The sequence below is a fragment of the Pigmentiphaga kullae genome, assembly GCF_004216695.1.
Lineage (GTDB): Bacteria > Pseudomonadota > Gammaproteobacteria > Burkholderiales > Burkholderiaceae_B > Pigmentiphaga > Pigmentiphaga kullae.
The window spans coordinates 2,579,660-2,692,525 of the sequence record NZ_SGXC01000001.1 but is presented as its reverse complement, the minus strand read 5'-3'; the positions used below and the strand labels follow the sequence as shown (position 1 = coordinate 2,692,525).

105 protein-coding genes, 1 tRNA gene and 1 pseudogene (2 of these 107 only partly in view) are annotated in these 112,866 nt (G+C 67.2%); 32 read left to right on the top strand and 75 right to left on the bottom strand.

Annotated features, from left to right (window positions below; translation table 11 throughout):
* A protein-coding gene (locus tag EV675_RS13045) for an ImmA/IrrE family metallo-endopeptidase (RefSeq protein WP_130357636.1) crosses the window boundary here: on the top strand, nucleotides 1-113 show its final stretch. 1,102 nt of this gene lie to the left of the window's left edge; only the last 113 of its 1,215 coding nucleotides appear in the window; its start codon lies off the left edge, out of view; the stop codon is at nucleotides 111-113.
* Nucleotide 114: 1 nt separating this feature from the next.
* The gene (locus EV675_RS13040) at nucleotides 115-1,245 is read left to right on the top strand and encodes a beta family protein (protein WP_130357635.1); all 1,131 of its coding nucleotides are present in this window, start codon (nucleotides 115-117) and stop codon (nucleotides 1,243-1,245) included.
* 542 nt (nucleotides 1,246-1,787) lie between these two features.
* Here EV675_RS13040 and EV675_RS13035 read toward each other — a convergent pair.
* Together EV675_RS13035 and EV675_RS13030 are read right to left on the bottom strand one after the other, a co-directional pair.
* On the bottom strand, nucleotides 1,788-2,477 hold the full coding sequence (locus EV675_RS13035) for a hypothetical protein (RefSeq protein WP_207221946.1): 690 nt from the start codon (nucleotides 2,475-2,477) through the stop codon (nucleotides 1,788-1,790).
* A 651-nt stretch (nucleotides 2,478-3,128) separates the two neighbouring features.
* Nucleotides 3,129-3,587: pseudogene (locus EV675_RS13030) on the bottom strand (tyrosine-type recombinase/integrase); the annotation flags it as partial.
* Between the two features lie 299 nt (nucleotides 3,588-3,886).
* On the opposite strand from EV675_RS13030, the gene EV675_RS13025 reads away from it, so the two are divergent.
* Complete coding sequence (locus tag EV675_RS13025; RefSeq protein ID WP_130357633.1) at nucleotides 3,887-5,074, top strand: restriction endonuclease; 1,188 nt, start codon at nucleotides 3,887-3,889, stop codon at nucleotides 5,072-5,074.
* A gap of 273 nt (nucleotides 5,075-5,347) precedes the next feature.
* Here EV675_RS13025 and EV675_RS13020 read toward each other — a convergent pair whose 3' ends face one another.
* Together EV675_RS13020 and EV675_RS13015 are read right to left on the bottom strand one after the other, a co-directional pair.
* Complete coding sequence (locus tag EV675_RS13020) at nucleotides 5,348-5,695, bottom strand: H-NS histone family protein (RefSeq protein WP_130357632.1); 348 nt, start codon at nucleotides 5,693-5,695, stop codon at nucleotides 5,348-5,350.
* Nucleotides 5,696-5,819: 124 nt separating this feature from the next.
* Nucleotides 5,820-6,905, bottom strand: a complete 1,086-nt coding sequence (locus tag EV675_RS13015; protein WP_130357631.1) for a hypothetical protein — start codon at nucleotides 6,903-6,905, stop codon at nucleotides 5,820-5,822.
* Between the two features lie 319 nt (nucleotides 6,906-7,224).
* Here EV675_RS13015 and EV675_RS13010 point away from each other — a divergent pair, with 319 nt between their 5' ends.
* Nucleotides 7,225-7,464: a helix-turn-helix domain-containing protein gene (locus tag EV675_RS13010; RefSeq protein WP_130357630.1), complete on the top strand. Its 240-nt coding sequence runs from the start codon at nucleotides 7,225-7,227 to the stop codon at nucleotides 7,462-7,464.
* Nucleotides 7,465-7,631: 167 nt separating this feature from the next.
* Here EV675_RS13010 and EV675_RS13005 read toward each other — a convergent pair.
* A tRNA-Ser gene (locus EV675_RS13005) sits at nucleotides 7,632-7,721 on the bottom strand.
* A gap of 423 nt (nucleotides 7,722-8,144) precedes the next feature.
* On the bottom strand, nucleotides 8,145-10,124 hold the full coding sequence (gene acs / locus EV675_RS13000; RefSeq protein ID WP_130357629.1) for an acetate--CoA ligase: 1,980 nt from the start codon (nucleotides 10,122-10,124) through the stop codon (nucleotides 8,145-8,147).
* A gap of 239 nt (nucleotides 10,125-10,363) precedes the next feature.
* Here acs and EV675_RS12995 point away from each other — a divergent pair, with 239 nt between their 5' ends.
* The 3 genes from EV675_RS12995 (at nucleotide 10,364) to EV675_RS12985 (ending at nucleotide 12,951) form a co-directional block, all read left to right on the top strand.
* A complete protein-coding gene (locus tag EV675_RS12995) occupies nucleotides 10,364-11,002 on the top strand; it encodes a YqhA family protein (RefSeq protein WP_242621400.1) in 639 nt (212 codons plus the stop codon).
* A 67-nt stretch (nucleotides 11,003-11,069) separates the two neighbouring features.
* The gene (locus EV675_RS12990; RefSeq protein WP_130357628.1) at nucleotides 11,070-12,581 is read left to right on the top strand and encodes a fumarate hydratase; all 1,512 of its coding nucleotides are present in this window, start codon (nucleotides 11,070-11,072) and stop codon (nucleotides 12,579-12,581) included.
* Between the two features lie 112 nt (nucleotides 12,582-12,693).
* Nucleotides 12,694-12,951 carry a hypothetical protein gene (locus EV675_RS12985; RefSeq protein ID WP_130357627.1) on the top strand — a complete coding sequence of 86 codons (258 nt, stop codon included), beginning with the start codon at nucleotides 12,694-12,696 and terminating at the stop codon, nucleotides 12,949-12,951.
* Here EV675_RS12985 and EV675_RS12980 read toward each other — a convergent pair.
* Together EV675_RS12980 and EV675_RS12975 are read right to left on the bottom strand one after the other, a co-directional pair.
* A complete protein-coding gene (locus tag EV675_RS12980; protein WP_130357626.1) occupies nucleotides 12,932-14,242 on the bottom strand; it encodes an MFS transporter in 1,311 nt (436 codons plus the stop codon). The genes EV675_RS12985 and EV675_RS12980 overlap by 20 nt on opposite strands.
* 38 nt (nucleotides 14,243-14,280) lie before the next feature.
* Nucleotides 14,281-14,688 carry a GlcG/HbpS family heme-binding protein gene (locus EV675_RS12975; protein ID WP_124688415.1) on the bottom strand — a complete coding sequence of 136 codons (408 nt, stop codon included), beginning with the start codon at nucleotides 14,686-14,688 and terminating at the stop codon, nucleotides 14,281-14,283.
* 156 nt (nucleotides 14,689-14,844) lie between these two features.
* On the opposite strand from EV675_RS12975, the gene EV675_RS30275 reads away from it, so the two are divergent.
* A complete protein-coding gene (locus tag EV675_RS30275; protein ID WP_423213211.1) occupies nucleotides 14,845-15,576 on the top strand; it encodes a C40 family peptidase in 732 nt (243 codons plus the stop codon).
* Here the strand turns inward: EV675_RS30275 and EV675_RS12965 are convergent.
* The 3 genes from EV675_RS12965 to lptF form a co-directional block, all read right to left on the bottom strand.
* Nucleotides 15,530-15,916 carry a DUF2325 domain-containing protein gene (locus tag EV675_RS12965; protein WP_423213210.1) on the bottom strand — a complete coding sequence of 129 codons (387 nt, stop codon included), beginning with the start codon at nucleotides 15,914-15,916 and terminating at the stop codon, nucleotides 15,530-15,532. The genes EV675_RS30275 and EV675_RS12965 overlap by 47 nt on opposite strands.
* Before the next feature lie 127 nt (nucleotides 15,917-16,043).
* Nucleotides 16,044-16,991 carry a CysB family HTH-type transcriptional regulator gene (locus EV675_RS12960; protein ID WP_130357625.1) on the bottom strand — a complete coding sequence of 316 codons (948 nt, stop codon included), beginning with the start codon at nucleotides 16,989-16,991 and terminating at the stop codon, nucleotides 16,044-16,046.
* Between the two features lie 160 nt (nucleotides 16,992-17,151).
* Complete coding sequence (gene lptF, locus EV675_RS12955; RefSeq protein ID WP_130357624.1) at nucleotides 17,152-18,231, bottom strand: LPS export ABC transporter permease LptF; 1,080 nt, start codon at nucleotides 18,229-18,231, stop codon at nucleotides 17,152-17,154.
* 76 nt (nucleotides 18,232-18,307) lie between these two features.
* Between lptF and EV675_RS12950 the strand changes: the two genes are divergently transcribed.
* The 6 genes from EV675_RS12950 to EV675_RS12925 all read left to right on the top strand — a co-directional run bounded on the left by EV675_RS12950 (nucleotide 18,308) and on the right by EV675_RS12925 (nucleotide 24,311).
* Complete coding sequence (locus EV675_RS12950) at nucleotides 18,308-19,816, top strand: leucyl aminopeptidase (RefSeq protein WP_130357623.1); 1,509 nt, start codon at nucleotides 18,308-18,310, stop codon at nucleotides 19,814-19,816.
* Nucleotides 19,817-19,829: 13 nt separating this feature from the next.
* On the top strand, nucleotides 19,830-20,261 hold the full coding sequence (locus EV675_RS12945; protein ID WP_130357622.1) for a DNA polymerase III subunit chi: 432 nt from the start codon (nucleotides 19,830-19,832) through the stop codon (nucleotides 20,259-20,261).
* Nucleotides 20,262-20,267: 6 nt separating this feature from the next.
* A complete protein-coding gene (locus tag EV675_RS12940) occupies nucleotides 20,268-20,663 on the top strand; it encodes a hypothetical protein (protein ID WP_130357621.1) in 396 nt (131 codons plus the stop codon).
* Nucleotides 20,664-20,768: 105 nt separating this feature from the next.
* Nucleotides 20,769-23,618 (top strand): valine--tRNA ligase, encoded by a 2,850-nt coding sequence (locus EV675_RS12935; RefSeq protein ID WP_130357620.1) that lies wholly within the window; start codon nucleotides 20,769-20,771, stop codon nucleotides 23,616-23,618.
* Between the two features lie 191 nt (nucleotides 23,619-23,809).
* On the top strand, nucleotides 23,810-24,091 hold the full coding sequence (locus EV675_RS12930; protein ID WP_130357619.1) for a BrnT family toxin: 282 nt from the start codon (nucleotides 23,810-23,812) through the stop codon (nucleotides 24,089-24,091).
* Nucleotides 24,042-24,311 carry a BrnA antitoxin family protein gene (locus tag EV675_RS12925; protein ID WP_124688406.1) on the top strand — a complete coding sequence of 90 codons (270 nt, stop codon included), beginning with the start codon at nucleotides 24,042-24,044 and terminating at the stop codon, nucleotides 24,309-24,311. The genes EV675_RS12930 and EV675_RS12925 overlap by 50 nt, the downstream gene beginning before the upstream one ends.
* Before the next feature lie 49 nt (nucleotides 24,312-24,360).
* Here EV675_RS12925 and EV675_RS12920 read toward each other — a convergent pair whose 3' ends face one another.
* The 13 genes from EV675_RS12920 to EV675_RS12860 form a co-directional block, all read right to left on the bottom strand.
* The gene (locus tag EV675_RS12920; RefSeq protein ID WP_130357618.1) at nucleotides 24,361-25,485 is read right to left on the bottom strand and encodes an SGNH/GDSL hydrolase family protein; all 1,125 of its coding nucleotides are present in this window, start codon (nucleotides 25,483-25,485) and stop codon (nucleotides 24,361-24,363) included.
* A 111-nt stretch (nucleotides 25,486-25,596) separates the two neighbouring features.
* Complete coding sequence (locus EV675_RS12915) at nucleotides 25,597-25,839, bottom strand: sulfurtransferase TusA family protein (protein ID WP_370282847.1); 243 nt, start codon at nucleotides 25,837-25,839, stop codon at nucleotides 25,597-25,599.
* 23 nt (nucleotides 25,840-25,862) lie between these two features.
* Nucleotides 25,863-28,478: an alanine--tRNA ligase gene (alaS, locus tag EV675_RS12910; protein ID WP_130357617.1), complete on the bottom strand. Its 2,616-nt coding sequence runs from the start codon at nucleotides 28,476-28,478 to the stop codon at nucleotides 25,863-25,865.
* Nucleotides 28,479-28,547: 69 nt separating this feature from the next.
* Nucleotides 28,548-29,120: a hypothetical protein gene (locus tag EV675_RS12905; RefSeq protein ID WP_130357616.1), complete on the bottom strand. Its 573-nt coding sequence runs from the start codon at nucleotides 29,118-29,120 to the stop codon at nucleotides 28,548-28,550.
* A 145-nt stretch (nucleotides 29,121-29,265) separates the two neighbouring features.
* Nucleotides 29,266-29,922, bottom strand: coding sequence for a hypothetical protein (locus EV675_RS12900; RefSeq protein ID WP_130357615.1), 657 nt, complete (start codon nucleotides 29,920-29,922; stop codon nucleotides 29,266-29,268).
* A gap of 10 nt (nucleotides 29,923-29,932) precedes the next feature.
* Entirely contained in the window at nucleotides 29,933-31,498 is a 1,566-nt protein-coding gene (locus EV675_RS12895; RefSeq protein WP_130357614.1) for a type II secretion system protein, read from the bottom strand.
* Between the two features lie 8 nt (nucleotides 31,499-31,506).
* Nucleotides 31,507-32,091 (bottom strand): pilin, encoded by a 585-nt coding sequence (locus EV675_RS12890; protein WP_130357613.1) that lies wholly within the window; start codon nucleotides 32,089-32,091, stop codon nucleotides 31,507-31,509.
* A gap of 10 nt (nucleotides 32,092-32,101) precedes the next feature.
* Nucleotides 32,102-33,205: a general secretion pathway protein gene (locus tag EV675_RS12885; protein ID WP_130357612.1), complete on the bottom strand. Its 1,104-nt coding sequence runs from the start codon at nucleotides 33,203-33,205 to the stop codon at nucleotides 32,102-32,104.
* Nucleotides 33,202-35,100 carry a GspE/PulE family protein gene (locus EV675_RS12880; protein ID WP_242621399.1) on the bottom strand — a complete coding sequence of 633 codons (1,899 nt, stop codon included), beginning with the start codon at nucleotides 35,098-35,100 and terminating at the stop codon, nucleotides 33,202-33,204. Before EV675_RS12880 ends, EV675_RS12885 begins: the two co-directional genes overlap by 4 nt.
* A complete protein-coding gene (locus EV675_RS12875; protein ID WP_130357611.1) occupies nucleotides 35,097-35,600 on the bottom strand; it encodes a hypothetical protein in 504 nt (167 codons plus the stop codon). The genes EV675_RS12880 and EV675_RS12875 overlap by 4 nt, the downstream gene beginning before the upstream one ends.
* Nucleotides 35,587-36,900, bottom strand: a complete 1,314-nt coding sequence (locus tag EV675_RS12870) for a type IV pilus inner membrane component PilO (RefSeq protein WP_130357610.1) — start codon at nucleotides 36,898-36,900, stop codon at nucleotides 35,587-35,589. The genes EV675_RS12875 and EV675_RS12870 overlap by 14 nt, the downstream gene beginning before the upstream one ends.
* Before the next feature lie 6 nt (nucleotides 36,901-36,906).
* Nucleotides 36,907-38,502, bottom strand: coding sequence for a hypothetical protein (locus EV675_RS12865; RefSeq protein WP_130357609.1), 1,596 nt, complete (start codon nucleotides 38,500-38,502; stop codon nucleotides 36,907-36,909).
* Nucleotides 38,503-38,505: 3 nt separating this feature from the next.
* Entirely contained in the window at nucleotides 38,506-39,318 is an 813-nt protein-coding gene (locus tag EV675_RS12860; protein ID WP_130357608.1) for a TrbG/VirB9 family P-type conjugative transfer protein, read from the bottom strand.
* A gap of 113 nt (nucleotides 39,319-39,431) precedes the next feature.
* Between EV675_RS12860 and EV675_RS12855 the strand changes: the two genes are divergently transcribed.
* Nucleotides 39,432-40,175: a metallophosphoesterase family protein gene (locus tag EV675_RS12855; protein ID WP_130357607.1), complete on the top strand. Its 744-nt coding sequence runs from the start codon at nucleotides 39,432-39,434 to the stop codon at nucleotides 40,173-40,175.
* A 5-nt stretch (nucleotides 40,176-40,180) separates the two neighbouring features.
* On the opposite strand, the gene ugpQ is transcribed toward EV675_RS12855, so the two are convergent.
* From ugpQ to EV675_RS12785, 14 genes are all read right to left on the bottom strand, one after another.
* On the bottom strand, nucleotides 40,181-40,957 hold the full coding sequence (ugpQ, locus tag EV675_RS12850; protein ID WP_130357606.1) for a glycerophosphodiester phosphodiesterase: 777 nt from the start codon (nucleotides 40,955-40,957) through the stop codon (nucleotides 40,181-40,183).
* On the bottom strand, nucleotides 40,954-42,405 hold the full coding sequence (locus EV675_RS12845) for an extracellular solute-binding protein (RefSeq protein ID WP_130357605.1): 1,452 nt from the start codon (nucleotides 42,403-42,405) through the stop codon (nucleotides 40,954-40,956). Before EV675_RS12845 ends, ugpQ begins: the two co-directional genes overlap by 4 nt.
* Nucleotides 42,406-42,447: 42 nt before the next feature.
* Complete coding sequence (locus EV675_RS12840; protein ID WP_130357604.1) at nucleotides 42,448-43,698, bottom strand: D-amino acid dehydrogenase; 1,251 nt, start codon at nucleotides 43,696-43,698, stop codon at nucleotides 42,448-42,450.
* 117 nt (nucleotides 43,699-43,815) lie between these two features.
* Entirely contained in the window at nucleotides 43,816-45,027 is a 1,212-nt protein-coding gene (locus EV675_RS12835) for an NAD(P)/FAD-dependent oxidoreductase (RefSeq protein WP_130357603.1), read from the bottom strand.
* Nucleotides 45,024-45,599, bottom strand: coding sequence for a MarR family winged helix-turn-helix transcriptional regulator (locus tag EV675_RS12830; protein ID WP_130357602.1), 576 nt, complete (start codon nucleotides 45,597-45,599; stop codon nucleotides 45,024-45,026). Before EV675_RS12830 ends, EV675_RS12835 begins: the two co-directional genes overlap by 4 nt.
* Nucleotides 45,600-45,633: 34 nt before the next feature.
* Complete coding sequence (locus tag EV675_RS12825; RefSeq protein WP_130357601.1) at nucleotides 45,634-45,954, bottom strand: 2Fe-2S iron-sulfur cluster-binding protein; 321 nt, start codon at nucleotides 45,952-45,954, stop codon at nucleotides 45,634-45,636.
* Between the two features lie 11 nt (nucleotides 45,955-45,965).
* Entirely contained in the window at nucleotides 45,966-47,165 is a 1,200-nt protein-coding gene (locus EV675_RS12820; protein ID WP_130357600.1) for a cytochrome P450, read from the bottom strand.
* 34 nt (nucleotides 47,166-47,199) lie between these two features.
* Nucleotides 47,200-47,922 (bottom strand): ABC transporter ATP-binding protein, encoded by a 723-nt coding sequence (locus tag EV675_RS12815; protein ID WP_130357599.1) that lies wholly within the window; start codon nucleotides 47,920-47,922, stop codon nucleotides 47,200-47,202.
* A complete protein-coding gene (locus tag EV675_RS12810) occupies nucleotides 47,919-48,659 on the bottom strand; it encodes an ABC transporter ATP-binding protein (protein WP_130357598.1) in 741 nt (246 codons plus the stop codon). The genes EV675_RS12815 and EV675_RS12810 overlap by 4 nt, the downstream gene beginning before the upstream one ends.
* Nucleotides 48,656-49,654, bottom strand: a complete 999-nt coding sequence (locus EV675_RS12805; protein WP_130357597.1) for a branched-chain amino acid ABC transporter permease — start codon at nucleotides 49,652-49,654, stop codon at nucleotides 48,656-48,658. The genes EV675_RS12810 and EV675_RS12805 overlap by 4 nt, the downstream gene beginning before the upstream one ends.
* Nucleotides 49,651-50,514, bottom strand: a complete 864-nt coding sequence (locus EV675_RS12800; protein ID WP_130357596.1) for a branched-chain amino acid ABC transporter permease — start codon at nucleotides 50,512-50,514, stop codon at nucleotides 49,651-49,653. Before EV675_RS12800 ends, EV675_RS12805 begins: the two co-directional genes overlap by 4 nt.
* Before the next feature lie 12 nt (nucleotides 50,515-50,526).
* A complete protein-coding gene (locus EV675_RS12795; protein WP_130357595.1) occupies nucleotides 50,527-51,690 on the bottom strand; it encodes an ABC transporter substrate-binding protein in 1,164 nt (387 codons plus the stop codon).
* A 177-nt stretch (nucleotides 51,691-51,867) separates the two neighbouring features.
* Nucleotides 51,868-53,058: an acetylornithine transaminase gene (locus EV675_RS12790; protein ID WP_130357594.1), complete on the bottom strand. Its 1,191-nt coding sequence runs from the start codon at nucleotides 53,056-53,058 to the stop codon at nucleotides 51,868-51,870.
* 69 nt (nucleotides 53,059-53,127) lie between these two features.
* Nucleotides 53,128-54,174: a CDP-6-deoxy-delta-3,4-glucoseen reductase gene (locus tag EV675_RS12785; protein WP_130357593.1), complete on the bottom strand. Its 1,047-nt coding sequence runs from the start codon at nucleotides 54,172-54,174 to the stop codon at nucleotides 53,128-53,130.
* A gap of 32 nt (nucleotides 54,175-54,206) precedes the next feature.
* Between EV675_RS12785 and EV675_RS12780 the strand changes: the two genes are divergently transcribed.
* Nucleotides 54,207-55,292: a Rossmann-fold NAD(P)-binding domain-containing protein gene (locus tag EV675_RS12780; RefSeq protein WP_242621397.1), complete on the top strand. Its 1,086-nt coding sequence runs from the start codon at nucleotides 54,207-54,209 to the stop codon at nucleotides 55,290-55,292.
* On the opposite strand, the gene EV675_RS12775 is transcribed toward EV675_RS12780, so the two are convergent.
* From EV675_RS12775 to EV675_RS12740, 8 genes are all read right to left on the bottom strand, one after another.
* Nucleotides 55,252-55,866: a LysE family translocator gene (locus EV675_RS12775; protein ID WP_130357592.1), complete on the bottom strand. Its 615-nt coding sequence runs from the start codon at nucleotides 55,864-55,866 to the stop codon at nucleotides 55,252-55,254. The genes EV675_RS12780 and EV675_RS12775 overlap by 41 nt on opposite strands.
* 16 nt (nucleotides 55,867-55,882) lie before the next feature.
* Nucleotides 55,883-56,248 (bottom strand): aspartate 1-decarboxylase, encoded by a 366-nt coding sequence (gene panD, locus EV675_RS12770; protein WP_130357591.1) that lies wholly within the window; start codon nucleotides 56,246-56,248, stop codon nucleotides 55,883-55,885.
* A 135-nt stretch (nucleotides 56,249-56,383) separates the two neighbouring features.
* On the bottom strand, nucleotides 56,384-57,316 hold the full coding sequence (thpD, locus tag EV675_RS12765) for an ectoine hydroxylase (RefSeq protein ID WP_130357590.1): 933 nt from the start codon (nucleotides 57,314-57,316) through the stop codon (nucleotides 56,384-56,386).
* A 72-nt stretch (nucleotides 57,317-57,388) separates the two neighbouring features.
* Nucleotides 57,389-57,787 (bottom strand): ectoine synthase, encoded by a 399-nt coding sequence (locus EV675_RS12760; RefSeq protein ID WP_130357589.1) that lies wholly within the window; start codon nucleotides 57,785-57,787, stop codon nucleotides 57,389-57,391.
* Nucleotides 57,784-59,103 carry a diaminobutyrate--2-oxoglutarate transaminase gene (ectB, locus tag EV675_RS12755; RefSeq protein ID WP_130357588.1) on the bottom strand — a complete coding sequence of 440 codons (1,320 nt, stop codon included), beginning with the start codon at nucleotides 59,101-59,103 and terminating at the stop codon, nucleotides 57,784-57,786. Before ectB ends, EV675_RS12760 begins: the two co-directional genes overlap by 4 nt.
* 89 nt (nucleotides 59,104-59,192) lie before the next feature.
* Nucleotides 59,193-59,729, bottom strand: coding sequence for a diaminobutyrate acetyltransferase (ectA, locus tag EV675_RS12750; RefSeq protein ID WP_130357587.1), 537 nt, complete (start codon nucleotides 59,727-59,729; stop codon nucleotides 59,193-59,195).
* Between the two features lie 67 nt (nucleotides 59,730-59,796).
* On the bottom strand, nucleotides 59,797-60,324 hold the full coding sequence (locus EV675_RS12745; RefSeq protein ID WP_130357586.1) for a MarR family winged helix-turn-helix transcriptional regulator: 528 nt from the start codon (nucleotides 60,322-60,324) through the stop codon (nucleotides 59,797-59,799).
* 204 nt (nucleotides 60,325-60,528) lie between these two features.
* A complete protein-coding gene (locus EV675_RS12740) occupies nucleotides 60,529-62,760 on the bottom strand; it encodes an acyl-CoA dehydrogenase (protein ID WP_130357585.1) in 2,232 nt (743 codons plus the stop codon).
* Between the two features lie 127 nt (nucleotides 62,761-62,887).
* Between EV675_RS12740 and EV675_RS12735 the strand changes: the two genes are divergently transcribed.
* A complete protein-coding gene (locus EV675_RS12735; protein ID WP_130357584.1) occupies nucleotides 62,888-63,970 on the top strand; it encodes an exonuclease domain-containing protein in 1,083 nt (360 codons plus the stop codon).
* A gap of 18 nt (nucleotides 63,971-63,988) precedes the next feature.
* On the opposite strand, the gene EV675_RS12730 is transcribed toward EV675_RS12735, so the two are convergent.
* Nucleotides 63,989-64,195, bottom strand: a complete 207-nt coding sequence (locus tag EV675_RS12730) for a hypothetical protein (protein WP_130357583.1) — start codon at nucleotides 64,193-64,195, stop codon at nucleotides 63,989-63,991.
* A gap of 101 nt (nucleotides 64,196-64,296) precedes the next feature.
* On the opposite strand from EV675_RS12730, the gene EV675_RS12725 reads away from it, so the two are divergent.
* Nucleotides 64,297-65,328 (top strand): NADP-dependent oxidoreductase, encoded by a 1,032-nt coding sequence (locus tag EV675_RS12725; protein WP_130357582.1) that lies wholly within the window; start codon nucleotides 64,297-64,299, stop codon nucleotides 65,326-65,328.
* 87 nt (nucleotides 65,329-65,415) lie between these two features.
* Entirely contained in the window at nucleotides 65,416-65,877 is a 462-nt protein-coding gene (locus tag EV675_RS12720; protein WP_130357581.1) for an STN domain-containing protein, read from the top strand.
* On the opposite strand, the gene EV675_RS12715 is transcribed toward EV675_RS12720, so the two are convergent.
* The 7 genes from EV675_RS12715 to EV675_RS12685 form a co-directional block, all read right to left on the bottom strand.
* On the bottom strand, nucleotides 65,864-67,207 hold the full coding sequence (locus EV675_RS12715) for a sigma-54-dependent transcriptional regulator (RefSeq protein ID WP_130357580.1): 1,344 nt from the start codon (nucleotides 67,205-67,207) through the stop codon (nucleotides 65,864-65,866). The two genes, EV675_RS12720 and EV675_RS12715, sit on opposite strands and share 14 nt — an antisense overlap.
* Nucleotides 67,200-69,092 carry a sensor histidine kinase gene (locus EV675_RS12710; RefSeq protein ID WP_165404571.1) on the bottom strand — a complete coding sequence of 631 codons (1,893 nt, stop codon included), beginning with the start codon at nucleotides 69,090-69,092 and terminating at the stop codon, nucleotides 67,200-67,202. The genes EV675_RS12715 and EV675_RS12710 overlap by 8 nt, the downstream gene beginning before the upstream one ends.
* A 102-nt stretch (nucleotides 69,093-69,194) precedes the next feature.
* Nucleotides 69,195-70,169, bottom strand: coding sequence for a tripartite tricarboxylate transporter substrate-binding protein (locus tag EV675_RS12705; protein WP_130357578.1), 975 nt, complete (start codon nucleotides 70,167-70,169; stop codon nucleotides 69,195-69,197).
* 10 nt (nucleotides 70,170-70,179) lie between these two features.
* Entirely contained in the window at nucleotides 70,180-72,393 is a 2,214-nt protein-coding gene (locus EV675_RS12700) for a DUF6351 family protein (RefSeq protein WP_242621396.1), read from the bottom strand.
* Between the two features lie 224 nt (nucleotides 72,394-72,617).
* Entirely contained in the window at nucleotides 72,618-73,685 is a 1,068-nt protein-coding gene (locus tag EV675_RS12695) for an AI-2E family transporter (RefSeq protein WP_130357577.1), read from the bottom strand.
* 13 nt (nucleotides 73,686-73,698) lie between these two features.
* A complete protein-coding gene (locus EV675_RS12690) occupies nucleotides 73,699-74,313 on the bottom strand; it encodes a trimeric intracellular cation channel family protein (RefSeq protein ID WP_207221982.1) in 615 nt (204 codons plus the stop codon).
* A 110-nt stretch (nucleotides 74,314-74,423) separates the two neighbouring features.
* Nucleotides 74,424-75,326, bottom strand: coding sequence for a LysR family transcriptional regulator (locus tag EV675_RS12685; protein WP_130357575.1), 903 nt, complete (start codon nucleotides 75,324-75,326; stop codon nucleotides 74,424-74,426).
* A gap of 123 nt (nucleotides 75,327-75,449) precedes the next feature.
* Here EV675_RS12685 and EV675_RS12680 point away from each other — a divergent pair, with 123 nt between their 5' ends.
* The 4 genes from EV675_RS12680 (at nucleotide 75,450) to EV675_RS12665 (ending at nucleotide 79,556) form a co-directional block, all read left to right on the top strand.
* Nucleotides 75,450-76,709 carry a flavin-dependent oxidoreductase gene (locus tag EV675_RS12680; protein WP_130357574.1) on the top strand — a complete coding sequence of 420 codons (1,260 nt, stop codon included), beginning with the start codon at nucleotides 75,450-75,452 and terminating at the stop codon, nucleotides 76,707-76,709.
* A gap of 229 nt (nucleotides 76,710-76,938) precedes the next feature.
* Entirely contained in the window at nucleotides 76,939-77,457 is a 519-nt protein-coding gene (locus EV675_RS12675; protein WP_130357573.1) for a VOC family protein, read from the top strand.
* A 35-nt stretch (nucleotides 77,458-77,492) separates the two neighbouring features.
* A complete protein-coding gene (locus tag EV675_RS12670; protein WP_130357572.1) occupies nucleotides 77,493-78,704 on the top strand; it encodes an alpha/beta hydrolase family protein in 1,212 nt (403 codons plus the stop codon).
* Between the two features lie 96 nt (nucleotides 78,705-78,800).
* Nucleotides 78,801-79,556: an IclR family transcriptional regulator gene (locus EV675_RS12665; RefSeq protein ID WP_130357571.1), complete on the top strand. Its 756-nt coding sequence runs from the start codon at nucleotides 78,801-78,803 to the stop codon at nucleotides 79,554-79,556.
* On the opposite strand, the gene EV675_RS12660 is transcribed toward EV675_RS12665, so the two are convergent.
* From EV675_RS12660 to EV675_RS12640, 5 genes are all read right to left on the bottom strand, one after another.
* The gene (locus EV675_RS12660; RefSeq protein ID WP_130358008.1) at nucleotides 79,549-81,261 is read right to left on the bottom strand and encodes a TRAP transporter large permease; all 1,713 of its coding nucleotides are present in this window, start codon (nucleotides 81,259-81,261) and stop codon (nucleotides 79,549-79,551) included. The two genes, EV675_RS12665 and EV675_RS12660, sit on opposite strands and share 8 nt — an antisense overlap.
* A gap of 2 nt (nucleotides 81,262-81,263) precedes the next feature.
* Nucleotides 81,264-81,887, bottom strand: coding sequence for a TRAP transporter small permease subunit (locus EV675_RS12655; RefSeq protein WP_130357570.1), 624 nt, complete (start codon nucleotides 81,885-81,887; stop codon nucleotides 81,264-81,266).
* A gap of 109 nt (nucleotides 81,888-81,996) precedes the next feature.
* The gene (locus EV675_RS12650) at nucleotides 81,997-83,085 is read right to left on the bottom strand and encodes a TRAP transporter substrate-binding protein (protein WP_130357569.1); all 1,089 of its coding nucleotides are present in this window, start codon (nucleotides 83,083-83,085) and stop codon (nucleotides 81,997-81,999) included.
* 189 nt (nucleotides 83,086-83,274) lie between these two features.
* A complete protein-coding gene (locus tag EV675_RS12645) occupies nucleotides 83,275-84,249 on the bottom strand; it encodes a Bug family tripartite tricarboxylate transporter substrate binding protein (protein ID WP_130357568.1) in 975 nt (324 codons plus the stop codon).
* 85 nt (nucleotides 84,250-84,334) lie between these two features.
* Nucleotides 84,335-85,249, bottom strand: coding sequence for a ferritin-like domain-containing protein (locus EV675_RS12640; protein ID WP_165404570.1), 915 nt, complete (start codon nucleotides 85,247-85,249; stop codon nucleotides 84,335-84,337).
* Between the two features lie 173 nt (nucleotides 85,250-85,422).
* Between EV675_RS12640 and EV675_RS12635 the strand changes: the two genes are divergently transcribed.
* Genes EV675_RS12635 through EV675_RS12625 form a run of 3 tightly spaced genes read left to right on the top strand, consistent with a single transcriptional unit; the run spans nucleotide 85,423 to nucleotide 87,478 of the window.
* The gene (locus EV675_RS12635; RefSeq protein ID WP_130357566.1) at nucleotides 85,423-85,803 is read left to right on the top strand and encodes a RidA family protein; all 381 of its coding nucleotides are present in this window, start codon (nucleotides 85,423-85,425) and stop codon (nucleotides 85,801-85,803) included.
* A gap of 35 nt (nucleotides 85,804-85,838) precedes the next feature.
* Nucleotides 85,839-86,546 carry a TetR/AcrR family transcriptional regulator gene (locus EV675_RS12630; RefSeq protein WP_165404569.1) on the top strand — a complete coding sequence of 236 codons (708 nt, stop codon included), beginning with the start codon at nucleotides 85,839-85,841 and terminating at the stop codon, nucleotides 86,544-86,546.
* Nucleotides 86,543-87,478, top strand: coding sequence for an alpha/beta hydrolase (locus EV675_RS12625; protein ID WP_130357564.1), 936 nt, complete (start codon nucleotides 86,543-86,545; stop codon nucleotides 87,476-87,478). Before EV675_RS12630 ends, EV675_RS12625 begins: the two co-directional genes overlap by 4 nt.
* On the opposite strand, the gene EV675_RS12620 is transcribed toward EV675_RS12625, so the two are convergent.
* The 12 genes from EV675_RS12620 to EV675_RS12565 all read right to left on the bottom strand — a co-directional run bounded on the left by EV675_RS12620 (nucleotide 87,363) and on the right by EV675_RS12565 (nucleotide 101,665).
* Nucleotides 87,363-88,784 (bottom strand): MATE family efflux transporter, encoded by a 1,422-nt coding sequence (locus EV675_RS12620; protein ID WP_130357563.1) that lies wholly within the window; start codon nucleotides 88,782-88,784, stop codon nucleotides 87,363-87,365. The genes EV675_RS12625 and EV675_RS12620 overlap by 116 nt on opposite strands.
* 13 nt (nucleotides 88,785-88,797) lie before the next feature.
* A complete protein-coding gene (locus EV675_RS12615) occupies nucleotides 88,798-90,096 on the bottom strand; it encodes an MFS transporter (RefSeq protein ID WP_130357562.1) in 1,299 nt (432 codons plus the stop codon).
* Nucleotides 90,097-90,108: 12 nt separating this feature from the next.
* Nucleotides 90,109-90,714: a TetR/AcrR family transcriptional regulator gene (locus EV675_RS12610; protein WP_130357561.1), complete on the bottom strand. Its 606-nt coding sequence runs from the start codon at nucleotides 90,712-90,714 to the stop codon at nucleotides 90,109-90,111.
* A gap of 72 nt (nucleotides 90,715-90,786) precedes the next feature.
* Entirely contained in the window at nucleotides 90,787-93,927 is a 3,141-nt protein-coding gene (locus tag EV675_RS12605) for an efflux RND transporter permease subunit (RefSeq protein ID WP_130357560.1), read from the bottom strand.
* A gap of 23 nt (nucleotides 93,928-93,950) precedes the next feature.
* Nucleotides 93,951-95,144, bottom strand: coding sequence for an efflux RND transporter periplasmic adaptor subunit (locus tag EV675_RS12600; protein WP_130357559.1), 1,194 nt, complete (start codon nucleotides 95,142-95,144; stop codon nucleotides 93,951-93,953).
* Nucleotides 95,145-95,155: 11 nt separating this feature from the next.
* Nucleotides 95,156-96,409: a TolC family protein gene (locus EV675_RS12595; RefSeq protein WP_130357558.1), complete on the bottom strand. Its 1,254-nt coding sequence runs from the start codon at nucleotides 96,407-96,409 to the stop codon at nucleotides 95,156-95,158.
* Nucleotides 96,410-96,484: 75 nt separating this feature from the next.
* Nucleotides 96,485-96,829: a cation efflux protein, CzcI family gene (gene czcI / locus EV675_RS12590; protein WP_130357557.1), complete on the bottom strand. Its 345-nt coding sequence runs from the start codon at nucleotides 96,827-96,829 to the stop codon at nucleotides 96,485-96,487.
* Nucleotides 96,830-96,883: 54 nt separating this feature from the next.
* Nucleotides 96,884-97,312 carry a hypothetical protein gene (locus EV675_RS12585; protein WP_130357556.1) on the bottom strand — a complete coding sequence of 143 codons (429 nt, stop codon included), beginning with the start codon at nucleotides 97,310-97,312 and terminating at the stop codon, nucleotides 96,884-96,886.
* A 48-nt stretch (nucleotides 97,313-97,360) separates the two neighbouring features.
* A complete protein-coding gene (locus EV675_RS12580; protein WP_130357555.1) occupies nucleotides 97,361-98,203 on the bottom strand; it encodes an amidohydrolase family protein in 843 nt (280 codons plus the stop codon).
* Between the two features lie 19 nt (nucleotides 98,204-98,222).
* A complete protein-coding gene (locus EV675_RS12575) occupies nucleotides 98,223-99,863 on the bottom strand; it encodes a (2,3-dihydroxybenzoyl)adenylate synthase (protein WP_130357554.1) in 1,641 nt (546 codons plus the stop codon).
* Nucleotides 99,864-99,872: 9 nt separating this feature from the next.
* Complete coding sequence (locus EV675_RS12570; RefSeq protein WP_130357553.1) at nucleotides 99,873-100,634, bottom strand: SDR family NAD(P)-dependent oxidoreductase; 762 nt, start codon at nucleotides 100,632-100,634, stop codon at nucleotides 99,873-99,875.
* Nucleotides 100,635-100,669: 35 nt separating this feature from the next.
* The gene (locus EV675_RS12565; RefSeq protein WP_130357552.1) at nucleotides 100,670-101,665 is read right to left on the bottom strand and encodes a Bug family tripartite tricarboxylate transporter substrate binding protein; all 996 of its coding nucleotides are present in this window, start codon (nucleotides 101,663-101,665) and stop codon (nucleotides 100,670-100,672) included.
* Between the two features lie 116 nt (nucleotides 101,666-101,781).
* Here EV675_RS12565 and EV675_RS12560 point away from each other — a divergent pair, with 116 nt between their 5' ends.
* The 5 genes from EV675_RS12560 (at nucleotide 101,782) to putA (ending at nucleotide 108,851) form a co-directional block, all read left to right on the top strand.
* Nucleotides 101,782-102,693 (top strand): LysR substrate-binding domain-containing protein, encoded by a 912-nt coding sequence (locus EV675_RS12560; RefSeq protein ID WP_130357551.1) that lies wholly within the window; start codon nucleotides 101,782-101,784, stop codon nucleotides 102,691-102,693.
* Entirely contained in the window at nucleotides 102,690-103,577 is an 888-nt protein-coding gene (locus EV675_RS12555; protein WP_130357550.1) for an oxygenase MpaB family protein, read from the top strand. The genes EV675_RS12560 and EV675_RS12555 overlap by 4 nt, the downstream gene beginning before the upstream one ends.
* Before the next feature lie 65 nt (nucleotides 103,578-103,642).
* Complete coding sequence (locus EV675_RS12550) at nucleotides 103,643-104,350, top strand: MBL fold metallo-hydrolase (protein ID WP_130357549.1); 708 nt, start codon at nucleotides 103,643-103,645, stop codon at nucleotides 104,348-104,350.
* Nucleotides 104,351-104,384: 34 nt separating this feature from the next.
* Nucleotides 104,385-105,074 (top strand): metallophosphoesterase, encoded by a 690-nt coding sequence (locus EV675_RS12545; RefSeq protein WP_130357548.1) that lies wholly within the window; start codon nucleotides 104,385-104,387, stop codon nucleotides 105,072-105,074.
* A gap of 42 nt (nucleotides 105,075-105,116) precedes the next feature.
* Complete coding sequence (gene putA / locus EV675_RS12540) at nucleotides 105,117-108,851, top strand: trifunctional transcriptional regulator/proline dehydrogenase/L-glutamate gamma-semialdehyde dehydrogenase (RefSeq protein ID WP_130357547.1); 3,735 nt, start codon at nucleotides 105,117-105,119, stop codon at nucleotides 108,849-108,851.
* A gap of 707 nt (nucleotides 108,852-109,558) precedes the next feature.
* On the opposite strand, the gene EV675_RS12530 is transcribed toward putA, so the two are convergent.
* Genes EV675_RS12530 through EV675_RS12515 form a run of 4 tightly spaced genes read right to left on the bottom strand, consistent with a single transcriptional unit; the run spans nucleotide 109,559 to nucleotide 112,391 of the window.
* Nucleotides 109,559-109,858, bottom strand: a complete 300-nt coding sequence (locus EV675_RS12530) for a DsrE family protein (RefSeq protein WP_130357545.1) — start codon at nucleotides 109,856-109,858, stop codon at nucleotides 109,559-109,561.
* 2 nt (nucleotides 109,859-109,860) lie between these two features.
* Nucleotides 109,861-110,601, bottom strand: a complete 741-nt coding sequence (locus EV675_RS12525; protein WP_130357544.1) for an ABC transporter ATP-binding protein — start codon at nucleotides 110,599-110,601, stop codon at nucleotides 109,861-109,863.
* Nucleotides 110,589-111,356 (bottom strand): ABC transporter permease, encoded by a 768-nt coding sequence (locus EV675_RS12520; protein WP_242621395.1) that lies wholly within the window; start codon nucleotides 111,354-111,356, stop codon nucleotides 110,589-110,591. Before EV675_RS12520 ends, EV675_RS12525 begins: the two co-directional genes overlap by 13 nt.
* A gap of 15 nt (nucleotides 111,357-111,371) precedes the next feature.
* Nucleotides 111,372-112,391, bottom strand: a complete 1,020-nt coding sequence (locus EV675_RS12515; RefSeq protein WP_130357543.1) for an ABC transporter substrate-binding protein — start codon at nucleotides 112,389-112,391, stop codon at nucleotides 111,372-111,374.
* A gap of 450 nt (nucleotides 112,392-112,841) precedes the next feature.
* Between EV675_RS12515 and EV675_RS12510 the strand changes: the two genes are divergently transcribed.
* Nucleotides 112,842-112,866: the start of an indolepyruvate ferredoxin oxidoreductase family protein gene (locus EV675_RS12510; protein WP_130357542.1), read on the top strand. It continues 3,512 nt past the right edge of the window; 25 of the gene's 3,537 nt are visible here — the first part of the coding sequence; the start codon lies at nucleotides 112,842-112,844; the stop codon falls past the right edge of the window.

The window sequence follows — 112,866 nt, the reverse complement described above, 5'->3', positions numbered from 1 at the left end:
CGGCCATCGTTGCCGGCAGACTCCGAAAGGAGACCAGCAACTACACTGTGTTTTCTGATCTGGTCGGGCAGCAGCAGGTTAGTTCGTTCTTTCCGTCTTCGAGTGAGGTGTGACATGGCTCCGATTTATCTCCCGATTCTCAAGTCTCTGACGAGCGAGTATGAAGCATCCAAGTACATGGACGCAGCGTACGCTGCGGTCATCCACCCGCTCTTCGATGTTCCTATCATCAGCGAGAGTCGACAGAAGACGAAGAAGTACCAGAATAGTTTGACGCCAAAGTCGGACTACCTGGATGAGGTCGCTGAGAGCATTGCCAAATCTTGGCAGGGTGACGTGGTGCTTGCCGACGCCTTCAACTGGGTGCCTGACACCACGGTTGAAACCGGCGAGCACGTGATGGCTTACCTCTATGCCGGCCTGAAGACTCGGGGTGTCACTGTGGCGCCGGTGGTGGGATACGACCGTTGGGACGATCCGTTCTACCAGCTTGCGATGCGCGGCCACGATCTGTCCGGCGCTCCCTACGTGTGTTTCCGTCTCGAGGCCAGTGCGGTTGAGGATGCAGCAGAGCCGGATGTCTTCTACGACCGCATGCAGGAGATGCTGGAGGATATGCAGTTGAGTCCGGCGCAGTGCGCTGTGCTGCTTGATCTTGGCGACCTGACGAGTAAGACTCTCATCGACATTATCAGCGATGCAACCCGCGTGCTGAAATTGCTCAGTGGGTACGGGTTCCGGTACATCGCCACTGCAGGATCGTCGATGCCCAAGTCTGTAGACTTGGCAGTTAAAAAGAAGGACAGCACTGCGAAAGTGATTCGCAAGGAGATGCTGCTGTGGCAGGCGCTCCGTACTGAATTCAGTGGTATTCCGTTGGTGTTCGGTGACTACGGTGTGCGCGGTCCTGGGTCGAATGATGCCATTCGTAATCCTAATGCCAACACAAAGATTCGTTATACGTGCGACAAGGCGTTCCTTGTCTCGCGTGGCCACTCGGCTTCGGAAGGTTGGGAATTGCAGATGCCAGCGGTTGCGACTGAAATCGTCAACTCGAAAGAGTTTCTGCCGGACTTCAGCTGGGGCGATCGGGTGATTGCCAATTGCAGCAACGGCCTGCCCGTAAAGAACGGTCATGGAAAATGGATCGCGTACGACACTAGCCATCATCTGGCGTTTGTCGTTGAAGAGGTGCGGGAGTTTGAGCGCGTGTTGGCCCCTGCTACTAGGGCTACCATGGCCTAATACGGGCTTCGCTGGTTCACCGCCACAAGCCGCGAGAAGCTCTGCCTACCGGACACGCCCCGAGAACGGGGCGTTTTCGATTTCGATCGCATTAACGCGGTGTTCGAAGATATCTAGTACAGTAGTCTTCAACTACCTACCTCAGAGGCAAACGTCCGTTATAGGCCGAGGTGCGCCACTACCTATTCGACCCCGAATTCTGCAACCGGACAGCCGGCCAAGAGAAAGGGATTGTCGAGAAGAACGTGCAGGACTGGTGTCGCCTATGCCGGACGGTCATTTCCTGAAACGGGAAGCGAAGTCCAGAAGCGTGTCATTAATCACGTCGCGTTCGGGTGCGAAATGCGCGTCACGATGACAGCTTGGGCAGAGTGCGACGCAATTCCAGACGCGATCGCTATTCCTGACGCCAAGGATGTGATGAACGTCGAGAAAGCCCTTGTATCGCGCGATCGCTTCGCACGTCGAGCGTTCACACTTGCCATCCGCGCGCTTGACGACGTCGGCCCGGACACGAGGATCGCGCTTCACTTCGGATCGCATCACGGCCCGCTCACTTGCCCCATCACTTCCATAATCCGAAGGATCGGGCGCGTAGAGATCGTCCCACGTGTCATGGGCGCGCGCAGTTTCACGTCACCCATCTTGACGAGATCCTGCACGCCCGGCCATTGCCAGAGCACATCAGGCACGAAATGCGCGTCTTCGTGTCGGCTGTCCATTAGATACACCGTGGGACTCGAGCCGTTTTTTGCGTGGTTCTTCGTGGTTCGTCCTAAGCGTCCGGCTTCGATCAATTCCTCGCTTACTTCCGCCTGACGACGCCAGATCAAACCCAGCTGATCGATTGGTACAAGCGCTGCGTAAGGAACAGTCTCGCCGACGCGCTGGAAGATGAGCGCATGTGAGATGCCGATTTTCACATCACGATTGACGAGCTGGTCGAGCGTTTTATCCCAGTCATTGTCAATGAGGTCCGCTCGCAACTGGGTAGCCGAAAAACGAAGGTCGTCCGGACCGCGATGCCGCCAGCAAAGCCGCACCCGCATCTTGATCGTTTCCCCCGCTTCGGATCGCGCGGTAACAACCTGAGCCTGCGAAACCCCTCGCACGATTCGCTCGTCGGACAGCACTGCGAATCCTCGGCTTTCTAGAAACGGACGGATCGCGTCGCGACTCAAACGCTCAGCCTCAAAGCTCTCCGGCTTGCGAAATACACGTTCAGTTGGCACGACTGTCTCCGTTGGCTAGAGCATGATATTGGTGAAGCGCGCCATTTTTCGCAATACCGCTCTGCCTGCTTACAACACAGATGAATGAAATTCTGGACGGACGACTGCACTTGGCCGAAAGCGGACCTAACTATCGATAACTACACATTGTCGCTAGTTAGCCAATGGCCGCTATCGACCCATTGCGGCCACCCCCGCCCTCCACTTGCAAGCGCCTGCTTTGCAGGCCGACAGCAGGCGCTCAGAATCTTCGTCCATACGTGAAAACCCGATCGCCCGCACCGCCGTTCATGGGTAAAGTGAGGGAACGTAACTTCAGCCAGCACTCGTGCGGGCTGTTTCCTGAAACCAAGTTAGAAGGTATTCGCACACTGAAATTTTTAAATCACAAAGGAGAGCATTCATGGCACTTAAACCAGGACCAAAGCCGATAGCAAAATCAACAGGGAAACCGGATCAGCGCCGTCGTGATAACAAAACCACACCAGGGAACACATCATCCCTCAAACCTAGCAAATCCAGCAATCCTCCAAAAAGTAAATGACAGGGGCCTTTCGTTAATTTGCCCTTCTAACCCGGCAGTCGATCGGATCTGTGCGACATACCGCAGGCCGCTCACTTCTACGTTGGATAACGACTCTTGACCGATGATCACCGGCTGCTCTGGCCGGCGAGCGGTCGCTCGCCGGCCAAGGTACATCGAACCTCGGTTTGCTCTGCCATCTCCAGGGCATCGTCGAACTTGATGCCGAGATAGCGAACCGTGCTTTCCAGCTTTGTATGCCCGAGCAGCAGCTGCACCGCCCGAAGATTCTTCGTTCGCCGGTAGATCAGCGAAGCTTTTGTGCGGCGCATGGTGTGGGTAGCGTATGCAGTATCGTCCAGACCAATTGACGCGACCCAGCGATGCACTATCCGGGCGTATTGCCGGGTCGACAGATGCGGTGACGTAGTCTCGAACTGGACCGACCGCTGGGTCTTCTGCTGCATGACAGTGGTCCTCACGGCCACGTGGCTTCCGTGACGGACGTCCTGCACTTGCAATCGTGTGAGATCGCAAGCTCGAAGCTTGCTATTGATTGCGAGATTGAACATCGAGTTTGCCCTTGTTCCATGGCACTCGACGGCTAACGGCGACATTCTCGGATTTCATGACATTCTCCTTTCAGGCGAAGGGAGATTGAGTGTGCACCCTACGGACGGTCGCTACCCGACCCATTGCAGTCGTCCGGGGCTCGACTATTGGCGTCTGCTGCGTAGAGGATTCTGCCTCGCCCGGATTGGGCGGTAAGGATTGTGCATGGTCGTTTTGTTAACATTTGGCAAGCAGCGCTAGGAAATTTAGTTATTGATCCACTGCTAACTTTCGCGCGCGCTACACTTACAAGCTCCAGCCAAGGAATAACTCAATGAACGTCGGGTATGCAGATATTCAGTTGGCACAGGAGATATCAAGGCTTGAAGCAGCCATACAAAAGTGGGCCGAAGAGCGTGACCTCTGGCTAGACAGCGGCTTCAAAGATTTTCTTCGGCACGTAGGTGGAGAGCCTAGCTCTCCCGCCGTGGTGACTGTTCTGTATAGTGATGGAGACCTAGCGCGTGTCCTGGATGAAGATATTGAGGTGGCCGCCCCTCCGTTCCACGAGTTCATCGCCTCACTGGGTTTTTCCTGTGAAAACCAGAACGGGTATACCTATTACTTCTTCGCAAACGACGAGGCACTAAATGCGGCTTTTGAGTCGTATTTCCATTGGCAGTGGGTCTGCTCGCTGATCCAACCGGATGCCGGAGACGTCTACGAGGAGCTTTATGCCCACTTCGCGTCCAATCCAGATCATTTTCACCGCCTCAGCCCGCGCGCTTTTGAGATCCTTCTAAGCAGAGTCTTTCAGAACCAGGGATTCACCACAGAATTGGGGCCGGGCTCCGGGGACGGTGGAGTCGACATCCGCCTTTGGCAACGGGATCCATTGGGTGACGTTCTGACGCTAGTTCAGGCCAAACGGTATGCGCCACACCGCAAGATTGAACTTGACGCCGTTGCTGCGCTCCGAGGTGTCATGGCCGTCGATAAAGCGCCTAAAGGGTTATTTGTCACGACCTCCTCATACCTCCCGAGTGCAAGGCGATTTGCAGCTCGAGCAGGAAATATTATTGAACTCGCCACGAATGCAGACGTCGCGCAATGGTGCGCTACAGCGGCAAACGGCATCGTCAAAGACAAGTCTTTGCTCGTTTCTAAGGGTAACGTCGAGCGTCTGCTCTATCAGATGTCGCTAGCTGTCGACTCAAAGGTGTTGCACGCGACCTGGGGGTACAACATGATCCATAACACCTTCGCGTTGCTCCTTAAAGAGACCAAACACGCTGCGTTGTTGATGTCTCTACCTAATCGCACGGTGACACACGATGGCTATGGACAGATGGGGACGGAGGTGCCGTCGTTCGGCGTCGATGCCCTTGGGTGCCACTGCGCCGAGACCGTACGGCGAGCTGAGCGCACCGTGGATGAGAGCGGCCACATTAGCTACTGGGATGGGAGGCATCTATACAGTGCTTGGGACGGGGAGCCCGCGCTCTTCAACTATATGGATTGAGCGTAGGACTCGAAGTACAGTCCATGCGCCGTTAAGGCTTGCGATTTCAACCAACCAATTAAGACTGCGTATTTCCGTCCGCTGTGTATATGTGCAGACACTACTCGCCAAAGCATGAACCAGCCTGAAGCAGCAGGCCAGACAGGCTTCGCGGCTGACTGCTTATGGCCCAAAGCGGACATAGCCGGCAGTCTGTCTACGCAGGTCACGCAGCGTAGGCGAATGGCATCACTACCGTCTACGACCGCCTCGACCCAAGTCGCCTATCTAATCTCAGTTGCTGATCAAAAAGCGCTCACGACCGACTCCACTTGCCTCAACTGCGGCCAGCCACCGCGGCGGCTTGCCACGGCCGGTCCATGTTTCACCGGTCTCTTGATTTCGGTATTTGGCTGCTACCGCATTTGCTCTCTTAGAGGCCACACTGTTAACGCGGGCTTTACGTCTCGATCCTCGCTGGGTCAGAGCTGCCTTGAGTTCATCAATGGATATCGAATATTCCTCCATTGATCTCAGAATGGACTCGACGACTGGCTGTCGTTGCTTTAGACGGAGGGAGTCTGCCTTCTGCTGCAGCTTTTTGATCTCCGACTGTAGGGCTTGATAACTTTTCTGAACCATGTTTCGCGTCCTATAAAGATAGGTGAGGAAGTGTACATATTAAGCGTGATAAGAGAATGCGGGACACGTGACTACCGGGCGTGCTCTTCATCAGTCCAACCCGGTAGCCCACGCAATGCGAGAACTAAAACTCCCCCCTCTTACTTCCCACCGAAAACTGTCCCGTTTTGGTCTCGCCGTTTTCGAATCCGATTGTGTACTGATCAACGGTGTAGGTGTCCCCTCTCTCGCCGCCCTTCCCCCTCTCCACAAAAAAGCGGTTCGCTTTGGTGCAGAAACCCGTGATTTTGCTAGTCAATGACCATTGCCCAGCATGGTCGTTCATGACAACAGCATAGACATAATCGCCGCAAGGAGGCTCTCCCAGGTTATATCGAAGCAGAAGATAGTCGCGCTGCGGCTGGCTCCGTATGACGACTATCTCGATGTCGAAAATGTAGTCATTTGGCGGCGCACCAAACGGCAATAGATTCTGACGATCGTTGAAGTTGATATACAGGTCCTGGGCCTTTGGCGTTTCCACCTTGATCGATGCATAACGGTTGGGCTGCTGAATCACCTGATAAGTTCGACCCGACTCTGACTTCACCTTCGAGCCCAACTTTGGAGGCATAGCCGCTGGCGCCACAGGTTTCCCTTTGGCGGTCCCCTCGCCGGCCTTGACCACTGCGGGAGGTGTTTGCTTCCCCGTCGAATAGACCAGAGCAGACTGACTGACCTTGACCTCTGGTCGCCCCTCTCGCGCCTTGAACGTCGTCTCAGTCAGCTTGTCCCCGTCGAACTCATACTTCACGGTCACACCATGGCCGTCCATGTCGACAACGAACAGGCCGGCACCTTGGGTGACATTCACTAAGTCTGTACAAGTGCCGAATTGCTCACTCTTGGTGATCGCATTCGCTCGAACAGTGACCCATTCGAATAGAGCCGGGCAAGCGTTCCCACCGTAGTAGTTCACTAGCACTTGAGACACGCCAGGCGACGGGTAGTGAGCAGCGAGCTCAGGTACACCCGTTGTCTTAAGAGATTTAGGAATTACCTTCCCATCTAGGGCAAGCAGCCCATCCGAGATGGTCAAGACGCCCATTGGGGTCTTAATCGATTCGAGCGAGCTGAGCGGCCCGAGCCCGTCCTGAGCAGCACCCTGCCCGCTCAGAGCCAAAGACGCCAAGAGCATCAGGCCAGTGACTCCAGACTTCCGATTGATCATGTGAACTCCGTTTTGTCCATGGGGTGTGAGGCTTATCGCTGCCACATCTCTCGCAGAATCTGGATCTTCTCCAGGTCGTGGTCATACAGAACGCAAGTCTTCGAACCGTACTGTTCTTCACACAGGTTCTTTCGATAGAAATCTCGCGCAAACACGATGATTGCTATGACCGCGACGACAGCTAAAGCCACGACAGTTGAATGCTTCATTGCCTACCTCTCCACAAAAAACACACTATAAGTTTGGTTACAAGGCGATTTTACGCAAACCAAACTTAAAGTGTGTGGTTTAGGGCGAGCCGCTCGGAAAAACTCCGAGCATGACTAACCCAACGAATGAGTTGGATGCGCAGCAACTGTTCGCGAAGAACATGCGGCGCATCCGCTTGGAAAAAAACTTGACGCAGGAGCGAGTGGCAGAGGCCGCCGACCTCCACGTGAACTACATCAGTTCAGTGGAGCGAGCCGAGAGGAACATCTCGATCCGGAACATTTCACGGATCGCTTCTGCTCTTGGAGTTCCCATGAGCATCCTTGTTTCCAAGGATCAGGAACGTTAGGGCTGCGAGAACAACAGTCCTGCATATGTAACAATATTGTAACACAGACCGTCCGATAAGAGCCGCTGCATTCCAGTTGAACCCACGTTTATTTTGATAGTCGTTTTGATAGTGGCAACAAAAAACCCCTTAATTCTTCAGTAGAATCAAGGGGTTTTTGATGTTTTTGGCGGACAGGGTGGGATTCGAACCCACGATACGCTTTCACATATACACGCGTTCCAGGCGTGCGCCTTCAACCACTCGGCCACCTGTCCTTGCTACCCAAGAGGCTGGGCAGAAGAGCCCGCAATAATACCAGATTGCGGGCCACGCAGCCAAGCCCCGCCACAAGGCCGAGCAAAAGCGTTCAGCATGGCACATTGCAATGCACAAAACCGTGCCACGCGGCAAGACGGGAACCAGAATGGGGAGTGAACCGGCACCAGATCGAACGATTTGGCGAGAATGGAGGAGACCGCTGCGCCTTGCCGTTATTGCCACGGCGGCCGACGCTCTAGGTCGTCGGCCGCGCGGGCGTTTTGCTTTTCTAAAGACTGCAGGGGTTTTGTCTCCTCCACTGCATAACGATATTCTGCGCCCGCAATTGGACTGTGACACTAGGGATTGACCCCTATTATGGTGCGGTGCGCACCACAGCTTTGGATACAAATGCACCAAGGCTGTGCATTCTACGACAATCAGAGCGCCTTGCCCAACTGCTCCAGGATGGCCGGGTTCTCCAGCGTGGAGACGTCCTGCGTGACCGATTCGCCCTGGGCGACCACCCGCAGCAGGCGGCGCATGATCTTGCCCGAGCGGGTCTTGGGCAGGTTGTCGCCGAAGCGGATTTCCTTGGGCTTGGCGATGGGGCCGATTTCCTTGGCGACCCAGTTGCGCAGTTCCTTGGCGATCTCGGCAGCCTCGGCGTCGTCGGGCCGGGCCCGCTTGAGCACCACGAAGGCAACCACGGCCTCGCCGGTCAGGTCGTCCGGGCGCCCCACCACGGCGGCTTCCGCCACCATGGGGTGGGCCACCAGCGCCGATTCCACTTCCATGGTTCCCAGGCGGTGTCCCGAGACGTTCAGGACGTCGTCGATGCGGCCCATGATCCAGAAGTAGCCGTCGGTATCCCGATTGGCGCCGTCGCCGGCCAGGTAGCAGGTACCGCCCAGTTCCTCGGGGTAGTAGCTTTTCTTGAAGCGCTCGGGGTCGCCCCAGATGGTGCGGATCATGGCCGGCCACGGACGCTTGACCACCAGGAAGCCGCCCTTGCCGAGTTCGACGTCCTCGCCGGTCTCGTCCACGATGGCGGCCATGATGCCCGGCAGCGGCAGGGTGCAGGATCCGGGCTTCAGGCCGGTGGCCCCCGGCAGCGGGGTGATCATGTGGCCGCCGGTCTCGGTCTGCCACCAGGTGTCGACCACCGGGCACCGTTCGCCGCCGACATTGTTGTAGTACCACATCCAGGCTTCCGGATTGATGGGCTCGCCCACCGATCCGATGACGCGCAGGCTGGACAGGTCGTATTTCTTCGGATGATGGTCGGGGCTGGCCTCGGCCGCCTTGATCAGCGAGCGGATGGCGGTGGGCGCGGTATAGAAGATGGTGCAGCCGTGCTTCTGGATGGTCTCCCAGAAGCGGCCGGCGTTCGGATAGGTGGGCACGCCCTCGAACACGATCTGGGTCGCGCCCACGGCCAGCGGGCCGTAGGCGATGTAGGTGTGTCCGGTCACCCAGCCGACGTCGGCCGTGCACCAGTAGACGTCGGACGGCTTGAGGTCGAAGGTCCATTTCATGGTCAGCGCGGCCCACAGCAGGTAGCCCGCCGAGGCATGCTGGACGCCCTTGGGTTTGCCGGTGGAACCCGAGGTGTAGAGCACGAACAGCGGGTGTTCGGCCTCGACCTGGACCGGCTCGCACTGGTCGGACTGGCCCTTCTCGACGTCGTGCATCCACAGGTCGCGGCCTTCGGTCCAGGCCACCTTGCCGCCGGTGCGGCGATAGACGACGACGTTCTTGACCGCCTCGCAGCCGCCCATGGCGAAGGCTTCTTCCACCGCGGGCTTGAGCGGGATGGTCTTGCCGCCTCGCACCTGCTCGTCGGCGGTGATGACCAGCGTCGCGCCCACGTCGACGATGCGCTCCTGCAGGCTCTTGGCCGAGAAGCCGCCGAACACCACGGAGTGGGTGATGCCGAGGCGGGCGCATGCCTGCATGGCGACCACGGCCTCGATGGACATGGGCATGTAGATGATGGAGCGGTCGCCCTTCTTGTAGCCCAGGGCCTTGATGCCGTTGGCGAAGCGCCCCACGCGGGCATGCAGTTCGCGGTAGGTGACCTTGGTGACGGTGCCGTCATCGCTCTCGAAGATGATGGCGACCTTGTCGGCGTTGCCGTTGGCCAGGTTGACGTCCAGGCAGTTGTACGAGACGTTCAGCTCGCCGTCGTCGAACCACTTGTAGAAAGGGGCATTGCTCTCGTCCAGCGTCCGCGTGAACGGCTTGCTCCATTGCAGGGTTTCACGCGCCAGCCGCGCCCAGAACCCCTCGAAGTCGCGCTCGGCCTCGTCGCACAGGGCCTGGTAGGCGGCCATGCCGGGAACGTTCGCCTGCTTGACGAACTCCGCCGAGGGTTGGAAAACACGCGTCTCGGTCAGCACTGAATCGATGGTAGACATCGCCTTGCGTCCTTTGATGGAAGTGATAGGGAGCGGATACCCATAGGTTACCGAAAGCCGGTGGTCCGTACGCGCTGCACTGCAACAAACCCACCCAGGGCACAGCGGATCCGGCTCCGCCGGTCCGCCAGTGCCGCCCCCTTGAGGGGGCGCGCGAAGCGCGTAGGGGGTGGTCCTTCCTCTTGGCATACAATTCCCGCCAAACCGTTATTCTGCGCGCCCCAGCCTACCTGGAAAACATGTCTTCCCCTCTCATGCCACCGGGGCTTTCCCGGACGGAACCCCTGCGCCCGCTGCCCAAGCTCATCTTCATGAGCCGGTGGCTCCAGTTGCCGCTCTACCTTGGTCTGATCGTCGCCCAGGGGGTGTACGTCTACCATTTCTGGGTCGAGCTGGTGCACCTGATCGAAGCGGCCTTCGGCAACAAGGAGGCCATTGCCATGCTGGCCGAGGCCGTGATGCCGGTCGTGCCCGGCGCCGCGCCCGCCGCACCGCCCACCAAGCTGACCGAGACCACCATCATGCTGGTGGTGCTGGGGCTGATCGACGTGGTGATGATTTCCAACCTGCTCATCATGGTCATCGTGGGCGGCTACGAAACCTTCGTCTCGCGGCTGCACCTGGAAGGCCATCCCGACCAGCCGGAATGGCTGTCCCACGTCAACGCCTCGGTCCTGAAGGTGAAGCTGGGCACCGCCATCATCGGCATCTCGTCCATCCATCTGCTCAAGACCTTCATCAACGCCGCGCACTACGACGCCAAGACCATCCTGGCGCAGGCCGGCATCCACCTGGCCTTCCTGCTGTCCGCGATGGCGATCGCCTATTGCGACCGCCTCATGGCGCCGATGCTCAAGCAGGACGCCCACGGACACTGACAGCACGGCCACAACCTCCTGGCGCGGCGGCATGCCAGCGCCCCACCCTTCTCTTTTCGGAGCGCCCATGACTACCGTCATCAAGGAAGAAGACCTGATCCAGTCGATCGCCGACTCGATCCAGTTCATCAGCTACTACCACCCCGTCGACTACATCCGCCACCTGGCCCGCGCCTACGAGCGCGAGCAGAATCCGGCGGCCAAGGACGCGATCGCCCAGATCCTGACCAACTCGCGCATGTGCGCCGAGGGCAAGCGCCCCATCTGCCAGGACACGGGCATCGTCAACGTGTTCATGAAGATCGGCATGGACGTGCGCTTCGACACCCGGCGCACCCTGCAGGAGCTGTGCGACGAAGGCGTGCGGCGCGGCTACCTGAACCCGGACAACAAACTGCGCGCCTCGGTGCTGGCCGATCCGCAGTTCGAGCGCAAGAACACCCGCGACAACACGCCCTGTGTGCTGAGCGTGGAACTGGTTCCCGGCAATACCGTGGACGTGCAGGTCGCGGCCAAGGGCGGCGGCTCCGAAAACAAGACCAAGTTCGCCATGCTCAACCCCAGCGACTCGCTGGTGGACTGGGTGCTCAAGACCGTGCCCCTGATGGGCGCCGGCTGGTGCCCGCCGGGCATGCTGGGCATCGGCATCGGCGGCACGGCCGAGAAGGCCATGCTGATGGCCAAGCAGTCGCTGATGGAAGACATCGACATGTACGAACTGCTCGAGCGCGGCCCCGGCAACAAGCTGGAAGAGCTGCGCATCGAACTGTACGAGAAGGTCAACGCGCTGGGCATCGGCGCCCAGGGCCTGGGCGGCCTGACGACCGTGCTGGACGTCAAGATCAGCATGTTCCCGACCCACGCCGCCTCCAAGCCCGTGGCCATGATTCCCAACTGCGCCGCCACCCGCCACGCGCACTTCGTGCTGGACGGCTCGGGCGCGGCCATCCTGACCCCGCCGTCGCTGGACGAGTGGCCCGACGTGCACTGGGCGCCGGACTACAACAAGTCCACGCGCGTCAACCTGGACACGCTGACCAAGGAAGAAGTCGCCTCGTGGCAGCCGGGCCAGACCCTGCTGCTGTCGGGCAAGATGCTGACCGGCCGCGACGCCGCCCACAAGCGCATCCAGGACATGCTGGCGCGCGGCGAGAAGCTGCCGGTGGACTTCACCAACCGCGTCATCTACTACGTCGGTCCGGTCGATCCGGTGCGCGACGAGGTCGTCGGCCCGGCCGGCCCCACCACCGCCACGCGCATGGACAAGTTCACCGACATGATGCTGGAGCAGACCGGCCTGATCTCGATGATCGGCAAGGCCGAGCGGGGTCCCGTCGCCATCGAGTCCATCCGCAAGCACAAGTCGGCCTACCTGATGGCCGTAGGCGGTTCGGCCTACCTGGTGTCCAAGGCCATCCGCGGCGCCAAGGTCGTGGGCTTCGAGGACCTGGGCATGGAAGCCATCTATGAGTTCGACGTGCAGGACATGCCCGTGACGGTGGCCGTGGACGCCAACGGCACGTCGGTGCATGAAACCGGGCCGAAGACGTGGAAGGTCAAGATCGCTGAAATGGCTTGACCCCCCCCTACGCGCTTACGCGCGCCCCCCAGGGGGCGGCACTGGCGGACCGGCGGAGCCGGATCCGCTGTGCCCTGGCAACTGCGGGTAACGGCGAGGTGGAGACTCCGCTATGGATGCGAAAATCGACTATGGGCAGGAAGGCATGCGGCGGGACATCGAGAGCCTGCAGCGGGACATACATGCTCTCGACCGCAAAGTGGATGCAAACCTAGAAACCCTGCGCGGCGAAATGCGCGCCATGGAAAGCCGGCTCGACACCAAGATCGATTCGGTCGGGCGCGAAATCGGCTACGTCAAGTGGTATGCCGCCTCGGCGGTACCAGCGACCGCCCTGGTGCTCGGCCTGCTCAACTACCTGAAGGCTTGAGCCCTTCGGCCTCGTGGCCCCGCCTCACGCCGCGGGCCATGTCGACGTGCCGCAGCACCGCCAATCCGATCACGAAGAACAGTCCGGTGGACAGGATGCCCAGGCGGTGGTTGCCCTGGGTGGCCCAGGTCACAAGGCCGTAGGTCAGCGGGCCGATGATGGACGCGAGCCGGGTGGCGAAGGTCCACAGCGCGAAGAATTCGGCCAGGCGGGAGGCCGGTGCCAGGGCGCCGGTCATCGCCCGCCCCGCGCTCTGGCTGGATCCCATGCACAGGCCCGCGATGGTGGCTGCCACCCAGAAGCCGCCCTGGCTGGTGGCGAAGAAGGCGATCAGTACCATCGCGATCCAACCCGCCAGCGTGGCGGCCAGGGCCCGCTGGTGGCCGATGCGGTCCTCGACGAAGCCGAAGGCGAAGGCGCCGGCGGCCGCCGCGATGTTGACCAGGAACACCAGCGTCATGATCTGCGTCTGGCCGAATTTCATGACCTGCTCGGCGTAGACGGCGGCCAGCGTGATGACAACGGCGATGCCTGCCTGGTAGAAGACGCCGCAGACCAGCAGCCGGCGGAAATCGGGGAAGGCCCGCGAGTCGCGCCACGAGGCCGCGAGTTGGCGCATGACCGGCATGAAGCCGGGCCGCCCGCCAGCCGCGCGGGCGGGCTGGGCGCGCTCGCGCAGGAACAGGAAGACAGGGATGGCGGCCAGGGCGAAGACCGCGGCGGTGACCAGCATGGTCCAGGGCACGAAGTCGGTGGCGGGCCGGCCCGCGGCCTGCGCCGCGATCACGACCGCCAGCGACAATCCCAGGGTCAGCATGCCGCCCACGTAGCCGAAGCTCCACCCCCAGCCGGAAACGCGGCCCAGGTACTGGGGCCTGGCGAGTTCGGGCAGGAAGGCGGCGACGACAGATTCGCCCACGCTGTAGCAGACGTTGGAGAGGATGATCGCGGGCACCGCGATCCAGAAGCCGCCAGGCCCGGCAAGCGCCAGGGCGGCCGTGGCCGCCACGCAGCCGACGGTGCTGGCCGCCAGCAGCCGCTTCTTGGCGGCCTGGGCATCGGCCCAGGCGCCCAGGCCCGGCATGGCCAGCATCACGATCAGGTAGGACAGCGACAGGGTCGCCGTCCACGCCAGCGTGGCCCAGTGGGCATTGCCCGCCACCACGCCGACGAAATAGGCATTGAAGACGGCCGTCAGGACGACCGTCGTGTAGCCGGAGTTGGCGAAGTCATAGAGCGCCCAGGCGAAGACTTCGCGCCGGCGCACGCCCGGATTCAGGGCGCCGCGCATGGACGGCCCGGACACGGCGGCCAACCCGGCTGGCGCGCTCAGACGCCGAGCGCCGCGATGCCCGCGCGGGCGATCTGCGCGTCTTCGTTGGACTTCACGCCCGATACGCCGACCGCGGCGATGGTCTCGCCCTCGACCACGACCGGCACGCCGCCTTCCAGCATGCCATGGATGGTGGGCACGGACAGGAACGAGGTACGGCCGTTGTTGACGACGTCTTCGTAGACCTTGGATTCGCGGCGTCCCAGCGCGGCCGTGTGGGCCTTGGAGGGGGCGATGTGGGCCGAGATGGCGGGGGCGCCATCCAGCCGCAGGAGGCCCAGCAGGTGGCCGCCGTCATCGACCACGGCGATGGAAACGGCCCACTTGTTGGCGAGCGCCTCGGCTTCGGCGGCGGCCAGGATCTTCTTGACGTCGTCGGCGGTCAGGACGTGCTTGGTCTTCATGGAGCGGAATCCTCGTTGGGGAAAAACGGGGATTGTAGGGCGTCCCCATGCCGGATTTATAGCTTTGCACGCACAAGTGCATTGACCTGGGCGCCGTCAAAGAGGTATCTTAGCGCCACTTTTGTATCATCTTGTGCCCGGCATCCCCCTATACGAATGAAAAAGGCCCGCTTTCACCTCCGCCTCCCTGCATCCCGGCCGCAATTCCCGGCCGGGGGGGCGAAGGTCCGGAAAGCGGGTGGGAAGCTGGCCCTGCTGGTGGGGTCCGCGGTGCTGGCCGGCTGCGCCACGCAATCGCCGCCCTCCTCCCAGAACGGTTCCTCGGCCGCTGTCGACACGCCCGCCAAGCGCGTGGCGCGCTACAGTCTGCCCAGCCATCCCGTTCCATCCTGGAAAGACAGCATTTCCCCCCTGCCGTCCCGCACCGAGCCGCTGGATCCCGAAAAGATCCTGTCGGGCCAATGGCAGGACGACAAGGCCGGCGCCGGCATGGGCGGCCAGGCAGAGCTGGCGGCCTATGCCTTGAATTATCTGGGTGTGCGTTACCGCCTGGGCGGTTCGTCGCCCGAGGCGGGCTTCGACTGCAGCGGGCTGGTGACCTACGTCAGCCGCGAAGTCCTGGGCCTGCAACTGCCGCGCCGGGCCGAGGAAATCAGCCGGGTCGGCGACCCCATCGACATCGGCGACCTGCAACCCGGCGACCTCGTGTTCTACAACACCCTGCGCCGCAAGTTCTCGCACGTGGGTATCTACCTGGGCGACGGCCGCTTCGTGCACTCCCCCTCGTCGGGAGGGGTCGTGCGCGTCGAAAGCATGGACATGGCCTACTGGAAGAAGCGCTTCAACGGCGCCCGCCGCCTGGCTTCCTCGGAATCAGCTTCACGCTGACCTCCTCCTGCGCGGCGCGCGCGCACGGCGCGCCCGCCTCCGCGCCGCACAATCCACAGTTCTCGAGCGCCTGCTGCATCGAACACACCGACCGGCGGCAGGCCACCACCTGTATGCCCGAACGCTGGGCGGCCTGGCGGAAGGCCTTCATCACGTTGTGGCCCAGGAAGTCCGTCAGCAGTATCAGCAACTCCGTGCCCGACGGCAGTTGCAGCGTCTTCTTCTGGTGCGCCGGATCCCGCCCGCTGATGTGGTGGGTGATGGCGATGTTGTGGCCCTTGAGGAGGTCCGGAATGTTGCCTAGCCGGTCGGCCCCGACCACGACTGCGCTGACTGCCATGACGATCTCCGTGATGTCGATTGCTTTCGACAAATGATAATCATTCTCGTTATAGAGTCAACAAGAATGATATGAATTATCATTTGATTAAGCTGATCGACATCGCTCCGGAGATAGGAAAACTCTGTCAGCCCTGGTCCGACGGCTTGATCGCATCCTGGACGACCTCGCGCGTCAGGCTGGGCGCCAGCAGCTCGACGAAGGTGTACACATAGTCCCGCAGGAAAGTGCCGGACTTCACGCCTATGCGGCTGGTATGCATGCCGAACAGACGCCCCACGGGGAGCCCCACCAGCCCGGTGTCGCGCCGGGGGTCGTAGGCGACCCCGGCGATGATCCCTACCCCCAGCCCCAGTTCCACGTAGGTCTTGATGACATCGGCGTCGATGGCCTCGAGCACGAAGTCCGGATGGACGTCCTGCGACCCGAAGGCCTGGTCGATCGCGCTGCGGCCGGCGAAGGCGCGGTCATAGGTGATGATGGGATACTGCGCGAGCTGCTCCAGCGTCAGCTTCTTCGCCTGAGACGACGTCAGCTGGGCCAGGGGGTGATCCGGGGTGACCACCACCACGTGCTCCCAGGTATAGCAGGGCAGCGTGACCATGCCGGGCGTCAGGGCCAGCGCCTCGGTCGCGACCGCCAGGTCGGCCTGCTCGTTCAGCACCATGTCGGCCAACTGGCCCGGACTGCCCTGGATCAGCGACAGGTGGACCTTGGGAAACAGCTTGCGGAAGGCGGGAATGACCTGCGGCAGGGCATACCGGGCCTGGGTGTGCGTGCACGCGATGGTCAGGCCGCCCTCGTCGCGGCGCGCGTATTCGTCGCTGACCTTCTTGAGGTTGTCGACCTCGCGCATGATGCGGTCGACGATCTGCGAGACGGCCAGGCCGGGCTTGGTGAGCCCCTTGATGCGCTTGCCGTGGCGCTCGAAGATCTTCACGCCGAGTTCGTCTTCCAGCTCGATGATGGCCTTGGACACCCCGGGCTGGGACGTGTAGAGCATCCTCGCGGCTTCCGTCAGATTGAAGTCGCGGCGCACGGTTTCCCGGACGAATTTGAATTGCTGCAGGTTCATGGTGCGGTTCACTATGGATCTGCCATCCAACCCGGAGGCAGGGTCGTGGCAACCCATAGATCATAATGTAATATACGACGAGCTATTTATTATATTTAGTAATTAGCATAGTCGGATTTCGCAGCATGGCGGCCGCACAACCGCCATGCGGACTCCCACGCTAGGCCCCTTTCGGGGCCTTCACCCTGAGGCGGAAATACATCAGGAGCGCCGTCAGCGCGGCGACGGCGCCATGCAGGCCGACCAGGGCGACGAAGAAATCCACCCTGCCGTTGTTCACCCACGCCTTGGCCAGGTTGACCATGTTCAGGTAGAACAGCGCCACCAGCAGCGCGATCACGACGTCGCCCGAGCGGCCCAGCCGCGGATTCACCGCGCCCAGCGGAATGGCCAGCAGCGCCAGGTTGATGGCCAGCAGCGGCATGCTGACGCGCCAGAGCAATTCGCCGGAGGCGCCCTGCCCGCCTTCGCGCAGCAACTGCATGGTCGAGCGCGCCTTGGTGGACAGGTCGTCCGAGGAAGGCGGGCCCTTGCTTTCCATGCGCACGCCGTATTTCTCGAAACTCATCAGCCGGAACTGCGGGGTGCCGGGCACGAACTCGTAGCGATGGCCGGACTCCAGGACCATGAAGCGGTCGCCGTTGGGCTGGTCTTCCAGCATGCCCCCGCCCGAGACCAGCACGTTGAGCCGGCCGTTCTCTATCCAGCGCGCGAACACATTGTTGACCCGGTCCACGGCGTCGTTGGCCGACTCCACGTAGAACACGCGGTCGATTCCGCTGGACTCCAGGAACTGGCCCGGCGTGACCTTGGAGACGTCGGAACGCTGCTCGTAGCGCTGGCGGTATTCGGCGATCTGCTTCTGGGCCCAGGGCGAGGCCGCCAGGGTCAGCGTCGCGATCAGTACCGCCGACGGAATGGCGAAGCGGAGAATGGGCCTGAACCAGTCGGTCAGGCTCAGGCCGCTGGAGAACCAGACCACCATCTCGGATTCGCGGTAATTGCGGGTGACCGTGGTCAGCACGGCGATGAACACCGAGACCGCGATGATGGTGGGCAGGGCGTTGATGGACGAGAACGCGGCGATGCCCGTGACCACGTCGGCGCCGATGCGGCCGGCCGCCGCTTCGCCCAGCAGGCGCACCAGCAGCACGCTGATCCATACGACCACGAGCGTGGAGAATACGACGCTGGCATGGCTGGTCAGTTCGTCTTTGACGGAGCGCTGGAACAGGGACACGGTACTGGCCTGTGCGAGGGGCCCGCATCTGCGGGATAATTGACAATCTCGCGACTACATACAGGAAGAATCGCGCATGGACTTTAGCACACAGACCTCCGCCCCCGAGAAAATCAAGACCGCCGCGCTGGTGGTCGGCGTGCACGCCGACGGCGTGCTGACGCAGGCGGCCGATGCCGTCGATCGGGCGGCCAAGGGCGCGGTGCGCGCCGCCGTCAAGACCGACTTCAAGGGCAAGACGGGCGAAACGCTGGTGCTGAGGTCCCTGCCCGGCGTGGCGGCCCAGCGGGTCGTGCTGGCCGGACTGGGCCCGCAGGAGGCCTTCTCGCCCAAGGCGCTGGCCTCCGCCCATCGCGCCGCGCTGGCCGCCGCCGCGGCGCTGGGCGTGACCGAGACCGTGTCGGCGCTGGCCGCCGTCCCCATGCAGTCGGCCGACGTGCGCACCCGCGCGCGGCTGGCCGCGATCGCGGCGGGCGAGGTCACCTACCGCTTCGACGCCACCTTCGGCAAGCGCGACGCCGTCAGCCGTCCCAAGCTGGCGCGCCTGGTCCTGGCGGTCGAGCGGTCCGAGGCCAAGGAGGCCGAGGCCGGCCTGCGCGAAGGCAGCGCCATCGCCAACGGCATGTCGCTCGCGCGCGACCTGGGCAACCTGCCCGGCAACGTCTGCACCCCCACCTACCTGGGCGAGACCGCCAAGAAGCTGGGCAAGTCGCACAAGCTCAAGGTCGAGGTGCTGGACCGCAAGCAGATCGAGGCGCTGAAGATGGGGTCCTTCCTGTCCGTGGCGCGCGGATCCGACGAGCCGCCGAAGTTCATCGTGCTGCGCTATGAAGGCGCCAGGCAGAAACCCGCGGGACGCGGCAAGACGGGCGCCAACGGCCCGGTCGTGCTGGTCGGCAAGGGCATCACGTTCGATGCGGGCGGCATCTCGCTCAAGCCGGCCGCCGGCATGGACGAAATGAAATACGACATGTGCGGCGCCGCCAGCGTGTTCGGCACGCTGCGCACCGTGGCCGAGCTGGGCCTGCCGCTGGACGTGATCGGCGTCGTGCCCGCGTGCGAGAACCTGCCCAGCGGCCGCGCCAACAAGCCGGGCGACGTGGTCACCACCATGTCCGGCCAGACGGTCGAGATCCTGAACACCGACGCCGAGGGCCGGCTGATCCTGTGCGACGCCCTGACCTACGTGGAACGCTTCAAGCCGTCCACCGTCATCGACATCGCCACGCTTACCGGCGCGTGCGTCACGGCGCTGGGCCACGTCAACACGGGCCTGTTCACCTCCGACGACGCCCTGGCCGACACGCTGACCAGCCTGTCGCGCCAGGCGCTGGACCCGGTCTGGCGCCTGCCGCTGGACGACGACTACCAGGAACAGCTCAAGTCCAACTTCGCCGACATGGCCAACATAGGCGGTCCGCCGGCCGGCGCCGTCACCGCCGCGTGCTTCCTGTCGCGCTACGCCAAGGGCTACCGCTGGGCGCACCTGGACATCGCCGGCACGGCCTGGCGCAGCGGCAAGGACAAGGGCGCGACCGGCCGCCCCGTCCCGCTGCTGGCCCAGTACCTGCTGTCCCTGGTCTGACGCCGTCCCGCCCATGACCGAAATCGACTTCGCCTTCAGCGCCCCCGACCGGCTGCGCACCGCCTGCCAGATCGCCACCCGCCGCCACCAGGCGGGGCACCGGCTGGTGGTGTACTGCCGCGACACGGGGCGCCTGAACGCCTTCGATCAGATGCTCTGGGCGCTGGACGACATCTCCTTCATCCCCCACGTCCGCGTCAACGATCCGCTGGCGGCCGACACGCCCATCGTGCTGACCGCCTCGGACGCGCCCACGCCTCACCACGACTGGCTGCTGAACCTGGACGACGCCTGGCCGCCCATCTACACCCGCTTCCAGCGCGTCATCGAAGTCGTCACCAACGACCCCGCCGACCGCGAGGCGGCGCGGGCGCGCTGGCGCTTCTACCAGGAATGCGGCCACAACATCGTGCGGCACGACGTGTCGCGCCACCAGATGCCCTGAGCCGATATGCAAGCCCCTTTCCCCCCGCGCGACGATGCGGGCATCCCGCTCCTGACCGAAGTCCTGGACCTGCCGCAGCCGGTCCGGAAGGCCGAAGCGGCGCCTCCGCCGCCCTCCCCCTCCTGGCCCGCCCCGGCGGCGCCGGCCGCCCCCGCGCCAGGGCCGACTGACGAAGATGGCATCGAGACGCTGCGCGCCGCCATCCTGCAGGACCTGCTCGACCGGGTGGAGCCCCTGTTGAAAACGCGCATGCGGGCCTCGCTGGAAGTGGCGGCCGCCCGCGCCCTGGAAGACATCGCCTACAACCTGCGCGAAGAACTCGGCCGGCTGGTGGACGAGGCCGTCCAGAAGGAACTGATACGGCGCGCCGCCGTCGAGAGCAAGCCCCTTCCCCCGCGCTGAAGCCCCGGCAGGCCGCCGCCAGCCGCCGCAGAATCCACTAAAATCACAGGTTTGGCGCCTGCTGCGCATCGCCGCACGCCCGACCGACGTATTTCCGGAACACCGATGACCTCAGCCTCTCCCCAATCTCAGACCGAGACCGACGAACTGCCCAAGAGCTTCGAGCCGGCCGCCATCGAGGCGCGCTGGTATCCGCTGTGGGAGCAACGGGGGGACTTCAAGGCCGGGGTACACGTCCAGGGCCCCGACAACGGCCAGGCCTTCACCATCCAGCTGCCGCCGCCCAACGTGACCGGCACGCTGCACATGGGCCACGCCTTCAACCAGACCATCATGGATGGCCTGACGCGCTACCACCGCATGCGCGGGTTCGACACGCTGTGGGTGCCGGGCACCGACCACGCCGGCATCGCCACGCAGATCGTCGTCGAGCGCCAGCTCGACGCGCAGAAGGTCAGCCGCCACGACCTGGGCCGCGACAAGTTCGTCGAGAAGGTCTGGGAATGGAAGCAGCACTCCGGCGGCACCATCACCGGCCAGATGCGCCGGCTGGGCACCTCGCCCGACTGGACGCGCGAATACTTCACCATGAACGAGGACATGTCGCGCGGCGTGGCCGAGGTCTTCACGCGGCTGTACGAGCAGGGCCTGATCTACCGGGGCAAGCGGCTGGTCAACTGGGACCCCAAGCTGCTGACCGCCGTCAGCGACCTGGAAGTGATCAGCGAGGAAGAAGACGGCCATCTGTGGCACATCCGCTACCCGGTGGACGGCAGCGACGCCGCCATCGTCGTGGCCACGACCCGTCCCGAGACCATGCTGGGCGACGTCGCCGTCATGGTGCATCCGGAGGATGAACGCTACCAGGCCCTGATCGGCAAGCAGGTCCGCCTGCCGCTGACCGGCCGCCTGATCCCCGTCATCGCCGACGACTACGTGGACCGCGAATTCGGCACCGGCGCGGTCAAGGTCACGCCCGCGCACGATTTCAACGACTACGCGGTAGGCCAGCGCCACAGCCTGCCCATGATCTCCATTCTGACGCTGGACGGCCACATCAACGACGAGGCGCCCGAGACCTACCGCGGGCTGGACCGTTTCGAGGCCCGTACCCGCATCGTGGCCGACCTCGACGCCCAGGGCCTGCTGGCCGAGGTCAAGAAGCACAAGCTGATGGTGCCGCGCGGCGACCGCACCAACGCCATCATCGAGCCCATGCTGACCGACCAGTGGTTCGTCGCCATGAGCAAGCCGGCGCCCGAGGGCACCCACCACCCCGGCAAGTCGATCACCGACGTGGCGCTGGAAGTCGTGGCCGACGGCCGCGTCAAGTTCTACCCCGAGAACTGGACCACCACCTACAACCAGTGGCTCAACAACATCCAGGACTGGTGCATCTCGCGCCAGCTGTGGTGGGGCCACCAGATCCCCGCCTGGTACGCCGACGACGGCCGCATCTTCGTGGCCCGCAACGAGCAGGAAGCGCGCGACAAGGCCACCGCCGCCGGCTACACCGGCTCGCTGGCCCGCGACCCGGACGTGCTGGACACCTGGTTCTCGTCGGCGCTGGTGCCGTTCACCACGCTGGGCTGGCCCGAACAGACGCCCGACCTGGCGCGCTATCTGCCCTCGTCCGTGCTGGTCACCGGCTTCGACATCATCTTCTTCTGGGTCGCCCGGATGGTCATGATGACCACCCACTTCACCGGCCAGGTTCCGTTCCGGCACGTCTACATGCACGGACTGATCCGCGACGCCGAAGGCCAGAAGATGAGCAAGTCCAAGGGCAACACCCTGGACCCGGTCGACCTGATCGACGGCATCGGCCTGGACGACCTCCTGGCCAAGCGCACCACCGGCCTGATGAACCCCCGGCAGGCGGAAAGCATCGCCAAGAAGACCCGCAAGGAATTCCCCGAGGGCATTCCGGCCTTCGGCGCCGACGCGCTGCGCTTCACCATGGCCGCCTACGCCACGCTGGGCCGCAACATCAACTTCGACCTGAAGCGCTGCGAGGGCTACCGCAACTTCTGCAACAAGCTGTGGAACGCCACCCGCTTCGTGCTGATGAACGTCGAAGGCAAGGACTGCGGCGTGGAGGCAGGCGCCACGGTGGAACTGTCGGTGTTCGACAAGTGGATCGTCAGCCAGCTGCAGCGCACCGAGGCCGAGGTCGCCAAGGGCTTCGACGACTACCGCTTCGACAACATCTCCACCGCGCTGTACCGCTTCGTCTGGGACGAATACTGCGATTGGTACCTGGAACTGGCCAAGGTCCAGCTGCAGAACGGCAGCGAGGCCGAGCAGCGCGGCACCCGCCAGACCCTGATCCGCGTGCTGGAAACCGTGCTGCGGCTGGCCCACCCCGTCATCCCGTTCATCACGGAAGAACTCTGGCAGAAGGTTTCGGTGGCGGCCGGCAAGCGCCGTGCCGACGAATCCACCAGCGTAGGCGTACAGCCCTACCCCGCCGCCCAGGCCGAAAAGATCGACGAAGCGGCCGAAGCCGCGATGGCCGAACTCAAGGCCCAGGTCGACGCCGTGCGCGCGCTGCGCGGCGAAATGAACGTGCCGCCCTCGCAGAAGGCGCCGCTGAACGCCACCGGCAACCGCGCCGCGCTCGAGCGCAATGCGCCCTACCTGGCGGCCCTGGCCCGGCTGACCGAGGTCAAGGTGGTCGACCGGTTGCCCGACGTCGTCGGCGCCCCCGTGCAGGTGGTGGGCGACGCCCACCTGATGCTGCACATCGAGGTCGACGTGGCCGCCGAGAAAGTCCGCCTGGACAAGGAAATCGCCCGCCTGGAAGGCGAGATCGCCAAGGCCAACGGCAAGCTGGGCAACGCCAGCTTCGTCGACCGCGCCCCGGCAGCCGTGGTGGAGCAGGAACGCGCCCGGCTGGCCCAGTTCAGCGACACGCTGGACAAGGTGCGGGAGCAGCGGGTGAAACTGGGGTAGACCGGCCTCAGCGCCGAGCATGAAAAAAGCGACCCACTGGGTCGTTTTTTTCATTGCGCTCGAAACAAAAAGCTCTGGGTTCAGCGGCGGACCAATCTGTCCGTCCGCATTTCCTCAAATTATCTTTCCGCATCGCCCTGTAGATACTGGAGCAGCCTCTTGCTTTTTTCGAATTAACGTATATACAATAAATGCGGATCACCTACGATGCAGCGAAACGTACCACGACCTTGATCGAACGTGGACTGGACATGCGGCATGCGGGAAAAATCTTCATCGGGTTCCATCTCACTCTACCCGACGAGCGCCGCGACTATCGCGAATGCCGGTACATCACGCTCGGCCTCCTGGACGAACGCCTCGTAGTCGCCGTCTGGACACTGCGCGGCAACAGCCGACGCATCATCAGTTTCAGGAAAGCCAATGAACGGGAACAGAAAAGATACTGGAAGCAAGTGGGTCGACCCCGATGATGCCCCTGAACTTCCGGACGAATGGTTCGAACGGGCGGAACTGCGCGATGGCAACAAGGTGCTCAGGCGGGGGCGCCCGAAATCGGCCGCTGCCACAGTGGCCATCAGCCTGAGGCTTCCCCCCGACGTGCTGGATCAATGGAAACGCACGGGTCCAGGGTGGCAGACTCGCATGGTGGCGTCGCTGCGCCAGCATGCGCCGAAAGCCCAGAGAATATGATGTCCTTGGCCCCTGCACCCTCCTCTGCCCAGGGGCCTCCCAGGCAGGCTCAGCGAGCCGTCGTCTCCCTGGCCACGCGTATCGGCTTGACCACCGCGCCAAAGCGATCATGGATGAACGCCGCCACTTTCTCGCCCCATAGCCGGTGCCCGGCCGTGGTCGGATGCATGGAGTCCGCAAACAGGTAATGCTGGTCGGCATCCGGCTCCACCAGCGTTGCGGGGGTGCACAGCAGTGCATCCACCTCGCCCTGCGACGCATCGTAATTGGTGCAGGCGGGCTTGTCGGTCACGGTCAGGCCCACCGCGGCGGGGTCGTCGACGGCATCGTCGATCAGGCCGGCCAGATCGAACACCTGCACGCCCGTGCCCGACAGCCCCCCGGCCACGAGTTCGTTGTAGCCCTCGGACACGTCGGTGGCCAGGTCTTCCAGCTCGGTATTGCGGATGAAGGGCAACATGCCCAGGTCGGGAAGGTTGACGTATACGATCCGCTTGGCTCCCGCCGCGGACAATCGCTTGAGCTGGGTCACCATGGCGGCCGCCTTGGCCCGGACCAGCGCCTCCATCCGGTCGTCGGCGTCGGAAGCGGGTTCGGGCTCGGTTTCCCCCAGGGCCTGGAAAGCATCGAGGAAATCGTTGCCGCCGCCCTGCACCAGCACCAGTTCCGTCCCGTCGAAGCCTTTGTGCGCGGCCAGGTAGCGGTCGATCTGCGTCTTGATGGAAATGGCGGTTTCGCCCTGGAGGCCGCCATCGGCCGGGATGCCGTCCGGGGCCGGCGCCGTCTCGGCGTCGGTCTCGATATGGGCGCCGCCCTGCGCATAGCCGTTGCCACCCAGGTCCACGATACGGCCACCCTGCCCGCGCGGGCCGAAATCGACCTGCTGGTTGGGCTTGACCGGCAGGCCCAGCGCATCGGCCACGACTTCCACCCAGACTTCTCCGGGCTTGGTCGTGAACCGCTGCCCCGTCGCGCTGCGCGTGGCCGGGTCGGGATGGGCCGTCCCGGGATTGTAGGTGCCGACATCGCTCAGGCTGTCGCCGAAGGACACGATGGTGTTGATCGGTCCGGTCACGACCGGCCGTGCGGCGCGGTCGCGCATGGCCATTGCCGCCAAGCCGCCCGCGACGAGCAGCGCCAGGACCAGAAGCCAACGCAATGACGGTAGCCGCATGGGGGTCACCTTGGGGGAGAACGGTTGCGCCAGCGGACGCCGGCTGCGGTATGACACGCCGCCCGGCGGCAGGTTCAGTGCCGCCGGGCGGGGAAAACGCCGAGCGATCCGTCAGCGACGTTTCATGTAATGGACGAACACTTCGCCGTCATCTTCCTGCGCCAGCAGTTCGTTGCCGGTCTGCTTGGAAAAGGCCTGGAAATCGCGCACCGACCCCTTGTCGGTGGCCACGACCTTCAGCACCTGTCCGCTCTCGAGCGTCGCCAGCGCCTTCTTGGCGCGCAGGATGGGCAAGGGACACTTGAGCCCCTTGGCATCCACCTCCAGGTCGAACGCCACCGGTTCGGTATTCATTGCGCCTTCTCCCGCCACGCCGCTCACAGGCGGCCTTCGACCCAGCCCTGCACGCTGGCGAGCGCCTGCTGCAGACCCGAGGGATCCGTGCCGCCGGCCATCGCCATGTCGGGCCGGCCGCCGCCCTTGCCGCCCACCTGCTGGGCCACGAAATTGACCAGGTCGCCGGCCTTGACCTTGCCGGACACGTCGGCCGTGGCGCCGGCCACCAGGCTGACCTTGCCGCCGTCGACGGCGGCCAGCACGATGGCAGCGGACTTCAGCTTGTTCTTGAGCTGGTCCACGGTCTCGCGCAGCGACTTGGGATCGACGCCGTCCAGCTTGGCGGCCAGCACCTTCACGCCCTTGATCTCGACCGCCGAGGCCGCCAGGTCATTGCCGGCGCTGCTGGCCAGCTTGCTCTTCAACTGGGCGATTTCCTTTTCCAGGCTCTTCAACTGGTCCTGCACCTGGCCGATGCGCGCCGGCAGGTCGCCAGGCTGCACTTTCAGCGCTCCCGCGGCCGAGGCCAGCGTGGCGTTCAGGCTCTGCAGATAGGACAGGCTGTTGTCGCCGGTGATGGCCTCGACCCGCCGCACGCCGGCGGCCACGCCGCCCTCGCTCACGATCTTGAACAGGCCGATGTCGCCCGTGCGGCCCACGTGCGTGCCGCCACACAGCTCGCGCGAGAAACCGATGTCCAGCACCCGGACTTCGTCGCCGTACTTTTCGCCGAACAGCGCCATCGCGCCGCCCTTGACGGCATCGTCGTAGGCCATCAGCTGCGCCTGCACCGGCGTGTTGCCCAGCACCTCGCGGTTGACGATGGCTTCCACCTGCGCGATCTGCTCGGCGTTCATGGGCGCATCGTGGGCGAAATCGAAGCGGGTCTTGTCCGGGTCCACCAGCGAGCCCTTCTGCTGCACGTGCTCGCCCAGCACCTGGCGCAGCGCCTTGTGCATCAGGTGCGTGGCCGAGTGGTTGCGCATCGTGCGCGCGCGGCGGACTTCGTCCACCTGGGCATCGACCGTGTCGCCCACCGCCAGCGAACCCGACACCAGCTTGCCATGATGGCCGAACACGTCGGCCTGGATCTTCTGCGTGTCTTCCACATCGAAACGCACCGCGCCCTGCACCAGCACGCCGGCATCGCCCACCTGCCCGCCCGACTCGGCGTAGAACGGCGTGCGGTCCAGGACCACCACCGCGGCCTGGCCGGCCTCGATGCGCGGCACCGACGCGCCGTCCACGTACAGGGCCGTGACCTTGCCTTGCGCGGCCAGGTGCGTATAGCCCTCGAACACCGTCTTGGCGCCGTCGTACGACAGGCCGGCGGCCATCTTGAACTTGCCCGCGGCGCGGGCCTGCTCGCGCTGGCGGGTCATCGCGGCCTCGAAGCCGTCCATGTCCACGTCCACGTTGCGTTCGCGGCAGATATCGGCCGTCAGGTCCACCGGGAAGCCGTAGGTGTCGTACAGGTTGAACAGCGTCTCGCCGTCCAGCGCGGCGCCCGGCTTCAACGCGGCCAGCGCGCCGTCCAGGATCTTCATGCCGTGCTCCAGCGTTTCGCCGAAACGCTCTTCCTCCTGGCGCAGCACCTGCTCCACCCGCGCCTCGGCCTTGGCCAGCTCGGGATAGGCCTCGCCCATCTCGGCCACCAGGTCCTTGACGATGCGATGGAAGAACGGCTTGGTCTGGCCCAGCTTGTAGCCGTGGCGCAGCGCGCGGCGGATGATACGGCGCAGCACGTAGCCGCGGCCTTCGTTGCCCGGGATCACGCCATCCACGATCAGGAACGAGCAGGCGCGGATGTGATCGGCGATAACCTTCAGCGAATTGTTCGCCAGGTCGGTACAGCCGGTTTCGCGTGCCGCGGCCTTGATCAGGTTCTGGAACAGGTCGATTTCATAGTTCGAGTGCACGTGCTGCAGCACCGCGGCGATCCGCTCCAGGCCCATGCCCGTGTCCACGCAGGGCTTGGGCAGCGGGTTCAGGGTGCCCGAGGCATCGCGATCGAACTGCATGAACACCAGGTTCCAGATCTCGATGTAGCGGTCGCCGTCTTCCTCGGGCGATCCCGGGGGGCCGCCCCAGATTTCGGGGCCGTGGTCGTAGAAGATTTCCGAGCACGGGCCGCAGGGGCCTGTATCCGCCATTTGCCAGAAGTTGTCGGAGGCGTAGCGCGCGCCCTTGTTGTCGCCGATGCGGACGATGCGCTCGGCCGGCACGCCGATCTCGTTCTGCCAGATGCCGTAGGCCTCGTCGTCCTCCTGGTAGACCGTGACCCACAGTTTTTCCTTGGGCAGCTTGTAGACCGTGGTCAGCAGTTCCCAGGCGTAGTGGATGGCGTCTCGCTTGAAGTAGTCGCCGAAGCTGAAATTGCCCAGCATCTCGAAAAACGTGTGGTGCCGGGCCGTGTAGCCCACGTTTTCCAGGTCATTGTGCTTGCCGCCGGCGCGCACGCTGCGCTGCGACGAGGTCGCGCGCTTGTAGGGGCGCACTTCGTTGCCCAGGAAGACGTCCTTGAACTGGACCATGCCCGAATTGGTGAAGAGCAGGGTCGGATCGTTGGCTGGCACCAACGACGAGGACGGCACCACGGTGTGGCCCTTGGACTCGAAGAATTGAAGGAATTTCTGACGGATCTCGGCGGATTTCATCGCTGCACGCAGGTAGGGGGATGAATCGCCAACTGCACCCGTTTGCATCCCCGGATAAATATCGAATCGTCAATTATAAAGGGACTGCGAGGGCAACTCCGGTGCGGGCTTCACTCTCCTCCTATGCTGCAAAGCGCCATGCTCTGCTTCGTGCATCAGTTTTGCCGCGATTGCCAACGTTCTGGCCATCTCCGCCCCGCGGCCTCCCTCGGAAAAACCCTTGATCTCGCTCACGTCCTTGGTCACTCTCTTGAACAAATAGCGGCCCGGCTTACCCTCGCCGTGGGGCTCGAAATATATCCCTGCCGGCAAATCGCCCTCTTTAGCCATTTTTTTGGCCTGTTCCCAGATGTCACTGGGAACTCCAGCCAGAAACTTGGCCTCCGCTTCCGCTGCCTTGCCAGGCGGCCTCCCTCCTCTCTTGGGGGGCCGGCTCTCCCCAACCTCCTGGCGCTCAAGCCCACTTGCGAAACGTTGCCTCGCCAGGTCTTCGCGTCGCGAGATCAGCCCGGTCGTATTGACAGTCCCCTCCCTGGCAAATTGAAGCGCGGCGATATGCGCCGTGGCCGTTGATTCATAGATACGCTCAGGCAGGTTATTGGCGACATAGCCATCTCCGCTCGAGGTTACTGTTATTGCCATCACTTTCTCCAAAGATCGCCGCGCCCTCCGCACCCCTGACGAACAGCCGGTCCACGCCTGCGCATGGGTGGGAGCCCCGGCGCGGACGGTTCCACGGTCCACGACACCGGGCCCGTGCCAGGGCACCTTTTAGTGTGAACAGGCCCTAGCCCGGCATCTCGTAGTAGCAGGATGACTGGAAACTGCCGTTCTGGAAGAAATAGCCCGAGTATCCGTTGTTCACCGGCTGCAAATGCCGGTTCTGGTTGGAAAAGGCGCCGTGCCCCGCGCGGTAGCTTTCCCAGGTGTACTGGGCCCAGGCCGATGCGCCGCCGTAGTACCCGGCGTTGCAATAGGCGCCCGAGACCCTGATCGCATAGTGAGTCATCTCCAGTACCAGCGCGGCGCCGGTATATCCTGCGCCGGCCTCGCACCGGGTGGTCCAGGGTGTCAACACGCACAACCTGTGCCAGTTGTTTTGCCATTGATTGTGAGCCTGGACTTCCGCCCCTGAACTGCCTACCGCTACGCGGATCATGGATGGCAGTTCGTTCCACCCGCTCCGGCTGTCCCACACCTCGCGGAAGTAGAGTTCCGCACCGGCCATGCGATCGAGCAGTTCTTGAATGGTTGCAGGCGCGCGCGGCTCCGCGGGTGGATCAGGCGGAGGCGCGACCGGGCGGTCCGGCATCACCCGCGCCGCCACCCCCGTTATGTGCGTGGAGTCCACCCAGGGCGTCCGCATCTGCGGTGGCGCCGGTTGCGCGCCTGCATTCAACCAGACCAGAGCACACCCTGCTCCCAGAAACACGATTCGCTTCATTCCCCCCCCCTCAGTATTTGCAATAGACCTGGGCGATGGCCCTGGCCGGGCCACCAAGAACCGCCCCGTCGTAGTCCAGCAATTGCACCAACCACCCCGCTCCGGCGTCCACGGCCTTGCGGGTGAACGACGACGCCGTGGACGACTCGATCTGAGGCAGCAGGTAGATGAGCGGCGTACCGGCAGCGGTGCCGAGCCGTCCACAGACAGGCTTCTGTACCGTTTCGCCGGAAGAGACGATCTGGCTGCCGGTCATGACATAGCTGGACAGGAGGTCGTCGGCGCGCATCCAGACCCCCAGGCGGCAAACGAGGCCGGTGCCCGAGCCGGAGTCGGTGGCAAAGGCGCCATTGGGAGCGCAGGCGGTGCCCGCCGAAGCCAGGGCGGCAAGCTCGCGCCATGTGCCGCCGGCGCATACCAGGAGACCGCCGGCGGAAGTACGGGCGAACTCCGCGTTGGCGCCGGCCTCGGTCGATACCCGGGACATGCAGGGGGCATTGGCCGTGGCCACCTCCCTGAGGCCCAGCCTGTCGGCGGACACGCCGGCATGCCCGACGAGGTCGCGGCCGGCCACCGTAAGCGCAAGGCCCGCTCCCGTCGCGACGATCATCTGGCCCGCGGTCACGCGCAGCGTGGGCTGCGCATCCGCGGCGTCGAAGATCGATCCTCTATGGGTGGACAAGCCGGCGGCGGCCCGGATGCGCTGGCTGGCGACGATGCCCGAGGCGGGGTCGATGCGGACGACGCTGCCGTCGTCGGCACGGAACAGGCCTGTCCGGGTCTGCAGCACGCCGGCGCATTGCACCGTCAGCACGCCGGTGCTCGTTGCGGTCAAGCAATCGCCGGCCGCGCCGCGCAAGGCCAGGGAATCGTGCAGCCGTACCGCGCCTCGCACATCCAGACCGCCTTGCAGGTCAGGGTTGCGGCTGTCCCGCATGCGGACGAACTGCTGGAACAAGGTGGTATCCAGGCTTGCCTGGGCGCCCACGACTCCCGCCGCCGCGCCCAGCGGATTGGGAACCGCGTAGGTCGCGCCACGCAGCACGGCCGGTTGGTCCGGGTAGGCCGCAGCACCGTATCCCCCGGTGGCCATGACGACCTGGGCCAGGACGCCGGGATCCGGTTCGAGCGCCCCCTGCGCGCGCAGCGGCGTGGCGGTGTGAATCAGGGCATCCATCCTGCATCCCGTTCCCGGGCAACCGCCGCTGCGTTCGATGCGGATGGCGACAGCCTGGTTGAACGGCGTGCGGTCCGGAAATCCGCGCTGCAGCATGCCGGCCTCCCGCAGTTCGTCCAGCGTGGGCGCGAGCGGATGCGCCACACCGGCGACGGCCGCGCCGTCGGCCAGCGTGTCGTAGTGCCGGACCAGATAGCCGTCCATGGCCCCCTTTATCGCGAGCAGATATGTGCCCGTGGCCTGGGCCGCCGCATCATCCACCTCCCGGATCAGGCGGCCACCCGCCAGCACGGCGAGCACCATGGCGATACTGGCGACGATGGCCAGTTCGATCAGGGTCCATCCCCGTTGGCGCGCCGCGAAGGCAACCGGCAGGCGCACGGCCTGAGCATGCGACATGGAAGGCCCTAGCGTGCGGTGAACGAAAAGGAGTTCGTGTCGCCGCTGGTGCACGCGGCCTCGGCGCCCGTGGCGTTGTAGGTTCCCGCGGCGCCGCCGGTGCCAGGCTGCTTGACCGTGATGCCGTTGATGACGATCCGCTCGGACACCCGCTGCATGACCGCGGCCAGCGAAGGGCATGCCGCTTCGTTGACCTTGTCCAGCGTCAGCCCGAAGGCGTCGCCGGAGGTGGTGATGGTATCGGCGGCAAGCACGACACGGCCGTCCGTCGCGCCCAGACCGTGCCGGACCGTGGCCGTCGCACCGGCTCCGGCAACCGTGATGACGCTGCTGCTGCGCAGGGCATGGGCGAGCTGGACAATGCCTATGCCTGTATAAGGTGTGTTGCCCAGCCCCTGGCCGGAAACCTTGGTCCGCGCGATGAAGCGGTGCAGCTCCTGGCCCACCGCCGGCACCTTGTTCTCGATGATGTAGCCATTGATGGCGGGAATGCCGATGACGGCGGCGATCAGGACGATGGCGGCGACGATGGCGACCTCGACCAGGGTGAAACCCTGCTGGCGGCCGGGACGAGCGTGGAGAAAGCGGGACATGCGTGATACCTCATCGGCTGGAGTAATAGTTGGTCAAGGCGGAGCGCATTTCGTTGACGACGCCGACATGCCAGAAGACCAGCGACAGCGCGACGCCGACGGCGGCCAGCAGCAGCACCCAGCGGGCCGCCATCGCCCTCCTGGCCACCTGCCGCAGCGAGCGCGCTTCCAGGCGCACACGCGTCTGCTGCAGGGCGCTGTCCATGCCGCGCGCCGCGATCAGGTCGGCCAGGAACCACAGGGTTTCGGGCTCGACGATGCCGGTATCGAACGTGGCGCTGCCCACGCGGCCGTCGTCGATGTTGGCGATCATTCTTTCCAGATGCCAGCGCCGCCATGGATTGGCGCCTTCCACCTGCAGCTCCAGGGCCTCGCGCAGCGCCGTGCTGACGTTGCCGCGGCGCTTGACCATGGTCGCCAGCGAAGCCAGGAAGCGTATGCCCTGCAGGTCCCGATAAAGGCGCCAGACGAAATGCCGGTCCAGCACGCGGCGGACAGGACCGGTGAGATTGGGCAGGGACCAGGCCACGAAATAAATGACGAGGCCCAGTGCCAGCGCGCAGACGAACAGGTTGCCGTGGACGAACTCGGCAAAGGCATAGAGCCGCCGGGTCAGGCTGCCCAGGAATTCGTCGGGAACGGCGCCGAACGCACGTTTCAGGCGCGGCACCGTGAACAGCGGCACGGCAACGATCATCCCGAACGAAACCAGCACGGCGGCAAGCGCCGCCGACAAGGTGGCGGCCAGCGTGCGCCGGGTGTCATCCGCCAGCCGCGTCACCGCCGCCACATCGCGCAAGGTCTGTTCGAGCGCACCGGCGCCTCCTCGCTGGGCCATCCGAAGCAGGCTCAGGTCATCGTCCGGCAGGGTCGCGCGCAGGGTCTCGTGAAGATCACCTCCGACGTTCTGGTAGCGCGCGGCCCAATAGGCCGACAGCATGCCTCGCGCGTGGCCCGCGTAGCGCCGGGCATCGTCCAGGAAGATGTCGCGCAGCGTCTTGCGGCCGCTGCTGGCCTCCATGACATCGGCCAGATAGTCGTAGTAGTCGGCGCGCCCCGCCCGGAACCGCGCCGCGCACCAGGCGACGCGCACGCGTTCGCGAAAGGAGCTCATGCGCAGCCGCGTCCGATGGGCGCCGGCACCCGGCCGGATGCCAGCCTGCGCGGCCGCCGGCGTCCGGACGCTCCTCGCGCAACCCGGTTCCCGCGCAGCTCGACGGTCTCGAAACTGACGAACCGGGGCTCGATGTCGCGCGGATCGACCAGACCTTGCGAGGCCTTGTAGATCGCGCACTCCATCGCCGTCTTGCCGGCCATGTCGGCATGGTCGAACGCGCTGCGGCGCTGGAACCGGAAGTAGTCGCGCAGCGCCAGCGTGTCCGCATCGCGCACCAGCCTCAGGAAGCCGTCGTCAACGGAAGGGTCGATCATCTCGGCGGCGACGGTGCGGCCCGCGTAGCCGTGCAGCTCGACCAGGGTGCCCTGCCGGCAGGATGGGCATCCATCGGGGTTGCGCGCCCTCAGCGCCGCGATATCCAGCGCGTACAGGGCGTGCAGCCGGTCGGCATAGCGTCGCCAGTGGTCGGGCCCCGGGCCCGCCCCCGCGGCCGCGCCTTCGCGCTCGAACAGGGCGGTCAGCGGCAAGGCGCAGTGCCGGCACAGCACCGGCAGCAGTGTCTGGTAGACGAGCAGCTTCAGTATCCCGGGCGTTGCCAGCAGCCGGCGGGAGACGCCGATGAAATCCGAGGCCAGACGATCCGGGATCAGCGCCGCGCCGCCCGCGTGCGTCGTCGTGTACAGGTTGCTGCCCGAACTGGCGAGGTCCATGAAGGCCCGGCCCGTGGAACGGTCGCGTATCTCGCCGATGAGCAGGTCGTTCATGGCGGACCGCTTGATGGTCTTGAGCTTGGCGTCGAACTCGTTGGAGACCGCGCCGTCCAGCGATCGGCTGACGCTGTTCTGGAGCGCGTTGGGAATGAGATATTCGACCGGGTCTTCGAGCGTGATGACCTTGCGGGTGGGCGGAATGCGGGACATCATCGAAGCGATGGTGGTCGACTTGCCGGACCCCACCACCCCCGCGAGCACGATCGCGCCGCCTTCGGCGACCAGCGCGCGCTCCAGGATCCGGATCTGCGAAGGCAGATAGCCGAGCCGGGCGAAATCCGGCGGCTGCTCGCGCATGTCCATCCGCAGCAGCCGCATGGTGACCGAGGCGCCCGCGTCGGTAGCCAGCGAGGCCCAGCGCAGCATGAACGACACGCCTTCCACGTCATGCAGGATGCTGCCCTGCTGCTCGATCATGGGATCGAAGACGGCGCCGTTGCCGCCCTGTATGTCCATATAGGCGACGGCCAGCACCTCGCGCAGCGTGCTGGTCTGCATGCCGCGGAACCGTTCCGGCATCACGTATCGGCCCCCCAGGGTGTAGCGGATCTCGGATTCCGGATGGGCCGCCCGCAGGTTGACGTGGATGTCGCTGGCGCCATGGCGCGCGCCCCAGGCGACGATGTCATGGAACGCCGACGCCATGGCGCTCTTGACCGGATCGAGCAGCACCCGGCGACGCGAACGCAGGGCGTCCCCCGTGATCTGTCCGCGCACGATGGACAGCAATAGTGTCGCCGGCACCACGATGCGCGCGGGACTGGCCAGGGTCCGGCCCCGCGCCCGTACCATGCGTTCGAACTCCTCGATCTGCTCGCTGCGCGCATAGTCGTCGACGGTGAACAAGGCTACCCGGCCATCCTCCAGTTCGACTGGACAGAGCTTGTCCAGCAGGTTGCCGACGTCGAACCCGGCGCGAAGCACGCGCTTGAAGGCGGGCGTCATCCGGGCGAGCTGATCGCGGCCATCCATGCGCGCGACCAACGCCGCAGGCACCTCGCCGCTCGCGGGACACGCTTCGTCCCGTCCCTCTGGGCAAGACACCACGGCCGCGCCCGACGCGCTCAGGCGGTTGCCGGCCAGCAGCGCCACGACCGATCGCCCCCAGACCAGCGGGCTCACGGCCGGCCTCCCAAGGGAGGCACGAAAATCGGCGGCATCGCGGGCATGGGCGCGGCGCTGGACGGCTCCGCCGCCACCCAGGCTCCCGGCGCGGACGGCAGGATGCAGGCCGACCGTACCGAGGCCCCCTTGCGCAGGTAGACGCAGCCATCATCGATGCGCTGCAGTCGATACTCTCCAGCCGTGTCCGTGGCACCGCGGGGCAGCTCGTCGCCCTGACGATAGAACCGGGACTCGCCATTGACCTGCACGATCGCGTTCAAGGTGCCCTTCGTTCCATACAGGGAAGTCAGCACGACCCGGTCGCCGCGACGGGCCGGGGCAGCGGCTGGCTTGGCAACGGGTGCCTGGCGGGCACGTTCCGCGGCCAGGGCGCGCGCCGTATCGATGCGCAGCATCTCGCGCACCTTGTCCAGCTCGCCTTCGGCGGCGTCCACCGGGGTACGGAACATGGACAGGACGGCCACGCAGAACCGCAGTTTTCGCTTAGTCGCGCGCATAGAGGACTCCAGACATGCCGGCCATGAGCCGGCTCCGGTTCAAGGAAAGTTCGGCCGCCGCATCCACGGTGAGCGACACCGCACGCCATTCGACCTGGTTCGCCAGCAGCCCCGGTATCAGGAACATCGACCGCAGCGGTCCTTCCAGGACCAGTGGCCGCTCGGACACCGCCGGCATCGATGGCGGCGCGGCCATGGCGGCCCCGTACTCGTCGCGCGGAGGCTCCAGCCGCACGGGCACCGTTTCCCCCAGCGTCGCACCCGACATCAGCGGCAGGACCTGTTGCAGCGCGGTGATGGTCTTGCCGTCGTGCTCGGCCCGGCTCATGAGCCGCGACGGCTCCAGCGGCTGCGCGCCATCGGCGACGGCGAACCGGGCCACCACGGCATCCATGGGCTGCCACGTCTCGCTCCAGCCCGACGGACGCGCCCCGAGAAAACTGGCATTGGTGGCCAACCGATGGCGCCGGTCGTACCGGGCCCGGCAGGTCCATCCCTGCTCCGTGCCGCGCGAGCACTGCGCGGAAGACAGCCTCCATCCGCCCACCTCGGCGGGCAGGTCGGCCAACGCATCCAGCACGGCCAGCCCGTCGCTTTCGGCATGCAGGCGTATCCGTTGGCGCAAGGCCTCGTACACTTGGGCCCAGGCCGCCTCGGGGTCGATACCGGGCTGCGCGGGCGTGCTGCCTCCTTCCTGATGGCGATACCAGTCCCAGCCGCTGCGCAGCAGGAATGCCGCGGCGCATCCCAGCGCCGCGACGACCAGCGGCCGCGGAATGGCCGGCATGCTCCAGCCGCACGGCTGGAGCCGGCAGGCGTCCGAGGCATCTCCCAGAAAAGCCGGCAGCGAGGCCTCGCCAAGATCGCCGGGATCCGCATCCAGGATGACGAGTTCGTCGCCGTGATGCGCCATCAGACCGTCCAGGGCCGCCTGGGCATCGGCGGCGCTGTCGTGGACGCGATCGGAATGCGTGAGGACCTTGCCGCCCTGGACGGCCACCACCCAGATGCGCCCGTCCGGCAGTTCCGCCCGCAAGGCGACGACGCCCTGCCTGTGATCCGACGCGAAGGCCAGCGCCCCGCTGTGAAGCTGGTCCGCCAGACCGCGGTCGGCCCGGTTCAGCCGGATCACGCCGACGGCCTCCGAACCCGGCGCATGGGCATGGTGCGATGCTTTCGCTTCCCGGGCCTTCTGCCGCGCGCGCTGGCCCAGCCTGCTGCCCAGGATGGTGTGCCAGCGCATGCCCAGGACCAACACGCGTTCGTCGCCGTCGAATCGAAGCAGGACGTAGTCGTTCATGGCGGATCAGAAGCCTTCCTCGACCTGCGCGGTGATGAGCACGACCGTGTTGCGGCGCTCGCGCGCGGTCTTGCCCGAACCGCCCAGCAGCATCGATGCGCCCTCGTCCAGCCTGCGCTTGTCGTATTGGTCCTGCGACCGCTCGAAGCCCGAGACCAGCACGGGCTGCCCGGGCCGCAGTTCGACCTGTTGCACGGTCCCCATGCCGTCCACGGTCTTCTGCTGCAACTGCACCTGGTTGCCGCTGGCACCGAAGGTCAGCGTCTTGAGCGGCTGGGCGACGGTGTTGTCGTAGGCGATGGTCAGCAGGATCTGGCCGTCGTCCTGCGCATCCGGGATCACGGTCAGGAAGGATCCGACGGTTTCCTCCTTCTGCGTGACCGACGGGGCGGTGGACGTTCCCGCCGACGATGCCACGGTGGTGACCTGCACCTGGTCGATGTAGGTGAAAGTCGTGCGCACAGCATGCGTGACCGGCCGCCGGTTCAGGGTCTGCAACGGCACCGTGGTATGGCGGGTGATGGTGGCGATCTCGCTCAAGGCCTTCAGCACCACCGCCGAGCCGTCCCAGCGTCCGCCGGCGATGGACAGGCCCAGGCCCGATCCCGCCGCGTCCGACACCAGCGACGCCGGCGAGCCCGCTTGCGCGGCATCCCGCGTACGGCGATAGATCAGGTTCCAGTCTATGCCCTGCTCGGTCTGATTCCTGGCCACCAGCTCGATCTCTTCGAACATCAGTCGTACGCGCCGGGTCAAGGCCTTGTTCTCGCGTTCCAGGAACGCCGCGACGCGGTCCAGCGCCTCGGGCGTGTCGGTGACGACGATGAGCCCGGAGGCATCCCCATTGGCCACCAGGGTACCGGCACGGGTCAGAAAGGGTTCGAGCTTGGCCTTGACCGCGCCCAGTGCATCGCTGCCGCCGGACTCGATGCGCGTGGACGAGGTGCTTTCGAAGGCGCCGGCGCTGCCGCCCGCCGCGCGTCCCAGGCTGGCCGCCGCGGAGGCCTTGAGCGTGAGCGCACGAACGTTGAATACCCGGGTATCCGTGCGGAAGAACACGATGGCGCCGGCCTCGTACTTCCAATGGACGCCCAGCCGGTTGGCGGCCATGTCCAGCAGGCGGGGCAGCGGATGCAGGCCCGTCGGCAGGCTGACCTGGGCGGCGGCCGCCGGCCCCGCGACCGCCGCCTGGGCCAGGGCCAGGCGCGGCAGAAAGGCTTCCTGGGGCAGCAGGGCCTCCGGCCGCACGCGTACCTGTATGCCGGTGGCCAGTGCGATCTGCTCGCCCAGCGTGGACAGATCGACCCGGCCGCCAGGGAACATCAAGGCGGTCTCGACCGAGGCCCGGAGCGCCTCGGGCAGCGTGACCTCGCGCGACAGCGGCTGGGGCCGGCCCGCCAGCCACGGACGGCCCACCTCCTGCGCCCGTACTCGCTCGCGCTCGCCCGCCACGGCCTGCTGGAACGGAATGCGGGCGGCCGCGATGTTGTCGGCGGCGCGCGCCGCATCGGCGTCGATGCGGCGCATGGCGTCGAGCTGTCCGCAGCCCGACGTGACGAGAGCAACAAGCAGGAGCGGGCAGGCGCCACGAATCTTGACCATGGCCTATCCCTGGCGTCCTGCTGGCGCGCTGGTACGGTCGCACGACTCGGCATGGGGCACCACGCGCAGCACGCGATTCGAATAGAAGCATGGCTGCAAGGGATGGGCGGACAGTTCGGTGGAAGCCAGCAATTCGCGCACGGCCGTCTTGAAGTCGCTACCCAGGTTGGCCGACCCGGCCAGCGGGATGTCGACGTCGACCGTCCAGTGTTCGGGCTCGAACGTCCAGCCGGCCGCCGTGGCCCAGCGACGCAAGGCCTGGCGCATGGTCCGGTCGGCCGGCGTGGCATCGTACGGAGCGCGACGGACGGAAACGGGATCCACGACGGAAGCGCGTCCTGCACCGGGCGCGGCGACATGCGTGCGCGCGGGCTCAAGCGGCTTCATGGCGGCGAACGACGGCTCGTCCGACCCGGACGGATATCCCTCCCCGCGGCTGAACCCATCGGCCGCGAGCCGGGCACCGTGTCCGTGATACTGCGCCCGCGCCACGACCTCGCCTATCCGCAGCAGGTACTCGCGGGCCGTGCCGGCCACCACCGCGTATCCGCCCTGCCAGGCCACGGGTGCCAACCGTTCGCCCTGAGGCCCCACGCTGAAGACGGCGGGCAGCACCTGCCCGACCCGGAATTGCAGATAGGTCTGCCGCCCGTCGTCGAAAACCTGCACGGGCGCGACGCGTTTGTCGCCCGCGATGCGATAGGAGAAATCGAAGGCGCCATCAACGCCAGCGGGTGCGGCCGGCAGGACTTGAGCTGTGACGGCTCCGCAGACTAACGAGGCTGCGACAGAGACGGCGATACGGCACGGATGCATAATGAACCCTTGGCAAAGCGTCGCGGCCCAGGCCGCGTCCAGGGCTGCATCGTGCCGCAGGTGATAGGGTGCGAGTAGCGTGTGAACCACGTACGTAAGGTCGCATTTGTCCCATGCGCATAAGAGTCCTCTCCGATCTCCACCACGAACACTTCAACGGCAACCGCCCGCTGCCCGAGGTCGACGCCGATCTGGTCGTGCTGGCCGGCGACATCCATACGCACGACCTCGGCATCGAATGGGCCGGCCGGCACTTCGGCGGGACGCCGGTCATCTACGTGCCGGGCAACCACGAGTTCTATGCCTCCCACATGGGCAGGCTGGACCGCAAGATGCGCGAGACCGCCCGCCGGCACGGCGTGCACTTGCTGCAGAACGAGGCGGTGGAGCTGGACGGCGTGCGCTTCCTGGGCGCCACGCTATGGGCCGATTTCGCGCTGTATGGATCGCCCGGCGACGAACTGGCGCAGGCCATGGCCGTGCGCGTGATGCCCGATTTCACCTGCATCGAGACCGACCAGGGCAGGTTCACGCCGACGGCCTGCATTGCCCTGCACCAGGCCTCGCGCGCCTGGCTGGGCGAACAGCTCGAGACCCCCTATTCCGGCCGCACGGTGGTCGTCACCCACCACGCGCCCAGCGAACGTTCGGTGCCGCAGCAGTACAAGGGCAACCAGTTGTCGCCGGCCTTCTCGTCCAACCTGGACGACTTGGCGGCCAAGGCCGATCTATGGATACACGGCCATACCCACACCTGTTTCGACTATCGCATCGGCCAGGCGCGCGTGGTGGCGAACCCGGGCGGCTACCCGGGCGAGAACGAGGAATTCGATCCGGAACTGGTGGTGGAGATCTGACCGCGTCAGCGGAAGTCGGCGCCGATCAAGTCGTAGCGATCGGTGCACAGGGCGTCCACGCCCCATGAGAAAAGTTCGCGCGCCCGCGCGGGATCGTTGACCGTATAGCACATGAGGCCGTAACCGGCGGCCTTGATGCGGCGGGCCATCCCGGCGTCGAGCAGGTCGTGCCGGCAATGCAGGGATACGCAATCCAGGGCGCCGAGGCGTGCTTGCCAGTCTGGCGGCACTTCTTCCACCAGCAGGCCGCGGGGGATACCGGGAGCGGCCTCGCGGGCGGCGCCCAGGGCCTTGGCGGAAAACGACGAGAACAGCGGCAATCCGGCCGGATCGACGGCGCCGGCGTACAGGTCCTGCACCATCTGCCCCACCACGTGCCCGGTATCCACGTCGTGGCCAGGCATGGGCTTGATCTCGATGTTCATCCACATGCCGTGGCGGCGCAGCCATTGCACGATGTCTTCCAGGCTGGGCACGGGCTCGCCCTGGAAGCGCGGATCGAACCAGCCGCCCGCGTCCATGCGCGCCAGGTCGGTGGACGCGAACGCGCCGACGTCGCCCACGCCGGGCACTGTGCGCCCGAGTTGGGTGTCGTGCATGAGGATGGGAATGCCATCGGCGGCGAGCATGACGTCGAACTCGACGCCGCCGACACGGCGGGCATGGGCTTCCTGCATGCCCGCCAGGGTGTTCTCGGGGGCCAGCCGCCCCCCGCCCCGATGGGCCACCACGCGGGGATAGGGCCAGGTCCTGGTGGAAGCGGCGCCATCCCCCGCTGTCATTTCTTCGCGCTCATCACCGACGACGACCGCGCCACGGCGTCGTCCAGGCCCTGCTTGGGCGGCTTGACGCCATTCCAGACGGCATTCAGTTCGCTGTTGATGATGTCGGTCACGCGATCGTAGTTGTTCAGGCGAAAGCCCCGCGTGAACTTGGCGGGCGGGTTGGCCATGGCCCGCACCACGCTCTCGGCGCCGGGGATGTTCTTGTAGAAGGACACCTCGGAAGCGCGGTAGGCCGCTTCGGTCAGCGGCAGGAAGCCGGTCTTCTGGTGCCATTCGGCCGCCACCACCGGCGTGGCCAGGTAGGCGATGAAGGTGGCCAGCGCCTTCTGTTCGGCGGTGGAATGGCCGCCCAGCGCCCAGAACGCGGAACCGCCCACGAACGGCGTGCTGGGACGCGCCGCCTCTTCCTCGTAATAGGGCAGCGGCGCGACGCCGTACGAAAATGCCGCCTTGCCCTGCACCTGGGCCAGCGCGCTGCTGCCGCTGGTCAGTACGGCGCATTCGCCGGACGCGAACGCGGCGTCGCCCTGGTCCTGGTCGGTACGCACGGGGAACAGGTGGCTGCGGACCCAGCTCATCATCAGCGCCAAGTGGCGGACATGCAGCAGGTCGTTGGCCAGCAGCTGGGCGCCGTTGGGACCGTCCAGGCCGTTGTTGCGGGTGGCGTAGGCCGAGTTGTGCATGGCCGAGAGGTTTTCCACGTGCACCCAGGTCTGCCAGCTGGTGGCGTAGGGACAGTTGACGCCGTTCTGCAGCAGCGCGATCAGGTGCGCCTGCATGTCGCGCCAAGTGCGCGGCGGCGCATCGGGATCCAGGCCGGCGCGCCGGTACAGGTCGCGGTTGTAGAGATAAATGGGGATGTCGGCCATCCAGGGCAGCGCCAGCAGGCGGCCCTTGGCGTCGCTCATGCCGGCGGTGGTCTGCGGCAGGAACCAGCGCAGGTCCTTGATCGGATACTTGGCCAGCAGTTCATACATGGGCAGGATGGCGCCCTGCCGCGCGATGAACTCGGGCGAACGGTTGTCGGGCAGCTCGACCAGGTGCGGAGCGTGGCGGGCGCGCACGGCGGCCGTGCCGTCCTCGATCAGCGCCTCGACCGAGGGCTTGGCAGTGACCTTGACCGTGAAGCCGTGCCGCTGTTCGTTGAAGCGCTGCACCAGCGAATCGAACTCCGCGGCCTGCTGCGCGTTCAGGGTATGCCACACCTGCAACTCGATCGGACCGGAAGGCGCGGCCATCGCGGCGGCGGCACCGGCGGCGCCGGCCGCGCCCGCGGCCTTGGCGGCTCCCGACGCGGACTTCTTGGCCGGCGCGGACTTGGCCGCCGGCTTGGCGTTGCCCTTCTTGGCGCCCTGCGCCGCCGCCGTGCCCAGGCCGCCCATGGCCAGGAAGCTGGCCGCGAGCACCGACACACCCCAATTCAACCAGCGCTTAGTCGGCTGCATCGATCCGTTCTCCGAAAACATGGTCAAGCTCAAGAGACACACTCACAAAAAGGGAAAATCCACCTGCGGCCGGCGGCCGCTTATCAGATCGGCCAGGGCCTTCCCCGACCCGCAACCCATGGTCCACCCCAAGGTGCCATGCCCGGTGTTCAGGTACAGGTTGGGCACGCGCGTACGTCCGATCAGGGGTACGTTCGACGGGGTGGCCGGACGCAAGCCCGACCAGTACGACACCTGGTCGAAGTCCAGCGCGCCCGGAAAGAGCTCCCGCGTCAGGGTGGTGAGCGCTTCGCAGCGCACCGTGTTCAGAGCGCGGGAATAGCCGCTGAGTTCCGCGGTCCCCGCGACTCTCAGCCTGTCGCCCAGCCGCGAAAATACCACCTTATGGGCGCTGTCCGTCAGGCTGACCGTGGGGGCCCGGGTGGAATCCGTAACGGGGTATGTCGCCGAATAACCTTTGGCCGGATAGACCATGCAGGGCACGCCCAGCGGGCGTACCAGATCCGGCGTGAAGCTGCCCAGCGCGGCCACGAATACGTCGCCCTGGACCTTGGCGTAGCGGCCATGGGCATCGATGGTTTCCACCGCCTTGACCCACCCGCCCTCGTCCAGCAGGCGCGTGACCTGGGTGGAGAAACGGAATTCCACGCCGGCCGCGGCGGCCTTCCCGGCCAGCGCGGTGGTGAATTGATAGACGTCGCCGCTTTCGTCGGCCGCGGTGTAGTCGGCGCCGACGATGCGATGGCTTTGCGGCGCCAGCGCCGGCTCCAGCGCAACCAGTTCCTCGGTGCTGAGGATGCGCCGGTCGACGCCGTATTCGCGCATCAGGTCGGCCGCTTTCTGCGATGCGTCGAACTCGGCCGGATCCCGATAGAAATTGATGATCCCTTTCTCGAGATGATCGTAAGGGATGCCCAGTTCGGCTCGCATGGCCTGCAGGGTCTGGCGGCTGTAGGCCGCCATGTTGACCAGGGCCCGTACGTTGCGCGGCAGCCGGCCGGGCAGGCATTCGCGCAGGAAGGCCAGGCACCACAGCCATTGGTGCCAGTCGGCGTGCAGCCGGAACAGCAGCGGCGCATCGCCCTGCAGCAGCCAGCGCGCCAGCTTGAGCGGGGCCTGCGGATTAGCCCAGGGCTCGGCATACGAAACCGAGATCTGGCAGCCGTTAGCGAAACTGGTTTCCTGCGCCGGACCAGGCTGGCGGTCGATCACCGTGACGTCGTGGCCGGACTGGCGCAGCCACCATGCGCTGGACGTGCCGATGATACCGCTACCTAATACGACAACTCTCATTCTTGCTCCTCGTGCCTGGCGGGCCATGCCCGCCGCGGCGCCGCCCCGGCAGGCGGCGGAAAGCGTAAGTGTATCGCCCCCGCACCCCGGCCGGAGGAGTTCGGCCGGAGCGCGGTCTCAGGCCTTCAGCGGCACGGCGGGATCCGCCGCCGTGCCCTTGGCGGGCGAGAGCCCGGCCTGCATGAGCTTGCGGGCCGTCATCTGGTCCACGGGCGAGTTGACCGACTCGATGGCCCGCAGCGCGTCGCCCTCGAAGTGCAGCACCGAGAATCCGTTGCCGCGCGCCGCCGGCCGCACGATGCTCTCGTAGCCCGGGCGCCACAAACCGGTGATCTGCAGACGCGCCTCGCCCTGGTCGGACCAGAACCAGGGCACGGCCGTATAGGGCTGGGGATCGCCGCACAGCCGGGCCGCCAGGGTGCGGGCCTGGTCGTTGGCGTTCTGCACCGATTCCAGCCGCAGCGGCTGCGGCCAGGCCGGATGCGGGAAGGACGTGCAGTCGCCGATGGCGGAAATGGCCGGGTCCCCGGTGGCCAGAGTGGCATCGACCACGATGCCGTTGTCGCAGGCCAGGCCGGCGTCGCGCGCCAGGTCCACGTTGGGGGTCGCGCCTATGCCGGCGATGATGATGTCCGCGGGAACGACCGCGCCGCCCGAGACCACGCCCACCGCCCTGCCCCGCGCCATCTCCAGGCCATCGACCGTACTGCCCAGGCGTATGTCCACGCCCGCGCCGCGATGCGTCTCAAGCAGGAAGGACGAGATCTCCGGCGACACCGACCGCGTCAGCAGGCGCGGCATGGATTCGAACACCGTCACTTCCTTGCCCAGGTGGCGTGCGGTGGCCGCAATCTCCAGCCCGATGAAGCCGCCGCCCAGCACCACCACCCGCCGGGCACCAGGCAGCGCGTCGCGCAGGGCCCGGGCCTGGGCGTAAGTTCGCAGATAATGCACGCCGGGCGTTCCCACCGGCGCCTGCGGCAACTCGCGCACGCATGCGCCGGTGGCCAGCACCAGATGGTCGTAGGGCAGGTCTTCCTGCCCCGCGACCGACGACAGCCGCAGGCGCTTGCCGGCCCGGTCGATGGCCAGCGCGCGGGTGCCCAGCTTCAGCGTGATGCCGGCCTGCTCGTAGAAGGACGCACCGCGCAGCTCGGGCAGCGGCGCCTCCGGGTCCTTGATCAGGGTCTTGGACAGCGGCGGCCGGTGATACGGGATCTCGGGTTCGTCGCTGACCAGGACGATGCTGCCGGGAAACTGCTTTTCCGCCAGCGAGGCGGCCAGCTGCGCGGCGGCGTGCCCGCCGCCCACGATAACGAGTCGGGTCATGGGGTGGTTACCTTGCGTCGGCGCGGGCCGCGGGGCGGGACCAGCCCCCGGGCTCGCTGGTTTTCCATGAAGGCGTCGGATGTGGCATCGACCATGGGCAGGTTTTCATGCAGGCGCCGCAGCAGGTCGATCAACACGTCGACCTCGCCGGGCGCGAGCACCGACAGGAACGCCTGTTCGCGGTTGAGCGCGAACTTCATGATGCTGTCGTGCATCTCGCGCCCCCGGGGCGTGAACGTGGCATGGCGCAGCCGGCCGTCGTGGTCGTCGGAACTGAACGAAACCAGGCCCTGCGCATGCATGCTCTTGAAGGTGCGGCTGACCGAGGCCTTGTCCATGCCGATGAGCTGGCACACGCGCTGCGCGGTGACCTTACCCTCGATCGCCAGCATGACCATGATCCGCCAGGTCTCGATGCCGATGCCGTAGGTCTCGAGGTAGTGCTTGGACGCGCCGCGCGCCAGCTTGTTGGCGATGAAGGTGAAGTACGCGGGGGTATAGCGGTCGAGATCGACGGCGGGGCCCTGCAGCGCGTCGGTGCGCGTCGGACGTTCTCGTTGTCTGGCGGTCATGCCTCGGGCACGGGTGGCGTGCGTGGATAAGGGGTTATTGGCTCTCCGGCAGCGTGAACGACAGCCCGGCCAAGTCTTCGGTCATTTTAACTTGGCAGCTCAGGCGGCTGTTGGAACGGCGCTCGCCGGCCGTGCACTCCAGCATTTCGCTCTCGGTGGACAGCATGGGCGGCAGCCGCGCCAGGGCCGCCTCCTCGACGTAGACATGGCAGGTCGCGCACATGCACGAACCGCCGCATTCGGCGACGATGCCTGCCACGCCGGCCGACACCGCCGCCTGCATGATGCTGGTGCCCACCGGCACGTCCAGGGTGACACGCTGGCCGTCGGGCTGGATCAGGTGAACTTCGGGCATACATCCTTCCTTCATGCTGCGTGGAGTTTCAAGGGCAGGCTCGCCAGCGCCCTGAGCGTGTTGTTCAGGCGCCGCGTGGGCGGCCCCAGCGGCTCGATGCGGCGCACGCGGCGGGCCAGCGTCGAGAGGATCAGTTCGCCTTCCAGCCGTGCCACCGCCTGCCCCACGCAGCCGTGCAGGCCCGAGCCGAAGGTCATGTGGCCGGTGGCCCGGCGCTCGATGTCGAACACGTCGGGGTCCTGCCACTGGCGCGGATCGCGGTTGGCCGAGGCCAGGAAGGTCAGCATCTTGGTATCCGAGCGGATGGGCACGCCCGCCAGTTCGCAATCGCGGCTGGCGGTGCGGAAGAAAGTCTGCACCGCCGCCTCGAATCGCAGCGATTCCTCGAAGGCCTGGCGCGCCAGCGCGGGATTGGCGTGCAGCTTGTCCCATTGGTCCGGGTGGTTCGCCAGGCACCACAGCGCGTTGCCGATGCCGTTGACCGTGGTGTCGACGCCCGCGGACAGGAACGAGCGCACCAGCATCGGCGCCTCGGTCTCGGTCAGCTCGCCGGTCTCGACCGCCTGGTAGATCTGGTCGCCGAAACCGCCCGGCCGCAGGTGCTGGCGCTGGCAGTTGGTCATGATCCAGTCCGTCAGCGGCTCGACCCGCTTGGCGGCGTTGATCAGCAACTGATTGCGGGGGCCGAAGGCATTGAACACCATGTCGCCATAGGCCAGCAGGTTCTCGCGCCCGTCTTCGGTCAGGCCGACCGCGTCCGGGAAGACCTTCAGGGGATAGGCCTCGCCCAGCTCCTTGACGCCGTCTATCGTGCCCTTCTCCAGCAGCCGGTCGATCAGCGCCTCGGCCACCGCCTGGAACTGCGGGCGGATCTGCTGCACCGTTCTTGGCGACAGGATGCGGCCCAGCACCGTGCGCGAGCGGGTGTGCTGCGGCGGATCGGCCTCCAGGATCAGGCTGGGCGGGCGGAACGGCTTTTCCGTGCGGAAATTGGCCAGCCCGACGCCCGCCGACGAAATGAAGGTCTGCCAGTCGTTCAGCACGCCGTGAACCTCGGCGTGCCGGGCCACTGCCAGGATGCCGTATTTGGGAATATGCACCACCGGGCCTGCATCCCGCATCCGGCGGTGGTAGTCGTAGGGATCGGTCAGGAACTCGTCGCTGAACGGGTCGAAATCGACCACGGGAATATCGGCGGCTATATCGCTCATGTTCGCCTCACGGGTGGGGTTCGGGACATGGCCGTCACGCGACGGCCATGCCCAGGTAACGATCGAGAATGTCGTCGCGGGTCCGCAATTGCGCGCAGTCGCCCTGGTGGACCACGCTGCCGCGCTCCAGGATGACGCCCTGGCGGGCGAAGGCCAGGACCTCGTGCACCTGCTGCTCGACGATCAGCATGGTGGGTCCGCCCTGGGCCGCCAGCCGGCGGAAGGCTTCCAGCAGTTCCTGGCAGATCACCGGCGCCAGCCCCTCCAGCGGCTCGTCCAGCAGCAGCAGGCGCGGGCGCCCCAGCAGCGCCCGGGCCACCGACAGCATCTGCTGCTCGCCGCCCGACAACTGGTTGCCCCGGTTGCGCCGGCGCTCGCGCAGGCGCGGGAAAAGCGCGTAGGCCTGGTCGAGATCGCCGGCGGGAAAGCGTTTCAGGCCCGCCACCAGGTTCTCCTCCACCGACAGGGAGGCAAAGATGTCGCGGGTCTGGGGGACGTAGCCCAGGCCCAGGCCGGCGCGTTCGTCCGGCCGGCAGTGCGTGATGTCGCGCCCCTCGAACAGGATGCGTCCCGCCTTGACCTGGGCCAGGCCCATGACGGCCTTCAGGGTGGTGGACTTGCCCACGCCGTTGCGGCCCAGCAGCGCGGTCAGGCTGCCCGCCTCCACCGCCAGCGCAAGGCCGTCGAGCACCGTGACCGGGCCGTAGCCCGCCACCACGCCCTGCAATTCCAGCAGGGGAGCGCCGCCCGGGTTCATGACTTCGCTCCCAGGTAGGCCGCCCGCACCTCGGGATGGCGGCGGATCTCGTCCGGCGTGCCCTCGGCCATGATGCGCCCCTCGGCCAGCACGATGATGCGCTGCGCGAAACTGAAGACCAGGTCCATGTCGTGCTCGATCATCAGGATGGAAAGACTGCCGGGCAGGTCCTCCAGCGCCCGCAGCACGGTGCGCCCTTCCCCGCGAGGCACGCCGGCCATGGGTTCGTCCAGCATCAGCACCGCGGGCCGCAGCGCCAGCGCCAGGGCCATCTCCACCAGGCGCTGCTCGCCATAGGCCAGGCCGCTGGGAGCCTGCGCCGCCGCCGGTTCCAAGGCCAGGCGCTCCAGGATGGACCAGGCCTCGTCGCGGACCTCGCGGCAGGCGCTGAACGGGCGCCACCACCGGTGCGCCATGCCCAGGCGCGCGTGGATGGCCATTTCGACCTGGTTCAGCACCGGCATGTGCGCCGGCAGCGTGGTGATCTGGAAGGTGCGGGCCAGGCCGCAGGCCACCCGTCGGGCCTGCGAAAGATGCGTCAGGCGCCGCCCCTCCAGCAGGACCTCGCCGCCGCCGGGCTTGAGCGTGCCCGAGATCAGATTGACCAGCGTCGTCTTGCCCGCGCCGTTGGGACCGATCAGGGCCACGCGTTCGCCGCGGCCCAGGTCGAAGGACACCGAACGCGTCACGTGCAGGCCGCCGAAGGACTTGTCGAGCTTGCGTATGCTGAGCGTCATGCGGCCTCCCGCCGGCCTGCCCGCGCGCCGTTCGCCCATGGCCGCGGGATCGCCCGCAGCCATGAGGCCAGCGACTCGCGCGGCACGAGCACGATCACCATCAGCAGGCCGCCGATGACGAACAGCCAGTGGTAGGGATTGATCGACGAGGCGGTGTGGTGCAGGACCATGAAGATCGCGGCGCCGACCAGCGCGCCGTACAGCCGCCCGGCCCCGCCCAGTATCAGCATCACGAGCGCCTCGGCCGACAGCGAGAAACCGAGGCTGTCCAGCCCCACGATGCCGCTGATCTGCGCCGACACCGCGCCCGCCATGCCCGCGAACAGGCCCGCGATCACATAGATCTTCCACAACTGGCGCGCCACCGGCGTACCCAGCGCGGGCATGCGCGGGCGGCACTGGTGGATGCCCCGCACCGACAGGCCGAAGGGCGAGTCGACGATGTGCTTGACGACGTGGTAGCTGCCCACCAGCACCGCCAGCGCGTACAGATAGGCGACCTTGCCTTCCAGGTCGAAAGGCGCGACACCCAGGACGGGATCGATGGCGAAGCCCGACAACCCGTCGTCCCCGCCTGTCCAGCCGCGCAGCTTGTTGGCCAGGCTGTGCAGGATCTGCGCGACGGCCACCGTCAACATCAGGAACGTGAAGCCCTGGTAGCGCAGGACCAGCAGGCCCGAGACCGCGGCCGTCGCCGCGCCGGCCGCCGCGCCCGCCGCCAGCCCCAGCAGCGGATCGGCGGTCCAGCGCAGCGCGACGATGCCGGCCGCGTAGGCGCCCATGCCGAAGAATGCCACGTGGCCCAGCGTGGCCAGCCCCGCGATGCCCACCACCAGGTCCAGCGACAGGACGAACAAGGCCATCACCGCGATGCGCGCCAGCAGCGGCCACTGGTCGGGCAGCAGCAGGCCGCACAGGCCAATGCCGGCGATGACGACGCAATGCCGCAGCGGCGACGACGGCGCCAGGGCGCGTTCGATGCCCGCGCGATTCATGCGGCTCTCCTGAGCAGGCCCTGGGGCCGCGCCGACAGCACGAGGATCATGGCGACGAAGAAGAACAGGCTGCCGTATTCCGAGGCCAGATACTTGCTGGCGGTCTCGATCACGCCCAGCAGCAGCGCCGCGGCCAGCGTGCCGGCGATGCTGCCCATGCCGCCCACCGCCACGACCACCAGCACCAGGACGAGGTACTTGAGGGCATAGTAGGGTTCGAGCGGCATCAGCTCCGCGCCCAGCACGCCGCCCAGCGCCGCCAGCCCGCAGCCGGCGGCGAAGGTCAGTCCGCTGACCAGGCGTATATTGATGCCCAGCGCCGCCGCCGCATCCTTGTTGTCGACCGCTGCCCGCAGCCACACGCCGAAGCGCGAACGCGCGACCACCAGGCCGCACAGCAGCGCCACCGCCACGCCCATGGCGATGACCAGCACGCGCTGCATGGGCAGCGTGCGCATCCCCAGGTCGACCGAGCCGGCCAGCCACGGCGGCAGAGGAATCAGTTGCACCTGGGGACCGAACACGAGATTGGTGGCGGCCACGAACACGAAGGCCAGGCCGATGGTGAACAGCACCTGGTCGAGCTCCGAGCGGCGATACAGGCGCCGCAGGACGACGGCTTCGAGCACCGCCCCCAGCGCCGCCGTCAACACGACGGCGGCGGCGACGCCCGCGGCAAAGTCCCAGGACTGGATGCGCACGAACCAGGCGGCCAGGTAGCCGCCGGTCATCGCGAAGGCGCCGTGGGCCAGATTGATGAAGCGCATCAGTCCCAGCGTGATGGAAAGCCCCACGGAGATGATGAACAGCACCATGCCGTAGGAAATTCCGTCGATCAGGATATTGGCGAGGATCTGCATGGCGGCGGCGCCCTACTTCCTGAACCCGAAGTCCGGCTGCGGCCCGAAGTTCTCGACTTCCCTGTTGATCAGTTCGCCGCCGCTGCGCTCGACCTTGCGCAGGTAGACGTTCTGGGTCACGTGGCGCGTGGCCGGGTCGATGGACACGGGTCCGCGCGGGCTTTCCCAGGACAGCTTGCGGGCCGCCTCGATCGCCGCCGCGCCGTCTCGCTTGCCACCGGTGGCCTCGACCATCTTGTGGATGACGGCCATCCCGTCCCAGGCGCCCACCGATGCGTAGTTCGCGATCGCATCCTTGCTCTGCCCGCGTAGCGCCTGGACGAACTTGCGGTTGGCATCGGAGTCGTGCGCGGCCGAGTAGTGGAACGCGGTGGTCAGGCCCAGCGCCGCGTCGCCGAACTTCTGCAGGTCGAATTCATCGGTCTCGGCCGACCCCAGGAAATCGATGCCGGCCGCGCGCAGCCCGTTCTCGTTGTAGGCCTTCACGAACCCCAGGTTGGGCGGCCCGCCGGGCAGGAAGACATAGACGCCCTGTGCGCCGCTGGCCTTGATCCGCTGCACGAAAGGCGCGAAATCGGTGGTGCTGATGGGCATGCGGATGGACTCGACCACCGCGCCGCCAAGCTTGGCGAACTCGGCTTTGAAAGCCGTCTCGGCATCGACGCCGGGCGCGTAGTCCGTCACCGCCGTGACCATCTTGCGCTTGCCCTGCTTGTGGGCCCAGCGCGCGGCGGGAACCGTCACCTGCCAGAGGGTGTACGAGGTACGGATGAAGTAAGGCGACTTCTCGGTGATGTCGGACGTCGCGGCGTTGAAGATGACCGTGGGCGTCTTCGATTGCGTGATGAGCGGCGCCACCGCCATCGCATTGGGCGTGAAGACGAAGCCGCCCAGGTAATCGACCTTGTCCTTGACGATCAGCTCCTGCGCCAGCGCCCGCGTCCCGCTGGGATTGGGGCCGCCGTTGTCGCGATACAGCACCTGTACCTCGTGGCCGCCGAACTTGCCGCCCTGGCTCGCCAGGTAGGCCTCCACGCTGTCCTTGTAGAGCTTGCCGTAATGGGCGAACGGCCCCGAGAACGGCCCGATGACGCCCACCTTGATCGTCGCCGCCTGCGCCTGGGCGGCACAGAACACGGCCGCGGCCGCGATGGCCCCGCCTATCAGCTTCCTCATGTCTCCTGCTCCTCGTCTCGTGGCGAATTTTTTGCAGTGAGGGCGATTCTGTGGCAAGAAAGTTGGTTAATCAACTAGTTGATTACCCTAACATTCATCCATGAAAAAGCCCCCCGCTCCGGAACGAAGCGAGGGGCTGCGCGTGACGGCGGCGGCCCGGCTGCCCGGGCGCCGGGACTACTTGCGCACGGCGGCGATGATGCCGTCGAGCTGTTCGAGCATCTGGTCGATCTCGTCCGTGGTCACGTTCAGCGCGGGCATGAAGCGCAGCAGGTTGCCGCGCGGCGCGTTCAGCAGCAGGCCGTTGGGTTCGAGCGTGCGGGCGCGCTCGACGATGGCGGGGCCGTCCTCGCGGTCCATGATCAGCGCGCGCAGCAAGCCGTTGCCGCGTTCGCCGGGCATGCCCCACTTGGCGGCCAGTTCCACCAGCCCCCGCGACAAATACTGTCCGCGCTCGCGCACGCCTTCCATGAAGCCCGGGGCGGCCAGCGCGTCGAACACCGCCACGCCGATGGCCGTCATGAGCGGGTTGCCGTTGTAGGTGCCGCCCTGGTCGCCGTGCTTGAACACGCAGACCTCTTCACGCGCCAGCATCGCGGCCAGCGGCGCGCCGCCGCCTATGCCCTTGCCCAGCGTCATGATGTCGGGGCGCACGCCTGCCTGCTCGTAGGCGAACATCGTGCCGGTGCGGCCCATGCCGGTCTGCACTTCGTCCACGATCAGCAGCAGCTTGCGGGCGTCGGCCAGCTTGCGCAGGTTCTGCATGAACTCGGTGGACGCGGGAATGACGCCGCCCTCGCCCTGCACCGGCTCCAGCATGATGGCCACGGTCTGGTCGTCGACCAGGGCCTCGACCGATGCCAGGTCATTCAGCTCCGCCTTGGGGAAGCCGTCGACCTGGGGCGCGAAGATCGTGCTCCAGCCCGGCTTGCCCGAGGCCGACATGGTCGCCAGCGTGCGGCCATGGAAGCTGTGGTTGAAGGTGATGATCTTGAAGGCGCCCTGCTTGTGGACCTGGCCCCACTTGCGCGCGAGCTTGATCGCGCCTTCGTTGGCCTCGGCGCCGCTGTTGGCGAAGAACACGCGGTCGAAGCACGAGGCCTCGGTCAGGCGCGTGGCCAGTTCGATCGACGGCAGATTGTAGAAGGCCGGCGACGGGTTCAGCAGCAGGCCCGCCTGCGCCTGCACCGCCTTGACGATTTCCGGCGGGCAGTGTCCCAGGCAGTTGACCGCCCAGCCCTGGATGAAATCGAGGTATCGCTTGCCTGCATGGTCCTCCAGCCACGACCCCTGCCCTCGGACGAACACGAGGTCCGGGCGCTGCGTGATCTCCATGAGGGCGTTGACGTTGAACTGGCCGAATTCCATGACTCAAACTCCTTGCGTGCCCGGGGGGCGGAAAATGGAAAACCCGCCGACGCGGCGGGTCGATAAACATTACACCGTGTTGCGGGCGATGTCTGCCTCGGACGTGAAAGAGTCCGCATAAAACTCGTCATCGGGCAGTCCGCACTGTTGTACAAAATCCCTATGCGCCGATTCCACCACGATGGGAGCCCCGCAGGCGTATACCTGGTGGCCGGACAGATCGGGCAGGTCGGCCATCACCGCCTGGTGCACGAAGCCCGTGCGGCCGGTCCAGGCGTCCTCGGGCAGCGCGTCCGACACCACGGGCACGTAGCGGAAGTCGGGGCGGATACGGGCCCATTCCCGGGCGGCCTCGTCCATGTACAGGTCGCGCGGGCGGCGGCCGCCCCAGTACAGGTGGACCGGGCGGCACATGTCCTTGTAGATCATGTGCTCGACCATCGCCCTGATGGGCGCGAAGCCGGTGCCGCTGGCCACCATGACGATGGGCTTGTGGCTGTCCTCGCGCAGGAAGAACGAACCGAACGGCCCCTCGAAGCGCAGGATGTCGCGCTCCTTCAACTGGGTCGCGCCCGCGCCGAACACGTGGTCGGTGAACGCCCCGCCGGGCAGGTGGCGGATGTGCAGCACCAGCCCGCCTTCCTCGTGGGGCGCGTTGGCCATGGAGTACGAGCGGCGCCGGCCATCCTTCATGATGATCTCGACGTACTGCCCGGCGTTGAAACGCAGCTGCTCGGTGGCCGGCAGCTGCAGGCGGACGATGCGCACATCGGGCGCCGCCTCGGCCAGGCCCTGGACGCGGCAGGGCATCTTGCGGATGGGAATGTCGGCGATGCCCATGACCTCGCGCGCCTCGATGGTGAGGTCGGTCAGCGGGCGCGCCACGCAGAACAGGGTCAGGCCCAGTTCGGCCTCCTCGGGCGTCAGCGTCTGGGCCTGGTGGGGTCCGAGCTCGATCTCGCCCGCGACCAGCTTGCCCTTGCACGACGAACATGCCCCATTCTTGCAGCTATAGGGCAACATTACGCCTGCCTGCAGCGCCGCATCGAGCACGGTCTGGCCCTGTTCGACCGTGAACCGATGACCGCTGGGCAGAACGGTGACCTGATGACTCATCACCTGGATCCTATGAAAACGATGGAAATACGATGAATATCCCGCAGCCCGCGCATGCCGCGCGCCTGGGTCGCCCACGCCTTTTGATCGTAGGCTGCGGCGACACGGGCATGCACGTCCTGGAGCGGCTGGCGGGCCGCAAGCGGGTCTTCGCGCTGACGTCCAGCCCCGGGCGGCTGCCCGAGCTGCGCGCCGCGGGCGCCGTTCCGCTGCTGGGCAACCTGGACTGCCCGCGGCAACTGGCCCGCCTGCGCGGACTGGCCGCCGACATCCTGGTGCTGGCTCCTCCACCCGGGCAGGGCGAAGGCGATCCGCGCTCGCGCCGGCTGGCTGCCGTCCTGCGGCGACCGGCCTCGAAGGCGCGCGCCAGGCCGGCCGCGATGGGCCCTGGCCCACGGCAAATCCGGCATGCCGCCATTGTAGCCAAACCGCGCAGCGGCGCCCTGGCCCGGGCGACCAGGCCCATCACGGTGGTCTATGCCAGCACGACCGGCGTCTATGGCGATGCGCGAGGCCGCAGGCTGTCCGAGACGGCGCCCGTGCGCCCCGCCTCGCCCCGGGGCCGGCGCCGGGTGGCGGCCGAGGCCGCCTGGCGCTCTCCCGGCCCGGCGCGCGCCCGCCAGGCGCACCTGGGCCTGGCCTCCTGGCGCGCCATCGTGCTGCGTATCCCCGGTATCTACGGCCGCGACCGGCTGCCGCTGGAGAGGCTGCGTACCGGCCTGCCGCGCCTGGCTCCCGGTGAAGACGTCTACACCAACCATATCGAGATCGGCGATCTCGCCCGCGCCTTGGAAGCGGCCCTGTATCGTGGCCGGCCGCAGCGCATCGTGCATGCCGCCGACGGCCAGGACCTGAAGATGGGCGACTACTTCGACGCCGTCGCCGACGCCGCCGGCCTGCCCCGGCCGCCCAGCCTGCCGGCGGCGCAGGTTCGCGCCGCGGTCAGCCCGGCGATGTGGTCCTTCATGCAGGAATCCCGGCGCCTGGACAACCGCCGCCTGGTGGACGAATTGCGTGTGCGCCTGCGCCATCCCACCGTGCGGCATGCCCTGGATGAGTGGTTCGCCGCAGGGCGTCCTACTCCCACACGATGCGTACCGCCAGGAACAGGAAAATGAGGCCCGCCAGCCGGTCCAGCCACACGCCCACCTGGGGGCGGCGCCGGAGCAACTGCCCCAGCAGGCCGGCGAACCAGGCGATCAGGCAGAACACCACCGCCGCCTGGATCATGAAGATCACCCCCAGCCACAGCATCTGCCAATCGGGATGCCCGACCCAGGGATTGACGAACTGGGGCAGGAAGACCACGAAGAACAGCGTGACCTTGGGGTTCAGCATGTTGGCCAGCACGCTCTGGCCGAAGATGCGCGCGAAGCCGAGCGGCGGCGGGCCGCCCGTGGGCGAGAAGCCGCCCCGGCTGCGCAGCACCTGCACCGCCAGCCACATCAGGTAGGCGGCGCCGGCCAGGCGGATGGCGTCGAACGCCATGGGCGACGCCTTGAGCAGCGCCGCCACGCCCAGCACGGCCAGGGTGGTGTGGAACAGACAGCCCGAAGCGAAGCCCAGCGCGGCGGCGATGCCGGCGGCGCGGCCCTGGCTGAGGGAACGGGCGAGTACCTGGAGGTTGTCCGGGCCGGGGGCGATGGTCACGCCCACCGACAGGGAAAGAAAGAGCAGCAGATCGGCCTGCATCGGCGCACCGGCAGGCTCAGGACTTCCGGATCACTTCTTTGATGCGGTTGTTCTCGTCGACCAGGACCACGATGGGCTTGTGCTCGGCCGCTTCGGCGTCCGTCATGGGGCCGTAGGTGCAGATGATCATCAGGTCGCCCACGTGGGCGCGCCGGGCGGCCGCGCCGTTCAGCGAGATCTCGCCGCTGCCGCGCTTGCCCTTGATGATGTAGGTGGAGAAGCGCTCGCCGTTGTTGATGTTGTAGAGCTCGATGCGCTCGTACTCTTTCATGCCGGCGGCATCGAGGAAATCTTCGTCGATTCCGCACGAGCCTTCATAGTTCAGATCGGCCTGAGTCACCGCGACACGGTGAATCTTGGCGCGAAGCATGATGCGTTGCATAACTCGGGTGTCCTAGGAAGCGGCCGCAGACGGCCAGGTGCGTTTATACCCGATCCCGGCCGTACCGGTCCGGCGCCGCCTCCTGCCGCAAGGGCGCCCGAAGGCGCCCTTGCGGGTCGGACCGACGGCGCGGCGTCAGACCGACCGCAGGTAGCCGGGCTCCACCGCCTGGATGGGCGCGAAGCTTTCGCGCGTGGCGATGAACTCCGGCCGCGGATTCAGGCCGTACCTGGGGGGGTTCAGGGTATTTTCCACGCTGTTATACACCATGAACACGTTCGATCGCGGATAGGGCGAGATGTTGCTGTTCGAGCCGTGCATGATGTTGCAGTCGAAAAACACGACCGAACCGGCGGGCGCCGACAGCACGTCGATGCCGCCCTGGTCCACCAGCAGTTGCAGGCTGACGGGGTCGGGCACGCCGTATTCCTGCTTCTTCAGCGACTGCTTGTAGTGGTCCTGCGGGGTCTCGCCCACGCACGAGACGAACTGCCGGTGCGAGCCGGGCACCACCATCAGCGGCCCGTTGCTGGCGTCGTTGTCGGTCAGCAGCACCGAGCAGCTCAGCGCCCGCATGGCCGGCATGCCGTCTTCCACGTGCCAGGTCTCGAAGTCCGAGTGCCAGTAGAACTCCTTGCCCTTGAAGCCCGGCTTCATGTTGGCGCGCGACTGATGGATATAGACGTCGGAACCCAGGATCTGCCTGGCGATATTGGCCAACCGCATGTCCTGGGACATCCGGCCGAGCAGCTTGCTCAGCTTGTGGACCATGAACACCGACCGGACGACGTCGGTGCCCTTCTCGGTGATGGCTTCCTCGCGGCGGCGGATGGCCGGATCGCGCACCAGCCGTTCGACCTCGCGCTTCAGGGCCTGCGTTTCCTGCGCCGAGAAGAAATTCTTCAGCAGGATGTAGCCGTTGCGCTCGTAGCCGCTCAGTTGTTCGGCATCCAGGCCCGAGCCCGGCTCCACCTTGGCGCTGCCGTACACCACGGGGTCGCGCCGCTGCACGATGCCGGCTGCGCGGTCGGCGCGCGAGGAATAGATATCGCGTGCGGGAGTAATCATGGTTGTCCTCCTTTTCTCATGGGGGGCCGCCCCGCCCGCCGGCGGGCTCGGCCCCTTGCCGCGGTCTGGCCGTCAGGCGACCTTCGCTTCGTCCAGGGGATAGACGCCGTCGGCGTCGTGCACTTCCTGGCCGGTCAGCGGCGGATTGAAGACGCAGATGACGCGCAGCGGCTCCTTGCCGCCGCGCAGATAGTGCTCGTCGTTGTCGTTGAGCGCGTAGACCACGCCCGGGCCGAGCTTGTAGACCTTGCCGTCGGCGACGGTCTCGATCTCGCCGTCGCCCTCGATGCACCAGACGGCCTCCACGTGGTTCTTGTACCAGATGTGGGTCTCGGTGCCGGGATGGATGATGGTCTCGTGGAACGAGAACCCCATGCCGTCCTTCTTCAGCAGCACGCGGCGGCTGGTCCAGGTCGGCGTGGACACCTCGTTCTCGGTGCCTGCGATGTCCTTGATGTCGCGTACGATCATCGTCCCTTTCCTCCAAATTTCAATACACGGGCATTCGATTGCTTCTGGGCCAGCTGCTCGGCGGCCACGACCTCGGCCACCGCGCGGTCCAGCACTTCCAGCGCCTGCCGCAGCTGCCCTTCCTCGATGGTCAGCGCGGGCAGGAGCTTGAGCACTTCGTCGTTGGCGCCGGAGGTCTCGATGACCACCCCGCCCTTGAACGCCTGGGCCGCGATCTTGTTGGCCAGTCCGGGCACGCCGCTGACCAGGCCCTGGATCAGGCCGCGGCCGCGCACCGACAGGTCCGCCTCCGGATGGCTGTGGACCATGTTCTCCAGCCAGTCGCGCACCAGCGTTTCCTTGGCCTGGATCTCGCGGGTGAAGGCGTCGTCGCTCCAGTAGTGCTCGAGCGCCTGCTGCGCGGTCACGAAGGCCAGGTTGTTGCCGCGGAAGGTGCCGTTGTGCTCGCCGGGCTTCCAGATGTCCAGCTCGGGCTTGATCAGCACCATGGCCATGGGCAGGCCGAAGCCGCTCAGGGACTTCGACAGCGTGACGATGTCCGGCTGGATGCCGGCCGACTCGAAGCTGAAGAAGGTGCCGGTACGGCCGCAGCCGACCTGGATGTCGTCGACGATGAGCAGCATGTCGTGGCGGCGGCACAGGCGCTGCAGTTCCTGCAGCCAGCGCAGCGTGGCCACGTTCACGCCGCCTTCGCCCTGCACGGTCTCGACGATCACCGCCGCCGGGGTGTCCATGCCGCTGCTGCGGTCTTCCAGCATGCGCTCGAAGTACGCCATGGTGTCCACGTCCGGGCCGAAGTAGCCGTCGTAGGGGATGAAGGTGGTGTTGCCCAGGCTCACCCCGGCGGCCTCGCGGTACTTGGCGTTGGCCGTGGCCGACAGCGAACCGGCGCTCACGCCGTGGAAACCGTGGGTGAAGGAAACGATGTTCGGGCGCTGCTTGACGCGGCGGGCCAGCTTCAGGGCGGCTTCCACGGCGTTGGTGCCGGTGGGGCCGGTGAACTGCAGCGTGTACTTCATGCCGCGCGGCTTCAGGACCAGCCGCTCGAACGCTTCCAGGAAATTCTTCTTGGCCGACGTGGCCATGTCCAGGCCGTGCACCACGCCGTCCGCCTGGACGTAGTCCAGCAGGGGCTGTTTCAGCACGGGGTTGTTGTGGCCATAGTTCAGCGTGCCGGCGCCGGCAAACAGGTCGATGTACTGCCTGCCCTCTTCGTCGAACAGCAACGAGCCCTTGGCCTTGCTGAAAACGACCGGAAACGAGCGTATGTAGCCGCGGACTTCCGATTCGAGGCGGTCGAAGATCTTGAGATCCATGGTTTTTCCCTCCTGTTTTGCTTCTAGAAGCGTGAAAGACGTATAGGCGGACCCGGACGGACCGGGACGGATACGAGGGGCATCCGGCCTTACTGGAACGGGCCGATGCGCAGCAGCCGTTCGTCCTCGTGCTCGGCCTGGCCGAACAATTCGGGCGGAAACATGGGCTGCTCCACGCACTGGGCGCCGCGATCCTGCGCCAGCGCCGCGAACATGCGCCGCGACGGCTGGTTGGATGGGGACACGGTGGTTTCGATGCTGTGTATGGGCTGCGGCAGCGGCCTGGCCAGCAGGTGCTCGAGCATGCGTTGGCCCAGGCGGTGGCCGCGTGCCATGGGATGGACCGCAACCTGCCAGACGAACAACACGTTGGATTGCTTGGGCGGGAGGTAGGCAGAAACAAACCCTGCCAATTGCCCTTGCCGGGTGGCCACTACGCAGGTATCGCGAAAGTGCCGGCACAGAAGAAGGTAGGCGTAGGTGGAATTGACATCCAGCGGCGGCGATTCCTGTATGAGTCGCTGGATGTCCGCGGCATCTTCGATTTCAGGGGGCCGGAGATCGAAATTCTCCAGCGCCGGATTGAAGACCGCGGGTTGGATGAGCGTATCGTCGATCGCTTTCAGACTCCGACCCTCCTATGTTTCGTACGCCGCCGCCCCGCGGCGACGCACTGGGTTGATGGCTCCGGGATCAAACCGCCAGGCCCGACTCCGGAGACGTATCCGATGCATTGATGTCCAGGATGGGCGAGGTGTCCGAACCGGGGTGCTCCATCAGGCTGACGATGCGCTCGAGCGAGAGCGTGATCGTGGCCTGTTCCAGTTCCGGCAGCGCGCCCAGGGCGTCGGCCAGCGTTTTCTGCAGCGGCGAAGGCGCCTGGCTGGCCACCTCGCGGCCAGCGTCGGTGGCCGACACCAGGACCGTGCGGCGGTCTTCCCTGCTGCGCTCCCGCTTGATCCAGCCCTTTTCCTCCAGCCGGTCGAGGATGCCGACGACCGTGCTCGGACTGACCGAGATTTCACGGCTGATGGCGGTGGCCGTGAGCGGCCCCGACTCGATCACGGCCAGGAGACAGACCAGTTGCGGCGCGGTGATGTGGCTGCAGGCAGCCAGTTGCTTGGAATGCAGCGCGATGTTGCGCGTGATGCGGCGCAAGGCCCGCAGGATGCGCAGGTTGTAGTTGACGCCCGTGTCCGCAGCCGAGCCGATGTGGTCCATGTCCAGGAAATCGAAAGTGCGTAGTGAAAAAAAATCACTGCCCACAAATGAATGTAGAGCAATGATTTCAACTCAAATCATTCTAGTCAGAAAGACTACGGATGTCAACCCTGCGGCCCCTGGATTTCGATGTCAACGGCTCCGAAATTACCCTTATCCGCTTCGATTCCGCTGACATCCCGCTGAAACGTGAAAAACTGGCGTTCAGCCTTGCGCCACGCGCTTTCCGGCCAGTTCCGCGGGGTCGAAACTGTCCACCTCGACGACGTCGGCAACGGCGCGCTCCAGGTCTTCGAGCATCGAAGCCTGGGCCGCGTCCACCTTGCCGGCGCGCACGCCTTCGCGCCAGTCGCGGATGCCGGCATGGCGCAGGCCGTCCAGGACCGGCGCGGCGCGCGCCGCCAGCGCGAAGGCCTGCGCCAGCCGGTCCAGCGCCTCGCCCGGGCGCGGCTTGGCCAGGCCCGGCAACAGCCGATCGCGCGCGGGCGACGGCTCCAGCAGCCGCTCGGCGCAGGCCACGGTCACCGTATCCGCCGGGCCGCGCCGGCGCACGCCCAGAGGCAGGCAGATCACGCGCAGCAGTCCCGCGGCCGCCCGCGCGGGCAGGTTGGCCAGCACGGCGTCCAGGCTCGCCTCGATGGAGGCCAAACCGCTTTCCATGCACCACTGCACCAGCGGCAGGTCGTCGGGCTGGCGCCCTTCGTCGTGCCAGCGCTTGAGAACGGCGGACAGCAGGTACAGTTCGGCCAGGATGTCGCCCAGCCGCGCAGACAACATTTCCTTGCGTTTGAGCGCCCCGCCCAGCGTCGCCAGCGTCACGTCGGCCACCAGCGCGAATGCCGAGGCATAGCGGCCCAGCGCGCGGTAATACGGGGCGACCGGACCGGCCGAGCGCGGCGCCGGCGCGAACCGGCCGCCGGTCCAGGCGCGGCCGAAGGTGCGCAGCGCGTTGCCCACGGCGTGGCCGGCATGGCGCCAGAAGGTACGGTCGAACTCCTCCAGGCCCCGGGCCGGATCGCTGTCGGCCAGCGCCGCCATCTCGCGCATCAGGAACGGATGCGCCCGGATCGCTCCCTGGCCGAAGACGATCAGGCACCGTGTCAGGATATTGGCGCCCTCGACCGTGATGCCGATGGGAATGGCGCGGTAGACGTTGGACAGGTAGTTGCGCGGGCCGTCGATCACCGCCTTGCCCGCATGGATGTCCATGGCGTCGTTCACCGCGATGCGCATGCGCTCGGTGGCGTGGTATTTCATGATGGCCGAGATCACGGCGGGCTTGTGGCCCGCGTCCAGCGCGGCGCAGGTCAGGCGGCGCGCGGCATCCACCTGGTAGGCCAGCGCGGCCATCCGGCCGAGCTTCTCCTGCACGCCCTCGAACCTGCCGATCGGAATGCCGAACTGCTGGCGCACCCGCGCATAGGCGCCGCTGGTATGCGCCGAGAACACGCACGAGGCCGCCGCCAGCGAAGGCAGGGAAATGCCCCTGCCCGCCGCCAGTGCCGTCATCAGCATCTGCCAGCCCTGCCCCACCCGTTCGGCGCCGCCGATGACGGCTTCCATGGGAATGAACACGTCCTTGCCCTGGTTCGGGCCGTTCTGGAACACCTGCATCGCCGGCAGGTGGCGCCGGCCGATCTCCACTCCCGGCGTGTCGGTGGGCACCAGCGCGACGGTGATGCCGATGTCCTCGCGCTCGCCCAGCAGCCCGTCGGGGTCGCGCAGCTTGAACGCCAGCCCGAGCACGGTCGCGACCGGCCCCAGCGTGATGTATCGCTTGTGCCAGGTCACCCGCATGCCCAGCACCTCGCGCCCCTGCCACATCCCCTTGCAGACCACGCCATGGTCCACCATGGACGCGGCGTCCGACCCCGCCTCGGGGCTGGTCAGCCCGAAGCACGGAATGTCGCGGCCGTCCGCCAGCCGCGGCAGCCAGTGCTCGCGCTGGGCGTCGGTGCCGAAATGCAGCAGCAGTTCGCCCGGGCCCAGGGAATTGGGCACCATGACCGTGACCGCCGCCGTCAGCGACCGGGTCGAGATCCGCCGCACGACCTCGGAATGCGCATAGGCCGAGAATCCCAGGCCGCCGTACTTGCGCGGGATGATCATGCCGAAGAACTTGCGCGCCTTCAGGAAGGCCCAGATGTCGGGCGGCAGGTCATGCAATTCCCAGTTGACCCGCCAGTCGTCGACCATGGCGCACAGCTCGGCCACCGGCCCTTCCAGGAACGCGCGTTCTTCATCGCTGAGCCTGGCCGGCGGCATGTCCAGCAGGCGGCGCCACTCCGGATTGCCGGTGAACAGGTCGGCGTCCCACCACACGTCCCCCGCCTCGATCGCCTCGCGCTCGGTGTCCGACATGGTCGGCAGCGCCCGCGAGGCCCAGCGGAACAGAGGCTTGGACAGCCATTCGCGGCGCCATGAGGATGCGGCCATCGGGAAGTCTCCTTGTCGACTATCTACCTCATATAGTAAGCCGGCCGGGAGACGGGACCGGGGCCGCGCGCGGCCCGGACAGGCGCGCTCTGGTTAAATAGAGGCTGCTTCTTCTCCACCCGTTCCCATGCATCCTCCCCGCCTGGCCTTCGTCGACCTGGAAACCACGGGCACGACGCCGCGCAGCGACCGCATCACCGAAATCGGCATCGTCCAGGTGGATGCCGACGGCATGCGCGAATGGAGCAGCCTGGTCCACCCCGGCCGCCCCATTCCTCCCGCCATCCAATCGCTGACCGGCATCACGGACGCGATGGTGGCCGGCGCCCCGTCCTTCGAGGCCCTGGCCGACGACATCGCCCGGCGCCTGGACGGCTACCTGTTCATCGCCCACAACGCCCGCTTCGACCACGGCTTCCTGCGCGAGGAGTTCGATCGCCTGGAGCGCCCCTTCCGGCCCGACGTCCTGTGCACCGTCCGCCTGTCGCGCAAGCTCTATCCGCAGTACCGCAGCCACAGCCTGGACGCGCTCATCGCCCGCCACGGGCTGCAGGTGCACGCACGCCACCGCGCGCTCGACGACGCGCGGCTGCTGTGGCACTTCTGGCAGGACATCCATCGCGAGTTCCCCGCGGACCACGTCACCGAACTCGTCGATGCGCTGGCCGGCCGCGTGCCATGGCCCGAGTATCTGGATCCGTCGCTGCCGCGGCTGCTGCCCGACACCCATGGCGTCTATGTCTTTCGCGACGTGAACAACCAGGCCCTGTATGTCGGCCGGGCCGCCCGGTTGCGCGACAAGGTGCTGTCCCACTTCCAGCCAGGCGGCTGGAAATCGGCCAAGGCGCGGCGCCTGGCCGAACAGGTGCGGCATATCGAATGGCTGGAGACGGGCGGCGCGATCGGCGCCCTGCTGCACGAGAACCGGCTGCTGCGGGCCCTGGCGCCGCTGCACAACCGGCGTGCGCGCTCACCGGCCCTGGCCGGCGACACGCACTGGCCCTACGACGGTCCGGTGGGGATACGCGAGGCCCGCGTCATACACGTCGTGGAACGCTGGCAATTCCTGGGCAGCGCGGCCGACGACCAGACACTGTACGAACTGCTCGACGGCGGCGGCGCCGAGTACGACCACGAGGTCCACCGCATCCTGCGCGACCGGTTGGCGCTGGTCCCGCTGCTGAAACTGGACCGGACACGCGCACCCTGACGGCGCGGCGGCGGCCGGCTATTTTCCGCCGGGCCCCGCCACGTCGATGCCACTGCCCGACAACTTGTTCGACCGGGGCGCGCGGCCCAGGTCGTCGGCGGAGATATTCCGATCGTTCTGCCGGGCCGTTTGTTCGCGCTTGAGATCGGTCTCGGCGGGCTCCCGCTCCGGTTCGGGGGCGGGCCGGACGGCCGGCCCGGAGGGCTTGCTGGACGAAGGTTTCATAAATGCTCCGAACGGCTTATCGTTGATCCGATCCACCACTACGGGTGGAACTTCACCGATCAGCACGAGACGTGCCCGACCACGACCGCCAGGAGAACGAGATGCCCCCGTCCGCGCCCATGAACCGCCGCATCGTCATGGCCAGGCGCCCCGCCGGAATACCGGCGCCCGAGGATTTCCGCCTGGACACCCAGGCCGTGCCCGGCCCGGCGGACGGCCAGGTACTGCTGCGCACGCTCTATCTTTCGCTCGACCCCTACATGCGCGGCCGCATGAGCGACGCCGCTTCGTATGCAAAGCCGCTGGAGGTCGGCGACGTCATGCTGGGCGGCACGGTGTGCCGCGTGGCCGAGTCGCGCCACCCGGACTTCGCCGCCGGCGACCTGGTCCTGGCCGCCAGCGGGTGGCAGGACTACGCGCTGTCGTCGGGCAAGGGCCTCACCCGCCTGCCGCCGGACCTCGCCCACCCTTCCTGGTCCCTGGGCGTGCTGGGCATGCCCGGATTCACCGCCTACGTGGGCCTGATGCAGATCGGCACGCCCAAGGCCGGCGAGACGGTGGCCGTGGCCGCCGCGACCGGGGCCGTCGGATCGGTGGTGGGACAGCTCGCGCGGCTGCACGGCTGCCGCGTGGTCGGCATCGCCGGCGGACCGGACAAGTGCGACCATGCGGTCCGCGAACTGGGCTTCGATGCCTGCGTGGACCATCGCGCGGCCAACCTCGCCCAACGGCTGGCGGCGGCCAGCCCCAACGGCATCGACGTCTATTTCGAGAGCGTGGGCGGCGCCGTGTTCGATGCGGTGCTGCCGCTGCTCAACCGCCATGCCCGCATTCCGCTGTGCGGCCTGATCTCGCAATACAACGCCGTGCCCGGCGTGGAAGCCCCGGACCGCCTGCCCATGCTGATGCGGCTGGCGCTGACCAAGAGCCTGCGCATCCAGGGCTTCATCGTCTCCGACTGGTATGGCCCGCTCTACCGGGAGTTCTCGCGCCAGATGTCGGACTGGATCGCCGACGGGCGCATCAAGTACCGGGAAGACGTGGTGGAAGGCCTGGAAAACGCCCCCGCTGCCTTCATGGGCCTGCTGCAGGGCCACAACTTCGGCAAGCTGGTCGTGCGGGTCGCCAGCTAGATGGGGCGCGGCGTGCTACGCTAGGGGCGTCATCGAACAATTACAAGCAGGTCGCGCCACGGCGCAGTCCCGCAACAGGAGACTCGTATGACGTGCCAAGTGATCCCCCTGCGGCCCCGCCGCGCCAAACGGCGGACGTTCAACGTTCCGGGCAAATCGCTGCTCGTGGCGGTACCCGTGGCCCTGTCGATAGGCTGGCTGCTGGCCCTGCCCGGCATGCCGCACGCACAGGCCGGCCCGACGGCCTCGGCCGAACACCGGCAGGACTTCGCCATTTCCAGCGGCGACCTGCGCCCCGCGCTCGAAAAATATGCCCGCCAGGCGGGCATACGGCTGTCGTTCGATCCGGCCCTGGTGGCGGGCCTGACGACGCCCGGGCTGACGGGCCGCTACACCATCCAGGACGGACTGGACACCCTGCTGCGCGGCACCGGCTATACCGCGGCCCAGGAAGGCGGACGCTACGTCCTGATTCCCGAGCCGCCGGCATCGGCCGGCAAGCGGCCGCCCAGCGGACCGCGCCTGGTGGGCGCCCTTACGCCTGTTTGAAGTCGTCGGTGCTCAGGCCCAGCCTGTGCATCTTGTCGTACAGCGTCTTGCGCGGCAGGCCCAGCATCTCGCTGGCCGCCGCCGTGCGGCCCGAACAGTTCTTCAGCGCATCCTCGATCAGCAGGCGTTCGAAGCTGGTCATCTGTTCCTCCAGGGACCGCTTCACGCTGGCCGCCGCGCCCGCCAGCCCGTCCTTGGCCAGCCCCAGCACGAAGCGGTCGGCCACGTTGCGCAGCTCGCGCACGTTGCCCGGCCAGTGGTGCGCCATCAGCGACTGCAACTGGGAACCCGACAGCACCGGCGCCTCGCGCCCGTAGCGCAGGGCCGCCTGCAGGATGAAGTGCTCGAACAGCAGGGGGATGTCCTCGCGCCGTTCGCGCAGCGGCGGGATTTCCAGCACCGCGACGCTGAGCCGGTAGTACAGGTCCGGCCGGAACGCGCCGCGCTCCGACTCGGCCAGCAGATCGGTCTTGGTGGCGGCCACCACCCGGCAATCCATGGGCTGAGGCTCGTTCGAGCCCAGCCGCTCGAACACCCGTTCCTGCAAGGTGCGCAATAGCTTGATCTGCAGCACCATGGGCATGGTCTCGATTTCGTCCAGGAACAGCGTGCCTCCGCGCGCGTACTCGATCTTGCCGATGCGCCGCTTGGCCGCGCCGGTGAACGCGCCGGCCTCGTGGCCGAACACTTCGCTCTCGAACAGCGTCTCGGGCATGCCGCCGCAGTTCAACGCCGAGAAATGGCGATCGTGCCGCCGGCTGTGGTCGTGCAGGCACCGGGCCACCAGTTCCTTGCCGGTGCCGGTTTCGCCCACCACCAGGACGTCGGCGTCGGTGTCGGCCAGGTCCTGCACCACCTTTCTCAAGGCCACCATGGCCGGCGAACGGCCCAGCAGCGCGCTCTCGATGGCCATGCGATTGTCCAGCTGCCGCCGCAGGGACTGCACTTCCAGCGTCAGCCCGCGCTTCTCCAGCGCCCGCTGCACGACCTCGCTCAGGTGCTCGGACGAAAAGGGCTTCTCGATGAAATCGTAGGCGCCCAGGCGCATGGCCTGCACCGCCATCGAGATGTCGCCGTGGCCGGTCACCAGGATCACCGGCAGGCAGGGGTCGATCTCCAGCGCGCGGCGCAGCAGTTCCATGCCGTCCATGCCGGACATCTTCACGTCCGTCACCAGCACGCCGGGGAACCCGGGCACGATCTGCTTGATCGCCTGCTCGGCCGATTCGAACGCCTTGACCTCCAGGCCGGCCAGTTGCAACGCCTGCTTGCCGCCCAGCCTGACCGCCGGGTCGTCCTCGACGAACAGTACTGTCAATCCTTCATGCATCCATGGTCTCCTCCAACTTCGCCGGCCGCAGCTGCAGCACGAATTCCGCCCCGCCCCCTTCCCGGTTGCAGGCGCGCAGGCTGCCGCCGAAATCGCGCACGATACCTGCCGAGATTGCCAGCCCCAGGCCCAATCCCACCCCTTGCTCCTTGGTCGTGAAAAAGGGTTCGAACAGCCGGCGCATGACCTCGTCCGGAATGCCCGGCCCGCTGTCCAGTACCGAAATGACGACCCACCCCCCCGTTTCCCTGACCGACACCTCCAGGCGCCGCACGCCGCTGCGCGCCATCGCGTCGATGGCATTGCCCAGCAGGTTGACCAGGATCTGTTCCAGCCGGTTGCCGTCGCAATAGGCGCAGGCGTCTTCCGGCACGCTCAGGCACAGTTCGATCCGCTCCTGCCGCAGCCGCTGCTCGAGCAGGAAACAGGCATCGGCCACGGCCACCGCGATCGAGGTCGGCTTGAGCAGGGCCGGCGACTTGCGCGCGAACTTCTTCAACTGGCCGGTGATCTTGCCCATGCGGGCGATCAGTTGCCCGATCAGGGTCAGGTTCTCTTCGGCGTCGGCCTGCCGACCCCGCTGCATCAGCACCGTGGCATTGTCGGCCAGCGTGCGCAGCGCGGCCAGCGGCTGGTTCAGCTCATGCGTGATACCCGCGGCCATCTGGCCCAGCGCCGCCATCTTGCCCGCCTGCACCAGCTCATCCATGGTGGACTTCAGGACCTCCTCGGCGCGCCGGCGTTCGGCGATCTCGGTCTGCAGATGGCGGTTGGCGTTGCTCAGCGCCTGCGTGCGCGCCGCCACCTTGCGTTCGAGCTCGTCGTGCGCGCGCCGCAAGGCCGCGCTGGCCGCCATGCTCTGCGCGATGGCTCGCCGCCGCTGCTGGAGATACAGGCCCAAGATGGCCAGGAACCCCATGGCCAGCGCCACGGCGATGGCCATATTGCGGGCGCGCGCATGGATGGGCGCCATGTTGGACAAGGCCATCAGCTTCCATTGCGTGCCCGGTATCTGGCGGCTCTGGACCAGGTAGGACGGCACGAGGAAGTTGCCGCCCTCGCCTTCGTGCGCCGCCTCGCTGGTGAACTGCACGATGCGCACGCCCTCGGGCTGTTTGCCCACCTCGGCCATGCCCAGCGGTTCGAGCGAGCCGGCGCGATGGTACTGGCGGGTCACCGCCAGCTTCTGCAGCGTATGCGACGACAGCGGCGCCAGCGTCTTGAATTTCCAGCCCGGCACCGAGGTCAGGAAGATCACGCCGTTCTCGTCCACCACCACCACTTTCTCATCGGCGCGCAGCCATGCGTCGTCGAGCTTGTCCAGATCGACCTTCAGCGCCGCCACGCCCAGCATCCTGCCGTCGTGATAGATGCCGTACGAAAAGTAGTAACCCGGCGACTGGCTGACTGTGCCGATGCCGTAGAAGCGGCCCGGCAGCCCCTTGGCCGCGTCGATGAAGTAAGGCCGGTACGAGAAATTGCGGCCGACGAAGCTGGGCGGGCGGTTCCAGTTGCTCGCGGCCAGCGTCAGCCCCTCCATGTTCATCACGTAGATCTCGGAGGATCCGGCTTTCCGGTTGACCGTTTCCAGGTACAGGTTGACCCGGGCGATGCGCTCGGGGTTGGCGGGATCCTGCAACAGCGAGATCACGTCCTTGTTCAGGGACAGGATGCCCGGCAGGTAATCGTAGCGGGTCAGCTCGCTCTGCACCCCGCCGGCATAGATGTCCAGCCGGTGCTCGACACCCTGTCGCAGCACCTGGATGCCGGTGCGCTCGCCCCAGATGTAGGCCAGCATCACCGCCAGCACGGCGGCAAACAGACAGGCGCCGCCCCACGCCAGGCGGCGCTTGGAAAAACCGCGGGCAGGCGGATTGACGCTCAAGTCCCCATCCATGATTGTCGTTCTAGTGTCCGCAATTTATCCCAGGCAAGCCAGGAAAGACATCGGAGCTTGCGCCACGGATGGCGCAAGCTCCCCTGCCGCCTAGTCGGCGTAGACGCCAGCCGCCCGGATCACGGGCGTCCACTTGGCGATCTCGTTGCCCAGATGCTTGCGCAGCGACTCGGGCCGGGCCCGCTCGCCGGTCGCCGCCTGCGCGCCCAGCTCCGCCATCTTGCCGCGGAACACGGGATCCTCGACCGCCGCCTGCAACGCGGCCGAGAGCTTCTCGACCACCGCCGGCGGCGTCCCCTTGGGCGCATACATCGCGTGCCAGATCTTGACCTCGATGCCCGGCAGCCCCTGCTCGGCCGCGGCGGGGATATCCTTGAAGGCATCGATGCGCGCGGACTGCATCGCGACGTAGGGCTTGACCACGCCGGCCTTGATCTGTCCGGCGACGTTGGTGGTCTGGTCGCACATCAGGTTCACCTGGCCGCCGATGAGGTCGGTCAGCGCCGGCGCGGTCCCCTTGTAGGGCACCGTACCCAGCTGCGTGCCTATGGTGCTCATGAACAGGAGGCCGCACAGGTGCGAGGCCGATCCGATGCCGGCATTGGCCAGGAACAGCTTGCTGGAATTGGCCTTGATGTAGGGCAGCAGGTCCTTGAAGTTGTCCGGCGGCAGGTTCTTGGTGCCCAGCAGCACCATCGGCACGTCGGCGATCTCGCCGATCATCTCGAAGTCCTTGAGCGGATCGAAGCCCAGTTGGCGGTACAGTGCCGGCGCGGTGGACATGCCGATGTGGTGGATCAGCACCGTATGGCCGTCGTTGCGCGCGGTGGCGACCTTCTTCGCGCCTATGGTGCCGCCCGCGCCGCCGACGTTCTCGATCACGATCTGGCCCTTCAGGTGCCTGGCCATGACCGCCGTCACGTCGCGCGCCACCTTGTCGGTGGGGCCGCCCGCGGCGAACGGCACGACGGCGACGATGGGCGCGCTGCCGGGGAAATCCTGCGCCTGGGCCGGCGCGGCCAGAGCCGCCAGGACACCCAGCGATAGCGTGGAAAGAAACTTCATGTCTTGCTCCTTAAGGACGGGTGACGTCGAACAATTGGTTCTTGGGGGACGGGCCGAACGAGAGCCACGTGCCCTTGAGCGGCTGCTGCTCCACGCCGGGCTTGCTCCAGTCGCACACGCCGCCGGGGAAGATCTGGCGCAGACGCTCCAACTGGCCGGCGTTCAGCGTGGCCTTGTAGTCGGCCGGATCCACCGCCTTGAGCTGGCACTTGACGATGTTGTCGGCCAACGGTTCGCCGGCTACCAGGCGCGGCGTGGTGCCCGCCGGGTAGAGCTGGTTGCAGCGCCCGTCCCCGAAGGCCGTGGACGGCTCGACGATCTTGTTGCCGTCGCCGTCCCAGCAGGCATCGGCCAGCCCCGCGGGCTTGTGCGAGACGACCTTGCGCGACCTGGGCTGGTCGGAGGTGTCGCCCACCACGCCCATCAGCCACTGGTCCATGAGCTGCAGCAGGTTGTCGCCCACCCGGCCCGGTCCGAGCATGACGTGGTTGTCGAAATGCCCGTTGGCCGCCTTCAGGCGCTCGCGCACCGAGTACGAATGGATCTTGTTGTGGATGTCGCCGTTCACCGCGTTGTCGAAGTAGTCGCGGTGCTCCAGGACGGCGGTCGAGGCCAGGCCGCCCCCGCCGTGGGTGATGCGGCCCGACTGGTAGGCGCGGCGGATGGCGTCGATGTCGCCCGCCGTGCGCGCCGCCGTGGGCTTCAGGTCCACGTCCAGGCCGCCGATGTTGGCGTTCAGGTCCAGGAACTCGTCCACCGTGATGACGCCGTCGTTCAGCGCCTTCAGGCCGTACTGCACGCCGACGTTGTCGATCGGCCGCAGCGCGAACCCCCGGCTGTCCTTGCCGTAGACGTTCACCGTATGGTCATATACGGTGGCCCGGCTGCCGCCCTGGTTGTTGACGGGGTGGTACTTCCGGCTTTCCTCGAAGCCCGCCGGGAACGAGACCACCGGATCCAGCCGGCCGGCGCTGCCGCTCATGTTGGCGATGTTGCCGACCTGCAGGTAGCCGGAGATCGCCTTCTTCTTCTCGTCGGAATAGGCCAGCCCGCCCGCGCGATTGAAGTAGTTGTTCAGCAGCCGCGAGTCGAAAACCTTGAACAGCGTCGCCGAGGTCACGTCCGGGAACACCATGTTCACGATGATGCCGTCGAACAGGCCCGGATAGTTGTCGGAAGTCTGGAAGCTCTGGTAGGCGCCGCCCGAGCCGCCCGTGCCTATCGTGTAGACCGGCGCGCCGTAGGCCTCGATGAAGCGCTCTTTGGTCATCGCCACGGTCTCGGACGATAGCAGGTCGTTGCAGTTCGAGCCGAAGATGTTCAGCGTGGAGGTGACGGCCGCATAGCCCTGCTTCATCCACTCGTCGACGATCAGGGTGCCGAAGGTCGCGCCCTGCGTATACCAGCCGCCCTGGCAGCCGCCTCCCAGCGGATACATCAGCTTGCCGTTCCAGGCCTTCGAGCGCTTGTTGGGTCCGATCTCGCCATCGTTGAGCGGATCGTGCAGCATCGCCGACTGGTAGATGCCGCGGTTGATGGTTCCCGTCTCCAGCCGCACGAGATACGGCACCGTGCGCTCGGTCGGCTTGCCCTCGTCGATGGTGATATAGGTCATGTCGACCGGATAGGCCGTGGGCGTATTCCAGCGGCTGTTGCCCCCCGACTTGTTCCGGTAGAAGTAGTCGACCCGCGTGTTGGTGGAGCAATGTTCGCCGAAGGGACCGTCCAGGGTACCGCCGCCCAGCCGGCCGAAGCTGGTCGTCGTGCACAGGAAGGGCTTCTGGTGCGGGCCGGAAAGCATCGGCCCGGTGATGGGATAGTTCGTGACCACCAGCGTGGCGGTCGAATCGCCCACCTGGGCGCGCAACGTGTTCTCGCCCAGCGTCATGCCGCGCACCAGCCCCTGCCAGGTGCGGTCGCCGACCTGGGTGAAGGCGCGTGACACGTCGCTCTTGCCCAGCATGACCTCCGGCGTGCCGCTGACGCCGACCGGCACTTCCAGCCGCACCAGCGCGTCGTCGCCCGTGACGTAGTCCGGCAGCGAGGACACCGTGCTCAGTTTGAGGGCCGGCGCGGGCGGCGGCCCCGGGGGCGATCCGCCATCCCCGTCATCGCCTCCGCAGGCAGCGGCCAGCACCGCGGCGGTACCCGCCGCCAAGGCCAGCCGGCCCACGCCATATCCATGGGCGCGCGCGCGCCGCCCGCGTTCTGTCTCGGGTCTCATTCCTGTCTCCTCCTGTCGGGTGTCTTGAATCTTCTCGTTACAGCGACGGAGATTTAGCAACACTCATGCCAACGCGGCCTTGCCGCGCGATCGCGCGGCAAGAGCCTGTTTTCATTGGCATTTTCAAGAGGGAAGGAAAAGCGGGAACGGAGGGGGCGGCCAGAATTCCGCCACGCGGGCCGCCGGCCGTTCCGGAATTCCGCAACGGCCGGCGCGGGAAGGAATCAGTTCCCGTCGGCCGAAGGCGGGCCGTCTATCGACGAGAACAGGTCCCAGACCGCCATGAACAGCGCGGCGATCAGCGGGCCGATCACGAAACCGTTGATGCCGAACAGCGCCATGCCGCCCAGGGTCGAGATCAGGATCACGTAATCCGGCATGCGGGTGTCCTTGCCGACCAGGATGGGGCGCAGCACGTTGTCGACCAGGCCGATCACCAGGATGCCGTACAGCGTCAGGATGACCCCCTGCAGCACGGCGCCGGTCAGCAGGAAATAGATGGCGACCGGGCCCCAGATCAGTCCCGCCCCCACCGCCGGCAGCAGCGACAGGAAGGCCATGACGACGCTCCACAGCAGCGCGCCCTTGATGTCCAGGATCCAGAAGATCAGGCCGCCCAGCACGCCCTGGGTGATGGCCACCACGATGTTGCCCTTGACCGTGGCGCGCACGACCGCGATGAACTTGCGGAACAGGTGGCGCTTGTGTTCCTCGGTCAGCGGCAGGGCCTGGCGGACCCGCGCCGACAGGACGGGTCCGTCGCGCAGCAGGAAGAACAGCAGGTACAGCATCACGCCCAGGCTGATGACGAACTGGAACGTGTTCTGGCCGATGTTCAGCGCCTGGGTGGCGAAGAACTGGCTGCCCCGGGTGGCCATCTGGGCCAGCTTGTCCTGGACGCTGTTCACGTCGACGAGGCCGAATTTCTCCAGCAGGCCCCGGGCGGTGGACGGCAGGGCCGTCATGGCCTGGTCCAGGTATGCGCGGAAGTCGATGTCGCCGGCCTTGATCTGCTCGTACAGCCCGGCGCCCTGGCTGACGATGGCGCCCGCGATCAGCGACACGGGAATGATGACGATGAGCACGCACACCCCCAGCGTGGCCAGCGCCGCCAGGTTGCTGCGGCCGCCGAACGCCGTCACCAGCCGCCGTTGCATCGGGAAGAAGATGATGGCCAGGATGGCCCCCCAGAACACCGCCCCGAAGAACGGCCACAGCAGCCAGCCGAACGCCAGCGTGACCAGCACCAGCAGGAGCAGGAAGGTACGGTACTGCAAAGAGGTCTGGCTCATCGAGGACGTTCCTTCAATGTTCGGGAGGCGTTCGGGTCGTGAAGACGGGCAGGGTCAGGCTCCAGCGGATCGCCACCATGCGGAACAGGAAGCCGGCGACCAGCGCGACGGCCGTGGCCTGATCGTGCCCGATGCCGTAGCGCTGCAGCAGCACGTACAGGGTGCCCGTCGCCAGCGCGACGGAGGCGTACAGGTCGCGGCGCAGGACCAGCGGCACCTGATTGCAGAGAATGTCGCGCAACAGCCCGCCGCATATGCCCGTCACCATGCCCATCAGCACCACGATGGCCGGATGCGCGCCCGCCGCCGCGGCGACGTCGCAGCCGATCACGGCGAAGGCGACCAGCCCCAGCGCGTCCAGCAACAGGAAGGCCATGCGCACCCGGTGCATGTAGCGGACCAGGAGCGCCGCGGCCAGGGCCGCGCCCACGGTGAAGAAGAGATATTCGGGATGGGCCACCCAGCCCAGCGGATAGTGGCCGAGCAGCACGTCGCGGATGGAGCCGCCGCCCAGGGCCGTGACCGTGCCGACGACGCAGACCCCGAACAGGTCCATGCGGCGTCTCATGCCCATGATCGCGCCCGAGGCGGCCTCGGCGGTGATCGCGACCAGATAAATCACTTGCAGCAACATATGCGGGGCCGGTGGGCCATCTCCTTTTCCTGCGCGCCAGGACCGACGCGCGAACCTGGCGGATTATCGCATCCGCCCGGGCCTTGCGAGCCGGGCGGCCTGCCCTACCCGCCGACGGCCGGCAGCGCCTCCATCAGGGTCGCGCGGAAGTCCTCCATGACGGGCGGCACCTTGAAACCGCGCCGCGTCACCTGATAGAGGTCCAGGCTGACGGCCGGCTTGGTCAGCAGGTCGGTCGCCACCCGGTGCCGGTGGCAGGCCACCAGGGCAAAGGTGGGGATGACGGCCGTGCCCAGCCCTGCCTCGACCATGGAGATCAGGGTCTCGAAGAAATTGAAGCTGGGCCGGTCCTCGTTGCCACGCCCGATCTTCTCCAGGTGCGGTTCGATCAGCCGCTGGATGGGATTGGCCGGCGGCAGGCCGATCAACGGCACGTCGCGCAGGCTGGCCCAGGCGGCCGTGCCCACCGGCCGGCCCGGCGCCCCCTCGGTGGGCGCCACGCGCATCAGCCGGAACTTGCCCACCGGCGCCCGGTCCAGCCCCGCCATCGTCTTGAAGAAGAACCCCAGCCCGATGTCGGCCTCGCCGCCGGCCACCAGCGCTTCGACCTGCGGCAGGTCGGTATCGGCCAGCCGCAGCTCCACGTGCGGGTGGGATTGCTTGAACAGCTGGAACACCCGAGGCAGGATGTTGGACGAGATCAGCGGCGTGGCGGCGATGCGCAGCGTCTGGCGCGCGCGCCGGCCGGCCACGCCCAGCTTGGACACCACCTCTTCCAGGTCGCCCACCACCCGCTGCGCCACCGGCAGCAGGTCGCGGCCGGCGTCGGTCAGCACCACCATGCGGGTCGTGCGGTCGAACAGCCGGCAATCGAGCTGCTTTTCCATCTCGCGGATCATGATGCTCAGCCCGGCCTGCGTCATGTGGGCCTTCTCGGCGGCACGAGTGAAATTGCCGATACGCGCGACGTGCAGGAACACCTGTAACTGGCGCAATGAGAGATTCATAAAACTCTAATATGTATTCATATCATATCTAAACTTCAAAAATAATACGTTCTGGCGCCTAATACCAGCACCAGCGGTTCCCGGTCGGGGATCCGCGAGAAAGTTCTTCACGAGGGTGCGAACATGAGCAGCAAAGAGGACGTGGTCATCATCGGCGCCGGAATAGGCGGGCTGACGCTGGCCCTGAGTCTCCACCAGGCCGGCATCGCCTGCCGCATCTACGAGGCCGCGCCCGAGCTGCGGCCGCTGGGCGTGGGCATCAACGTCCTGCCCCACGCGGCGCGCGAGCTGTCCGAGCTGGGGCTGCTGCCCGAACTGGACAAGGTGGGCGTGCGCACGCGCGAATCGATCTTCTTCAACGAACACGGACAGTTCGTATTCCGCGAAGCCGCGGGCCTGGCCGCCGGCTTCGACTGGCCGCAATACTCCATCCACCGGGGCGACCTGCAGACCGTGCTGTTCGACGCCGTCAAGCAGCGCCTGGGCCCGGACGCCGTGGTCTGCGGCCACCGCTGCACCGGCGCCACGCAGGACGCCGACTCGATCACCGCGCATTTCGTCTCGCCCGAGGGCGAACGCCTGCCCGACGTGCAGGCCCGCCTGCTGATCGCCTGCGACGGCGTGCACTCGGCCCTGCGCAAGCAGCTTTATCCGCAGGAAGGCGCGCCGCGCTATTCGGGCGTCAACATGTGGCGCGGGACCGCGGTATGGAAACCGTTCCTGAGCGAGGCCAGCATGGTGCGCGCGGGCTGGCTGGACGTGGGCAAGATGGTGATCTATCCCATCCGCAACGACGTCGACGGCAAGGGCGGCCAGTTGATCAACTGGGTGGCGGAGATCACCGACCCCAACCCGGCCATCCGCGACTGGAGCCGGCCCGGCAGGCTGGAAGACTTCCTGCCCGCCTTCGAGAACTGGCATTTCGATTGGCTGGACGTTCCCGCCCTGATCCGGTCCTCGGACTCCATCCTGGAATATCCGATGGTGGACCAGGATCCGCTGCCCACCTGGACCCAGGGCCGCCTGACGCTGCTGGGCGACGCCGCCCACCCCATGGTGCCGCGTGGGTCGAACGGCGCGGGCCAGGCCATCATCGACGCGCGCTATCTGGCGGGCCAGTTGAAGCAGCGCGGCCTGACCATGGACGCCTTGCAGGACTACGACAAGGCCCGGGTCGCGGCGACCACCCAGGTGGTGCTGACCAACCGCACGAATCCGCCCGACGCCATCCTGCGCGAGGTCTTCGAGCGCACGGGCGGCAAGCGATTCGAACAGCTCGAACCCATCGTTTCGCAGGCCGAGCTGCAAGCCATCTCCGACAACTACAAGAAAGTCGCCGGCTACAGCCCGGCCGCGCTGAAGGCCCGGCCTTCCTTCCTCTGACCCCGGCGCGGTCCGCGACGGACCGCCCCGGCCTTCCCGCAGCCGCCCCAGGGGGCGGCTTTTGTTTTGCAAAAACAGAAATTATTGATAATTTTTATCGAACCCTTAACACCATATTTAAATTAAAAGTATCTGATATTGATACTTTTATAAATTTAGTCCAAAATCGCTGCCACATCATCGACAGTCCCTGCCCGGCACCGGCCGGCCCGGGGAGCAAGGAGACACCATGGCAGCGCTCGTTCCCATACAAGGCCTGCATCACTACGCCTACCGGTGCAGGGATGCCGAGGAAACCCGCCACTTCTACGAAGACCTCCTGGGCCTGCCGCTCGCGCACGTGATCCGTGCCGACCACGTGCCCAGCACCGGCGAATACTGCCCCTACGTCCACATCTTCTTCGAGATGCGGGACGGTTCCTACATGGCCTTCTTCGACCTGGGCGACGGCCAGGCGGCCCTGCCCTCGGCCAATACCCCGGACTGGGTCAACCACATCGCGCTGCAGGTCGAATCCGAGGCCGAGCTCCACGCGGCCCGCGCCCGGCTGGAGGCGGACGGCGTCGAGGTACTGGGAGTGACGGACCACGGCTTCGTCCGGTCCATCTACTTCTTCGATCCCAACGGCATCCGGCTCGAACTGACCACGCGCACCGCGCCCCCCGCCCGGCTCGACGAATTCAAGGCCTCGGCCCATGCCGAACTGGCGGACTGGGTCCGCACCCGGCCCCTGGCCGCCCACCGCTAACCGCCCGCCCCGCAACCCACAAGGAAACCCGCGTCATGTCCACGCCGTCCAAGCACGCCTTCGACCGCATTCCCGTCATCCTGCAATTCCGCGAGCCGGTCGAAATGGTGGAAACCTACGGCTTCAACGGCAGCCAGGGCTATACCGTGCTCGAGGGCCAGCGCCTGGTGCCCCGCGACGTGCCGTCCAAGGTCGTGTTCCTGTTCATGCATCCGGCCTCGACGCTGCAACTGCTGCCCATGCCCGTGGCGCTGGCCGAGTCGGGCATGCACGTGCTGTGCGCCGGCAGCCGCTACGCCAAGAACGATTCGGCCCTGATCATGGAAAAGGTGGCGGCCGACCTGGGCGCCTACATGCGCTACGCGCGCGAAGAACTGGGCTACGAAAAAGTGGTGCTGGTCGGATGGTCGGGCGGCGGCGCGCTGTCGCTGTTCTACGAGGCCCAGGCCGAGGCGCCCTCGATCACGCATACGCCCGCGGGCGATCCCTATGACCTGACACAGGCGGGCCTGACGCCGGCGGACGGCATCATCTTCATCGCCGCCCACCTGAGCCGGCCGGAAACCCTGACCGAATGGCTGGACCCTTCGGTCCGCAACGAGCTGGACCCCGAGGACCGCGACCTCGAACTCGACATCTACGCCCCCGACTGCCCCAATCGGCCTCCCTACGCGCAGGACTTCGTGGCGCGCTTCCGAGCGGAGCAGCTGGCGCGCAATCGCCGCATCAGCGCGTGGGTGCTCGATACGCTGGACCGGCTCAAGCGTTCGTCGTCGGGCGAGCGCGAACGCGGCTTCGTGGTCCATCGCACCATGTGCGACGTGCGCTGGCTCGATCCCGCGGTGGACCCCAACGGCCGCAAGCCGAACTGGTGCTACCTGGGCGACCCGCGCGTGGTCAACTCCGGGCCCGCCGGCCTGGCCCGCTTCAGCACGCTGCGCAGCTGGCTGTCGCAATGGTCCTACGACCACTCCAACATCAAGGGCCCCGTGAACGCCGCGCGGATACGCCGGGTTCCCGTCCTGCAGATCGAGAACGAGGCGGACGACGCCGTGCCCGCCACGCACAACCCCCTGATCCATGCCGCGCTCGGCACCCCGGACAAGGAATTCGTGCAGATCCATGGCGCGACCCACTACTACCTGGGCCAGCCCCGGGAACTCGCGCAGTGCATGGACACCATCATCGACTGGACCCGCCGCAAGATCGCGGCGGACTTCGAGGCCCCGGCCGCCGCTCCCCGCTGACCGGGCGGGCCGGCGCGGGATTGATTACCATCATGCCTGCGAGCGCGCCGGCCGGCATGGCCGGCGCGCCGAATACCGAGGTACATCGATCCCGCCATGTCCCAGTTCGCCAAAGTCCTCCAGGTCCTGGACCTCTTCTCCGAAGCCAGGATCACGCTGGCGGCCGAGGAAATCGCCGACCTGCTCGAAGTTTCCCGGCCCACCGCCTTCCGCTACGTCAAGCAACTGTGCGAGACCGGCCTCTTGGCGAAGATCGCCGGGCGCTACGCGCTGGGCGCGAAGATCATCGAGCTCGACTACCGCATCCGGCGGTCCGAGCCCATCCTGCTGGCCAGCCGCGCCAGCATGCGCGAACTGGCCCAGCGCACGGCCATGACGGTCGTGCTGTGCAACATCTACGGCGACGAGATCGTGCACAGCCACCACGAACTCGCGGGCGAACTCACGCCCATGAGCCTGGACCGCGGCCACCTGATGCCGCTGTTCAAGGGCGCCGCCTCGGCGGTGATCCTGGCCAACCTCCAGACAGCGCGCCTGAAGCGGCTGTACGAGCGCCACAAGGCCGATGCCGAGGTGCGGGCCATCGCCGGCGACTGGCCGTCCTTCGCCCGGCACTACAAGCGCATACGCAAGGATGGCCACTACGTCTCGCGCGAGGAAATCGACCCGGGCGTCATCGGCATCGCGGCGCCCATCTTCAACGATGGGCGCCACGTCGTTGGCGCCACCACCCTGGTCTACGAGAAAAGGCGCGAGAAGCTGGTGAACGAGGAAGGCTATGCCGAACTGGTGCGCCACTGCGCCGCCGCGGTGACCCAGGAGATCGCCGCCGCGGCGCAACGCGCTACTTGAAGTCGGCGTTCGGGTCCTTGCTCTCCTGTCCCTGCCCCTGCCCTTGCGCGGGCTCTTCGCCGTAGACGCCCCCGCCTCCGTAGCTTTCGCCGTACGTGCTGTCCACCTCGATCTTGACGCTGCCCGGATCCACCACGGCCTGGTCGCCCTTGTAGTGCATCACCAGCCCCGGCACCAGCATCACGATGGCCACCATCAGCAACTGGATGACGATGAAGGGGATGGAGCCCCAGTAGATCTGGCCGGTGGTCACCTTGGCGATACGCTTGCCCGTGACCTTGTCCAGGTAGTCCTCCTTGGGCGCCACCGAGCGCAGGTAGAACAGCGCGAAACCGAAGGGCGGATGCATGAACGACGTCTGCATGTTGACCGCCAGCAGCACGCCGAACCAGATCAGGTCTATGCCCATCTTCTCGGCCACCGGCCCCAGCAGCGGCACGATGATGAAGGCCAGCTCGAAAAAGTCCAGGAAGAAGGCCAGCACGAAGGTCAGCACGCTGACGACGATCAGGAAACCCCATTGGCCGCCGGGCACCGAAGTCAGCAGGTGTTCGACCCACAGGTCGCCGCTGACGGCGCGGAAGGTCAGGCCGAACACGGTGGAACCGATCAGGATGAACACCACGAAGCAGGACAGCTTGGTCGTGGTGTCCATGGCCTGCTTGAGCAGGTTCAGCGACAGGCGCTTGCGGATGAGCGCCATCGCGATGGCCCCCACCGCCCCCATCGCGCCGCCCTCGGTGGGCGTGGCCACGCCGATGAAGATGGTCCCCAGCACCAGGAAGATCAGGAACAGCGGCGGGATCATCACGAAGGTGACCCGCTCGGCCAGCGCCGACAGCCACCCCAGCCGCAACACCTTGTTGGCCAGCGCGATGACGAAGGCCGACACGCCCCAGATCAGCATGGTCAGCACGATGCGCTCGTCCACCGGCGCGGTGTCGTGTTCGAGATAATCGCCGACCAGCGCGGCGATTCCCGCCGAGACGAGCATCAGCACCAGCAGCGAGCGGCCGCCGCGCGTCCCGTTGGGTTCCTGGAAACGCCGGGCCTCCTCGGGCAGGGCCGGCGCGCTGGCCGGCCGGAACAGCGACGCCAGCACCACGTACACGACGTAGGCGCCGGCCAGCAGGAAGCCGGGCAGCATCGCGCCCCGGTACATGTCGCCGATCGACCGGCCCAGCTGGTCGGCCAGGATGATCAGCACCAGCGAGGGCGGGATGATCTGCGACAGCGTGCCCGAGGCCGCGATCACGCCCGAGGCCAGCCTGCGGTCGTAGCCGTAGCGCAGCATGATGGGCAGCGAGATCAGCCCCATGGAAATGACCGAGGCCGACACCACGCCCGTGGTCGCCGCCAGCATCGCGCCGACGAATACCACGGCGATGGCCAGCCCGCCGCGCAGGGACCCGAACAGTTGCCCGATGGTCTCTAGCAGGTCCTCGGCCATGCCGGAGCGCTCCAGCACCAGCCCCATCAGGGTGAAGAAAGGCACCGCCAGCAGCGAATCGTTGGCGATGATGCCGAACACCCGCTGCGGCAGCGCCTGGAACAGTACCGGCGTCAAGAGGCCCAGTTCGATGCCGATCAGCGCGTACAGCATGCCGTTGGCGGCCAGCGCGAAGGCCACCGGGAATCCCAGCAGCAGAAAGACCACCAGGTTGGCGAACATGATCGGCGCCAGGTTCGCGATCAGGAAGTCGATCATCAGCGGCCTCCCTGCGTGCTGCCATGGGCGGCGGCCTCGCGGGCCTGCGCCTCGCGGGCGATTTCCTCGGCCAGCTCTTCCTCGGCGGTCTTGCCCCGGTCCCGCTCGCGCGGATCGGGCCCCTTGCCCATCAGGAAGGCCACGCACTTGATCAGGTGCGACAGGCCCGCCAGCACCAGCAGGAAGAAGCCGACCGGAATCAGCAGCTTGACGGGCCAGCGCACCAGCCCGCCCGGATTGGAGGACTGCTCGTCGGTGACGAATGAATCGACGAACACGGGCCAGGACAGCCACATGATCAGCACGCACGCCGGCATCAGGAACAGCACGACCCCCAGGATCTCTATCCAGATCTGGGTACGCTGCGGCAGCTTCTGCGCGACGATGTCCACGCGCACGTGTTCGTTCTTCAACAAGGTGTAGCCCGCGGCCAGCAGGAAGATGGCGCCGAACAGGTACCACTGCAGTTCCAGCCAGGCGTTCGAGCTGGTGTGGAATACCTTGCGCACGACGGCGTTGCCCGCGCTGACGAGCACCACCACCAGGGTCAACCAGGTGACGGCCTTGCCGACGAACTGGTTCAGCGCGTCGACCAGGCGGGAGAAGGCGAGAAGAGCATTCATGGTTGTGGACCGATGCTGAATGAAAAACGCCTGGCGCGAGGCCAGGCGGACGAGTCCTGTTTCCGGTGCGTGGCGGGGAACCTGGTAGGTAGCGCCACGCTGCTTCCCTTTATTTGCGGATGGTGGACATGTAGCCGTCGAAGTTGCCCTCGGCCACCCGGAACCATGGCAACACGTTGCCGCGGAAGGCGACCATGCTGTCATAGACCTTCTTGAACTCGGGGCTCTTGGCGCTCATCTCGGCATACACCTTGTTGGCCTCGGCGTAGCAGGCGTCCATGACCGATTTCGGGAAGGCCCGCAACTGCGCGCCCTGCGAGATCAGCCGGCGCAGCGCCGCCGGGTTCTCGGCGTCGTACTTGGCGATCATGTCGTTGGTGGCCGCCGCGCACGCCTGGTCCAGCACGGCCTGGTATTGCTTGGGCAGCTTGTTGTAGGCGTCCTGGTTGACGTACAGCGACACCTGCAGCGTGCCTTCCCACCAGCCCGGGTAGTAGTAGTTCTTGGCGACCTTGTGGAACCCCAGCTTCTCGTCGTCGTAGGGGCCGATCCATTCGGCCGCGTCGATGGTGCCCTTCTCCAGCGCCGGATAGATGTCGCCGCCGGCGATCTGCTGCGGCACCACGCCCAGGCGCGACAGCACGGCACCGGCGAAGGCGCTGACGCGGAACTTCAGCCCCTTCAGGTCCTCGACCGACTTGATCTCCTTGCGGAACCAGCCGCCCATCTGGGTGCCGGTATAACCGCAGGGGAAGTTGACGACGTTGTATTTCTTGAAGACCTCGCGCAGCAGTTTCAGGCCGTCGCCATGGCGCATCCAGGCGTTCATCTGGCGCGTATTGAGCCCGAACGGCACCGCCGCGTCGAAGCTGAGCGTGGGATCCTTGCCGTAGTAATAGTAGGAGGCGCTATGGCCGCATTCGATGGTGCCGTTCTGCACGCTGTCGAGCACCTGCAGCGCGGGCACGATTTCCCCGGCCGGAAAGGCGCGGATCGTGAACTTCCCGCCCGTGGCCTCGGACACGTACTTGGCCACGGCTTCGCCGCCGCTGTAGATGGCGTCGGCGCTGCGCGGAAAACTCGAGGCAAGGCGCCAGGTCACGGTGGGCGCGTCCTGGGCGAATACTGGGGCTGCCAACGTCACGCCGCCAGCGGCGGCGCCCACGGTTGCCTTGGTCAGAAAGGAACGGCGGTGCATGTGCGGGTCTCCCGGGTGGTTGTAACCCACGGGCGGCACCGGTCCCGTCAAAGGTGTCACGAGACTGCAACCGATGCAAAACAAGTGCCACCCATAGGTAGGGTAAATACATGATAGCGGGAGGCTCGAGCGCTGCGTTCCTAAGGGAAACCCTGATTCCCTGAAAAGGGAATGGACATGCAGCGGCGTTCAGTCCGCGCCTATCCTGGCCTCCCGGACCACCCGCTTCCACTTCGCCAGTTCGGATCGCAGCAGCGCTCCCAACTGCTCCGGCGTACTGGGCTCGGCCAGGGCTCCCAGCGACGCGAACTGCTGCTGGACCTCCGGCAGCCGCAGGATGGCGTCGATCTCGTCGTGCAGGCGCGCGACGATGGCCGGCGGCATGCCCGCGGGGCCGAACACGCCGGTCCAGACGTCGACCTCGCCCTCGGGCAGTCCCAGCTCGCGCAGGGTGGGAACGTCGGGCAGCAAGGAACTGCGCCGCGCGCTGGTGATGGCGAGCGGGCGCACCTTGCCCAGCCTGGCCTGCGGAGCCGAAGTCAGCACCAGGTCGAACATGGCGTCGACGTGGCCGCCCAGCAGGTCGTTCAGGGCCGGCGCGCTGCTCTTGTACGGGACGTGCAGCAGCGGAATGCGCGCGGCGGTCTTGAGCAGTTCCCCCGCCAGGTGATTGGACGTGCCCGCCCCGGCCGACGCATAGGTGATGGGCTGGGCGCGCGACTTCGCCAGCGCCAGGAACTGCGAGAAATCCGCTGCCGGCAGCGAAGGATGGACCACCAGCACCAGGGGCAGCGAGTTCACCAGCGAGATGGGCGTGAAGTCCTTGACCGGATCGAAGTCCACCCGGTTGATGAGCGGGTTCATGACCTGGGAGCTGACGCCGCCATACAGGATGGTGTAGCCGTCGGGCGCGGCCATTGCGGCGTGCTTGACGCCGATCGCGGTGCTGGCCCCCGGCCGGTTCTCCACGATCACGGGTTGGCCCAGCCGCTGGCCGAGCTTCTGGGCCAGCGCCCGCGTCAGCACGTCGGCGGTGCCGCCCGGCGCGAACGGCACGATGAAGCGGATCGGCCGGTCGGGATAGGGCTGCGCCCGTGCGCCGGGCAAGGCCATACAGGTGATCGAGATCCCGATTGCCGCTTGCATGCATAGGGTGCGTATCATGGTCGTATCCTCAAGAGCCGGTGGACAGCGCGCGAGACGTCGGCATCGACGGCCGGCCGCCGCCCGCGGGCGCGGCCGGCACGGTTCACAACGTATATTCGGGCAGGTCTATGCCCAGTTGGGCCGCCTTGCTCCGGATCTCGGCCAGCGTCGACACGAAGGCCTCGTGCTCGATGTCGGGAGGCGCCGCCCCCAGGCCGGCCTTGGCCACGACAAGGTCGAGCCGGGCGAACAGGTCCTGCTCCTCGTTGACGTTGGACGACGAGTGGAACCCGCCCAGCTCGATATTCTCGATCACATCGATCATGGCCGCCCTGACGTTCTCGCGCACCTCGTCCGAGACCTGCGGCAGGCGATACGCCAGGTACTCCCAGCCCATGCCGATGTGGCGGACCTCGTCGGCCAGGATGCGGCCCAGGACCGCCCGCGCGACGGGATCGGTGGTGTGGTGGTAGCGGACGCGGAAGATCTCGACCGCGAAATATTCGCTGACGCAATGCCAGCACGCCAGCACGGCCTCGGGGGTGTAGTCCGGATTCATGCCGCGTTCGCGCAGGCCCGCCACCAGCCGCTTGCGCGGCGCCCCTTCCGGCGGCTCGGCCAGGTAGCCGCCCAGCTTTTCGGCCATCATGTACGAGGCCTCGATGTGCTTGGCCTCGTCCATGAACTTGGTCGCCAGGGCCAGCTTGATCATGCCGGGCCGGTCGCCCTCGAAGGCGAACCGCAGCAGCACGGTGGGCGATTCGGCCAGGCCGGTGTACTCGCTCCAGGCGCGCCGGCTCCAGAACACCCGGGCGGCGTACAGTTCTTCCTCGGTGTACTTGCCCAGGTCCAGCTGGCTCCAGGGGATGTCCGTGACCGGATCCCAGTTCGATCCCTTGGCGACGGTCCAGATGCGCTCGACGCGGGGCAGCATCTCGCCCAGGTTCAGCGGAAACCGCTGCTCGCGGATTCCGGGAAAGCCGGTGACGGGAATGAAAGACGACGGCTGTGCGGACATCTTGGCTCCTTGTGATTCCGTTTTTCCATAACTAACCAACTGATTAGTTAGTAGTCTAGAAATCATCAGGAAGTCATGTCAAGAAGATTCTTCGAGCCATGGTCTTTGACATGTCCGACACGCCATGCCTAGAATTAACCAACCAGATAGTTATTTAAAACAGGGAGACCAGCATGATCACCAAGACCCCTCTGGGCCCCTCGGGCCGCCCCTACTCCCAGGCGCTGGACGTGGCCGGCGGCAAGCGCATGATTTTCGTGTCGGGCCAACTGGCGCGGGCCGACCCGGAACACGCCCATCATCCCGGCGACCTTGGCCGGCAGGCCCGCGAGATCTTCGCCAACATGGATGCGCTGCTGCGCGAGGCGGGCGGCTCGCTGGCCGACGTGGTCAAGATCACGGCCTTCCTGACGACGCTGGACGGCTACGCGGATTATTCCGCCATCCGCCGCGAAGTCTTCGCCGACCCCCTGCCCGCCAGTTCCACGGTGCAGGTCTCGTCCCTGGTCACGCCCGGATGCCTGATCGAGATCGAGGCCGTCGCGATACTATGAACGCCGTTGGCCGCCCCCTTCGCAAAGAATCCTCCATGGCATCACGCACTCCGTCACCCCGCCAGAAGGCCGCCCCCGCCCCGCGCAAGGCCGTGCGCGACAGCGTCGCCACCCGCAGCGCGATACTCGACTCGGCCGAGAAGATCTTCGCCCGCGACGGGCTGCGCAGCACCCGCACCGAGGAAATCGCCGCGGGCAGCGGCGTCACCAAGGCGATGATCCATTACTACTTCGACACCAAGGAAGCCCTGTACCAGGCGGTGCTCGACCGCGTGTTCCAGGACCGCGAACAGGGCATGGACTTCAATTCCCTGCGCAGGCTTCCGCCGGTCGACGCGCTGCAGGCCTTCGTCGAAAGGCTGCTGCAGCAGATGGTCGCCAAGCCCCACCTGGGCCCGCTGTTCGCGCTGGAGAACATCCAGAACGATGGGGCGTTCTACAGCCGCAACGGCGGCAAGCTGTACCGGACGCTGGCCGACATCCTCGAGCGCGGCGTGGCGGACGGCTCGTTCCGGCAGCAGGACCCGGGCCATGCGGCGGTCAACATCATGGGCGCCTGCGTGCACTTCTTCAACGTGTCCTCGAACATCCGCACCCTGTGGCCCAAGGACAAGGCCGACTCCACCGCGTCGATGATCAACCATTGGCGCGCCGTGGTGGAATTCGTCATGTGCGCGGTGCTGGCCCCGCCCCCGGGTCCGCGCCCCAGGACGCCGCGCCAGCCGCGGCTGGCCGCGCTATGAACGCGGCCCAGGTGGACGCGCTGCTGGCGCGCATCGGCCCGATCTGGGGCGACGATATCCGGACTCACCGGGACCAGGTGCTGGATGCCTACGCCCCCTTGCTGGACGCGACGGCGGCCGCCCCCGGCCCGGCCTGCACGCGCGGCCTCTCCTACGGCCCCGACCCGCGCCACGTCCTGGACATCTACCGAAGCCCGGAGTCGAACGGCCCCCTGCCCGTCGTGGTGTTCATGCATGGCGGCGCCTACGTGCGGGGGGACAAGGACATCGCCCCGCGCGTCTATGCGAACGTACCCACCTGGTTCGCCCGCCAAGGCTACCTGGGTGTCAACCTGGAGTACCGGCTCGCACCGGGCGCGCCCTACCCCGGCGGCGCCGACGATCTCGGACGCGCGCTGGCATGGCTGCGGGCGAACGTCGGCGCATACGGCGGCGACCCCGGCAGGATGTTCGCGATCGGACACAGCGCGGGCGGCACCCACGTCGCCCACCATGTCCTGGACCCGCAACTGCCCTATCGGGGCGAGGGGCTGCGGGCGGCGGCCATCCTGTCCGGCCGGCTGCGCGCCGATGCGCTGCCGGCCAATCCCAACGCCGCCGGAGTGCGGGCGTACTTCGGCAACGACCAGAGCCGGTACGAGGCGCTGTCCCCGGTCAGCATGGCGGCGCCGGACGCCATTCCGCTTTTCGTGGCGATCGCCGAATACGAGAATCCGCTGCTGGACGTCTACGGCGCGGAATTCTTCCACCGCCTGCGGGCCTGCGGGCACCGGGCGAACCAGTTCCTCATGCTGCCTCGCCACAACCACATGTCCATCATGGCCCACTTCGACACGGGCGAGGACTTTCTGGGGCACCAGCTTTGCAGCTTCTTCGCGCGATACGGCGCCGTCCGCCAAACCATGCGCCACGCGCAATGGCGCCCGCATTGATGGCGCCATAGACCACCAGCGCCAGCGCCTGGGCCGCGAAGACTCCCGCCAGCCCCATCCCTGCCGCGATCGCGGCCATCCCGCCGATCGCGCTCAGGGCCAGGCGCACGACGCTGCCTGTCACCGGCCACAGCAGCCGCCCCGCGCCCTGCGATGCGAAGTAGAGCGCCAGTCCCGCGCCGAAAAATCCATAGACGGGCCCCACGATGCGCAGATAGAGCGATCCGGTGGCCAGCATGTCGGGCTCGGCGCCGAACATCGACAGCCAGGCATGAGGGAAAGATGCCGCCGCCAGGCCTATGGCCTCAGCCACGACGAAGGCGCATCCCGCGCCGACCCAGGCGATGCGCAGCGCCCGGTCGTGCCGGCCCGCCCCCATCGCCGCGCCCACCATGGCGACCATCGGACCGCCCAGGCCGAATACCAGGGGCACGAGCAGGTATTCCAGGCGAGAGCCGGTACCGTAGCCCGCGATGGCGGCCGGGCCGAAATGGCCGGTCAGCGCGGTGGCGATGCTGATGGCGATGTTGATCGCCACCGTGGAAACCGCTGCGACCAGTCCCACGCGGAGGATGTCGCGGAAAAACGGCCAGCGCAGCGCCCAGCCCTTCCAGGACAGGCGGACGATGCCGCGGCCCGAACAAAGAAAGGCCAGCAGCGCGACGCTGCCCGCGGCATAGTAGACCAACAGCGCAATGGCTCCGCCGGCCACGCCCAGGCCCGGCACCGGTCCCCAGCCGAAGATGAGCAGGGGCGACAACGGCACCAGCATCGCCGTCCCCGCGCAGGTGACCGCCGCTGGCAGGCTCATGTTGCCAGTGCCGCGCACGACCGACGCCAGCGAATTGAACAGCCACACCAGCGCCGAGCCGCCGAAGATCCAGCGCGAATACTCCAGCGCCGCCTCGAGCGAACCGCCCGAGCCGCCCATGCTCCCGTACAGCCAGCGGCCGCCAGCCAGCCCGGCCACCGTGAAGAACAGGCTGAAGAGCAATCCCACCACGATCGCGTGGTGGACCAGCGCATCGGCATCCTCGCGCCGGCCGCCTCCCAGCGCCCGGGCGATCGACGAGGAAATACCGCCCCCCACCGCGCCGCCGGACAGCATCTGCATCAGCATGACGGTCGGGAACACCAGGGCCACGCCGGCCAGCGCGTCGGTGCCGAGCTTGCCGACGAAATAGGTCTCGATGATGCCCGCGCTGGCCTGGGCAGCCAGTACCAGCGTGTTGGGCACCGCCAGCCGCAGCAGCGTGGGAACGATGGGGGCCTCGATGAGGCGGCGCGTACGCGGATCGATGGACATGCGGCCGGCTCCGTCAGGTGGACCGCGCAGCGGCGGGCGCGGGCATGGGCGCCCGCCGGCGAATCAGGAAAACGATCAGCGCGGCCACCACGCACGCCGCGCCCGCGGCATACAGGGCCGGCGTATAGGTCAGCATCTGCGTGCGGACCAATCCCGCGCCGTACGCCGCGATCGCGCCGCCGATCTGGTGGCCGGCGAATACCCAGCCGAACACCATGCCCGCCTTCTCCTTGCCGAACTCGGCCGCCGCCAGCTTGACCGTGGGCGGCACGGTGGCGATCCAGTCCAGCCCGTAGAACATCGCGAACAGCGACAGGCCGTACAGCGTGAACTCCGAGTGCGGCAGCCAGAACAGCGACAGGCCGCGCAGGCCGTAGTACCAGAACAGCAGCTTGCGATTGTCGTAGCGGTCGGACAGCCAGCCCGAGAGTATGGTGCCGACGAAATCGAACGCGCCCATCATCGCCAGCACCGAGGCGGCCGGCAGCGCGGCCAGCCCGAAGTCTCCGCACAGCGAGATGAAATGCGTCTGGATCAGGCCGTTGGTGCTCAGGCCGCAGACGAAGAAGGTGCCGAACAAGACCCAGAACGTCCGGTTGCCGGAGACGCCGCGCAGCACCTGGAGCGGCGCCAGGAACGACGGGCGGGGCATGGCGGGCGCGGCCACCGGGGCGTGCGGATCCGCGCCATAGGGCACGAGGCCGAGGTCCTGCGGACGGTCGCGCACCAGCAGGAACGCCAGCACCGCCACGGCCAGGCAGCATGCGACCACGGGCGCCACCGCCATGCGCCAGCCCACATGTTCGATCAGCCACGCCGCGGCCGGCAGGAACACCAATTGCCCCGTGGCCGCGCTGGCCGTCAGCAGGCCCAGCACCAGCCCGCGCCTCTGGTCGAACCAGCGCGTGGCGACCACCGCGCCCAGCACCACGGCCGTCAGTCCGGTGCCGAACCCCAGCAGCAGCCCCCACAAGGCCACCAGGTGCCAGACCTCGGACATGCGCGTGGCCAGCAGCAGTCCTGAGGCCACCAGAACCATGGCCGTGCACATGATGCGGCGCAGGCCGTAGCGTTCCATCAGGATGGCGGAGAACGGCCCCATCAGTCCGAACAGCGCGAAGCGCAGCGCCAGCGCCGACGAGATCTGGTCGACGTTCCAGCCGAATTCGCGCGACAGCGGCTGCAGGAAGGCGCCGGGCAGGCCCAGCGCCGCCGAAGACGACAACATGGTCAGGAAGGCCAGCGCCACCATGACCCAGGAAAAATGGATGCCTCGCCGGGCCAGCCAGCGCGATACGGGATGGGCGAACACGGTGCGGTCCTGTCAGGGCGTGAAAGGGGAATCGTCTTCGGGCAGCAGGTGCCGGCGGGCCGCGCCCAGGATCTGGTCGGAAATGGGATCGGCCGCCGTGGCGCGCGCCATCAGCAGCGCGCCCACCATCAGGGACAGCTCGACCAATGCCCGCTCGCGGTCCGCGGCCACGTCGCCGCTGTCGCGCAGCGCGGCCAGCGAGGCAACCAGCCCATGGATGCCGTCGACGTAGCTCTGGTGCACCGGCTTGCCGGCGGGTTCCCGCGCCACGTCCACCGCCAGCGAGGCCGCCGGGCAACTGCCGCCGGCGTTGTCGCGCGCCTTCGGCGACAGATAGGCCTCGACGATGAAACGCAGCGCGGCGGCGGCGTCGGCCGCGCAGGCGGTCCGCTCCCGCCAGCGCTCCAGCGACGTGGCGAAGGCCTTGGCGCAGGCGGCGGCGGCCAGCGCGTCCTTGGATTCGAAGTGTCCGTAGAAGCCTCCGTGGGTCAGTCCGGCCGCCGCCATGAGGTCGGCCACGCTGACCCCCTTGATCCCCTGTTCCCGGATCAGGCGCGCCGAGGCTTCCTCGATGGCGGCGCGGTTCTTCTCGGCCTGCTGTCGCGATACGCGGGGCATGTCGCCCTCCTGTGCATGGAGGGCGAATAATAAATGATGCCTATAATTTATTCAATAGATGTCATGCATCATTTATTTTTCCTGCCCACGCGCCTGCCGGCGGTAGGCCAGCCGGTAAAGCGTGGGCAGGACCAGCAGAGTCAGGGCGGTGGACGAGATGATGCCGCCTATGACCACCGTCGCGAGCGGCCGCTGCACCTCCGCCCCGGTCCCGGTCGCCAGCGCCATGGGCACGAAGCCCAGCGATGCGACCAGCGCGGTCATGAGCACCGGCCGCAGGCGCGTGGCGGCCCCCAGGCGGACCGCCTCGTCCAGCGGACGGCCTTCCGCCCTGAGCGAGCGGATGAAGGACAGCATCACCAGGCCGTTCAGCACCGCCACCCCGGAGAGCGCGATGAAGCCGACGGCCGCGGAAATGGACAGCGGGATGCCACGCAGCCACAGCGCCAGCATGCCGCCGGTCAGCGCGAAGGGGATGCCGGTGAACACGATCAAGCCGTCGCGCAGGTTGCCGAACATGGCGAACAGCAGCGCGAAGACCAGCAGCAGCGAGATCGGCACGACCCATTGCAGCCGCTCGGTGGCGGACTGCAGTTGTTCGAAGGTGCCGCCCCAGGCCGTCCAGTAGCCGGGCGGAATACGCACCGACGCCTCGATGCTGTCCTGGGCGTCGGACACGAACGAGCCCAGGTCGCGGCCGCGCACGTTGGCGCTGACCACGATGCGGCGTTTGCCGTCTTCGCGGCTGATCTGGTTGGGACCGGGCGCCAGTTCGAAGCGGGCCAGCTCGGCCAGCGGCACGAAAGCCACGCGCGCCTGGCCCTCGCCTCGGGGCAACGCCACCGGCAGGCGCTTGAGGGCCTCGATGTCGCCCCGCACGTCGTCGGGCAGCCGCACCAGGATGTCGAACCGCCGGTCGCCCTGGAAGAAGATGCCCGCCTCGCGCCCCCCCACCGCCGTGGCGATGGTTTCCTGCACCTCGGCCAGGCTCACGCCATAGCGCGCGGCCTTCTGCCGGTCGACCTCGATGGTCAGCATGGGCAGGCCGGCGGTCTGTTCGGCCTTGACCGAGTCGGCCCCCGGCAGGCGCGCCATGACCGCCACGACCTCGGCCGCCGTGCGTTCCAGCTGCGCCATGTCGTCGCCGAAAATCTTCACGGCGACGTCGCTGCGCACGCCCGAGATCAGCTCGTTGAAGCGCATCTGGATGGGCTGCGTGAACTCGTAGTTGTTGCCGGGCACGCCTTCCACCACCTTCCGGATGGCGGCCACCACGTCGTCGTGGGAGCGGCGCGGCTGCGGCCAGGCATCCAGCGGCTTGAGCATGACGTAGGTGTCGGCGATGTTGGGCGGCATGGGATCGGAGGCGATCTCGGCCGTCCCGATCTTGGCGAACACCCGTTCCACCTCGGGCACCTTGGCGACCTGCCGCTCCAGCTCCTCCTGCATCGCGATGGCCTGGGTCAGGCTGGTGCCGGGAATCCGCAGCACCTGCACCGCCAGGTCGCCCTCGTCCAGGCTGGGGATGAACTCCGCCCCCAGCCGCGTCGCCACGGCCAGCGCCAGGGCCACGGCCACCGCGCCGAAGGTCAGCACCACCGGCGTGTTGGCCAGCGAACGGCTCAGCAGCGGCTCGTACAGCCGGCGCGCGCCGGCCATCAGGCGGTTCTCCTTTTCCTGCACGCGGCCGTTCAGCAGCAGCGCCACCGCGGCCGGCACGAAGGTGATCGACAGGATCATGGCGCCCAGCAGCGCCAGCACCACCGTGATCGCCATGGGATGGAACATCTTCCCTTCCACGCCCGTCAGGGCGAAGATCGGCAGGTAGACGATCATGATGATGAGCTGGCCGAAGATCAGCGGCCGCCGCGCTTCCTTCGACGCCTCGAACACCTCGGCAAAACGCTCGGCGCGCGTCAGCGTCCGGCCCGCCGCGGCCTGGGCATGGGCGATCCGCCGCACGCAGTTCTCGACGATGACCACGGCGCCGTCGACGATGATGCCGAAGTCCAGTGCCCCCAGACTCATCAGGTTGGCGCTGACCTTGTAGGACACCATGCCCGTGAAAGTGAACAGCATGGACAGGGGGATGACCATGGCCGTGATGAGAGCCGCCCGGATGTTGCCCAGGAACAGGAACAGCACGACGATGACGAGGATCGCGCCTTCCAGCAGGTTTTTCCTGACCGTGGCGATGGCCTTGTCGACCAGCGTGGTGCGGTCATACACCGTCACGGTCTTCACGCCCGGCGGCAGGGTCTTGTTGATGGCCGCCAGCCGCTCGTCCACGGCCCGCGACACCGCGCGGCTGTTCTCGCCTATCAGCATGAACACGGTGCCCAGCACCACTTCCCTGCCGTTCTCTGTGGCGGCGCCGGTGCGCAGTTCGCGGCCCATCTGCACGTCGGCGATATCGCGCACGCGTATGGGCTGGCCCTGGGCCTGGCTGACGATCACCTCGCGGATGTCCTCCAGCGATCCGACCTGCCCGGGCGCGCGCACCAGATACTGCTCGCCGCCCCGCTCGATGTAGCCGGCCCCGACGTTGACGTTGTTGCGGTCCAGCGCGGTCACCACGTCCGCCAGCGTCAGGCCGTGGGCCGCCATGCGCTCCAGATTGGGCGCGACGAGATATTCCTTCGCGTAGCCCCCTATGGTGTTGACGTCGGTCACGCCCGGCACCGTCCGCAGTTGCGGGCGGACGACCCAGTCCTGGATCTCGCGCAGGTCGGCCAGGGTGTAGGAGCCGCCGTCCGGCTTGCGCGCGCCCGGTTCGGCCTCGACCGTCCACATGTAGATCTCCCCCAGTCCGGTCGAGATCGGTCCCAGCGTGGGCGTGACGCCGGCCGGCAGGGACTCGCGCGCCTCCTGGATGCGCTGGTTGACCAGTTGGCGGGCGAAGTGGATGTCGGTGCCGTCGCGGAAGATGACCGTTACCTGCGACAGGCCGTAGCGCGACAGCGACCGCGTCTGCGCGAGGCCGGGCAGCCCCGCCATGGTGGTCTCGACGGGATAGGTGATGCGCTGTTCGGTCTCCAGCGGCGAATAGCCCGGCGCGGAAGTGTTGATCTGCACCTGGACGTTGGTGATGTCGGGCACCGCGTCGATCGACAGGCGGGTGAAGTTGTAGAAGCCCAGCGCGGCCACGCCGAATACCGCCAGCATGACCAGCCATCGTTGCTCGATGGCGAACCGGATGATCCGTTCGAACATGAGAGTCTTCCTGTCTGGCGGGTCTAGTGGGTGTGCTCGGCGCTGGCCTTGCCCAGCTCGGCCTTGAGCGTGAAGGTATTGGTCTCGGCATAGCGCGCGCCGGGGGCCAGGCCCTCCAGCACCTCCACCCGCAGGCCGTCACGGCGGCCGGTCTTCACCGGCTGCGCCTTGAAGCCGCCGGGCACGACGGTGAACACCACGCTGTCATCGCCCACGGTCTGGATGGCATCGGCCGGTACGGCCAGGGCCACGGGCTCTTCCCCGCGCAGCACCTTGACGGTAATGAAGAGCCCCGGGCGCCAGGCCATGCCGGGATTGGCCAGCGTGACGCGGGCGGTGGCGGTGCGGGTCTGCGCACCCAGCAGCGGGCCGACGTAGGACACCGCCCCCTCGGCCGTCTCGTTCAGGGCGGACGAGGAAATGCTGACCTTCTCGCCGACGCGCACGGCCGAGAGATCCTGCGGGGCGACGATGAACTCGGCCCACACCGTGCCCAGGTCGGCGATGGTGAACACGGCCGTGGTATCGCCCACCGCCTCGCCCATGGCCATGTGCTTCTCGACCACCGTGCCATCGAACGGCGCGCGCAGCTCATACTGGTTCAGCGCGGGGGCCGGACCCGCCGCGCCCACGGCCTGGAGCTTCTGCGCGGCGTTCCGCACCGCGATCCTGGCTTCTTCGCGCGCGGTGCGCGCCTGCAGATAGTCCTGCTCGGCGGACACACGCTCTTCCCACAGCTTCTTTTCCCGCACGAAGGTTTCCTCGGCCAGGTCCTCGCGCTTGCGCGCGGCCAGCAGTTCGCTGCGCAGGTCCGACAGCGAGGTGCTGGCGATCACGGCCAGCACCTGGCCCTTGCGCACCTGCTGGCCCAGGTCCGCCGACACGCGCTCGACGATGCCGGCCAGCCGGGGCACGACGTGGGCCGTGCGATCCTCGTTGAAACGTATCTCGCCCGGAAATTCGCGGGTCGGCCGCAGCACTCCCGGACCGGCCTCGGCCGTGCGGATGCCGGCCGCCTGGACCTGGGCCTCGCTCAGCTTCACCACGCCTTCATCGGCATGTTCGTCGGCGGGCGCGCCGGCCGACGCCTCGCCGCCATGGCCGTGGCCGTCGCCCTCGCCGTGCGGCGCGGGCCAGAACAGCACGCCGGCCACCGCCAGCGCGCCCGCGATCACGATGGCCGCCATCGCGGCCTTTTGTTTGTTCGTCGTCGACATGAAGGATTCCTTCAACGGCCCAGCACGCGGTCGATCGCGATGGCGGCCTGGTAGGTGTCGGCCAGCACGGCCAGATAACGGATGCGGGCCTGGAACAGCGTGCGCTGCGCATCCAGGACGTCGAGGAAGCCGGACTTGCCGGCCTCGAACCCGCGGGTGGCGGCTTCATAGGCTTCGCGCGCGCCGGGCAGCACCGCGCCGCGCAGCGTGTCGGCATTCTTGCGCGCCAGCTCCAGTTGCGCGGATGCCTGCCGCAGCTCGTGGGCCAGCCTGACCTGCATGGCGCGATGCACGTCGCGCGCCTGATCGGCCCGCACCGTGGCCTCGTACAGATTGCCCTGGTTGCGGTCGAACAGCGGCAGCGGAATCGACACGCCCAGCAGGGTCTGGTTGCGGCCCAGTTCGTTGTTGCGCTGCGTGCCCGCCGTCAGGCGCACGTCCGGATAGCGCTTGCTGCGCTCGACGCCGACCACGGCATCGCGGCGCTCGATCTCCAGCCGGTGCGCCGCCAGTTCGGGCGCCTGCTCCAGCTCCCGCAGCAGCGCATCGACCGGCGCGCGCGCAGGCAGTACGTCCAGGCTGCCCACGGCTTGGCCGAAACGCGGATCGGGCTCGCCCCACAACGACCCCAGCGCCCGCCTTGCCTCCTGCATGCGCGCCTGCGCCGTCTCGACCTCGAGGTCGGCATTGGCCCGCTCGACGCGGGCCCGGGTCTCTTCCAGCGGCGGGACCTTGCCGGCGGCCACCCGTCTGGAGGCGATGTCCGCCGCCCGGGCCGCCACCTGCGCCGACCCATTGGCCAGCGCCACCCCTTCCTGCGCGATCAGCAGATCGAAAAAGGCGGCCACCGTGGCCGCGCGCAACTCCGCCCGGGCCCGCGTGAATTCGGCCACCGCGACGGTCTGCGCCCGCTCGGCCGCCAGGATGCGCGCCGAACGCTTGCCGCCAAGCTCGATGGGTATGCCCAGTTCCACGCTGGTGGTGCGCGAATCGCGCCGCGTGTCTTCCACGGCGAAGGCGATGTCGGGATTGGGCAGGACCCGCGCCTGCACGACGCCGCCCTGCAAGGCTTCGGCCTCCTTGGCGGCGGCCGCCAGCGCCGGGTTGCCCGCGGCGGCCATGGCCAGCGCGGACTCCAGGGTCAGCGGACCGCCGGCGGCGGGCACCTGGTCAAGAATGGGAACGGGATCGGGCCGCGGCTGGGCCGCGGCCATGGGGCTGGACAAGACGGCCGCCAGCCCGAGCGGCCATAGAAGTCTGCGCATCGAATTGCACCTGGAAAACGGTTCCGTGAATTCGGCGAGACGAAGGTAGCGGGTGGAACGGCTGCGTCTCGCCGGCTAGGCGAGCGCGCGCCACTGGGGGCGTTCGGGCAGCGAGACGGGCGCCGCCGCCAGGAAGGCGGGCGGCGTGGGGGGGTGGGCGTGGGCGATGCCGGCCTTGGGCAGGTCCGGCGTGCCGGCCAGCACGGCCTGCAGCGCGATCATGTGGCAGACCACGCAATCGGGGTGCACGGACTTCTTGGCATCGCCCTTGTCGCCGGTGTCCTGGTGGACGTGTTCATGGTGGCCGAAGTGGACCTGGGCCACGGTGCCGGTCTCGTGCTGGCAATAGGCCGCCGCCGCTGCCCAGGTGAACTGGAACGGCAGGAAGGCAAGCAGCAGCAGGATGAACAGGCGGCGCATTCCGGCATTGTAGCCGCTCGCGCCCTTGCATGCCTGCGGCGGCTGGTCGCAGCCCTAACGCAACAGCCCGCTGCCGCTGTTGCGCGAGCCGGAGCGATCTCCCGCGCCCGAGGACTCCGTTCCCGTCGACGGATCGCGCCCGCCGGAGCCGGAACCCGTGGCCCCCCGGTTGGGCGGCTGGTTCTGCGCGCCGCCCTGGGTCGTGCTGCCCGGATAGCCTGCACCGTCGGTGCCCTGCCCCTGCTTGCCGGGGGAAGAACCGCTGCCCTGGGCATTGCCCGACGAGCCGGACGGCCCGCTGTTCGTGCTGCCCCGGGTCGGGCTGTCGGAACTGGAACCGCCAGACGCATTGCTGCCGCCGCTCTGGCTGTTGCCGCTCTTCTGGCCGGTGCTGGTTCCCGACCCGCCCTGGGCCAAGGCCGGCGGCGCCGCCAGGACCATGCCGAGGCTGAGCAGGATGCTTGCCGTAATGGAACGCTTCATGTCTATCTCCTGAAACGCCCTCTTCCAGCAGAAAGCATGCCCGCCGGCCTACAGTCCCAGCACGCGCGCCGCGTTGCCATGCATGACCTTCTCCATCACGGCGTCGCTGTAGTCCAGCTCCTGCCATTCCTTCAGGATGCGCGCGTACGGCAGGCTGGGATAGTCGCTGCCGAACATGATCTTGTCCTGCAGGCGGCCGCGGATGTCGACCTTGAGATTGCCCGGGAAATGCCTGGGCGCCCAGCCCGACATCTCCCAATAGACGTTGCCCTTGTGCAGGGCCACCGCGGTGGTCTCGTCCACCCAGGGCCAGCCGGGGTGCGCCATGATGATCTTCAGCTTGGGAAAATCGGCCGCCAGGTCATCGATGGCGGCCGGATGGGCATGGCGTATGCGCGCCCCCATTCCGCCCGGCAGGCCGGCCCCCATGCCGGTGGTGCCGACGTCTATCATCACGGCCGCGCCCAGCGAGGCGATTTCCTCGAACAGCGGGTAGTAGCGCGTATCGTTGACCGCGAAGTGCTGCATGATGGGATGGAAATGAAAACCCATGAAGCCCAGCTCGCGCACCGCCCTGCGGGCCTGGCGTATCGCGATCTCGCCCTTGGCGGGCTCCAGCGCCCCCCAGCACTGGATGATGCGGTCGGGATGGCGTTTCCACATCCCGTGCACGTATTCGTTGGTGCACGGCGGCGTGGCCACGGTGGTCTCCAGGTCCAGCGCGACCAGGCAGGCGTCCACCCCGGCGGCGGCGAACTCGGCCACGACCTCGTCCTCGGGCTTGCCGACCCAGTTCCGCTTCCAGTAGGTGGCCAGGGCCTCGACGTAGGGTCCCTGGGCGTCGATCCAGGTCTGCGTGCCCGGATAGCAGTGCAAATCGATGATGCGCATGGTCGCGTCTCTCCTTCTTTCAGGCTGCGGCCGCCCTGGCCGTCACCATCTCGGCCAGGGATTTCTTCGACACCTTGCCGAAGGTGGACACCGGGAAGTCGTCCAGGACCTCCAGCCGCTCGGGCAGCTTGAACTTGGCGATCTCGCGCGCCTTCAGGAAGGCCACCAGCTCCGGCAGCGTCAGCGACGCGCCCGCCCTCAGCACCACGCACGCGCACATCCGTTCGCCCATGTCGGGGTCCGGCATGGGAACGCAGGCCACGTTCTGCACGGCGGGATGCATGAGTATCAGGTTCTCGATCTCTTCCGCGCTGATCTTCTCGCCGCCACGGTTGATCAGGTCCTTCTTGCGGCCTTCGACGATGTAGTTGCCCGAGGGATGCCTGCGCATCAAGTCCCCGGACCGGTAGAAGCCATCGGGCGTGAACTGTCTCGCGTTGTACTCGGGCACGCCGAAGTAGCCCCGCAGCGTGTAGGGGCCGCGGCAGGACAGTTCTCCCACCTCGCCCGGCCCGACCTCGCGCCCCTCGTCATCGATCAGCCGAACCTCGTCGTCGGGGCAGACCGGTCGGCCGCAGGTTTCCATCAGCACGTCCTCGGGGTCGTCGTGGCGCACGAACATCAGCACACCTTCCGACATGCCGAAGTTCTCCTGCACCAGCGCGGTGGGAATCAGGCGGCGGGTGCGCGAGCGGACCTCGGGCTGCATGCGCTGGCCGCCGCTCTGGATCAGCCGCAGCGAAGACAGGTCGTAGCGCCCGATGTCCGGATCGTTGATCAGACGGATCAGCAGCGCAGGCACCACCTTCAGGTGCGTCACGCGGTGTTTCTCGATCAGCGCGAACATCTCGGCCGGACGGGTGTTCGCGTGCAGCACAACCCTGGCGCCGTTGAGCAGGAAACCCTGTATGCCGGGACACGCCAATGGCAGGTTGTGCGCGATGGGCAGCACCAGCAGCAGCACCGAATCGCCGTCCACCCGAGTCACTTCCGCCGCGACCTTGGAGTTGTAGGCGTAGTCGTTGCTGGTGCGCGGGATCAGCTTGGGAATTCCGGTGGTGCCGCCCGACAGCTGGAAGATGCAGGGATCCTCGGGATCGATGCGGATGTCGCGCAGGGCCGCCCGGTCGCCGGGGGCCGGCGTCTCGATCAGCTCAGCCAGCGAATGTTCCCCCGGCCCCGCCGGGCCCAGCACCAGCCGAAGCCGCAGGCACTCGTTCTCGTGCTGTATGCGATCGACGACAGGGCCGAAGACGAAGTCGCCCTGCGACACCGGATAGACGCAGCAGCGCGCCTGCGACAGCCCGACGAACTGGCTGATCTCCTGGTAGCGATGGGTGACCAGCGCGGCGATGGGAATGGCGCCGATCTTTTGCAGCGCGAAGTACAGGATCACGAACTCGGCCACGTTCGGCAGCGTGGGCACGACGCGGTCCAGCGGGCGCAGCCCCAGCGCCAGCAGGTGCAGCGCCAGGTTGTCGCTGAGCCGGTCCAGGTCGGCGTAGGTATGGCTGCGGTCGCCGTCGATCAGCGCCACCCGGTCGGCATACCGCGCGAAGACCTGCGCGAACTCCTGGGCCAGCGAGCGGTCCTGCCAGTATCCCCGCTCGCGGTAGCGGCGGGCGAACTCGGGCGGAAAGGGGACGAATCCTTCGAGCATGGCGCTTCCTCAGGTCGAGCTGGTGTAGCCGCCGTCGATCACGACGATCTCGCCGGTGACGAAGCGGTTCGATTGCAGCAGGTTCAGCATGGTTTCGGCCACGTCGTCGGCGGTCACGCAGCGGCGCAGCGGCGTGGCGCGGGCGCGCTTGCCCATGAGGTCGCCGTACTTCTCGCCCAGCATGCGCTGCATCCAGTCGCCCTCCATCCAACCCGGCGCGACGGCGTTCACCCGGATGTCCGGCCCCAGGTTCCAGGCCAGCGTCTTGGTCAGGTTCACGACCGCCGCCTTGCTGGCGGCATAGGGCAAAGGCTGGGGCCCGGGCCGCAGGCCGACGATGCTGGCCGTGTTGACGATGGCCGGGTCCGTGCCCTTCCTGAGCAGCGGCACCGCGGCGCGCGTGACCTGGAAGAGACCCCGCACGTTCACCGCGAAGGTGCGGTCCCATTCGCCCATGCCCAGGCTTTCCAGGTCCCGGACTTTCCAGGCCGCGGTGGTGCCGGCGTTGTTGACCAGCGCATCCAGGCGCCCGAACCGTTCGTCGACGGCGCGCATCATCTGGCGCACCGCCGCGTCGTCGGCCACGTCGCACGGGAGCAGCATGGTGCGGGCCCCCAGGGCGGCCGCTTCGCTGGCGACGTCGCCGGCGGCCTTGCCGCTGGAGGCGTAGTTGATCGCCACGTCGTAGCCGGCGCGCGCCAGGGCCAGGACCGCGCTGCGGCCGATGCCGGTCGCCCCGCCGGTGACCAGGGCTTTTCTTCTATCGTTCATCTGCATTTCCATCGTGGTTGATTGGATGGCCAGGCCTACTGGGGCTGGATCGCCAGTTCCTGCACCGTGTTCTTCCAGACCGCCTGCTGGCCCCGCACGAAGGCCTGGAGATCGGCCGCGCTGCCGTGCATGGGATAGACCCCCAGGTCCGCCAGGCGCGAGACCAGTTCCTTGTCGTCCAGCAGGCGGTTGATGTCGGCGTTGATGCGTTCGACGACCGCGGCGGGCGTCCCGGTGGGCGCGAACAGCGCGAACCACCCCAGCGATTCGAACCCCGGCAGGGTCTCGGCCACCGTGGGCACCGACTCCAGGCCCGGCAGCCGCCGCGGCGAGGTCACCGCCAGGGCGCGCATCTTGCCGGCCTTGACGTGCTGGACCAGGGCGGGGATGCCATCGATGGTCAGCGCCGCCTCGCCCGCCAGCACCGCGTTGATGGCGGCGGGCGAGCCGGCGTAGGGTACGGTGAAAAGCTGGAATCCGCCGGCTCGCGCCAGCATTTCGCCGGTCAGGTGCGGCACCGATCCGGCCTGCGCCGCGGCGAAGTTCAAGGTGCCCGGCCGGGCCTTTCCTTCCTTGGCCAGATCCGCCATGGAACGGATGCCCGACGAGCCCGGCACCACCACCATCATGGGGCTGGTGCCCACCGCGGCCACGGGCACGATGTCGCGGTCCATGTCGTACTGCGGCTGCTTGTAGAGCAAGGGCGTGAGCACCGCCGCCGCCGCGGGCACGAAGCCCACCGTGTAACCGTCGGCGCCGGATCGGGCCAGCGTGGACATGCCCGGAATACCGCCGGCGCCGGGCTTGTTCTCGACATACACCGGCTGCCCCCAGCCGTGCGAGAGCCGGTCGGCGATCAACCTCGCCACGACGTCGGGGGCGGCCCCGGGCGGGAACGGTACGATCATCCTGACCGGCTTGGCGGGCCAGGTCTGGGCCCGTGAATCCGGAACCGACGACAGGGCGACGGCGAACCCTGCCGCCCATGCCAGCAGCCGGCCATGCCGGCCCAAGGCCATGATGCGTTGCATGCTTGTCTCCTGCGCGTGCTATCAAGTTTTTGTGGTGGACGCGAGGTGACTGTAGAAAAGTGGCGGTGCTACGGACAAGATGTCAAAATCCCACGAGTGATTCGATTTTGATATCCATGAAACTCAATCAGCTGCGGGACCTCGTAGCCATCGTCGAACACGGCGGGCTGCGCGCCGCCGCCCGCCGGCTGGGCGTGGCGCAGCCGCTGCTTACCCGCAGCGTGCGCGGCCTGGAAAAAGAACTGGGCACACCGCTGTTCGAACGCCAGGCGCGCGGCATGGTGCTGACGCCGCTCGGCCGGCTGTTCCACGAACGCGCACGCGGCATGGTCAACGAACTGCGCCGGGCGCGCGACGAACTGGCGCAGGCCCAGGGTTCGGGCGCCGGCACGGTCATCGCCGGCCTGTCCATCATGCCGCACATGGGCCTGCTGCCCCGCGCCCTGCCCGCCTTCCGGCGGCGCTATCCCCAGGTCTACCTGCAGCTCATCGAAGGCCTGTTCCCCGACCTCGAATCGCAGTTGCGCAGCGGCGCCATCGACTTCTACCTGGGCGCCGCGCCCGGCACCGTGCCGGCCGGCTTCATCGTCCAGACGCTGTTCTCCAACACCCGCGCCGTGGTCTGCCGCAAGGGGCATCCGCTGGCGCGCTCGCGTTCGCTCAAGGCGCTGGCCGGCGCCGAATGGGCCCTGCCCTCGACCGACTACGACAATCAGGACGACCTGGCGCGGCTGTTCCAGGAATACGGCCTGCCCGCGCCACGCGTGGCGCTCCAGGCCCGCACCGCGCTGTCGATGATGGTCGCGCTGGCCAACAGCGACCTGCTCGCGCTGCTGCCGGTGCAATGGCGGGAATTCGACCTGACGCGCGATTCGCTGCAGGTGATCGCCGTGCGCGAAAGCCTGCCCGCGCCCGACATCGTGCTGATCCGCCGCGCGGAAATGCCCATGACTCCGGCGGCCGAGCACCTGTGCGACCTCATGCAGCGCAACGCCCCGTCGCTACAGCCCATGCGGGGCCGGGCATGATACGCAGGCACATCGAGGCCCAGGTCCTGGGCCTGACCGGACTGGCGCTGGGCGGCATCGACTTCGAGCATCCGCGCGGCGACCCCGGCCTGTTCGGCCCCGACTCGGCCTGCTGGAAAGTGCACGGGGATTTCACCTCCATGCTGATCGGCGGCATCGCCGCGCTGCTCATGCAGATGCTGCATCCGCTGGCGCTGGCCGGCGTCTGGGACCACTCCAATTTCCGCCAGGACATGCTGGGCCGCCTGCGCCGCACCGGCCAGTTCATCTCGGGCACCACCTACGCCGCCACGGCGGACGCCGAACGGCTGATCGCGCGCGTGCGCGGCATCCACGAACAGGTGCGCGGCACGGCGCCCGACGGCCGCCCCTACGCGGCCGACGACCCCGACCTGCTGACCTGGGTCCACGTGGCCGAGGTCAGCAACTTCCTGGCGGCGCACCTGCGCCATCGCAACCCCGCGCTGTCGGGCGCCGAGCAGGACCGCTACTACGACGAGATCGCGCTGATCGCGCTGCGCCTGGGCGCGCGCGAAGTCCCCCGGTCACGCGCGGAAGTGGCGGCCTATCTGGCGCGCATGCGCCCGCAGCTGGTGTGCGACGACCGCACCCGCGAGATCGCCCGCATCCTGTTGTCCCATCCCCCGGCAGTCAGTCCGCTGGCGCGGCCGGTGAGCCGGTTCATGATGGAGGCCGGCACGGCCCTGCTTCCCGACTGGGCCGCCGACATGCTGGAATTGCGGCGCCCCGCCTGGCGGGTCCGCGCGGCCGGCATCGCGATCGACGGCGTCGCGCCGGTGCTGCGCTGGGCCGTGCGCAACGGCTCGGCGCACCGGGCGAAGCGGCGCATGGGGCTGCTGCCGCCGTCCCCCGGCGGGCTTTGACGGCCGGCACGTGAATGTCTAACATATATTCCATATAGAAATTTGCTTATTTCTTCAAGAAATATATGATCTTCCGCCAGTTCTTCGAGCCCGACTCCAGCACCTACACCTATCTCCTGGCATCCCGCCTCGGGGGCGAGGCGCTGATCATCGATCCGGTCAAGGAACGCCTGCAGCACTACCTGCAGGCCATACGCGAGCTGGACCTGCGCCTGGTCCACGCCATCGACACCCACACCCACGCCGACCACATCACCGCATTGGGCGACCTGCGAGACGCCACCGCCTGCACCACCATCATGGGCGAGCGCTCGCGCGCCGAATGCGTCTCGCGCCAGGTGCGCGACGGCGAACTGCTGCGCGTGGACGGCATGACGCTGCAGGCCCTGTATACCCCCGGGCACACCGACGAGTCCTTCAGCTTCGTGCTGGAGCCGGCCACGCCCCGCGCCGTCTTCACCGGCGACGTGCTGCTGATCCGCAGCACCGGCCGCACCGACTTCCAGGCGGGCGATGCCGGACTGTCCTGGCACTCCATCGTCGACCGGCTGTTCGCGCTGCCCGACGACACCACGGTCTACCCGGCGCACGACTACAAGGGCTGGACCGCCTCCAGCATCGGCGAGGAAAAGCGGCACAACCCGCGCCTGGCCGGCAAGACGCAGGCCGAGTATGTCGAGATCATGCGCAACCTGAACCTGCCCAACCCGCGCCTGATGGACGTGGCCATACCCGCCAACCTGGCATGCGGGCAGGCGCCGGGATCGCCGTAACGGCCTATCATGGGGTTTCCGCCAACGGAATCCCATGAGCGCTCTTCTCGTCCGCCATGAAGCCAACCGCCTCGGCCGCGACATCGCGGTCGGGGACATCCATGGCCATTTCACGCGGCTGCGGGCCGCCCTGGACCGCGCGCGCTTCGACCCCGCCGTCGACCGGCTCTTCAGCGTGGGCGACCTGGTCGACCGGGGACCGGAATCCGAACAGGTGCTGGACTGGCTGGCACTTCCCTGGTTCCATGCGGTGCGCGGCAATCATGAAGACATCGCGATACGCTACGCCAAGGGCAACCCCGTCGACCAGACCAGCTACATCGCCAACGGCGGAGCCTGGTTCGTGACGCAGCCCCTCGCGCGGCGCCCGGTCTACGCCGAGGCTTTCGCGCGCCTGCCGCTGGCCAGGGAGATCGAAACGCCGGCGGGACCCGTGGGCATCGTGCATGCGGACAGCCCGGTGCGGGACTGGAGCCGGCTCGTCTGGTCGCTGCGGCTGTGGCGCGCCGCGCGGGATCGCGCGATGTGGTCGCGCGACCGGCTGCAGGGCGAGAACGCCGACGGCGTCGCCGGACTGCGCGCGCTGGTCGTGGGCCACACGCCCGTGGAGGATCCGGTCGTGCTGGGCAACGTCCACCACATCGACACCGGAGGATGGATGCAGGACGGCCGCTTCACGCTGCTGGACCTCGCGACGCTGCAAGCCATCCCGCCCATGGGCTAGACTGGATCCTGCCGCACGCCGCACCGCGCCAGGAGGGCATCCATGCAGTCGACGACTCCCTGCCCCATCCCCTTCGAGACCTTCTCGCCGGGCCTCGCGCCGCAGACCGGCGAACGCGCGGCCATCACCGCGGACACGCGGCGGGCGGAACACGACATGGTCGGGCGCCTGCTGGACGCGATCGAACCGCCGCCCGACAGCGGGCCGGTCATGGAGCTGGCGTGGCGGCTGGCTTCCACGCTGCGCGACCAGGCGCGGCTCCCGGCTACCGAGGGCCTGGCGCAGATGCTGCTGCAGGAATTCTCGCTCTCGTCCGAGGAAGGCATCGCGTTGATGTGCCTGGCGGAATCGGTCCTGCGCATACCGGATGCGGCCACGCAGGACGCGCTGATCCGCGACAAGATCAGCAAGGGCCGATGGTCGGCCCACCTGGGACACAGCCCGTCGCTGTTCGTCAACGCCGCCGTCTGGGGCCTGCTGCTGACCGGCCGGCTGTATGCCGCGCACCAGGGATCGGGCCCGCAGGCGGCGCTGGCCGGCCTGATCGAGAAAGGCGGCGAACCGCTGGTGCGCCGGGCCGTCGATGCCGCCATGCGCCTGCTGGGCGATCAGTTCGTCGCGGGCCGCACGGTGGAGCAGGCGCTGGACCGCTCGCGCGCGCAGGTGGCGCGCGGCTACACACATTCCTACGACATGCTGGGCGAGGCGGCCATGACCGGGGCCGACGCCCTGCGCTACGCCGCCGCCTACGACCAGGCGATCCACCGCATCGGCGCCTCGTGCCAGGGCGGCACGCCCTACGAGGCTCCCGGCATCTCGATCAAACTGTCGGCCCTGCATCCGCGCTACGCACGAAGCCAGCGGACACGGGTGCAAAGCGAACTCTATCCGCGCCTGCTGTCCCTGGCTCGCGCGGCGCGCGGCTACGGCATGGGCATCAACATCGACGCGGAAGAAGCCGCGCGCCTGGACCTGTCGCTGGACCTGCTCGAACGCCTGTGCGGGGAATCGGACCTGGCGGGGTGGAACGGCCTGGGATTCGTCGTCCAGGCCTACCAGAAGCGCAGCCTGCGGCTGATCGACCATCTGGCCGCCCTGGCCCGCCGCAGCGGCCACCGGCTCATGGTCCGCCTGGTCAAGGGCGCGTACTGGGACAGCGAGGTCAAGCTCGCCCAGGTCCAGGGCGTGCCGGACTATCCGGTCTATACACGCAAGCCCCACACCGACATCGCCTACCTGGCTTGCGCACGCAAGCTGCTCGCCGCGCCCGACGCGGTCTTCCCGCAGTTCGCGACCCACAACGCCCATACCCTGGCAGCCATCTACCACCTGGCCGGGCCCGCGGATTTCCGGCCCGGACAATACGAGTTCCAATGCCTGCACGGCATGGGCGAGCCGCTGTACGACCAGGTCGTGGGCACGGGCGGCCTGGACCGCCCCTGCCGCATCTACGCGCCGGTCGGCCCGCACGATACGCTGCTGGCCTATCTGGTGCGCCGCCTGCTCGAGAACGGCGCGAACACCTCGTTCGTCCATCGCGTGGCCGACCGCGACCTGCCGCTGGAAGCGGTCATCGTGGACCCGGTCTCGGCCGCGCGCGACATTGGCGCGGGGGGCGGCCCCGTCGGCGCGCCCGATCCCCGCATCCCCCTGCCGCCCGATCTGTACGGCGCCGAGCGCGCCAACTCGCGCGGGATGGACTGGTCCGACGAAGCCGGCCTGCTGCGGCTGTCCCACCGGCTGGCGGGCGCGGCCGCCCGAACCTGGCTCGCCCGCCCCCTGCTGGACGACGAGGCGGCACCCGGGCCGCGCCTGGACGTCCGCAACCCGGCCCATCGCGGCGACCTCGTCGGCCACGTGCAGGAAGCCTCGCCGGCCGATCTCGAACTCGCGCTGGTCCGCGCCGCCCATGCCGCCCGCCTCTGGCGCGACACGGCGCCGGCCGAGCGCGCGGCCATCCTGCGCCGCGCCGCCGATGGCATGGAAGAGGAACGCGAGGCGCTCGCGGCGCTGATGGTGCGCGAGGCCGGCAAGACCTTACCCAACGCCTTCGGCGAAGTCCGCGAAACCGTCGATTTCCTGCGCTACTACGCCGCGCGCGCCACCGAGGGATTCGACGCCGCGCTGCACCGGCCGCTGGGCATCGTGGCCTGCATCAGCCCCTGGAATTTCCCGCTGTCCATCTTCACCGGGCAGGTGGCCGCCGCGCTGGCGACCGGTAATACGGTGGTGGCCAAGCCGGCGGAACAGACACCGCTGATCGCCGCCGAGGCCGTGCGCATCCTGCGCGCCGCGGGGGTCCCGCCGGGCGCGCTGCAAATGCTGCCCGGACGCGGCGAATCCGTCGGCGCCGGCCTGGTCGCCGACCAGCGCGTGCAGGGCGTGCTGTTCACCGGCTCGGTCGCGGTGGCGCGCGACATGCGCCGCGTCCTGGCCGAGCGGCTGGGCGCCGGCGGCCGAAGCATCCCGCTGATCGCGGAGACCGGCGGATTGAACGCCATGATCGTCGATTCGTCGGCCCTGCCCGAACAGTTGGTCGCCGACGTGCTGGAATCGGCGTTCGACAGCGCCGGCCAGCGATGCTCGGCCCTGCGCCTGCTGTGCCTGCAGGAGGACATCGCCGACCGGATGCTGGCCATGCTGCGCGGCGCGATGGACGAATACCGCACCGGCCGGCCCGACTGCCTGGAGACCGATGCCGGGCCTGTCATAGACGAAACCGCGCGCGACGACATCGAGCGGCACATCGCCGCCATGCGCGACGCCGGCCATCCGGTATTCCGCGCCGGCCGCCTGGATACGGACGAGTGCCGGCACGGCTGCTTCGTCGCCCCCACGCTGATCGAACTCGAACGGCCGGACCAGTTGCGCCGGGAAGTATTCGGACCGGTCCTGCACGTGGTGCGCTTCGCGGGACGGCATCTCGACCGCCTGCTGGACGAGGTGAATGCGCTGGGCTACGGGCTCACGCTGGGCCTGCATACCCGCATCGACGACACCGTCGCGCTGGTGCTGGGCCGGGCGCGCGTGGGCAACATCTACGTGAACCGCAACATGATAGGCGCGGTCGTCGGCGTGCAGCCCTTCGGCGGCGAAGGCCTGTCGGGCACCGGCCCCAAGGCGGGCGGGCCGCTGTATCTGCCGCGCCTGCTGTCGGCGGCGCCGCCGGACATCGCGATACGCGCGCTGGCCTCGCATCCGCCGGCGCCCGCGTGGCTGCAACCCGCCCGACCCGCCCGGCCGCTTGCCATCCTGTGGGACTGGGCCCGGGAGCAGGGCATGGCGGAACTGGCCGACCGCTGCGCGGCCTACGCCGCGCGACTACCCGAGACCGCCGCGGCCACCCTGCCCGGCCCTACCGGGCAGCTCGACGTCTACGCGCTGCGGCCGCGCGGCAGGGTGCTGTGCATCGCGGACGAAGCCTCCGACCTGCTGGCCCAGCTGGCCGCGGCGCTGGCCACGGGCAATGACGCGCTGTGGCAGGCCGGCCACGAAGCGGCCGCGCTGCACGCGTCGCTGCCGGCGGATCTCGCCGCCCACGTGGCCGTGGCCGATCCCGCCGCCTCGCCATTCGATGCGGTCCTCGTCTATGCCATGGGCAACCGGCTGAAATCCATCCTGCGGCAGCTCGCCCGCCGGGAGGGCCCGCTCGTGCCGGTGATCGACCTCGCGCCGGGGGACGCCGCCATTCCGCTCGAACGCCTGCTGGTCGAGCGGTCGGTCAGCATCAACACCGCCGCGGCCGGCGGCAACGCCAGCCTGATGATGATGGGGTAGGCTGAATCGCTATTCGTGGCATCCAGAGGGCGTCCTCAGTGGCGGGGATTGCGTTCTTGACCCGTTCTTGATCGGTGGGGTGGCCCGCGTTGGGGCGCAGCGAAGCCGGTCCCGCTGGTGCGGGACTTCCCGGTGAGGGCAGGCTTGGCGGGGCGGGCGCAGAACTCGGGCGGGCACAGTCCCCCGGACTGTGCCTACTGCCGCCCTCAAACAGCTGCGCCCTTGCTTCCCCGCCAAGCCCGCCCTCACCGGCGGCTCCGAATGCGCCCCAACGCGGGCCACCCCACCGATCAAGAACTACGGCAGTGATGAGTAACGATCGCAGATCCAGAGACGGCGAGAGTTCTTTCTCTCATTGAACAAGACGACCGTACTGGAGTCCATGAATCTACGCGACCAGCGGTGCAGGTCTTGTCCGGGGCGCCGGGGCCGGGCGGCCGGTGAGGCGCATTCGGAGCCGCCGGTGGGGACCGGGTGGACGGGGAAGCAAGGGCGCAGCTGTTTGAGGGCGGCCTTCGGGGTAGCCCAGTGGGCTACCCCGGCCCGAGTTCTGCGCCCGCCCCGTCCACCCGGTCCCCACCGGGTAGTCCCGCGCAGCGGGACCGGCTTCGCTGCGCCTCACCGGCCGCCCGGCCCCGGCGCCCCGGACAAGACCGGGTCAAGAACACAAATGTCGAATCAACCCAGGACCGGCTGACGCCAAGACGTCAGGCCCGCATGTAGGCCCAACCCTCGGCCTGCCTGCGCGCGATGTGCAGCACCGCGGCCTCGACCACGGCGATGCCGGCCGGCGCCGTCAGCCCGTTGGCCGCCAGCGTGTTCCCGCAAAGGCGCAGATGGATGTCGGTAGCGTCCGGCTGCCCCAGGGCCGCTGCGACGGCACCGGCGTTGGCCACCAGTTCGACCTGGGCCTGGCCGTCGGCCTTGAGCAGGTTGGCGACGTTGCGCCGGCCCCGCTCCAGCGCGGCGGGCGTGGGCGCGTGAACGACGAGTTTGACGACGGCCATGATCAGTCCACTCCCAATTGCGCCGACAGATGAGCCACATGGCGGCCGAAGTCGGCATGGCCGCGATCGCGCGGCCTCGGCAGGTCGATCACCAGATTCTCGGCCACGTTCGCGGGCCGTCCCCCCAGCACCACGACGCGGTCGGCCAGGAACACCGCCTCGTCGATGTCGTGGGTCACGAACATGATCGCCGCGTGCGTGGCCTGCCAGATGCGCATCAGTTCGGCCTGCAGGTGGCGGCGCGTCAACGCGTCCACCGCGCTGAAGGGCTCGTCCATCAATAGGATGTCGGGCTTGACCGCCAGCGCGCGCGCAATGCCCACGCGCTGTGCCTGGCCGCCGGACAACTGGTGCGGCCAGCGGTCGGCGAACTCGGCCAGCCCCGTCATCCGCAGCGCCTCGTCCACCCGGCCGCGCTTCTCGGCGGCATCGACGTCCAGGGTCTCCAGGCCGTAGGCCACATTGCCGGCCACGGTGCGCCAGGGCAGCAGCCGGCCATCCTGGAACACCACGGCGCGGCGGCGGCGGCCCGCGCGCTGCGGCAGGCGGAAATGCATCTGTCCCGCCGATGGCGCGATCAGGCCGGCGGCGGTGCGCAGCAGCGTGGACTTGCCCACGCCCGAGCCGCCGACCACGGCCAGGAACTCGCCCTTCCCTATGTCCAGCGACAGGTCCTGGATGACCGGGCCGGGCGCGCCCGGATGGGTATACGAGAAACGATCGAATTCGATTACGGCCGCCACGACAGCACCTTTTTCTCCAGCCACGCGTAACCCAGGTCGCAAATGGCGTAGACCAGCGATATGGCCAGCATGTAGACGACGACCGCCTCGTAGGCGCCCACGCCGGCGGCGGCATTCATCTCCTGCCCCATGCCGGGCACGCCCAGCAGCTCGGCCGCGATCAGCGTCATCCATGCCTGGCCGATGCCGGTGCGCACGCCCGCCAGCGTGCCCGGCGCGATGGCCGGCAGCGTGATGCTGACGGCGCGCCGCCAGTAGCTGCCCTGCCCGAAGCTGCGCGCCAGTTCATAGAAGCGGGGATCGATGTTGCGGACCGCGCTGTAGGTGGCGAAATAGTTCACCCAGAACACGCCGATGGCGATGACGAAAGCGGCGCCGGCATGGCTGACCTTGAACCACGCGATGGCGAACACCACCCAGGCCAGCGGCGGAATGGGCCGCAGCACGCGGGCCAGATAGGCCTGAAACAGGTCGAAGCGCCGTATCGTGGCCGCGGCCAGGCCGACGGCGATGCCCGACAGGGTGCCCAGCGCCAGGCCCCAGAAGTAGTGGATGAGGCTGGAGCCGACGGCGGGCAGCAGGCGCCCCGAAGTCCATTCCTGCGCCAGCGCATCGGGCAGCGCGAACGGATCGGGCAGCGTGCCGGGATTGACCCAGCGGAACACGCCCGCCGCCTTCCACAGCAGCACGAAGACGACGATACCCGCCACGCCGTAGGCGGCGCGCACCGGCCATCCGGGATTCTTGACCATCATGGACGACGCGCGGGCCTATCGCTTGCCGGCGACGGCGTCATAGAAACGCGTGTCGAACAGCTTGGCCACGTCCACCGCCGGTCCTTCCAGCGTGCCGGTGTCGGACTGGAACTTCTGCAACACCAGCGTGGCCGGCACGATGGCGTTGGGGTCGGCCTCGAACTGGCCCTTGGAATTGCGGATCGACTTCTCGACCAGGTCCACCGGCAGGCGGCCGCCGCCCACGTACTTCTGCACCAGCGGCGCGGCCTTGGCCGGATCGGTGTCCAGCAGCCTGGTCGCCGCGACGTGGGCGGCCACCAGCGACTTCACCAGTTCGGGTTTCTCGTTGATCAGCTTCTCGCGCACCAGCAGCACCGCGCCCGGCTGGCGCGGGAACAGGTCGGAGCCGCGCGCGACGACGCGGGCCTTGGGTGCGCGGGTCAGGACGGTGGTCACGGTGGGTTCGAGGATGACGGCACCGTCCACCGCGCCGGTCAGCAGGGTCTGCTGCATCTGCGCCTCGCCCTGGTAGATCAGCTTGAAGGACGCGGGATCGACCTTGATACGGTTGCGCAGCCAGTATTGCAGGGCCGCTTCGGGCACCGCCCCCCGCGGATAGCTGGCGATGACGGGCTGCCGGCCTTTGTCCTTGGCGAAGCGGGAGAAGGCCGTGGCGGGATCGCCCGAGGCGAAATAGGGCGCGAGGTCGCCCATGGCGACGAAGCTGACCTGCTCGACGATGTTGGAGGCGACGACCTTGATGTCGGCGCCTTTGCCGCGCGCCACCAGGGCCGGGCCGATGCCGACGTAGGCGATGTCGAGCTGGCCTGCCAGCAGGGCCTGTACCAGCGCGGGCCCGCTCTGGAACTGGACCAGCTTGGGCGGCCCGCCCTCGGCCGGCAGCGCCCCCTGCTCGCGCGCGATGAACAGTTGCGCGTCGGGCAGGATGGGCAGATAGCCGATCTCCAGCGGCGCGGCGGCTGCCGTCTGGAGAGAGGCCGAGGCGAGGCCGAGCGCGAGCGCGAGCGCGGCCGATGCGAAGAAACGTTTCATGGTGTTCAGAACCTCGAGTGATATCGAGCAGGTTCTATATATTGTATTTAAATGTTTTTGCATCACTTAACAACTAAAAGAAATAAGCTTAAGCACCTGCCGTCGTGGTATGTTGTGCTCATCACGCACCTTCTACATGCGGCCCCGTACCGCACAGGAGGAGGAAAGCCGGCCCGCCCCACCGGGCCGCGCCGACCGACGGTATGAACGCGAAGGCTCGCACAGCGCATGCTCCTGCCGGCCCGCCCATCCGGGCCGAGCGACCATGTGTCGGCTCGCGCCGCGTCGCCGCTTCTTCCCTTCCCCCATCGCCTACGCCCTTCGCCGTTACGCGGCCCGTCCATCCGACCGGGCCTTCAAGGCGCCATGCGGACACCATCGGCCGCCCCGCGCGGCCGGCTGGATCCGCGCTACCCCCTTGCGCGCCCAACCCTGGACTGCGAGTGCATCATGAGCGCACAACCCGTCGAGACCG

Coding starts and splice junctions, on each gene's coding strand:
- EV675_RS13040 (WP_130357635.1), top strand. CDS start 115: ATGGCTCCGATTTATCTCCCGATTCTCAAGTCTCTGACGAGCGAGTAT.
- EV675_RS13025 (WP_130357633.1), top strand. CDS start 3,887: ATGAACGTCGGGTATGCAGATATTCAGTTGGCACAGGAGATATCAAGG.
- EV675_RS13020 (WP_130357632.1), bottom strand. CDS start 5,695: ATGGTTCAGAAAAGTTATCAAGCCCTACAGTCGGAGATCAAAAAGCTG.
- EV675_RS13015 (WP_130357631.1), bottom strand. CDS start 6,905: ATGATCAATCGGAAGTCTGGAGTCACTGGCCTGATGCTCTTGGCGTCT.
- EV675_RS13010 (WP_130357630.1), top strand. CDS start 7,225: ATGACTAACCCAACGAATGAGTTGGATGCGCAGCAACTGTTCGCGAAG.
- acs (WP_130357629.1), bottom strand. CDS start 10,124: ATGTCTACCATCGATTCAGTGCTGACCGAGACGCGTGTTTTCCAACCC.
- EV675_RS12995 (WP_242621400.1), top strand. CDS start 10,364: ATGTCTTCCCCTCTCATGCCACCGGGGCTTTCCCGGACGGAACCCCTG.
- EV675_RS12990 (WP_130357628.1), top strand. CDS start 11,070: ATGACTACCGTCATCAAGGAAGAAGACCTGATCCAGTCGATCGCCGAC.
- EV675_RS12985 (WP_130357627.1), top strand. CDS start 12,694: ATGGATGCGAAAATCGACTATGGGCAGGAAGGCATGCGGCGGGACATC.
- EV675_RS12980 (WP_130357626.1), bottom strand. CDS start 14,242: ATGCGCGGCGCCCTGAATCCGGGCGTGCGCCGGCGCGAAGTCTTCGCC.
- EV675_RS12975 (WP_124688415.1), bottom strand. CDS start 14,688: ATGAAGACCAAGCACGTCCTGACCGCCGACGACGTCAAGAAGATCCTG.
- EV675_RS30275 (WP_423213211.1), top strand. CDS start 14,845: ATGAAAAAGGCCCGCTTTCACCTCCGCCTCCCTGCATCCCGGCCGCAA.
- EV675_RS12965 (WP_423213210.1), bottom strand. CDS start 15,916: ATGGCAGTCAGCGCAGTCGTGGTCGGGGCCGACCGGCTAGGCAACATT.
- EV675_RS12960 (WP_130357625.1), bottom strand. CDS start 16,991: ATGAACCTGCAGCAATTCAAATTCGTCCGGGAAACCGTGCGCCGCGAC.
- EV675_RS12950 (WP_130357623.1), top strand. CDS start 18,308: ATGGACTTTAGCACACAGACCTCCGCCCCCGAGAAAATCAAGACCGCC.
- EV675_RS12945 (WP_130357622.1), top strand. CDS start 19,830: ATGACCGAAATCGACTTCGCCTTCAGCGCCCCCGACCGGCTGCGCACC.
- EV675_RS12940 (WP_130357621.1), top strand. CDS start 20,268: ATGCAAGCCCCTTTCCCCCCGCGCGACGATGCGGGCATCCCGCTCCTG.
- EV675_RS12935 (WP_130357620.1), top strand. CDS start 20,769: ATGACCTCAGCCTCTCCCCAATCTCAGACCGAGACCGACGAACTGCCC.
- EV675_RS12930 (WP_130357619.1), top strand. CDS start 23,810: ATGCGGATCACCTACGATGCAGCGAAACGTACCACGACCTTGATCGAA.
- EV675_RS12925 (WP_124688406.1), top strand. CDS start 24,042: ATGAACGGGAACAGAAAAGATACTGGAAGCAAGTGGGTCGACCCCGAT.
- EV675_RS12920 (WP_130357618.1), bottom strand. CDS start 25,485: ATGCGGCTACCGTCATTGCGTTGGCTTCTGGTCCTGGCGCTGCTCGTC.
- EV675_RS12915 (WP_370282847.1), bottom strand. CDS start 25,839: ATGAATACCGAACCGGTGGCGTTCGACCTGGAGGTGGATGCCAAGGGG.
- alaS (WP_130357617.1), bottom strand. CDS start 28,478: ATGAAATCCGCCGAGATCCGTCAGAAATTCCTTCAATTCTTCGAGTCC.
- EV675_RS12905 (WP_130357616.1), bottom strand. CDS start 29,120: ATGGCAATAACAGTAACCTCGAGCGGAGATGGCTATGTCGCCAATAAC.
- EV675_RS12900 (WP_130357615.1), bottom strand. CDS start 29,922: ATGAAGCGAATCGTGTTTCTGGGAGCAGGGTGTGCTCTGGTCTGGTTG.
- EV675_RS12895 (WP_130357614.1), bottom strand. CDS start 31,498: ATGTCGCATGCTCAGGCCGTGCGCCTGCCGGTTGCCTTCGCGGCGCGC.
- EV675_RS12890 (WP_130357613.1), bottom strand. CDS start 32,091: ATGTCCCGCTTTCTCCACGCTCGTCCCGGCCGCCAGCAGGGTTTCACC.
- EV675_RS12885 (WP_130357612.1), bottom strand. CDS start 33,205: ATGAGCTCCTTTCGCGAACGCGTGCGCGTCGCCTGGTGCGCGGCGCGG.
- EV675_RS12875 (WP_130357611.1), bottom strand. CDS start 35,600: ATGCGCGCGACTAAGCGAAAACTGCGGTTCTGCGTGGCCGTCCTGTCC.
- EV675_RS12870 (WP_130357610.1), bottom strand. CDS start 36,900: ATGAACGACTACGTCCTGCTTCGATTCGACGGCGACGAACGCGTGTTG.
- EV675_RS12865 (WP_130357609.1), bottom strand. CDS start 38,502: ATGGTCAAGATTCGTGGCGCCTGCCCGCTCCTGCTTGTTGCTCTCGTC.
- EV675_RS12860 (WP_130357608.1), bottom strand. CDS start 39,318: ATGCATCCGTGCCGTATCGCCGTCTCTGTCGCAGCCTCGTTAGTCTGC.
- EV675_RS12855 (WP_130357607.1), top strand. CDS start 39,432: ATGCGCATAAGAGTCCTCTCCGATCTCCACCACGAACACTTCAACGGC.
- ugpQ (WP_130357606.1), bottom strand. CDS start 40,957: ATGACAGCGGGGGATGGCGCCGCTTCCACCAGGACCTGGCCCTATCCC.
- EV675_RS12845 (WP_130357605.1), bottom strand. CDS start 42,405: ATGCAGCCGACTAAGCGCTGGTTGAATTGGGGTGTGTCGGTGCTCGCG.
- EV675_RS12840 (WP_130357604.1), bottom strand. CDS start 43,698: ATGAGAGTTGTCGTATTAGGTAGCGGTATCATCGGCACGTCCAGCGCA.
- EV675_RS12835 (WP_130357603.1), bottom strand. CDS start 45,027: ATGACCCGACTCGTTATCGTGGGCGGCGGGCACGCCGCCGCGCAGCTG.
- EV675_RS12830 (WP_130357602.1), bottom strand. CDS start 45,599: ATGACCGCCAGACAACGAGAACGTCCGACGCGCACCGACGCGCTGCAG.
- EV675_RS12825 (WP_130357601.1), bottom strand. CDS start 45,954: ATGCCCGAAGTTCACCTGATCCAGCCCGACGGCCAGCGTGTCACCCTG.
- EV675_RS12820 (WP_130357600.1), bottom strand. CDS start 47,165: ATGAGCGATATAGCCGCCGATATTCCCGTGGTCGATTTCGACCCGTTC.
- EV675_RS12815 (WP_130357599.1), bottom strand. CDS start 47,922: ATGAACCCGGGCGGCGCTCCCCTGCTGGAATTGCAGGGCGTGGTGGCG.
- EV675_RS12810 (WP_130357598.1), bottom strand. CDS start 48,659: ATGACGCTCAGCATACGCAAGCTCGACAAGTCCTTCGGCGGCCTGCAC.
- EV675_RS12805 (WP_130357597.1), bottom strand. CDS start 49,654: ATGAATCGCGCGGGCATCGAACGCGCCCTGGCGCCGTCGTCGCCGCTG.
- EV675_RS12800 (WP_130357596.1), bottom strand. CDS start 50,514: ATGCAGATCCTCGCCAATATCCTGATCGACGGAATTTCCTACGGCATG.
- EV675_RS12795 (WP_130357595.1), bottom strand. CDS start 51,690: ATGAGGAAGCTGATAGGCGGGGCCATCGCGGCCGCGGCCGTGTTCTGT.
- EV675_RS12790 (WP_130357594.1), bottom strand. CDS start 53,058: ATGGAATTCGGCCAGTTCAACGTCAACGCCCTCATGGAGATCACGCAG.
- EV675_RS12785 (WP_130357593.1), bottom strand. CDS start 54,174: ATGAGTCATCAGGTCACCGTTCTGCCCAGCGGTCATCGGTTCACGGTC.
- EV675_RS12780 (WP_242621397.1), top strand. CDS start 54,207: ATGAATATCCCGCAGCCCGCGCATGCCGCGCGCCTGGGTCGCCCACGC.
- EV675_RS12775 (WP_130357592.1), bottom strand. CDS start 55,866: ATGCAGGCCGATCTGCTGCTCTTTCTTTCCCTGTCGGTGGGCGTGACC.
- panD (WP_130357591.1), bottom strand. CDS start 56,248: ATGCAACGCATCATGCTTCGCGCCAAGATTCACCGTGTCGCGGTGACT.
- thpD (WP_130357590.1), bottom strand. CDS start 57,316: ATGATTACTCCCGCACGCGATATCTATTCCTCGCGCGCCGACCGCGCA.
- EV675_RS12760 (WP_130357589.1), bottom strand. CDS start 57,787: ATGATCGTACGCGACATCAAGGACATCGCAGGCACCGAGAACGAGGTG.
- ectB (WP_130357588.1), bottom strand. CDS start 59,103: ATGGATCTCAAGATCTTCGACCGCCTCGAATCGGAAGTCCGCGGCTAC.
- EV675_RS12745 (WP_130357586.1), bottom strand. CDS start 60,324: ATGGACCACATCGGCTCGGCTGCGGACACGGGCGTCAACTACAACCTG.
- EV675_RS12740 (WP_130357585.1), bottom strand. CDS start 62,760: ATGGCCGCATCCTCATGGCGCCGCGAATGGCTGTCCAAGCCTCTGTTC.
- EV675_RS12735 (WP_130357584.1), top strand. CDS start 62,888: ATGCATCCTCCCCGCCTGGCCTTCGTCGACCTGGAAACCACGGGCACG.
- EV675_RS12730 (WP_130357583.1), bottom strand. CDS start 64,195: ATGAAACCTTCGTCCAGCAAGCCCTCCGGGCCGGCCGTCCGGCCCGCC.
- EV675_RS12725 (WP_130357582.1), top strand. CDS start 64,297: ATGCCCCCGTCCGCGCCCATGAACCGCCGCATCGTCATGGCCAGGCGC.
- EV675_RS12720 (WP_130357581.1), top strand. CDS start 65,416: ATGACGTGCCAAGTGATCCCCCTGCGGCCCCGCCGCGCCAAACGGCGG.
- EV675_RS12715 (WP_130357580.1), bottom strand. CDS start 67,207: ATGCATGAAGGATTGACAGTACTGTTCGTCGAGGACGACCCGGCGGTC.
- EV675_RS12705 (WP_130357578.1), bottom strand. CDS start 70,169: ATGAAGTTTCTTTCCACGCTATCGCTGGGTGTCCTGGCGGCTCTGGCC.
- EV675_RS12700 (WP_242621396.1), bottom strand. CDS start 72,393: ATGAGACCCGAGACAGAACGCGGGCGGCGCGCGCGCGCCCATGGATAT.
- EV675_RS12695 (WP_130357577.1), bottom strand. CDS start 73,685: ATGAGCCAGACCTCTTTGCAGTACCGTACCTTCCTGCTCCTGCTGGTG.
- EV675_RS12685 (WP_130357575.1), bottom strand. CDS start 75,326: ATGAATCTCTCATTGCGCCAGTTACAGGTGTTCCTGCACGTCGCGCGT.
- EV675_RS12680 (WP_130357574.1), top strand. CDS start 75,450: ATGAGCAGCAAAGAGGACGTGGTCATCATCGGCGCCGGAATAGGCGGG.
- EV675_RS12675 (WP_130357573.1), top strand. CDS start 76,939: ATGGCAGCGCTCGTTCCCATACAAGGCCTGCATCACTACGCCTACCGG.
- EV675_RS12670 (WP_130357572.1), top strand. CDS start 77,493: ATGTCCACGCCGTCCAAGCACGCCTTCGACCGCATTCCCGTCATCCTG.
- EV675_RS12665 (WP_130357571.1), top strand. CDS start 78,801: ATGTCCCAGTTCGCCAAAGTCCTCCAGGTCCTGGACCTCTTCTCCGAA.
- EV675_RS12655 (WP_130357570.1), bottom strand. CDS start 81,887: ATGAATGCTCTTCTCGCCTTCTCCCGCCTGGTCGACGCGCTGAACCAG.
- EV675_RS12650 (WP_130357569.1), bottom strand. CDS start 83,085: ATGCACCGCCGTTCCTTTCTGACCAAGGCAACCGTGGGCGCCGCCGCT.
- EV675_RS12645 (WP_130357568.1), bottom strand. CDS start 84,249: ATGATACGCACCCTATGCATGCAAGCGGCAATCGGGATCTCGATCACC.
- EV675_RS12640 (WP_165404570.1), bottom strand. CDS start 85,249: ATGTCCGCACAGCCGTCGTCTTTCATTCCCGTCACCGGCTTTCCCGGA.
- EV675_RS12635 (WP_130357566.1), top strand. CDS start 85,423: ATGATCACCAAGACCCCTCTGGGCCCCTCGGGCCGCCCCTACTCCCAG.
- EV675_RS12630 (WP_165404569.1), top strand. CDS start 85,839: ATGGCATCACGCACTCCGTCACCCCGCCAGAAGGCCGCCCCCGCCCCG.
- EV675_RS12625 (WP_130357564.1), top strand. CDS start 86,543: ATGAACGCGGCCCAGGTGGACGCGCTGCTGGCGCGCATCGGCCCGATC.
- EV675_RS12620 (WP_130357563.1), bottom strand. CDS start 88,784: ATGTCCATCGATCCGCGTACGCGCCGCCTCATCGAGGCCCCCATCGTT.
- EV675_RS12610 (WP_130357561.1), bottom strand. CDS start 90,714: ATGCCCCGCGTATCGCGACAGCAGGCCGAGAAGAACCGCGCCGCCATC.
- EV675_RS12605 (WP_130357560.1), bottom strand. CDS start 93,927: ATGTTCGAACGGATCATCCGGTTCGCCATCGAGCAACGATGGCTGGTC.
- EV675_RS12600 (WP_130357559.1), bottom strand. CDS start 95,144: ATGTCGACGACGAACAAACAAAAGGCCGCGATGGCGGCCATCGTGATC.
- EV675_RS12595 (WP_130357558.1), bottom strand. CDS start 96,409: ATGCGCAGACTTCTATGGCCGCTCGGGCTGGCGGCCGTCTTGTCCAGC.
- czcI (WP_130357557.1), bottom strand. CDS start 96,829: ATGCGCCGCCTGTTCATCCTGCTGCTGCTTGCCTTCCTGCCGTTCCAG.
- EV675_RS12585 (WP_130357556.1), bottom strand. CDS start 97,312: ATGAAGCGTTCCATTACGGCAAGCATCCTGCTCAGCCTCGGCATGGTC.
- EV675_RS12580 (WP_130357555.1), bottom strand. CDS start 98,203: ATGCGCATCATCGATTTGCACTGCTATCCGGGCACGCAGACCTGGATC.
- EV675_RS12575 (WP_130357554.1), bottom strand. CDS start 99,863: ATGCTCGAAGGATTCGTCCCCTTTCCGCCCGAGTTCGCCCGCCGCTAC.
- EV675_RS12570 (WP_130357553.1), bottom strand. CDS start 100,634: ATGAACGATAGAAGAAAAGCCCTGGTCACCGGCGGGGCGACCGGCATC.
- EV675_RS12565 (WP_130357552.1), bottom strand. CDS start 101,665: ATGCAACGCATCATGGCCTTGGGCCGGCATGGCCGGCTGCTGGCATGG.
- EV675_RS12560 (WP_130357551.1), top strand. CDS start 101,782: ATGAAACTCAATCAGCTGCGGGACCTCGTAGCCATCGTCGAACACGGC.
- EV675_RS12555 (WP_130357550.1), top strand. CDS start 102,690: ATGATACGCAGGCACATCGAGGCCCAGGTCCTGGGCCTGACCGGACTG.
- EV675_RS12550 (WP_130357549.1), top strand. CDS start 103,643: ATGATCTTCCGCCAGTTCTTCGAGCCCGACTCCAGCACCTACACCTAT.
- EV675_RS12545 (WP_130357548.1), top strand. CDS start 104,385: ATGAGCGCTCTTCTCGTCCGCCATGAAGCCAACCGCCTCGGCCGCGAC.
- putA (WP_130357547.1), top strand. CDS start 105,117: ATGCAGTCGACGACTCCCTGCCCCATCCCCTTCGAGACCTTCTCGCCG.
- EV675_RS12530 (WP_130357545.1), bottom strand. CDS start 109,858: ATGGCCGTCGTCAAACTCGTCGTTCACGCGCCCACGCCCGCCGCGCTG.
- EV675_RS12520 (WP_242621395.1), bottom strand. CDS start 111,356: ATGATGGTCAAGAATCCCGGATGGCCGGTGCGCGCCGCCTACGGCGTG.
- EV675_RS12515 (WP_130357543.1), bottom strand. CDS start 112,391: ATGAAACGTTTCTTCGCATCGGCCGCGCTCGCGCTCGCGCTCGGCCTC.